Raw genomic sequence first — 115343 nt, 5'->3', positions numbered from 1 at the left:
CTGGAGCAGGGCTCCCGTATCCCGATAGTAGGGACAAAGCAGGTCTTCTTTCTCCATCGTATGGCCAAGAGTAACAGTAATGGCTTCCTGGCCAAAGGCTGTAGCAAAAATACCCAATCGACCGGTCCGTTGAAGTCTGACGGCTTTTTGCTCGAACAGTCGCGTTAATAACATGCCTTTGTAGATAGCTATCCACCGCGGCATATCTGGCTGAACATCACGCTCAGTCAGCAGTTCTCCGTTGGGGTTAAGGCAACTTCGACGTTTGATGGTAAACGAGGCAATTTCGGTAAACTGGTCAGTATGGTGCATGGTTACAGGTCATATTCTGGGTTATAGCCATAACGGGGAGCGTCAATCGTTTCGTATTCCACCAGAAGGCTTCCTGTGACGATGGTATCGTTGACCGCACCATGTATAGACCTGATCCGGCCAGTGTAGGGGGCAGGAATATCCACTATGGCTTTATCCGTTACCACAGTAACCATATTCTGGTCCATCTGAATGTGTTCACCCGGGGCGATATGCCAGGCGGCAATTTCGACATTGGCGATACCCTCTCCCAGGTCGGGTAAATAAAATTCATTCATCGTGTTATCTATGATTGCTGCCGTCAGCGGATATGGGTAGGCGCAAGCCAGTTCAGCAAACGACTGGATGTTGATTCTGGCAGGCAGGACAAGAGTTTGAAAACGATGCTGACCATCGCCGGGAAGACAATAGCAGCTTTCTGTCGGGCAATTCCTGCAACAATAATACGGGCAGCATCTTCAACATTGAGCAGAAATGGCATCATAAAATCATGCCGGTCAGTCATTGGAGTTTTAACAAAACCGGGGCAGACAATAGTGACTTTGATGCCTTCCGGTTTAAAATCCATCCGAAGTCCCTGAAGCAGAGTACGACAGGCCGATTTTGTCGCACAATAGACAGACAATTGTGGCATACCGATGTAAGCGGCAATGCTTGACATACCCACCAAATGCGGATCTGAGGACTTTCTTAATAGAGGAAGGGCCGCTTCAATGCCGTAGGCCATGCCTAAAAAGTTGGTTTGCATCATGCGGGTGCATTGATCGCCGGAAAATGTCTCAACGGTACTGATTCCTGCGTTCAGAAATACTGTATCCAGCCCATCCCAGCGTTCCATAATCTGTTTTGCAGCTGAAAAATGTGCCTTCGGCTCCGTTACATCAAAAGGTATGACCAAACACTGCCCGGGAGGAAAGCGAATGGCAATCTCCTCAAGTGCTTCACAGTTCCTGGCGGAAAGGGCAACCTTTGCGCCGAAACCGGCCATTCTGATGGCGCAGGCTCTGCCAATTCCCGATGATGCACCAGTTATCCATATACGACGTTCGTTTAACAATATCATCTTGTACCCTCAGATATTGGCAAACAGCATGCAAACGACACAAGTAGAACTTTAGCAAAAATCTATCCGGTCAGGCTGAAATGTTACGCAGGTTGACCTATTTGGATCTTTCCTCAGAGTCATTCACCTTCCCGGAGTACTTGTATTGTTTTTTCAAGGGTGGAATCTAAAACAGGAATAGAATTGCGACCCTGTCAAAATCGTTCTCATAGGCTGCCTTTTCAATATCAACAGCAGCGGAGCACAATCACTTCAGATGATGCATTTGATCGGAAACTAATGCTTATCGATGACAAGCTCAGTGTAACCTGTGCATGGATCGAAGGCTCTAGAGAAGTTCAACTGTGGATAACTGTGAATAATCACCTCTGCTGTACTATCAACAATATTGCCTTCTAACAGGTGTCCTCCAAAAACATGTCCTTTACTATCAGCTATAGCAACGTGGATATGCTGATGATCTGGTGTCAGCGTTCCCATAATAGAGACGATCTCAAAAGATCCTTCAGCAACTAACGTAGTTTCGGCACCCGCAAGACGAAGGTTTATTTTGGATAGGCAGCCAACACAGGATGCCAGTGAACCTGCTGAAATGCCGTGCTTATTAACGAGGTCCTGTACGGTTATTTTCAGGTCAGCGCCCTGGGTCAGACGCGTTGCTACTATGGAAATACTCATTGATTTATCGATTCCAGCCAGAAGAAATGGACAATGGTAATATAAATGCTTTGCTTTGATTACAATGGCAGCCTCTTGGCAGTAACTTTTCCTTTTTAGCTGAGGTGAGGGAACTCAGGCGTCATACCCAGTAATTAGTGGGTTAGCACCATTTAAAATGGTGAATATTCCATCGGGATTTATAACTTTGGATAAAGTGATAATATTTGCAGCAATAGGTTGCTGTTTTGATGAAGGCTGAACATGTATTTAGAGTGTCTGCATATGGCCAGAGTTGTTCCAGCGTTGGCTTTACGATTCAATGGGCTGCCCGGTAAAACTGTGTTATGTTTCCAGCCTCATATAATAAGAACAATGGAGTAGCATCAATGCTGATCTGGTTAAGAAGAGGTTTTTTTCTTCTTGTATCAATATCCCTGCTAATCATTCTTACGGTTTTTGTTCTACTTCGTCAGAGTCTTCCAGTGCTGGAAGGCGAAGTGAAGGCCCCTTCGTTGAGTGCTTCGGTTACGATTGAGCGGGATGCCCGGGGAGTTCCTTTAATATCCGGCAGTGGCCGTAAGGATGTAGCTTTTGCTACCGGGTATCTCCATGCCCAGGAGCGATTCTTTCAGATGGATTTGAATCGACGCAACTCTGCCGGTGAGCTGTCTGAACTGGTCGGTGAGTTGGCTCTTGATCACGATAAACGTCAGAGAAAACATCGTTTCCGCCACGTGGCCCAACAGGCGGTAGAGATAATGACTGCTGAGCATCAGGCTCTGCTGGATGCCTACACCCATGGTGTAAATCAGGGACTGGAAGACATTGGACAGAAGCCTTTTGAATACCTGCTCCTTGGGATAGAGCCCCAGCCATGGAGAAATGAGGATTCCTATCTGTCGATCTTCAGCATGTATATGGACCTCAATGATGATGAGGTCAAACTGGACAACCTGAAAGGCTTCCTTAGCCGGGTAACGGTACCTGAAGTTATTGATTTTCTCTCTCCATTGAAAACCCGCTGGGATTCACCGATGCAACCCGATGAGTTGTCGGATAGGCCAATCCCGGGGGCAGAGCTGGTTGACCTGCGCAGCCAGGATGCAAAACTCTATGCCAACCTGGGTGGGACTACCCTGGAAGATAGCCTTATCGGGAGTAATAACTGGGCGGTTTCCGGGCAGTTAACGGAACATGGTGCTGCCATTATTCAGGATGATATGCACCTGAGTCATCGGGTGCCTACGATCTGGTATCGAGCTTCTTTAAGTTATCCACATCCAGACAAGCCGCAGGAAAAAGTCAGCGTCACCGGAGTAACATTGCCGGGAACCCCTTTTATTGTGGTTGGCAGTAATACCCATATGGCCTGGGGTTTTACCAATACTGCTGGTGACTGGGTAGATCTGGTGGAGCTGGATATTAATGATGGTCAGTACATGACCCATGACGGCCCGAAACCGCTTGAGCGCTGGACTGAAACCATCAATATCAAAGGCCAGGCACCGGCCATCGTTGACTATTCAGGAACCCATTGGGGGCCGGTTGTTGATTCAGTTTATGACAATACGCAATATGCTCTGCGTTGGACTGCACATCGTCCGGAGGCAACCAATGTTAATCTGGTGAATTTGGAAGTTGCCCACAACGTAAAACAGGGAATGGCCATTGCCAACCGTAGCGGAATTCCGCCACAGAATTTTACCGTGGGTGACCGTGAAGGCAATATCGGCTGGACTGTTGCCGGGCAGATTCCAAACCGTTCAGGTATCGATTCCACCTATCCCCTGCCCTGGCAGCAGGCTGATGATAATTGGGATGGCTGGCTTCCTGATGTGCATTATCCCCGCGTATATAACCCTGTGGATAACAGAGTCTGGACTGCCAATGCCCGTATCGTCAGCGGCGATGACTACGACAAGATGGGCAATGGTGGGTATGCACTCGGACCCCGGCAGATGCAGATTCGAGATGCTTTAATGGCACTTGACAGGGCTGATGAACAGGCTTTGTTGGAGATTGCCCTGGACCATCGCGCCATCTATATGGATAACTGGCGGCATCTGATTCTCGACACCCTCACGGAAGAGGTTATGGAAGGGAATCCTGCCCGGCAGAAGTTTTATCATTATGTGAAAAACTGGTCCGGACACGCTGGAATAGACGACGTTGGATACCGTTTGGTCCGTGAGTATAATGATGCGCTTAAACTAAAGATCATGTCGTCGCTGGGGCGCTATTTTCTGTCCCTTGCTCCAGAAGCCAGAGATGATGTAGAAGATGGCTTTATGCAGAAGTTGAACCATGAAAGCGAAATGATATGGCGTCTTCTGGAAGAGCGCCCGATAAACTGGCTGAGTTCTCAGTACGAAAATTGGGATGAGTTACTGGTTGAAACCGTAGATGAGATAGTAAATGATCTTGGAGGCGTTGATCAGCTGGCCAGTGCCACCTGGGGACAGAGGAATACAGCTGACATTCGACACCCGTTGAGTAATGCCATCCCGGTTTTTGGCAAATTGCTGGATATGCCCGCCGTGCCTCTCTCAGGTGATGTCTGGATGCCCAAGGCCCAGCGTGCCGATCAGGGGGTATCTGAACGGATGGTAATTTCTCCCGGACGTGAAGACGACGCAATTTTTCACATGCCGGGTGGTCAGAGCGGTCACCCTCTCTCTCCTTTCTTTACGGCGGGCTATATGGATTGGGTGGAAGGAAAGGCCAGCCCCTTCTTACCGGGTGATACAAGGTACACCCTGACTCTGACGCCTTAAATCTCTGTAAGTTGAAGTAGAAGACCTATCAGGACAAAGCTGAAAGTGAAGCCACCACCGAAGGGTGGCTCTGTCGTATCAATGACTGGCGATCAGTTTTTCCCGGGGAGCATAGGTTTTCTGGACATACTCTTCGATTAGCTTTTTATAGTCTTCAGCGATATTTTCACCTTTTAATGTGGTGTACTTCTCGCCATCGACAAATACCGGGGCAGAAGGTGCTTCACCAGTACCGGGCAGGCTGATACCGATGTTGGCATGCTTACTCTCGCCCGGACCATTAACCACGCAGCCCATCACGGCAACCTTCATATTCTCCACGCCGACATACTGGTGACGCCAATTCACCATTTTACTGCGCAGGAAACCATCTACTTCATCCGTCAGAACCCGGAAGAAGGTACTGGTGGTACGGCCACAGCCGGGACAGGCGGTGACTTCCGGAGCAAAACTGCGAACGTCCAGAGCCTGAAGGATCTGCTGGGATACAATCACCTCTTTATCCCGGGAGGCCCCGGGCTCCGGTGTCAGGGAAGTCCGGATAGTGTTACCGATACCCTGCTGCAGAAGAATGCCCATGGCAACACTGGATGCCACGATACCCTTACTGCCCATACCGGCTTCGGTCAATCCAAGGTGCAGGGCGTACTCACAACGATCAGCCAGCATCTGGTAAACTCTGATCAAATCCTGCACCCGGGAAACCTTACAGGAGATGACGATTTTGTCGGCTCCAAGGCCACGCTCAACGGCAGCGTCGGCACTGGTCAGAGAAGACAGCACCAGTGCTTCATGGAGTATTTCCTGAGAGGGTCTCGGATTAGCGGATCTGGCATTTTCATCCATCAGCTGGGTTGAGAGCTCTTTGTCAAGGCTGCCCCAATTAACACCGATGCGCACTGGTTTATCGTATTTAATGGCAACGTCAATCATGGCATTAAAGCGGTCATCTTTCTTATTGCCAAAGCCGACATTGCCGGGGTTAATTCTGTATTTATGCAACAGTCTGGCGGTTTCATCATACTTGGTCAGCAGCAGGTGACCGTTGTAATGGAAGTCCCCGACGATCGGTACATTACAGTTGTGTCTCGCCAGTCCTTCATAAATAGCCGGGATTGCAGCTGCAGCCTCTTCCGTATTCACCGTTACGCGAACGATTTCAGAGCCTGCATCCGCCAGCAGACGGATCTGGTCAATGGTTCTCTGGACATCAGCAGTATCAGTGTCCGTCATTGACTGAACCACAATGGGAGCGTCACCGCCAATGGTGACGTGTCCAACCTGAACAGCATGGGTTTTATGACGCCTGTCCATAAACGTTGTTCTCCAAGTAATACGATTTCGAACCAATCAGTGTATCAGAACCTGATAAATTTTCCTGAGCGAAAACCGAAGCATTCTATCATGGTTTTCCATTGCCTCTCTGGGCAATGACCGTGGACTCCTGCAGGCTTTTAAGGCTGATGGACGCCATCTCCCGGGATGAAAGCATGCGTGCAGGCTGGTTTTCCAATAGGCTGTAAATCACCCGATAAGCCATGACATTCTGGACGTATTTGCGGGTTTCATCATAGGGTATGGTCTCAATCCAGATATCCAGTGGCAAATGCCCTCTATGCTTCAACCAGCGTTTTACCGGAGTACTGCCGGCATTATAGGCTGCAGTTGCCAGAATTCGACTGTTTTCAAACCGTTTGGACAACCAGGCCAGATGGGTAGTTCCCAGGGCAATATTGATTTCTGGTTTAAGGAGTTCTGATTTATTTCGATACGTTATTCCTGCCTGTCTGGCCGCCTGTTTTGCGGTTGCCGGCATCAGCTGCATTAATCCCATTGCGCCAGCGCTGGAGCGCGCCATGGGGTGAAAGGCACTTTCCTGACGGGCAATGGCCAGAACCCACGGATAATCAAGCTCACGTTTTTCTGCCTGTGCACTGAAAATCTCAGCATCCGGTGCCGGGAAGCGAAGGTTAAGATCGTCCCAGAGCGTTGCGCGGGCAGCTGCCATAATGGCCTGATGATGCCATTCCCATTGATGGGCGAGATAAGGTATTAACTGTTTCTGTGTTTTATCCAGACTCGGGGTTATTCGGTTAATCTCCATTTGGGCATTATAAAACCGCTTATGGTGAATCCACTCACGAATCCGCTTAAAGCCGGGGTAATAGCGCTTGAGCTTCTGCAGATCCTGCTGGCGGAATGCTTTCTGCTGATGGTTCAGCTGAAAGGGTTGTCCTTTCAGGTCTGCCACCAAAAAGGCATAAAAGTTCCTTTCCTGGCCAAGTGCCCTGAGCGTTGGCGTTTTCAGCAGAGTGGATTTACCCGGGAATGGCATCCCCACCATCTGATAGCTTTCTTCCTGAAACTTCAGGAGGGCAACCTCGTGCCAATAGCGCCAGCGGCTGTTGTTTCTGATGGCAGTGGGCAGGTGTTCCATCAATATCAGGACTCTTTCCCAATCCTGATCGGCCAGTGCCAGTCTGATTCGCCACTCAGTAACCTTGTGGTAATGAAAGTCGGGATCAATGCTGGAGATGATCTCTTCGGCGTTCTGAACAAAGTTCTTGGCAGCTTTCATCGCCATCTTCTGGTCAACCACTGAACGCTGCTCCAGAGAAAACGGATGGTTGTCACGCATGGTTAACCAGGTACTGACGGCAAGGTTCAGGTCCTTGGCAATGAGTTTCTTGATGCCATGAATCATAATGATTCGCTGATGCTTCAGGTCACCGTTAAAGCGGGCGGTATGAAGCAGTTCAGGATGCTTGTGTACTTCCCAGAACAGCTCGGTTGATACCTTGAACGACACATCAATAATGGAATCATTCAGATAGCGTGCCAGAGACAGGTTGTTTTGCTCTACAGCCATCCAGAAGCGGGCAAGGATCAGGCTTTGGGTCAATTCTCCAGCTGTTTTCCAGCTTTCAAATAAGGGATCGCAGGCCCTGTGTTGTGAATTTCCCGTTAACCAGAGGGCTTTTGCTTCCTGCCAGGCTTGTTCTGTATAGCCCAGTTGTTGCAGGGCTATGCCTTTCAGGCACTGATAGCGACCGCCATCATTCTGCTGATAGGCAGCGAGATAGGCTGTCCATCGCTTGTTACTGGCCAGGTGGCGCAGCCATCGCTGCTGGAGCTGTTCGGTTTGAGGTAAATCAGGGAAGCGGCGGGCAAACTGGTCAATATCACTCTGGTTTATCCGATTGAGATAGTCTGCGAGGCTGAGATACTCAAGGTAGGGGGCCAGAGGGTAGTCACTGAGTTCGGAGCGATAATTTTCGTAAAGCTGATAATTGCCGGTCTTCAGTGCTTTTTCGATATGTTTGAAGAGCATTTGCTGCCGTTCTAACACATTGCCCAGGCTGTATTGCGGCAGCAGCAGTGATGAGAGCAATGAAAAAAAGAGTAAGCAATGAGATAATTTCTTCAGCATAACAAAAGCTTCAATCTGTATGATCCCTGTTAATGACGGCGTAAAACGTCCTGTTTTACTCTTCCTGTGATAGCCGTGATAAAAGCTCTGCAACCATGTGAAACCATTTATGTTACCGGTTAGTGACATTTGATGAACGTTTCATGGCACTTCTCTCTACTCTCTACATTTTCAACCCTCAACCCTCAACCCTCAACCCTCAACTTCAACATGGTAATATTTTGCAAGCCTGTAACAATCAATCGGCAGATTGATACCAGGGTATAGCACTGAAACAGGCAAAAAATCGCTGTTCCCCAGACTGCGCCGAACGCAGACTTTCCGGCAGTATGCAATGCTTTTATGATTTTTTAGTATTAAAAAAATACTGTTTACCAGTAGTGCAAATAAGCCATCCCAAGGCTCAGGATGGCATGCCCCTGAAGAGTAATACACAGGTCTTCAAGGTGGTATTATCTTTTATCGACTTTTCACGCAAACCCGTAAACGGTTGGGGAAGTAATGATTCGTTTGTGTTCTATCGATGAACTTCAGGATCCTGGCTGTAAAGGTTTCCAGAATGAGCGTGGACATGTCTTTGCCGTGCGCAAAGGCGATCAGGTTTACGTCTACGAAAACAGTTGCCCGCATTTTGGGATCAACCTTGAGTGGCAGCCGGATCAGTTCCTGGATTCTGAAAAGCGGCTGATTCAGTGCGCTACCCACGGAGCCCAGTTTCTGATTGAGACAGGGGAGTGCATTGCCGGGCCTTGTCCGGGAGACAGGCTGACTGCCCTGGAATGTGAAGTCAGAGAAGGGATTATCTATCTGAAATAAACGTCCATGATCAATGCTCCTGATCAATTTTCTATCAGCACCTCTGTGTCAAACTGATGGAAAATGATGAGAAGAGATGGACGATGAATTTAGACCAAAATCAGCTGGTTTATGACGTCATGCGCAACAGTGTTGCCGGGCAGATCGACGCACTCAAATTGCTGGAAGCCAGAATCAATGGTAGCTTCAGTGCAGCTTTGGAGCTACTGGCCGAGTGTCGTGGGCGTGCCATCATGTTTGGTATGAAGCAGTCTGGTCTGGTGGGGCAGAAAATTGCAGCTACGCTTTACGCCACAGGTTTGTCCACGCACATACTGAATGCTGCTGAAACCTGGGAAGATAATCTGAGCATGATTGGTCCGGGAGACGTTATCATCATGCTGTCCTACAGTGGCAGGACAGAGGAGCTGCTACGCCTTTATCCGGCCATTCGACAAATGGGCAATAAAGTGATTGCCATTACCGGTGATCCGGCGGGACCGGTTGCTGAGCAGGCCGATATCGTGCTCGATGCCAGTGTAGTGGAGAGTCGTGAAGACAGAGAGCAGGCCCCCACGACCTATACCACCGTTCTACTGGCTGTGGGTGATCTGCTGGCTGAAACCCTGATTCGCCGACGCCTGTTCAGCTCTCCGGAGGCGCAGCAAAGTGATCAGAAAATGGTGTGGGTGCGGGATGTGGTTCGCCGTGGTGACCTGGCGGTGGTAACGCCCGATTGCAGTCTCAGACAGGTCATGCAGACGATGACCCTCCATCGAACCAACCACTGTCTGGTTATGGAAGGCGATTTGCTGTGTGGCATTATTACCGATGGTGACCTGCGTCGGAATCTGGCGGGTGCCGAGAGCCTGCAGGGTATCATGGCAAGAAATATTATGAATGGTGCACCGATCTGTGTTCAGGAAAATATCAGTGCTGAAGAAGCTCGACTCTTAATGAAAGAGCAGGGTATTCATTCGCTGGTGGTGAAAGATCGTGACCAGAATGTGATCGGTCTTCTGACGATTGACAGCGTTTAAATGGATAAAATTGACCGGAACATACTACGGGAGTTGCAGCAGGATACGACTCCCTCGTTGGCTGAGCTGGCCGAAAAAGTCAGTTTGTCACCGACGCCCTGCTGGAAGCGCATTAAGCGTCTGGAGGCTGAAGGGTATATTACCGGGCGTGTCGCTCTGGTCAATCCGGACAAGGTTGGATTAGGGGTTTCTGTTTTTGTCCATATTAAAACCCGTCATCACAATAGCGAATGGCTGGCGTCTTTTGGCAAGGTGGTGGCCAGCTATCCGGAAATTGCTGAATGCTATCGAATGAGTGGTGAGTATGATTATTTGCTCAGGGTTGTCGTGAAAGATATTCAATCATTTGATCGTTTCTACAAGGAGCTGGTCAACACGGTAGAGGGACTGACCGATGTAACGTCCAGCTTTGCCATGGAACAGATCAAGTACACGACAGCACTTCCATTGTGAGTGTTTTTGCAAGATTGACCATTCTTTCTTAGCACCAGCACCAGCACTTCATAAGGGTAGAGAAGATACTCTCCCCCTCACTGCCATGCTCCCAACCATCAGAACCGGCAGGCGTTGACCGATACCAGTTTGCCAACCAGTAAAATGGCATCGTCATAACTGAGATTGGACTCGTAAATGGTGTTATCCAGTAATACCCGGTAATGATCATCATAGTCATGCTGTCTTAACAGGCGGCAATGGGGGATTCGTTCTGCTGTATAATTGTGGTAAACCGGGTACATTCGGGCCGGTCTTGTTCTATTTTCCCTGGGAGTGGTACCAGCAACTTTGATTCTTATTAACGTATAACCCTCACTGGAAAGACGAAAGAACTCACTGATATTGATCTCCTTGTCATCACCCGGTTTTAGATGAATTGTATAAGTCGTTGCCTCTTCATAGCTCGGAGGCATATCCATAAAGGGGACAGCGGCCATTGAGAACGGGGCAATTGAGCACAGCGATAACGGAAGTATGAATTTCAACAAACGCTTCATGGGTATCAGACCATTCATTTAGTGTTATTGGATCAGCAGATAACCGCAGCCGGGAATAAGACCTTTGTACTGTTTTTCCTGAGACCTGATGTGTCTCTCCAATTGAATTTTTTACGCTGCGGAAGGAATGCTGTTAGGAAATGTAGTCGATTAGAAGGGCGTTTGTTTTTTTATTTGATGATTCAGGCAAAAAAAATTGACTGACTGTCAGTTCGCCTGGCTGACGAACCGACAGAAAGCAGTTGGTGCTAATCAGAGATTGTATTTCAGGGTGTAAACCAGACCATCCTGGTACGTTGGTAAACCCAGTTTGTCATCGGCATAGCGATACTGAAGGCCGAGCGTGATTTTTTCATTGGCGTTCCACCACAGGGCTGCAGCCCCATTCCAGCCATCTTTGCCAACGTTGCCGTATTGAGTGTCACGATCGAACTCGTACTCATTCCAGTTGGTTGCCATAAAGCTCTGCTCCAGCAGGCTGAAGCTATAACCTGCTACCCAGCCGGCAACATAACCGTTAAAACCGCTGAATCCAGCCGAAGTGTTGGTATTGTTGACGGCCAGAAACGGCTTGAAGAAGGTATTGGCATTTTGGTAATTAAAGCCCACACCCAGTAGGCGATTCTGTTCGGTGAAGCCAGCACTGTCGAAATCATAAATATGGGCATAGATGTTAAAAGGTGTACTGCCCAGGTAATAGCGCAGAGTACCTTTCATAGCTGTACGGCGGCCATCACCATCTGATTCTTCATTTTTTTTGTGAGGGTTTTCCAGATCAAAGAAGCCGTAAACTTCACCCCAGTCAAAGCCAGCACCACCTTCAATTTCAAGGAAGGTAAAGTCTTTTTTACCGGTATCTTCTTCTGTTTCGTCGGTCCAGTCGAGACGGCTGATGCTGACATTACCAAAGCCATACAGGTAATCGGCACTGGCAGCTGTTGAGAAGCCCGCAGCAATAACCGCTGCAGCAAGGGTAGATTTACGCAGGAAGCCCATAGAACATCTCTGTATATAGGATTGGCATGGAAAATGTTGACCGACTGTATAGGCAATATGAAAAATGGGCAATACGTACTAAAACGAGCCTGACAAGGGCAGGGAGCCTGTCGGACTTAAGCGTCCGTAGCGAGGATTGCGAGAAATTGAGGATAAAAATTTCTGCTTCTGAGGAGAATAGCGGGGCTATTTGACGAAGAAGTAGGAATTTTTAGACCAATTTATCGCAACCGCAGTAGGACAGTCTTAAGTCTGACAGGCTCCTGGAGAGGCCATACCAGCGGTTGATTGTTAGTGCTGCTTTCCGGCTTGTCAGCGCAGCGGTATGAGGCAGGAGCTATAGTAAAGCACTTTTGCCGATCGGATGTAGCTGTGGACCCTTCACTTTCTGTCAATACCTTGATCAATTCATCGCCGGATGGGGGGCGAAAGCGTCCCCCTGAACCACCAGATCATTCATTCATCAGAGCTGCAGCTGCCAGCGAGTATGTATCGGGTTATGTTCAAGAATCCCGGAAAAAATCTACTGATCAAATCCTTTTAGGTAACAGGAAGGTTGATACGGCCATAAGGAGTCTGTCGGAAAAGTTAGGTGTTATCCCTGTGATCCGGGTCGGGCTTGCTGAGGCTCCGGGTCAGGGCGATCATACTGCTGCATTCAGTATTATCGGAGGGCTGGCTCATCTTGGCTTTAAAGGTAGAGTGGAGTTGGTTCTGAAGGCTGGTGATGGCAATAAATGGGAACAGATGAAGGAAAAACTGCAGTTATTCATTCCAGAATTTAATCCTGGTAATGATGATGTTCAGGCCCTGCGTTATGCTGGCCTGGAGTGTGAGTGTATTCCGCTTAAACACCTGGACGATCATTGCAAAATTAACCACAGACCATTGGAACAACCGCTTGGCTTCTGGGCTATGAACGGTAATCGCTCATGGTTACAGTCGAAAATTGCGATCGTTATTCCTCCCTTCAAGTGGGCCAATACGATACCCAGAATTGAACGGAATGTCGGGGAACATCAGAACCTGGAGTTGCCATCACTGGCAAACTATCAGGTCCTTTACACGCCTGAAAAACCGGATCTTTCGGAACTTATGCAGGGCGACTCAAGAGGAGCCCGTCTGGCAAAGGTGTTGGGAGAGACAGAAGAAGGCAGAATTCATTTACTTCCCGTTTATGGTATTCACCATCATGCCCTGGAGCCTGCGCATGATGTGATTATCAGGAGACTGATTTCCGGTGCAATGAAAAGCCATACTTCAGAATTCGAGAAAACGGTTGTTTTGATCTTGAGTCCGCTGGAAAGCCTTGAACGGCTTCAGGGGTTACAAGCGTCATTGAAGGTGCCATTTTATGATTTGAACACCACGGATTGGCTGGGTTCTGCTAATGAGCCTGTTGAGCTTCTATACTGTGGCCCGGTACCCAAACCTTTATTTGAATGGATCAGCTGCGTTGACCGTCCCCTGATCCAGGAAGGAGCGAACAGCGCTACTTTTATGAATCTGCTGGGCAAGGCATATCTTCCTTTAAGGCCGGATGGCGATACCCCGCTTCCTGAGCTGCCTGGCTCACCCCCAGCCAAAAAAAAGTTCACCCTTGCAATGCATGGCCCTGTTGCCAATACGGAAAGATCAAGAATTGAGCAGCTTGGCAGAAGCCTCACCCATGATTTGCAGGCATACAGCTACTATTCAGTGGCTCTGGAGTTGTGCAAAAAGTTAAGGCCATTGTTATCCCCAATAGCAACGAAGGATTTGGTGTCCAGGTTTGCAGGAATGGTTGCAGTGAATCATTTTGACGAAGCAGACTTTCGTCCATGGTTGCTGGAATCGATTACTTATAGCTGTGGGTTGTTGAGTGCAGAACAGCAAGAATGGCTGACATACCTTTCTCTGGCCAATAGCCTGTTACCCGGAACGATTCCCGGAGCCCTCAAGGTAAAATTGATAGAAGATGGCAAAGGATTACGAAGAAACAGCGTGAATTTAGAAAAACTGATTGCTTATCGTACTTCCGGTTTAAATATGCCAAACCTGAGGTTGCAGCTTTCAGCCCTGTCTTTCAGGCGCTTTGAAGTTCTCAAGGCAGCCAGTGTCGAGTGCCCTGTGAATATTGAAAATATTGCTCACGATATGGATATCAATGAGCTGGCAGGTGATATTTGTGATAATTTTTCACGACTGGTTCCCGCTTTATTTCAGGCTCTGCGAAAAGACTTACCTGATAATGCCCTGCGCGAGTCTTTTTTTGGGGACGGGGAAGGTCAACACAGTCTGCTGGATAAAATGATTGGGCACTTGTTCTATGGCAACACGGCCCCTGATACAGAGATAAGATCCCTGCTTGCACCACAGGAAAACACAATTGATGATGACCTGGCGTTGTTTTTGAGGGGCGGGCTTGGAGGGGCTTTCTTCAAACAAGTTGGTGAGCTTATGATGGAATCGAAAAATAATGCAATTTACTGCAGTTTAAGCAAACTAACCATAAGTGACTGGAATCAGATCTTGCCAGGGTAAGGTAAACGGGTTGTTTCCGCTTAAGCCTATATTCAGCCATGCCTTAATAAGGCATGGAATTTTTGATTTGCTCCCTGTTTTTCTGCAACGTACACTCCACTGTTTTAAAACCGTGTGCACCATTTCAATGAGATTGACGTGTACCATCTCCGTTCATCCTGAGCGGAGTCGAAGGGTGTTTGGCACGATCTATCATGGGCCGGAGTTTGCGCCCTTCGACAGGCTCAGGACGAACGGAGTGCAAAGGCTTACCTGATTACCACCGACCCTACGTCGTGAGCCAGCTGCTATAATAAACGTCGATAGTCATGTGTTTTGGAGGTAAAACTGATGTGTAAAAACACCATTCAGTTCCAAAAAGGCCTTGGCATTATGCAATTTCTGGCTAATTACGGCAGTGAAGAGCAGTGTGAGAACGCGCTGTCCTCTTGGCGCTGGCCAGATGGCTTCCAATGCCCGAAGTGTGGCTCCCGCAGTTTCTGCAAGCTTCACCGGAAAGCTGAATTCCAGTGCAATTGCTGCCGTTGCCAAACCTCGCTTACCAGTAACACTATCTTTGACTCAACAAAGCTGCCTCTAGCTACCTGGTTTCTGGGTATCTATCTCGTCACCCAGAATAAAGCGGGGATTTCTTGCCTGACGCTTCATCGACAACTTGGCATTTCCTACAATGCCGCATTGCGCATGAAACACAAACTCATGCAGGTCATGATGGAAAGAGATAACAGCTGGCAGTTGAGTGGTTTTGTTCAGATTGATGACGCCTATTGGGGCGGAGAGCGCCACGGAGGCCGCCGGGGCAGAGGCTCAGAGAACAAAGCCCCCTTCGTGGCCGCAGTTCAGACAGATGCTGATAACCACCCTATCTACATGAAGTTCAATGCCGTTGATAACTTCCGGCGAAAAACCATTCAGGAGTGGGCAGAACATGCCCTGAAAAAGGGTGTCCGGGCCGTCAGCGATGGCTTGTCCTGTTTCCGGGGTATTGAAGATGCCGGATGCCAGCACACAGCCATCATTACCGGTGGTGGGCATGCATCCATGGAGAATGAGTTGTTCACCTGGGTAAATACCATGCTGGGAAACGTGAAAACAGCGATTACCGGTACTTACCATAAGCTCGACCCCAAGCATCTGGGCCGTTATCTATCAGAGTTCAACTATCGGTTTAACCGGCGTTTTGATATGCCTTCAATGATCTCAAGGCTAGGTCGGGCTGCAGTCAATACAGCACCGATGCCGGATCGACTTCTCAAACTGCCAGACGTCCAGTGGAAACCGGGTTAGCCATCAACCGATAATTGAAAGTCAGTTGACGTATTAATATCATTATTTCGAATGATGATGTGGGTCTTTGCTTGTTCGGAGCGGTTATGAAACCGAATTTAGTTGATAATCTGGAGAACAAGCCGTCATGATGCCTGCTCCACCGGTAATACTGGAGAGGTTCTATTATTTCTTTACCGGGTTATAGACATAAAGAATAAAAAGCTGCACGTATATTCTTAAATTATCTTTCCCTGTGTCATGACGTACGATCAGTGGTAATCAGGAAGGCTTATGGTAACGACAACCCGTCAAACTCATTGAAACCATGTACTAGTGCGTTGTTGCGTTGTTGGCTGTGGGGGAGTACTTGTGATCAAGTTATGTTATGGGCGAGGCACTTTGTCACCGTGTCTGATGGCTGCTTTTGCCTGGCTTGTGATAACGCCTGCCTCCGCTCAGGCGGTGGTCTGTTATGAACCCTCACCTTCCGTCATCGCCGGGGACAGTATTTTTGAGGACAAAACAGCCGCACCATTATCGGCAACTCAGCAGAGAAGCCTTCAGGCCTTTCTCAGGAAAATTGATCGCCGTTGGCAGGGGGATGCCCGCCGTGTCACCTGTGTTGGCAGTGAGCACAATGCCCGCCAGGTTGAGCGCAGAACCAGTCTTGCCATGGATGTTGATGGTGATTACCGCAGAGCAATGACGTTTCGCTCCGAGGTTTATAATCCCGAAAGGAAGAGCCGCTACTCAGAAAAATTCAGCCTTTACCAGGTTGATGGTTTCCTTCGTATGGACAGTCGCGGGCCCGATGGTGATATCGAGATTATGCATATTGGTACAACTGAGCTGATCTATCTGCAACGTTATTTTGTCAGAAAGGTTGAACCGGCCGGACCGGAAGAAGAGAAGCCAGAGCCACCGGCCACTATTCAACCGTTACCGATACAGCCTGTCCAGCCAGTAACGTCGATTCGGCCGGTGGATGAAGTGACCACACAGCCTGTGCAGAGTATCCGCCCGGGGGATGGCCGAAAACGAATGTCGAGGCCGACCAAAGATATACCGGAAGAAGAGATCGGGTACAGTCCGGGTGGGATATTGAACGAAGTGGTTCGTCATCTGGTCATTAATGGCCAACGCCTTCAGATAGAGACGACAGTTTACGCCAATGGCTTGCTGGCATCGTCAGAGACGTGGCAGTTGAAATGATAGACCTGCCACAATTTGAAAACTTCAGTGAAATGGCTTCAGGACCGGGCTACTGAACGTTGACAGCAGCGGGGATTGCCTGAAACAGGCTGTTGTACTCCTCAAATAAACGACCATGAAGTGATGAGCAATAATCCATAACTGACTTGTTTTGATTGTCTTTGATATGCATCAGCTCATAAAAGGTTTCAAGACCAAGTTCATTAATTAACAGATTGTCGATTTCCCTATTGTGTACCTCACAGGAATATAACTTGTGCAGAGGAGTACAGCCGTCGTTGTCTTTAAGTTTGAGTAACGTAACCAGTAGAATACCCTCTGGGCCTGGCTGACATAGCTGCTTCAGAATATCCTCTTGTAATATTGGTGACATATCACCAAATCTTAATCTTCTTCGTGTGACTGTTTTCAGGAGTACGTGTAAAGGGGTTGAGCCATCGTTTTCCAAACGACCTTGGAAAAACGAGGTTAATCCATAGGTTTTATCCAGCCAGACAACAATTTCCTTGATGAGATCTTTCTTATCCATACCTATAAAGTTATTATGAGTGCTTTCGAACAGAGTATGCAATAAACTTGCACCGGTTGCTGGATTTGTTTGTTCAAGAAAGGCTCTGCCTGAATCCTCAAAGGTATCAACGATGGTTACAAGGATATCTTTATAAGCAAGCAGGTTTAGAGCATCATGACTGTTATCCTGTATAGATAAAAAGAATGCCTTTCTTTGCTCCTCACTCATCATTCTTATCATTTCCCGAAATATCTGCTTATTCAATCTGGCTTCCTTCTGATTGATTGTTATTTCACGCAAGTACTTATGATCATCTATTTTGTTATAAGCGCTGACAAATCGTCTCATGACTGTGATTAGTGGGCATTCTTTGCCTTGCTGCATACTGGTAGCCCATCTGACAAAAGCTTCTTTATCACCGGCTTTCTCTTGCAATGCAATCAGCTGAGGAAGGTCATCATCCATCATGGGCTTTTTATCATAGAGGCTTTTTTCAAGTAGTGAGATAAAAAGTTCTGTACATTGAGATGGGGGGCGTTCGCTGAAAAAACTTTCAGTAATTACTCCTTCTTTCATAAAAATTTCACTAAGTAAAAATTTAGGATTATCTTTTAACAGGTCGTATTTTAATTGTGGATTACTTATTTGCTCCAGGTAATAACGAGCCTTATCAAGACGTCCGGTTTTAAGGGCATAGGTATGCAGTTCAGCAGCAAAATGATCACGATCAATCTGGTTAGGGATGTTCTTTAGTATATGATCAGTGCAGTATTGTATCCCATCCCCCTTATCCAGCAGGTGGTGCAGCAGGGTTGTCTGGTGTGTCGTTTTGTATGACAGCAGTTTAACCGATAATTCAGGATCGGTAATCTTTCCCAGTAGGAATTCAGCCAGGAACATTTTTTTCTGATTCATGGCATCAACAATCGCCGTTTGCTTTTGCAGACTGAGTGAATGATCAGTACTGACATTTGTCTGTTCCCAAATGCTTCGATCACCAGTAATTAACAGGTTCCGGTGGTTATCGTCTATGCCACGCAGCATGTATTCTATATCTTCAAGTTTATCCGAGCGATCAAAGTCAAGAACCCACTGTTTAAATAAGGAATGGCCTTCCGATGTGCAAATCGACAGTGCCTTAAACCTCAATAATGAATTACTGAATGACATGCAGAGAGTGGCAACCTTATCAGGATGATTAAGTTCAAGGCACTTTTGCACCAGTGAATTGCCTGTTTCTGCTTGCGCTGTAAAAAGCTCAGCTTGCCGGGCTTCATCAAGTGTTTCAGTAAATATATTTGCCAAATCACTGGATTCAGCGCCCGTGCAGGCCCACAGCAGAGGAGACATATTCGATTTTCCGGTAAAACGGACAGCGTCAAAGCGGTCTTGCTCACTCAGGACACCTAACAGATATCTGATACGCTGATGGTATTCACTATTGCTTAGAGGGCTGAGGTGTAAAATGCAGGAAACATTTTCATTACACATATACTGAAGAATGGATTGATCAATGTCGGGACTTCCCTTAAGGAGATTTTCTGTCAATTCTCTGTTTTGATGAAGGACGGTATCAAATAGATAGGTACTTTTGTTAAAAAGGCAGGCAAAAGCAAGGGGGGAAGGAACAAGATCATTTACTGATCGGGTGACCATCTCCACAAGGGTTTGCTTATCTAATTTCTGTTCCAGCAGATTGAATGATCGCTCATCCATAACACAGCAAGCATTATGTAACAATGAATCATGGTTATCGACCAGTTCTAAGAGTGCAACACGAAGTTCCTCCGGGGATAGTCGGTCAAATAAAGCCCGGAAAAAAATATTGCCTGCCTCTCCGGAAATGCCAGCATAGTACAAAAGAGAAGATGGCTGTTGATCTTCTCCCTGGTAGTTTGAGGGAGCGGTAGCAATCGCCAGGCGTTTAATCTGATCATCGCTAAGATCAGCTACCAGGGCCTCAATCTCAGAGGTTTCTTTGCACCGCAGAGAATTGTAGATATCCTGGAAAAGAGGACACCATAGAATCCGTTTATTGGGATGAGTGGCTTTTGAGTAGAAAAAGGGTTTAAGTCCGGTGACTGACCTGTCGTAAGCTTTCTTTTCAGGAAAGCCTGTTTCATCAGGGGAAAAGACTTTGCACTTGAATGGGTGCGTATCATCAGAGTCTAATGCACTGAGTTGCCTTTTAAAGCCATTAAACGTCAAGAGGTCTGTTGAAACCTTGCCTGTCGGTTTAGTATCTGGACCGACTGGAGAATTGCCGGTACTTAAGTGAATATCCATTTTGTAACTCCTTTTTTGATTGTTACACGCAATGCGTAAATAAAAATTGAATCGCAGACTCGTACCTCACGGGCAGAGTATTGCTGAGGTTGTATGGGCTACTGAACGTTGACAGCAGCGGGGATTGTCTGAAACAGACGGTTGTATTCCTCAAATAAATGACCATGAAGTGTTGAGCAATGATCCATAACTGACTTGTTTTGATTGTCTTTGATATGCATCAGCTCATGAAAGGTTTCAAGACCAAGTTCATTAATTAACAGATTACCGATTTCACTATTGTGTCTCTCACAAGCAAATAATTTGTGCAGCGGAGTACAGCCGTCGTTGTCTTTAAGTTTGAGTAACGTAACCAGCGGAATACCATCTGCACTTGGCTGACATAACTGTTTCAGAATATCCTCTTGTAATGTTCGTGACATGTCACCAGCAAGTAATCTTCTTTGTTTGACTGTTTTCAGGAGTACGTGTAATGGAGTTGAGCCATCGTTTTCCAAACGACTATGGCAAAACGAGGCTAATCCATAAGTGTTATCCAGCCAGACAATGGTTTCCTTGATGAGATCTTTCAGTTTTCTACCTGTATCGTTAAGAAGAATACTTTCGAATAGAATATGCAATAAATTCGCACCGGTTATTGGATTTATTTTTTCAAGAAAGGCCCTGCCTGAATCTTCCCCCAAGGCATCAACGATGGTTGCAAGGATATCTTTATTACCAAGCAGGTGTACAACATCATGACGCTTATCCTGTACAGATAAAAAGAATGCCTTTCTTTGCTCCTCACTCATCATTCTAATCATTTCCCGTATTATCTGCTTATTCGAGCTGACTTCCTTCTTGATTTTTATTTGCCAGAAGTACTGAGGATTATCTATTTTGTTATGAGCTCTGGCAAATCGTCTCATGGCTGTGATTAAGGGGCATTCTTTGCCTTGCTGCATACTGGTAGCCCATTTGACAAAAGCCTCTTTATCACCGCCCTTCTCTTGTAATGCAATCAGCTGAGGAAGGTGTTCAATCAGGGGGTTTTCATCATAGAGGCCATTTTCAAGAATAGAGACAATAAGTGCTGTACATTGAGATGGGGGGCGTTCACTGAAAAAATCTTCAGTAATTGCTCCTCCTTTTTTAAAGAGTTCAGTTAATAAAAATTCAGGATTGTCTTTCAATAGATCGTATTTTAATTGTGGATCGCTTATTTGCGCTAAGTAATAACGAGCATCATCAAGACGTCCGGCTTTAAAGGCATAGGTACGCAATTCTGCCTCAAGATGATCACGCTCGATCTGGCTGGAGGTATTCTTTAGAATATGTTCATTGAACCATTTTATCTCCGCACCATTATCCAGCAGGTGATACAGCAGGGTTGTCTGGTCGGTCGTTTTGTATAACAGCAGTTTAATTGATAATTCAGGGTCGGTAACCTTTCTCAGGAGGAATTCAGCCAGGAATATTTTTTCCCTGTTCATGGCTTCAACAATCGCCGTTTGCTTTTGCAGACTGAGTGTAAGATCAGTACTGGCGTCTGTCTGATCCCAAATACTTCGATCACCAGCAATTAACAGGTTCCGGTGGTTATCGTCTATGCCACGCAGCATGTGTTCTATATCTTCAAGATCATTAAAGCAATTAAAGTCAAGAACCCACTGTTTAAATAAGGAATGTCCTTCCGATGTGCAGATCGACAGTGCCTTAAACCTCAATGATGAATTACTGAATGACATGCAGAGAGTGGCAACTGTATCAGCACAGCCAAGTTCAAGGCACTGTTGCACCAGTGAATTGCCCGTTTCCGCTTGTGCTGTAAAAAGCTCAGCTAGCATAGCTTCATCAAATGTCTCAGTTAATATACATGCCAAATCAAGGCCACTATTGCCTGTACAGGCCCACAGCAGAGGAGACATATCCGATTTTCCGGTAAAACGTATCGCGTCAAAGCGGTCTTGCTCACTCAGGAAACCCAACAGATAGCTAATACGCTGACGGTGTTCATCAAAGCTTGGTCGGCCGCAACTAAAATTGTGTGCAACATCATCACTGCACATGAACTGCAGTATGCTTTGATCAATGTCGGGACTTCCCTTAAGGAGATTTTCTGTCAATTCTCTGTTTTGATGAAGGACGGTATCAAATAGATAGGTACTTTTGTTAAAAAGGCAGGCAAATGCAAGGGGAGGCGCAAGATCATTTACGGGTCGGGTGAGCATCTCCAAGAGGGTTTGCTTATCTAATTTCTGTTCCAGCAGATTGAATGATCGCTCATCCATAACACAGCAAGCATGATGTAACAACGTTATATTGTCATCGTTCGGTTCTAAGAGTGCAACCCGGAGTTCTTCCGAGGATAGTCGGTCAAATAAAGCCCGGAATAAAGTATTGCCTGACTCTCCGCAAAAAGTGGCCAATTCGAAAAGAGAAAGTGGGTGCTGATGTTCTCCCGAGTATTGACGGGGGGCGGTAGCAATCAACAGGCATTTAATTTGATTATCGCTAAGGTCAGCTACCAGGGCCTCAATCTTAGAGGTTTCTCTGTACCGCAGGGAATGATAGATATTCTGGAAAAGAGGGCACCATCGAATCCATTTTTTAGGATTAGTAGCTTCTGAGTAGAAAAAGGGTTTAAGTCCGGTGACTGACCTGTCGTAAATTTTATCTTCAGGATAGCCTGTTTCATCAGGGGAAAAGACTTGCTGCTTTAATGGAAGCGTATCATCTGAGTCTAATGCACTGAATTGCCTTTTAAGGCCATTATACGAAATGAGGTTTGTTGAAACCCTGCCTGTCGGTTTAGATGCCGGTTTAGTATCTCGACCGACTGGAGAATTACCTGTACTTAAGTGAATATCCATTTTATAACTCCTTTTTTTATTGTTACACGCAATGCTTGTATAAAAATTGAATCGTAGATTAGTACCTCACTACCAGAATATTGGCGAGTTAGCATGGGTTAATGTATTGATGTATCAACTGGTTTTATAATTGATAGCAATCATCATTTCTGCCTCAATGAGACATAAGCAAATGAAACCAGGCATTTTCCTGCTTTCGACCCGCACAAGGCATACTAGTAGTCCAGTTGCCAAAGGTTTAGAAAACCACTCGCTTCGTAGCCTTAGACTATTGTGATCGAGAAGGGTTCCATGGAATGAAAAAATAACGCATCTGTGTCCAAATACCCATAAGCTGTCAACCTTCGGTGTTGTCTGCAAAGAAAAGAGCAAAAGATCTTCCTTTGTGGTTCTGGAAAAAGCAAAAAGAAGGTTATTCAGGCCCGATTCCTCAAGACCTGAAGCTTACCCTTGAATATACTGCAGTAATCATGTTCGGACTGTTTGAACCTGTCAGACAGACAGGCAGTCATGTCCTGCTGCTGATTGAGGCTGAGGATAAACCGGTTAAGCCGCTATTGGTATTTAATGGCCAATGCCGTTAACCCGGGTAGTGCGATGAAGATAGTGTGATGAAGATAGTGCGATGAAGATAGTGCGATGAAACCAATAAAGAATAAGGTTAAGCAGTCTTTCCTCAGTGGACAGGATAAAGCAATGGATTTTGCCAGGTCTGCGGCCAGTTCATTGGAAAGTGGCGTCGACCGGCTACTTAACCGGCGAATTACACTGGGGGTAACCGGCTTCAGTGGCAGCGGCAAAACCACCCTGATTACCAGCCTTATCCATCAGTTGCAGCATTACCCGGGGGCACTTCTGGCTGCCTTCCCGCCGGTGTTGCAGGATCGCTTATTGGGGGTACAGCTGTTGGCGCTGGATGGCGCTGCACTGTTTCCTTATCAGCGGGGCGTTGAAGCGTTATCAAGGGGTCGGTGGCCGGATGCAACAAGGGATGAATCGGGCTGTCTGCTGGAGATCAGGTTTCGTAATCAACCTGGATTATTGCGAAGGGGAAAACCGGGGATCAGTCGTCTGTATCTGGAGATTCGTGACTATCCCGGAGAGTGGTTGCTGGATCTGCCGTTACTGGCAATGGATTACCGTACCTGGTGTGCTCAATGCCACTCCCTCTTTAACCGTGCCATGTGTCTGTCTATTGGCCGGAGTTTTATCGAAAAACTGAAGTCCATTGATCCTTTTGCAACCATTTCTGAGCTGGAACTGCAAGTGCTATGGCAGGAACAGTTGACCTTTCTCAAGGCTTGTCAGCAAGCTGGCTTGACCATGATACAGCCAGGACGCTGGCTGCATGCCTCACCTTCAGGCGATGAGAGTAAACTTCCGTTTATCCCTCTGCTTTCGATAACTGGCCTTTCAGAAGATCAATGGAGAAGTGCTGCTGGCTCTTCTTTAGCAAAGGGCTTTTCTCCGGCTGAGGGCTCTTTACTCAACATCTGTGAAAGGCATTATCAACGCTATCTGGAAACCCGGGTCAAGCCCTTTTATCGAAATACCTTCCAGAAGGTTGACCGACAGCTGGTACTGATTGATGTGCTCAAATCGTTAAACAGTGGCCGGGAAGCGTTTGATGATCTTCGCTTCGCTTTAACCCGGGTACTTCAAAGTTTCGATTATGGGCGCAACAGTCTGCTCAGACGATTCATTCAGCCACGAATCGATCGGGTTGTTTTTGCCGCCAGTAAAATTGATCAGGTACTGCCTGACCAGCATGAAGCGGTGCGAGGTCTGATGGCAAACCTGGTTCAGGATGCAAGGCGCAGAGCAGCGTTCAATGCTATTGATGTCCGCTGTGAAGCGGTTGCAGCCGTTCGTTCAACGACGTATGTCGACTATCAGGGACGCCAGGCCCTGCAGGGGATGACTGAGCAGGGGCCGGGAGTGCTCCTGCACCCGGATATTCCTGAACAGATTCCATCGATGGATGAGTGGCAGGCTCTGGGCCAGTGGCAGCTGCGTCGGCTGATGCCGCCAGAGGGACTTCAGCTGGTTGCTGGTGGCCGACTACCCCATATCCGTCTGGATAGCATTCTTAATGACCTGCTGGGAGACCGGTTTTTATGAAACAGGCATCACGACCCATTCTTTATTCCTCTGGAACCCGAGCAACCCCTTGATACTCCTGAGTCAATCAGTGATGGTTTTCAGAGCCGGACGTTACAAGGACCCGAACTGGCCACAAAACCACTGCGCTTCCTGAGATCGGCATTTTATGGCCTGCTGACTTTGCTGTTGATAGTAGTGCTGTGGCAAACCACCGAACTGGGCCTTTTTCTCTATCAGCTGCATTGGTTCTTAGCTTTACTGTTTTCAGGGTTTTTTCTGGCCCTGGCGGTCATTGTCGTTAAAGCCGTTGTGGAGTTTTTCCTCTATCAACAGGGACTTCAGACAGATCACAGAACTCCGGGAGCAGGCTGTCCGGTTTCACGATCAAAGAACGGCAGTATTAAAACACCACTGGCTCCCGCAGTTGAGGAAACTCTATCAGGGGAAGCCCCAGCAGGTGCTGCTTGAGCAAGTGTTGTCTGAGATGCCTGATTACAGTGATGACCGCGAGGTATTGTCTCACCTGGATGTCCATTTTTTCCAGAAACTGGATCATCAGGCACTGACCCGAATTTCACAACATAGCCAGCAAGTCGCCTTGATGGTGGCTCTCAGTCCGTTTGCTGCTGTCGATATGCTGCTGTCGGTCTGGCGCAGTATTCGCATGCTTGATGAGATCTGTCAGGTATATGGTGTCAGACCTTCATTACCTGCTCGTAGCCACCTGCTAACCATGGTTCTGGAGCAGATGGCGCTGGCGGGTGCTGCAGAACTGCTGTCGGATCAGTTGGCAGATTTTACTTCCAACCGGTTACTGGGCATGGTGAGCTCTCAGGCAGCCAGCGGGGTTGGCGTTGGTATCTATTCTGCCCGCATTGGGCTCAGGGCCTTGGCACTCTGTCGTCCAGTTCCATTTGCTGATGATCAGAAACCCGGTATTGGTCGTTTAGCCAGAAGTATTCTCACTGCCATGCAAACCCGGTTTCGGAATACGGCTGATCCTGCAAAGCAAGCGGAATAATCTTCTCCCGGTATCATTAAAGGAGCAACTGCAGGGGAAGGTTGCTCCCGAATATTGATTGTTTCGGAAACCTGCATTTTCACTGAGAAGCTGACCTCATCTGGTGGGCAAGTTCGGTCTGATTAAGAATAAAAAGCAATCAAAGCTATGGATAAATACGACCAAAGGGTATTATTTATTCAATATAATGATTTCGATAAACACATAAAGAGCTGTTAATTATTAATTGATAGGATGCTGCCTTTAACTGGCATGTTCGGGGGAATTTCAACAGGCATGGGTCGACCAGCAACTGCGACGATAAACCTTGACGCATTGCGTCATAACTATCGTATTGCACAACAACTGTCTGCAAAGGGCACGGCTAATGGTCAGGTGATGGCAGTGGTAAAGGCGGACGCCTATAGCCATGGTGCAACCGCCTGTGCGACAGCACTGGCTGATATTGCCAACGGGTTTGCGGTTGCCTGTATTGAGGAAGCCCTGGAACTTCGTGCTGCCGGCATCAAACAGACCATACTGCTGCTGGAAGGATTCTTTGAACCTTCAGAGCTGGAGATGATTGACCAGTATCGTCTGGATACGGTGATTCATCATCAGTATCAGATTGATGCACTGGTCGCTCACCCTCTCAATCACCCGGTAAGGCTGTGGCTGAAGATGGACTCCGGTATGGGGCGGGTTGGCTTCACCCCCGATGAGTACCGCAAGGCCTGGGCACAAATCAATGATCTGTCTTTTGTGAAAGACATTGTCTTGATGAGTCATTTCGCCTGTGCAGACGAGTCAGACAGTGATCATGCACAGCAGCAGCTGACGACCTTCAATAGCTATACCCGTGGCCTGCCTGGTGAGCGCAGTTTCTGTAACTCTGCCGGTCTGGTTGCCCTGAAAGAAGCGCGGGGAGACTGGAATCGTCCCGGCTTGCTGCTTTATGGGATCTCACCCTTTCCGGACGCTGATGGTATTGAGCAGAACTTGAAACCGGTTATGGAACTGAGCTCAGCCATTATCAGCATCAAAGCTATTCCTGCAGGGAGCTCTGTTGGTTATGGCAGTCGCTGGATTGCCCGGAGACCCACTCGAATCGGTGTGGTGGCTATTGGCTATGCGGATGGTTACCCGCGCCACGCACCCAATGGAACACCGGTTGTTATTAATGGCTATCGCGTACCGCTGGTGGGCAGAGTATCCATGGATATGTTGACGGTGGACTTAACCGATTTGCCCGATGTGGATATAGGAAATCGTGCCATCTTATGGGGCGATGACTTGCCCATTAATGAGGTGGCTCAAAGTGCCGGCACTATTCCCTACCAGCTGCTTTGTAATTTGAACCGTGTTCCTGTTCAGTATCACGGCCTTCTCATTCCTGAGCACCAGGTTTTTGATGAAGTCGAGTTCTGACTCAGGATTTTTAATGGATCCAATTTCTGAAGCGGAACTGTTAACTAAAATTGTGCTCGAAACAAGGGGAAAATAGGAGGGCACAATCATGAATTCCTCAAATGCTATTGTCGATCGTTTTGCCAGTTTTTCTGATTATTTATATTCAAGTGAATTTAAAAAAAATCCAAAAGCCAATGTGTTCAGCCCCTTGCGAAAGGTAAGTTCACAGCCTGCAGACAATAATTATTTGCCATTACTTTACGAATTAAAGGTTGAAGTTATTAAATACCTTAACTTTAAGGAATTTTTTGCCTTTAGCTCAATCAATGTCGATAATTATCTATCCATTAGATCAGACGACCTGTTAGTAGAAAGAGTTATCAAGAAGGAAGTACGATCAAGAATTCTCTTAAGGCTTGAAGATTTGCAGCAAAAAGCACAACAATATCCCTTCGATTTAGATGATGAAATTGAAACGAATTTTTTTCAAAATGCCGTTGTACCATCTATAGCCTATTCTCCTGGCCCTTCAAAACTTGTTTTTAATATGGTTCCTGAAATGAACAATAAACACTCATTTGAATTTGTTAATTTATTTCGACATCTTTGCAAGCTTGCCATGGATGATTCAATAAATCGTTTTTCCAGAGCACTCATTTGTTCATTAACGATAGATATTAATAACCGAATGACTTTAAAGGAGTGTAGAAAAGGTACATTATTTGCTTTGTCTTTCATAGGCATTGCATCACATATAAATCAACTAAGTAGTATTGAGGATAAAGACATTAAGTTGTCCAGGTTGGCCAATATGATTGAGGATGAGAAAATAGATATAAAAAAACTACATCAGGCTAATATTTACAACAAAGTGTTAGCTTTAAGTGAAAAAAAGGAGTTCTATTGGTACACATTTATTGACAGCCTGCATGCCTGAAAACCACTCTCTAATAACACCGGTTCTGTCAAATCATCTGTGCCGTTGTTCTCATAAATTAACGGTTGCTACCGAAGGTATTGCCACTGTCCCTCAATTTTTTATTCTTATTAGCATTTAACGGTTGAATTTCTATAGCCTATATCCTGAGCAAATTAAGAGCTCCAGAATAACTGTTGAACTTTATAAAAACATTCATGTCAAAAGGCTATAAGAAAATAACTTACTGGTAGTACCATTAGTCAGAAATTTCAGGTACTTCCATATAAGCAATTGTATTTTAATAAGTTCCCGATTTCCGTTCACCCTGAGCTTGCCGAAGGGTTGTGCCACCGAACTTCGACAAGCTCAGTCCGAACGGAGTCAGGCAATGAAAAGAAGTTATTTCCAGACAACTCCTAAGTCATGGATGAACATTTAAACTGAAGGGATATCCTTATGTTGCAACCTCCCGTTCGTAGTGATGCACCTTATAGTGCGGACTGTACAGCCAATCCAGATCATAATACCGAAGCCAGCAAAAATTCAGGCAAAAGGCATGGCAGTCAAATTGGTGCCAAAGGCTCTCTCGACACAGCGCCATTAAATAAGCGCTTTTGTCGTATATTGGTTTCAGCTCCGCTAGACCCGGCTGCTGATTACTCTCTCCTGAACCGGGAACAACTCGGTGGCAAGGGGATGTTTTTACGGCGCATGCAGGAGGCAGGCCTGCCGATCCCGCCGTTCAAATGTGTTACCGCTCAGGTGATGAATGCGCTGGAACAGCACCCTCTGGATATGGGTCGTTTAGCTCCCTATCTCTCCGGGATTGCTCCGGGGATGGCCGATGAAGCGGGACAAACCAGTCTGGCAAACATCAGGGACCACCTCAATACCTTGCCGCCCTCAGACCAGGCCAAAAGGGATAGCTGGCTGACGGGCCTGTCGACATTTATCGCCAGCGATGACTTTTACCAGCAGGTCAAAGATTCTGAAGCCGCCCGACACATCAGGGATCAGCGCCGTCAGCTGGACGAACTGTCCCCATCACAGCCGGTGATTGTGCGCAGTTCTGGCATCAATGAAGATAACTACGGCGATGCCCAGGCGGGCAAATATCGCTCTGAAGTTCAGGGCGAAGATGATGTGTTGCGGACCTGCCTGAAGGTGATGGCCTCCGGTTACCGGCCCGAAGTCTGTCCGGAGGGCGGACCACAACCCATGGCACTGATCATCCAGCACTGCATTGACTGCCACTATGGCGGGGTGGTCATGAGCTATCAATCACTGCAGGATGATACTGTCCGGGTTGAGTACACATCCGGTCAGCCCAGAGGTGCAGTGGCCGGACAGTCCGGTACCATTCCCCATCGTATCGGCATTGATCGTAAGGCAGGGGCTGACAACGCGCAGTACTTTCCCGGGACGATCTCAAGTCACTTCGTTCTACAAAAGAACACTGATAATAACGGCTATTCGGAAACAGAGATTCAGGATGCTGATACCCAATCAGACGGAAGTAGCCAGCAGCTCAGTGATGGGCTGGTTGCAGAACTCAGGGAAGCGGTGACAAAGCTGGAAGATCTATTACTCTGCCCGGTGGATGTGGAGTTTGCCATCGATCGTCAGGGTTGCCTGTTCCTGCTACAGGTACGCCCTATCACCCGACTCTCCGGCGGCATGGATTTTGCCCTCTCCATACCCAAACCCGAGGAGACCCTGGCCAGTGGCGAGGGCGCCAGCGAAGGCTACTGCGCCGGACCACTCTGGGTGGCCAAAAACCGGGCAGCAGACACCCTGCCGGAGGGAGCCATTGTCGTGGCCCAACACGGTGAAGAGTGGATGCTTGAGCCTGAGCGCCTGGAGCGGGCAGCGGGTTTTGTATTTGCCGCCGGTGGAACCAATGACCATGTGGCGATCACCCTTAGACAGGCAGAAAAACCCTGTCTGCTGGCCGGTGACCAGTACCCGGCCGTGGCCGCCCAGGATAGTCTACAGGCGACGCTGGCCTGTGCACGGTTTAACGGTTCGCCCGGTGCTTTTGTGGTTGCCGGAGACCTGACCGGAAAATTGGCAAGTCACAGAAGCGCATCCTCTGCCTTTTCTGATGTGCCGTTAGTGGAAGCTGCGGCCTCACGTGATGATTTGTTACCCCCTGAAGGCACATTAAGTCAGGTGGCTACCGCTTTCCACTGGCTTACCGACCAAAATGCTCGCTTGCTGGCATTTTTCGCTCCCGGCGGCGGGCTGGATTGTCTGGCAAACCCAATAAAACTGAGCATGTCGGCACAACGGTCAGAGATGCTGGCTGCAACTCAGACCCGCACAAAACAACTGATTCAAGGTGCTGAAGCGCTGTTGGATGGTTACCGCGCATTCCTGCTGCTCGCTGGTGACAGCCATTCACCCCTGCTCAAGTCATTACGGGATGAATTACCGCAACTGATGACCCGGTTTGAGACGCTGAAACAGACCATAGGATCAGGGTTAGAGCGTATCACCCTGCCCCTGCGGGCCGATGAAGAACGGCCGGTATCCCCGGAAACGTTTCGCCAGTGGGTGGCAGACTGTCATCAGTTACAATCCTGTCTTCAGGCACTCAATCCCCGGAGGGCAAAGCAGGTCCGTAGTGTCCATGACCTGATTTTTGCCCTGCATCAGCGCTTCATAAAGGCGCTCGGACCGGTTACTCTGGCTTCTGGCCAGGGAACGCTATTCAAGAAAGGGGACATCACCTATGTTGATTGCCTGCCTCCGGGTGAAGACGCGGGGCTAATGAAACCGTCCTGCAAGACGCACATCGAAAAATTAGTGTGTATTGGTACTGTCGTCAATATGGTTGATGCTTTGATTGTTAACCTGGCGTTAGGACATCATACGAGCATTATCGAGCTGCTTGAACATGCCGAGGGAGGGAAAGAACGAACCTTGCGGCTGAAGTTTTCTGACAGCTTCAATGAATCTGATGGTAATCATAAATCCGGAAAGTTAAAGCGTATGTGGTTACTGGTGCAGTTACTGAAGGCAATCGAACTGGATAAAAATGCTGATGGCATGAAGCTGGGTTTCAACGCCGTAGCAGGAGAAATTATTGTCGAATGTCCCCAAATGACATCAAGGCAGGCCATGCAGGATGCCTTTGCAGGGCTGATAACTGTATTACGTGGGTTCACTAATCTGGATTTGACTCTGGATGAGTTACCCATATTTGAAGGAGATCAGTGGAGCTTTGACTTGCTTGCGCAACGCCTTGATAGCGACTTTTCGGCAGGAGCCAACCGATTCGCCTTTCGACTTTGCCTTTTTTTACTTGGCTATAGTTTCTCCAGAATGCCCTTTTTTTACTCGTCATTAAGCAAACATCACCAACAGTTTATTGATCGTAGTCGATGGTTAGCGGCTTGCTGGAGGAAATCGGAAGGCTATCTTCGGGAAATATTAATGAGTGATGAGATCGATGAGAGCACCCGCAATGAATGCTTACATTATCTTTTATTTTTAAGGCCGGAAATAGCCACTCCCGTCATTGAGCATATCTACGGACACTTGAAAAATAAATACTTTGTTCTCAAACCATCCTACCGTTACCGACTTGAGTTTGCTATTCCACCGGATCAGCTGCTCCCGGAAAATAAAGAAAAGATCACGGATTTTCTGCAAAAGCATGGGTTGAGATATGCCAGCCAATCGGTTCGAAATGATAAAGACATGGTATTACCAGCCATTGCAGCGCGTCCGCGTGAGCTGGTCTTTGTTAGTGAAGAACTGAAGCGTGATAAAGAGGTCGTCATGGCTGCAGTCACTCGATATGGTGAAGGGCTTGAATATGCCAGCCCGGAACTTCAGGATGATGATGAGGTGGTAATGGCTGCTATTGTAGAGGATTCACGAGCTCTGGTTTATGCCAGTGAAAGAGTCCGAAGCAATAAGAAAATTGTTCAAATGGCAATGGATGATAAAATAGGTATCTTTAAGTATGCCAGTAAAAAGTTACAGAATGATCGTCAGTATTTGCTGGAACTGATTGAAAAAAATGCTCAGATATTCACTTTGATTAATTCCGGGCTTGAATATGATGAGGAGTTTATCAGGTCAGCAATCCAAATAAACCCAAAAGTTTACCTGATTACCACCGACCCTACGTCGTGAGCCAGCTGCTATAATAAACGTCGATAGTCATGTGTTTTGGAGGTAAAACTGATGTGTAAAAACACCATTCAGTTCCAAAAAGGCCTTGGCATTATGCAATTTCTGGCTAATTACGGCAGTGAAGAGCAGTGTGAGAACGCGCTGTCCTCTTGGCGCTGGCCAGATGGCTTCCAATGCCCGAAGTGTGGCTCCCGCAGTTTCTGCAAGCTTCACCGGAAAGCTGAATTCCAGTGCAATTGCTGCCGTTGCCAAACCTCGCTTACCAGTAACACTATCTTTGACTCAACAAAGCTGCCTCTAGCTACCTGGTTTCTGGGTATCTATCTCGTCACCCAGAATAAAGCGGGGATTTCTTGCCTGACGCTTCATCGACAACTTGGCATTTCCTACAATGCCGCATTGCGCATGAAACACAAACTCATGCAGGTCATGATGGAAAGAGATAACAGCTGGCAGTTGAGTGGTTTTGTTCAGATTGATGACGCCTATTGGGGCGGAGAGCGCCACGGAGGCCGCCGGGGCAGAGGCTCAGAGAACAAAGCCCCCTTCGTGGCCGCAGTTCAGACAGATGCTGATAACCACCCTATCTACATGAAGTTCAATGCCGTTGATAACTTCCGGCGAAAAACCATTCAGGAGTGGGCAGAACATGCCCTGAAAAAGGGTGTCCGGGCCGTCAGCGATGGCTTGTCCTGTTTCCGGGGTATTGAAGATGCCGGATGCCAGCACACAGCCATCATTACCGGTGGTGGGCATGCATCCATGGAGAATGAGTTGTTCACCTGGGTAAATACCATGCTGGGAAACGTGAAAACAGCGATTACCGGTACTTACCATAAGCTCGACCCCAAGCATCTGGGCCGTTATCTATCAGAGTTCAACTATCGGTTTAACCGGCGTTTTGATATGCCTTCAATGATCTCAAGGCTAGGTCGGGCTGCAGTCAATACAGCACCGATGCCGGATCGACTTCTCAAACTGCCAGACGTCCAGTGGAAACCGGGTTAGCCATCAACCGATAATTGAAAGTCAGTTGACGTATTAATATCATTATTTCGAATGATGATGTGGGTCTTTGCTTGTTCGGAGCGGTTATGAAACCGAATTTAGTTGATAATCTGGAGAACAAGCCGTCATGATGCCTGCTCCACCGGTAATACTGGAGAGGTTCTATTATTTCTTTACCGGGTTATAGACATAAAGAATGAAAAGCTGCACGTATATTCTTAAATTATCTTTCCCTGTGTCATGACGTACGATCAGTGGTAATCAGGAAAGTTTATGGATACGTATCAGGTGATTTAAAAACGAAATATATCTGAGTGCCAGGCTATGTTAACTAACAGATAATATATCCACTGTTTGCTGAATTAAAAATACTGCATTCTGAATTCGTATTATCAATGCATAGCCCCAGTAACCAGAGGCTGGCCAAAGAAAGACCGTTAGTATGTAAGAGACTGGATTTTTATATCCTGGGCAAAATACGTGGTTAAGAATAACTGGTGTAATTTATAAAAAGACAAATCCTAAGTCATGGATTAGCTAAATTGGGGGGGGCATCCTAATGCTACAATCTACTGTTCACAGTTCGGTATGTACAACTAATCCACATCAGAAGATCGAAGCCAGAACTTCAGACAAAAGATATTACCGACAAATTGATACTAATGGCACTCTCGACACAGCGCCATTAGGCAAGCGCCTCTGCCATATATTGGTTCCAGCTGCGCTAGATCCGGCTGCTGATTATTCCCTCCTGAACCGGGAACAACTCGGTGGTAAGGGAATGTTTTTACGGCGCATGGAGGAAGCAGGCCTGCCGATCCCATCGTTTAGATGTGTTGCCGCTCAGGTGATGAATGCGCTGGAACAACACCCTCTGGGTATTGGTCGTTTAGCTCCTTATCTCTCCGGGATTGTCGATAAACCGGGATCAGAAACCAGCCTGACAAGGATTAAGGAACACCTTAATGCATTGCAACCTTTAGACCATGCCATAAGAGACAAGTGGCTGAAAGGCTTGTCGACATTTATCGCCAGTGATGACTTTTACCAACAGGTTAAAGATTCTGAAGCGGCCCGACACATCAGGGATCTGCGCCGTCAGCTGGATGAACTGTCCCCATCACAGCCGGTGATTGTCCGCAGTTCTGGCGTCAATGAAGATAACTACGGCGATGCCCAGGCGGGCAAATACCGCTCTGAAGTTCAGGGCGAAGATGATGTGTTGTGGACCTGCCTGAAGGTGATGGCCTCCGGTTACCGGCCTGAAGTCTGCCTCGGGGGTGGACCACAACCCATGGCACTAATTATCCAGCACTGCATTAACTGCCACTATGGCGGGGTGGTCATGAGCTATCAATCACTGCAGGATGATACTGTCCGGGTTGAGTACACATCCGGTCAGCCCAGAGGTGCAGTGGCCGGACAGTCCGGTACCATTCCCCATCGTATCGACATTGACCGTAAAGCAGGGGCTGACAGCGCGCAGTACTTTCCCGGGACGATTTCAAGTCACTTCGTTCTACAAAAGAACATTGATAATAACGGCTATTCGGAAACAGAGATTCAGGATGCTGATACCCAATCAGACGGAAGTAGCCAGCAGCTCAGTGATGGGCTGGTTGCAGAACTCAGGGAAGCAGTGACAAAGCTGGAAGATTTATTACTTTGCCCTGTGGATGTGGAGTTTGCCATCGATCGTCAGGGTTGCCTGTTCCTGCTACAGGTGCGCCCTATCACCCGACTCTCCGGCGGCATGGATTTTGCCCTCTCCATCCCCAAACCCGAAGAGACCCTGGCCAGTGGCGAGGGCGCCAGCGAAGGCTACTGCACCGGACCACTCTGGGTGGCCAAAAATCGGGCAGCAGACACCCTTCCGGAGGGAGCCATTGTCGTGGCCCGACACGGTGAAGAGTGGATGCTTGAGCCTGAGTGCCTGGAGCGGGCAGCAGGTTTTGTTTTTGCCGCCGGTGGAACCAATGACCATGTGGCGATCACCCTGAGACAGGCAGAAAAACCCTGTCTGCTGGCCGGTGACCAGTATCCGACCGTGGCTGCTCAGGATGGTCAACAGGCGACGCTGGCCTGCGCCCGTTTTAACGGTTCGCCCGGTGCCTTTGTGGTTGCCGGAGATCTGACTGGAGAACTGGCAAGTCACAGAAGTACATCCTACGCCTTTTCGGATGAGCCATTAACGAACGTCGTCGCATCAAGGGATGATTTATCGCCACCTGAAGGTACATTAAGTCAGGTGGCTACCGCTTTCCACTGGCTTACCGACCAAAATGCTCGCTTGCTGGCATTTTTCGCTCCCGGCGGCGGGCTGGGCTGTCTGGCAAACCCGATAAAACTCAGCATGTCGGCACAACGGTCAGAGCTGCTGGCTGCAACTCAGACCCGGACAAAACAACTGATTCAGGGGGCTGAAGCCCTGTTGGATGGTTACCGGGCATTCCTGCAGCTGGCTGGTGACCGCCATTCACCCCAGCTCCAGCCATTGCGAGATGAATTACCGCAACTAATGACCCGGTTTGAGACGCTGAAACAGACCATCGGATCAGGGTTAGAGCGTATCACCCTGCCCCTGCGGGCCGATGAAAAACTGCCGGTATCCCCGGGAACTTTTCGCCAGTGGGTGGCAGACTGTCATCAGTTACAATCCTGTCTTCAGGCACTCAATCCCCTGAGGGCAGAGCAGGTCCGTAGTGTCCATGACCTGATTTTTGCCCTGCATCAGCGCTTCGTAAAGGCGCTGGGACCGGTCACTCTGGCCTCTGGTCAGGGAACGCTATCTACGGAAGAGGCCATCAGTTATGTTGATTGCACGCCACCGGGTGAGGAGGCGGGGCTATTGAGACCGTCCGGCAAAACGTCCATCGAAGCGTTAGGGCGTATAGGGACTGTCGTCAGTATGGTTGATGCCTTGATTGTTAACTTGCGGTTAGGACATCATATCAGCCTTATCGAGCTGCTTGAACACGCAGAAGGCGGGAAAGGACGAACCTTGCGGCTGACATTTTCTGACCGATTTTGCTCTCTTGATGGCAGCGATAGATCCGACAAGTTAAAACGTATGTGGTTTCTGGTACAACTACTGAAAGCGATCGGACTGGATAAAGAGGCTGATGGCATGAAGCTGCGTTGTAACGCCGCAGCGGGAGCAATTATTGTCGAGTGCTCCCGAATGGTATCAAGGCAAGCCATGCAGGATGCCTTTGAAAAACTGATAGCAGCCTTAAGTGGTACCACGAATCTTGATTGGGACCTGAATCGTTTACCGATTTTTGAAGGAGAACAGTGGAGCTTCGGCTTGCTTGCACAACGCTGTGCACAAAGCCTTGATAGCAATGTTTCGGCAGAAGCCGACAGATTCGCGTTTCGACTTTGCCTTTTCTTAATCGGCTATTACGAATGCTCCTGCAGTACTCCCAAGTACTACCCGCTATTAAGTAAAGATCACCAACAGTTTATTGATCACAGTCAACGATTAGCCGAATCAATATCATCGGATCATCTTCGGGAAATGTTAATGAGTGATGAGATTGGTGAGAACACCCGCAGGGAACTCTTACATCATCTTTTATTTTTCTCTCCCGGAGAGGCTACTCCCATGATTGAACAAGTATATGAGCAGTTGCGAAATCAATACTTTGTTATCAAGCCATCCTACAGTTACACCCCGGAGTTTTATATTCAGCCGGGTCAGTCACTCAAGGAACATAAAGAACAGATCAAGAATTTCCTGCAGAAGCATGGGCTGAAATACGCCAGCCAATCGGTTCGAAATGATAAAGACATGGTATTACCCGCTATTGCCGCACATCCAAAAGATCTGGAATGGGTTAGTGAAGAACTGAGGGGGGATAAAGATGTCGTCATGGCTGCAGTCGCTCAATATGGCTATGAGCTGGAACATGCCAGTCCGGAACTTCAGGATGATGATGAGGTGGTAATGGCTGCTATCGCACAGTTTTCAGGAGCTCTGGCTTTTGCAAGTGAAAGATTCCGAAGCAATAAGAAAATTGTTGAAATGGCAATTGATGATGATTTTGGTAACTTTAGACATGCCAGTAAAGAGCTGCATACTGATCGTCAATATTTGCTACAACTCATTGAAAAAAATTCCAGGATCTTCATTTTTATTGATTCCGGGCTTAAAGATGATGAGGACTTTATCAGGTCAGCAATCAAAATAAACCCAGCAGTTCTTCAATTCGTACCAAAAGAAAAAAAACGAAATATACCTGAGTGCCAGGTTATGTTAACTGAAGGATAATCTATCCACTGTTTACTGAATTGAAAAACATTGCATCCTGAATTCGGATCATAAATCTCTATTCTAAGTAGCTTCTGTAACCAGAGGCCTGCCAAAGAAATACTATTAGCGTGTAAATGATCGGGTTTTTATATCCTGACCAAATTACCTGGTTAAGAATAGCGGGTGAACTTTGTAAAAAAATTAATGTCAGATTTTACTGAATCCATTGGGAAAAATATTGACTGTACGATCATTCAAAAATTTCAGGTGCAGGTTATTAGATCATGGATGAACAGTTAAAGTTAAATTGAAGGGATAACCTAATGATACAACCCACCGTTCATAATGATGCAGTTCATGGTGTTGCTAATACAACTAATCCAGACCAGAATACCGGGGTCAAAACTTCAGGCAAAAGGTATGGCAGTCAAATTGGTGCCAAAGGCACTCCCGACACAGCGCCATTAAATAAGCGCTTTTGTCGTATATTGGTTTCAGCTCCGCTAGACTCGGCTGCTGATTACTCTCTCCTGAACCGGGAACAACTCGGTGGCAAGGGGATGTTTTTACGGCGCATGCAGGAGACAGGCCTGCCGATCCCGCCGTTCAAATGTGTTACCGCTCAGGTGATGAATACGCTGGAACAACACCCTCTGGATATGGGTCGTTTAGCACCCTATCTCTCCGGGATCACTCCCGGGATGCTTGATGAAGCGGGACAAACCAGTCTGGCAACCATCAGGGACCACCTCAATACCTTGCCACCCTCAGACCAGGCCAAAAGGGATAACTGGCTGACAGGCCTGTCAGTATTTATCGCCAGCGATGACTTTTACCAACAAGTTAAAGATTCTGAAGCTGCCCGACACATCAGGGATCTGCGCCGTCAGCTGGACGAACTGTCCCCTTCACAGCCGGTGATTGTGCGCAGTTCTGGCATCAACGAAGATAACTATGGCGATGCCCAGGCGGGCAAATATCGCTCTGAAGTTCAGGGCGAAGATGACGTGTTGCGGACCTGTCTTAAGGTGATGGCTTCCGGTTACCGGCCAGAAGTCTGCCCCAAGGGTGAACCACAACCCATGGCACTGATTATCCAACACTGCATTGACTGCCACTATGGCGGGGTGGTCATGAGCTATCAATCACTGCAGGATGATACCGTCCGGGTTGAGTACACATCCGGTCAGCCCAGAGGTGCAGTGGCCGGTCAGTCCGGCACCATTCCCCATCGTATCGACATTGATCGTAAGGCTGGGGCTGATAACGCGCAATACCTTCCCGGGACGGTTTCAAGTCACTTTGTTCTGCAAAAGAACACCGATAATAACGGCTATTCAGAAACAGAGATTCAGGATGCTGATACCCCGTCAGACACTGGTAGCGAGCGGCTCTGTGATGAGCTGGTTGCAGAACTGAGGGAGGCGGTAACCAGGCTGGAAGATCTATTGCTCTGCCCTGTGGATGTGGAGTTTGCTATCGATCATGAGGGTCGCCTGTTCCTGTTGCAGGTGCGCCCTGTTACCCGACTCTCCGGCAGCATGGATTTTGCCCTCTCCATACCCGAACCCGAAGAGACCCTGGCCAGTGGCGAGGGCGCCAGCGAAGGCTACTGCACCGGACCACTCTGGGTGGCCAAAAACCGGGCAGCAGACACCCTGCCGGAGGGAGCCATTGTCGTGGCCCGACACGGTGAAGAGTGGATGCTTGAGCCTGAGTGCCTGGAGCGGGCAGCAGGTTTTGTTTTCGCTGCCGGTGGAACCAATGACCATGTGGCGATCACCCTGAGGCAGGCAGAAAAACCCTGTCTGCTGGCCGGTGACCACTACCCGGCCGTGGCCGCCCGGGATGGCCAGCAGGCGACGCTGGCCTGCGCCCGCTTTAACGGTTCGCCAGGTGCCTTTGTGGTTGCCGGTGATCTGACTGGAGAACTGGCAAGTCACAGAAGCGCATCCTCTGCCTTTTCGGATGAGCCATTAACGAACGTCGTCGCATTAAAGGATGATTTATCGCCACCTGAAGGCACATTCCTTCAGGTGGCTACCGCTTTCCACTGGCTTACCGACCAAAATGCTCGCTTGCTGGCATTTTTCGCTCCCGGTGGCGGACTGGACTGTCTAACAAACCCGATAAAATTGAGCATGTCGGCACAACGGTCAGAGATGCTGGCTGCAACTCAGACCCGCACAAAACAACTGATTCAGGGGGCTGAAGCGCTGTTGGATGGTTACCGGGCATTCCTGCAGCTGGCCAACCATTCACCCAAGCTCCAGCCATTGCTGGATGAATTACCTCAATTGATGACCCGTTTCGAGGCATTGAAACAGACCATTGGATCAGGGTTAGAGTGTATCACTCTGCCCCTGCAGGGCGGTGAAAAACCACCGGTATCCCCGGGAACTTTTCGCCAGTGGGTGGCGGCCTGTCATCAGTTACAATCCTGTCTTCAGGCTCTCAACCCCTGGCAGTCTGGGCAGGTCCGGAGTGTCCATGAGCTGATTTTCGCCCTGCATCAGCGCTTCGTAAAGGCGCTGGGACCGATTACTCTGTCTTCTGGTCAGGGCAGGGTATCTACAAAAATGAAGATTACCTATGTTGATTGTTCGGCCCCGGGTGAAGAGGCACTGCTATTGAGGCCATCCGGCAAAGCATCCATCGAAAGATTAGAGCGTCAGGGGACTGTCTTCAGTTTGGGAGATGCCTTGATTATTAACCTGAAGTTTGGAAATCATGTGGGCCTTATCGAGCTACTTGAACACGCAGAGGGAGGAAAAGGACGAACCTTGCGGCTGACATTTTCTGACGAATTTGCTTACCCTGATGGCACCGATCAACCCGGAAAGTTAAAACGTATGTGGTTTCTGGCGCAGTTACTGAAAGAAATCGAATTGGATAAAAATGCCGATAGTATGAAGCTAAGTTGTAACGCTGTAGCGGGAGAAATTATCGTCGAATGCCCCCGAATGACGTCAAGGCAAGCTATGCAGGATGCCTTTGAAAAGCTGATAATTGTGTTACAGACTATTGATGATCTGGATCAGCATCTTGATTACAGACCCATTGTTAAAGGGGATCAATGGAGCTTTAATTTGCTTGCACAACGGCTTAATAGCGACTTTGCGGCAGAAGCCAACAGATTTTCCTTTAAACATTGTCTTTTCTCACCCAGTTATCTTTATTCTTTCACGACTCTTCAATGCTACCCGTTATTAAGCAATCACCTCCAACAGTTTATTGATCATACTCAACGATTAGCAAAGTGCATGAAAAAATCGGAGGCTCATTTTCGGGAAATGTTAATGAGTGATGAGATCGGTGAAGAAACACGCAGGGAACTCTTGCATCAGGCTAAGTTACCGTTAATGGTTGAATCAGCTAAACTCCCATAAAATCTACGTTGTAGGGGAGTGATATGCAATCTGAACTCTTCCAGAATTTTATTGATTCCATTTCAACATTAACCAGTGAACAGCGAGACATTCTTAACAACTCGCTCCTTAGTACTCAAATAGAGGTTACCGAGGTAGTAGAAACCACTGACTCTGAACCTGTTTACAGTGAATCTATACCCAATAACGATAATGCAACACCTGACGTAGAAAAGAGCATACTTGCCCAATTTGCCGAAAACCCCAGGTGCCCCAAATGCAAAAGCCATAGCGTTGGTCGCTGGGGCATACGAAATGGCCGACAGCGCTACCACTGCAAGACTTGCGACTCAACGTTTAACGCCTTTAGTGGAACGCCTTTGGCAAGGCTCAGGCACCCTGAAAAATGGAACAAGTACCTCGCAGGTATGACTCACTCTATGGTCTTGCGACCAGCTGCTGCTGAGAATGCCATTGACTTGAAAACTGCGTTCCGCTGGCGTCACCGCTTTCTTGAAGTGATTAATAATGATCAAGCAGAAGAGCTTTGTGGCATTACTGAGCTTGATGAAACATTTTTCCGTGAATCCTTCAAAGGGCAAAGAGAAGGCCTTCCACGGCCAACCCGAAAGCGGGGTAATGATCCCAACAAAGCCCGAAAAGTCCCGGTAATGGTGGCTCGGGACCGTAATCGAAATACCGTTGACGGTGTATTAGAAAACGAAAGTGCTAATGAATTGTGCAGGCATTTAAATGGCCGCATATCGATACAGGCCACGGTCTGTGCGGATGCACACCTCGCTCACGAAAAACTTGCTGACAAGCTTGGATTTGTCTTCAAGGAGCTGGTGACATCAGCAGGTCAACATGTTGTTGAAGGCATCTACCACATCCAGACTGTAAATTCTTATCACAGTCATTTAAAACGCTGGATTGGCGGCGTATTCCAAGGGGTTGCAACTCGTTACCTTCCCCATTATCTGGCCTGGAGGCGAGAACTGACGGCAGCAAAAAAATTAACTGTTGGCCGGTTGATCAGCAGAATTACTGAACATTGGTGCTTCCAACCATTAACGGTAACTTAGCCCTTGCATCATCTTTTATTGTCCGAAGATATCAGAGACGCTACTTCATTGGTTGAGCTTGTTTATGGTTGCTTGAGAAATCAATACTTTGTCATCAAACCATCCTTCAGTTACCGTCTGGAGTTTGCTATTCAACCGAGTCAGACACCTCCGGATCATAAAGAAGATGTCAGGAATATCTTGCTGAAGCATGGGCTGAGATATGCGAGCCAATCGGTTCGAAATGATAAAGACGTAGTATTCCCGGTCATTCGAGCACATCCAGAAGACCGGAAATATTTAGTTAAGCGCTGAGGCGTGATAAAGCTGTCGTCATGACCGCAATCACTCAAGATGGCAAATTGGAACTATATTTTTGGATTTCAGTCTAATGATTATGGGCATAGTGCTTCGGTAGCCGATGCTTGATTGTGTAATTTAACAATTATCGATTTGACGGTATTCAAGGAGACTGAAATGGATGTTGCTATTAATGATTTCTGTGACCAGGTAAGCGTCAGGGGTTCTATTAGTCTCCGGGATTGTGGAATTAATACCAGTAGACAGTTCATCTTTGGGCGAACGGTTGGCCCAAGTGATCACAGGCGCCTGCTGGGAGAATTGAAAAGGCATCCTGCTCTGATGCATTTAGTTGGCAAAAGCGTGGTCACAACACATGAACTGTCATCTTATTATAATTATCCGGCTACCGGTTCTGAAAAAAGATTGCCAGGCCACGTAACACTGGTTACCTGTAACGAAGGGCTATTGACATGGGTCAAACGTGAAAATGGCATCAAACCCTATGGGATAGTGAATTCGGTCGACGTACACCGGCAACTGGAAAGTGGCGTTGCGAAGGTTATCAGAGACAACTTTGGCGGTGCTGGCGGTCATTATCATCAGGTCTCCCGACAGCCCCACAATCGCATAAATTACGGCGAATGTTTCACTTATAACTGTAACCGTGGCAGCAAAGCGTCTAGTTTGGATAATTGCCTGACGGTTCACAATGTGTTGGTACCTTTTGCGGGAGAGCCGAATTTTGCAGCAACGCTTAAAAATACCTTTCTTGAGGTTTTTCAAGCGGCTGATAGTAACGGATTGCCCCGGGTTTTCACCCCTCTGCTCAGTTGTGGGCGTGCGGGTGGCACAGGAGCAGCCCTGGCCAAAGCGGTTGCAGAAGCCAAAGCTGATTTTGAATCAACAGGTAAGCAAGCACCAGAACTGATTCTGGTGGGTATGTCTTCTTCTGCAGGGGACCGGGCCGCTTGCGCAGATTTTGAAAGCCAGTGGCATGAGTCGTACCGGGAAATTCCTTCAACACGCTCTCTGGTACGTCGATCAGCGACACCTTATCCAGGTACCAGTCCCATAGCAGGCACGCCGGCCTTCTCTTCAGCTACCGATACTGAAAAACCATTGCCTGGCGGTGTAACACTGGTGACCTGTAATAGAGGGTTATTGACATGGGTTGAGCGTCAAAATGGCAGTATACCCTATGGGGTAGTGAACTCGGTTGATGTAAAACTGCAACTGGACAGTGGTATTGCGAAGGTGATCAGAGACAACTTTGGCGGCGCTGGTGGTCATTATCATCAGGTGTCCTGGCAGCCCCGGAATCGAATAAATTACGGCGAATGTTTCACTTATGACTGTAAACGTGGCGGCAAACGGTTTGATTTGCATAATTGCCAGACGATTCACAATGTGTTGGTGCCTCTTGCGAGTGACCGGAATTTTGCAGCAACGCTTAAAAAGACGTTTCTTGAGGTTTTTAACGCGGCTGACCGTCAGGGATTGCATCGGGTTTTCTGCCCTCTGCTTGGTTGTGGTCTTGCGGGTGGCACAGGAACAGCATTGGCAAAAGCGGTTGCAGAAGCCAAGGCTGATTTTGAGTCAACAGGTAAGCGAGCACCAGAACTGATTCTGGTGGGTATGTCTTCTCAAGGTAAGGACCGGGCCGCTTGCACAGACTTTGAACGTCAGTGGTATGAGTCAGGCCGACGAATCCCTGCAGCACGTTCACCGGTACGTTCTGTAAAAACACCCGCTGCAATGGCCAGTTCCGGGGCTGCAGCCAGTACAAGTACAACAGCCACTACCAGTACTGCAGCAACAAGAGCAACAAAAGCAGGCAGTGGTTACAACACTTCAAGTGTATTGATTCGTGATCAGCTGGAAGTCGTGATGCACCCTGACAAGGGAATGTTCGGTTATGCCAAAGAGCTCTCGAAACAAGGAACGCCATTCGATCTGGTCAATGCTGCAAATAGCAGAATGAAACATGGCGGAGGTATTGCAAAACAGTTTTCAGATGATCTTGGCAATGAATTTGACCGGGATACTCATCGTCAGGCACCCGTTCATACTGGCATGTGTTATACGACAGGACCATATGGCTATGCCCGGAATCCCAAGTTTGGTTTGCGTCATTGTCAGCATATTCATAACGTGGTTGCCCCGAACGTAGCAGATTATACCGTCAGTGTGAAAAGTTCCGGTGTCCGCAACAAGGCATTTTTTGATCAACAAAAGTATCATCAGGATTTCACCAATGCTTTTGTTTCACTGCTCCTTGAGGCCCATAACAAGGGTAGCAATACCATTGTCAGTTGCTTTATTGGTTGCGCTATTTTTGGTGGCAGTGGTTCAGGTATGGCCCATGCTCTCCATGCGGCTTACCGGGATCCACGTATACAGGCATTATCCAAGGTACCCAAATTAATACTCGTGGGTTGGAAAGATGATGATTGGAAGGTGCATGATACATTTATCCGGACCTTCAAGAGCCTGAACACTGCTAATCCGGTGCGTTTGCCGCCGGTGAGAGCAGCTGTCAGCGACTTCCCGGCGGGTATTTCAGGCAAGATATTCCCTGCAAATCCCGGTGCGATCCCGAAGCAAACCTCACCTTATTTTCGATCACAGGCCAGCACGACATCAGTCTTTTCCAGACCTGGTCGAATGACTTCAGGCCGAACCAGCCCGGGCATTGATGCTGCTTTTTCTTCAAGCGCAGGAACGGGCTCAGAGGCTACCGGAGTTTCCAGATCCCAAGAAGGTGCAGCTACCGCCTTTAGAGAAAGTAGCAACGCTATTGACTGCGGTATTTGTGGTGAATCAAAGCCTGAAAAAGGTTCTCAGCAGGTTAAAGGACTTCAGGTTTGTTCTGACTGTGCAGTTGATTATCAGGATCAGGGGGTCAGCTTGTCTGAAGCAGCAAAGCTTGCGGAAGAGTTCGCAGCAATCAATTACCGACCTTTGCAGATCAGGCAAGACAGCCGTGACTTACCGGGATACCCGGGAGCAGGTCGAATCATTGTACGTATTGAGGCAACTGCACCTTCTCAACTGAGTGATGGGCGACGACTGGACATGACTTATAAAAATGAAACTCACTATTTACCCAATAATGCGGTCGGCAAAGAGCTTCTCAGGCTGCTTGCAATACTCCACCAAGAGAAGTTGATTTATAAAATTGATAAGTCAAATACCACGGGTAAATTCGGCATCACCTTCAACGTCCATTTGAAAACATCAGACTCTGGTGGTGAGGGAAATCATGGTTATCCAGACACTACTTACCAAAACAGAGCACTGAATGAGATAGTGGGACTGGCATCAATACACTCACTGCAGGATAAGCTTGACACGTCGAAACTGGTGCGTTTGCTTTTTTCTGATCGTTAAGTAGAGATTTTTTTTCGGTTTTAGCTTTATGATTTAAGACAGTTGATAGATGGAAGATAAATCCGGATCGGAAGATCCGGATTTATTGTGATTTTTTTCAGCTGGTTCCAAACCTTTCCAGGCTGGCTCTTCTTTCCCTTTCCGAGCGTCGCATAAACCACCAGCCAAACAGCGCTGCCAGAGAGACCACCAGAATGATCAGTGTCGCCATGGCGTTAATTTTGGGTGAGATGCCCAGGCGCACGGATGAAAAGACCACCATTGGCAGGGTGGTTGAGCCAGGACCAGAGACAAAGCTGGCAATGACCAGATCATCCAGAGACAGGGTGAACGCCAGTAACCAGCCAGCGGCCAGCGATGGGGCAATGGTTGGAATGGTGACCAGAAAGAATGTTCGCAATGGTGTCGCACCCAGATCCATTGCAGCCTCTTCAATAGAGCGATCCACTTCCCGCAACCTTGCGCCCACGACCACCGCCACATAAGCGGTTGAGAACGTAACGTGGGCGATCCAGATGGTCAGCATACCCCGCTCCATGGGCCAGCCAATAAGGTCTGCCATGGTGACAAACAGCAGCAGTAGCGACAGGCCGGTAATAACATCCGGCATTACCAGGGGGGCAGTCAACATGCTGTTAAAGGCAGTTCTGCCACGGAATTTGCCAAAACGGTCAAGGGCAAAAGCCGACACCGTACCCAGAATGACCGCCATTGAAGCGTTATAGAAAGCAATTCTCAAGCTGATCCATACCGCTCTCATCAGTTGCTCATCCTGAAACAGCTCCACATACCATTGGGTTGAGAAGCCTGCCCAGACGGTCACCAGCCGTGAGGCATTAAAGGAATAAAACACGAGAATAAACATGGGCAGATAGAGGAAAATCAGTCCCAGTATCAGCATGATTGTGGAAAAGCCCGGCTTTTTGCTCCGCCCAAAGGTATTGGTGCGTTCAGATCCTGTTTCTTTGGAAAGCGTCATGACAAGCTGGCCTCCAATTGCTTCACCTGCTGGCGATTGAAGAAGGCAATGGGCAGACAGAGGATCAGCAGCATGATCATGGCCAAAGCACTGGCCAGCGGCCAGTCACGGTTGTTGAAAAACTCCTGCCAGAGCACTTTACCGATCATCAGGCTCTCAGGCCCACCCAGCAGTTCAGGAATCACGTATTCCCCCACCGCAGGGATAAAGACCAGCATACAACCTGCGACAATGCCGCCCATGGACAGTGGCAGGGTGACTCGGAAAAAGGTTTCCCATGGGCGGCAGCCCAGGTCATTGGCTGCTTCCAGCAATGATTTGTCCAACTGGGTCAGGTTGGCATAAATAGGAAGCACCATAAATGGCAGATAGGCATAAACGATGCCTATATAAACGGCAATATTGGTGTTCAGGATCTGTAGGGGCTGATCAATCATGCCACACCACATCAGCAGGTTGTTCAATAACCCGTTATTTTTCAGTATGCCCATCCAGGCGTATATGCGGATCAGGAAAGAGGTCCATGATGGCAGCAGCACCAGCATGAGCAGGAAACTTTGTTTTCTTCCGGGTGCCTGGGCCATGGCGTAGGCCATGGGATAGCCCAACAGAAGACAGAAAAAGGTAGCAACCAGCGCCAGCCTGATGGAAGTCAGATAGGCCTGCAGGTACATTTCATCGTCGGCCAGGAACAGGTAGTTGCCCAGATTGACAGTAAATGTCAGTACTTCATCGAAATACTCAACGATGGACGAATAGGGTGGAATGGCAATTTCTGCCGATGAAAAACTGATCTTGACCACAATCAGGAAGGGGACAAGAAAGAATAGCAGTAGCCAGAGAAAGGGGACGCCAAGAACGAGGCGACGTCCCCACAGTGCCCTTAAGGCGTTTACCCTCTCTGGTCCCCACGCTGTCGCGGAGGCGCCTTTTGTTAACAGGTTGGACATGACAGATTCCAGAATATATCCGTTACCAGTGACTTACATTAACCGTTGGTAAGCCTGAATAGTTTACGAAGCAGAAAGCCCTTAGCTCAGAAAAGCCTTTAGCCCAAAAAAGCCTTTAGCCCAGAGAAGCTATTAGTCAATGGAAAGCTTTCAGGCTGTTATCAAAAAAATACTGAATAAGGTTAGCGGTGATTGATCAGCTATTCAGGACGACACCACTGTCATCATCCCAGCTGATATAGACTTGATCGCCCCAGGTCGGGTTATCAGCGGTACGGACCACATTCGCCATGTTGGACTGAACCATCATGCCTGACGGAAGTCGGATATGATAAACCGAATGGCCACCCAGATAGGCAATGTCGTGAACCACACCTTTGCTCCAGTTGTAGTTCCCTTCCGGCTGCTCTCTGGTCACCATGGTCTTTTCAGGACGCACGGCAATCCAGACCTTACGGTCTTCCAGTGGTGCCATGATGCCGTGGCCGATGTAGATAGGCTGTTGCACCTGATGGGATTGAATGATGACGTAACCCGCCTCTTCTTCGGTGATTTCACCTTCAAACATATTGACGGAGCCAATAAATTCGGCAGTCATGCGGCTGTTCGGGTTTTCGTAGATATCGATAGGGGTACCCACCTGGACGATCCAGCCAGCGTCCATGATGCCAATGCGCTCAGCCATGGTCATCGCCTCTTCCTGGTCATGGGTCACCATAATGCAGGTTACCCCCACCTCTTCGATGATATCCACCACTTCAAGCTGCATACGGCTGCGCAACTTCTTATCCAGCGCCCCCATGGGTTCATCCAGCAGCAGCAGCTTGGGCCGTTTTGCCAGGCTTCGAGCCAGGGCTACACGCTGGCGCTGGCCACCGGAGAGCTGGTGTGGCTTGCGGCGGGCATACTTCTCCATGTGCACCAGTTTCAGCATCTCCTCGACACGCTGAGCGATGATGTCTTTTGGCAGGCGATCCTGTTTTAATCCAAACGCCACATTTTGTTCCACGGTCATATGAGGGAACAGTGCATAGGACTGAAACATCATATTGATGGGGCGCAGATACGGTGGCAGGTGAGTAATATTCTGCCCATCCAGGTAAATGTTGCCCTCAGATGGTGTTTCGAAGCCTGCCAGCATCCTTAATAACGTCGATTTTCCTGATCCAGAGCCACCGAGCAGCGCAAAAATCTCACCCTTTTTAATATTCAGACTGACATTATCAACGGCGATAATGTCATCGAACTTTTTGGTGACCTGGTCGATCTTGACCCGTATCTCAGTGCCTGAGCGACTTTTTACTGCAGATGTCGCTGATGTCGACGGCGTTGGGGAATGTTTCGGGGAGGCAGATGCTGTACTCATCTAAAATTTTCTCCAGCCCGGAATATAAAGAACAGGGTAGAACCCGATGATTGTGCTTTAATAGGCTCTGTTGACATAAGTTTATCGTCAGTAACTCAGGATCGCTTGTCGCGATCATGCATTTCGGGCTTGTGAAGCACCTGTTGCCGATAAAGCCCTGCTGCCGATTAAGAGAGCCTTCAAACCCCCAAGGAAGTGAAAAGCTCGCGCATTGTGCAGAAAAATGCAGGGATTGAAAATGATTTTGCGATAAACACTGATAGAAGATATTAGTAATGCTCACTTGCAGATTCATCATTCGTACCCTAACCTCCCTCAGCCGGAGGTGTTTTGCCCTTTAATATCGGAAAGACATTAGAAGAATGGTTGTCTTAACAGGGCTTATCTTAAAAAAGATGAATACAAACCTCACTAATCCCTTATGCTATCGTGTTCCACCTTTATTCGTGTCTGAACACGCATTGTCAAAAAACGACTGAAATCATGAGAAGCCGAAAAGAAGTTGTCCGCCAGTTGGATCGTATCGATCGCAATATTCTCCGTACCCTGCAGGAGCAAGGTCGTATATCGTATGTAGAGCTGGCGGATAAGGTCGGGTTGAGTACGACACCCTGTATGGAACGAGTCAAACGCCTGGAAAGGGAGGGCATTATTCAGGGCTATTCTGCACACCTGAACCCGAAGTATCTTCAGGCAGGGCTTCTTGTGTTTGTTGAAATCAGCCTCTATACCAAATCAGCTGATATTTTTGATGACTTCCGCAAGGCGGTAATCAAGCTACCAAACGTACTAGAGTGCCATCTGGTATCTGGTCATTTCGACTATCTGGTCAAGGCCAGAATTTCAGAGATGGCTTCTTACCGTGAGCTGCTGGGGGATATTCTTCTGAAGTTACCGGGAGTCAGGGAATCCAAGAGCTATATCGTGATGGAAGAACTCAAGGAAACGCTCAGTCTTCCCATTGCGGATTAACGACGATGGACGAACGTCAGGGAGGTGTTTACCCTTCCTGACGTTCACCTGCTACCTGATAATCTCTTATATAGTAGTTCAGTGCGACTTCATCCTGGTCTTCGATACTGCGTAAGACAAAACCTGCGGCAAAATCAGCCGGTTCACTGATGGTTTGACACCAGACGCACTCTGCAGTCATAGACACTCGATAAGCACTTTCCTGTGGCCCGGGGAGGATCAGCGTGACGTTTCGGGTTTCTGATGGCCTTACACCCTGATCGGTCACTATGCTGAATCCTCCTTTAGAGACATCCTCCAGCATGCCAATAGACAGACCCGTATCGTTATCGAGGACTTCAGCGTTTTTTTCCAGTGTTTTTCTTTGAAATCGACGCTTTTCTTGTTGTATTTGTGACATTTTGGCCTCCATGTATTAGAGGGAAGGAAGGACTAAGTTATCACCTTTTGTTTTCAAAATGCATCTTTTGCCTGATTTTGCGAAAACGGATGATGATGAAAACCGGCTTTAGAATGGTGAGATTTAAGTCAAAACCTTGATGTAAATAGCGGCCAAAAGCGGTAAGGAATGAAGTTTTTTATAACGTCGTACCTGTTGACAACAGCACTCAACTTCCTCTGTAATCGTCTGAGGCGTTACAAGAAAGCCTGGTGGTTGATGGAGTTTTAAGCGCTGGCTGTGACTAAAGCTCTGTCTAAAAAAATAACAATAAATTGCCATTTTTATCCGCTTGCCCTAACCCGGGGGATGCCGATAGATATGGCATTAAACCAGAGCCCTGCTGCTCTGCAACATACGGAGGGATCCCGTCATGTTCAGACAGATTACCGAGGCGCGCATCAACGATCTTCATTGTAAATTCGATGAAGAATCCGGCCTCAAATCCGTCATTGCTATTCACAGTACTCGCAGAGGGCCTGCCCTCGGTGGTTGTCGAATCATTCCTTACTCTTCTTCTGACGAAGCCATTACAGATGCCATTCGTCTTGCCCGTGGCATGAGCTATAAATCAGCGCTTGCCGGTTTGGATCTTGGGGGAGGCAAAGCGGTCATTATGGAGCCGGAAGGCGACTATGACCGAAAAATACTGTTCGAAGCTTTCGGGCGTTTTCTCAACGAACTTGGAGGCCGTTATGCAACGGCCATGGATAGTGGTACAACAGTTGCGGATATGGACACCATTGCCACCGAGTCTCCTCATGTGACCTGTACATCGTCCTGCGGAAGCCCGGCACCGTTTACCGCAGAAGGGGTTTATTATGGCGTGCTGGCCTGCCTTAAAGCCCATCCCGACCTGCCAGAAAATCTGCAAGGCGTAAGAGTCGCCGTTCAGGGACTGGGTAATGTGGGCTATGCGCTTTGTGAGCGACTTTTTCATGATGGGGCGCAGCTGATTGTGGCTGATATCAATCAGCAGCGAGTTGATCAGTGTGTTCGGGAGTTTGCTGCCACAGCGGTAGCACCGGATGAAATTCATTCGGTCCCCTGCGACCTGTTCAGCCCGTGTGGCCTTGGGGGCATTCTTAATAGCGACACGATTGGCCAGTTACAGTGTGCTGCTGTTGCGGGCTCAGCCAATAACCAACTACTGACTGAGGAAGATGGCGTAGCCCTATTCAATCGTGACATTCTTTTTGCTCCGGACTACCTGATCAACGCTGGTGGGCTGATTTTTGTGGCCATGACTTATCTGCAAAGTAGCCAGAGTGATATGCAACGGCGACTTCACGGCATTCATGACACTCTGTTACAGATTTTCAGCCGACAGCATCAGGCGGGCTTACCCGCCAGTGTTATTGCTGATCAAATGGCAGAAGCCATGGTTTACGGTGATCACTCATCACAGTTGACGGCATAGGGGGAGCAGAAATGGATTTAGCAGAAAACACATCGCTCGCCATGGCGCAGTTTCTGGATGCTGACGGTGAAGTCATAAAAAAACTGCCGGCCTGGGTCAGTAATGAAGAGATTCTGATTGATTACTACCGAACCATGGTGATTGCCCGACAGGGAGATCAAAAAGCGGTAGCCTTGCAGCGAACTGGCAAGATGGGGACTTACCCTTCGTGCCTTGGACAGGAGGCGATCAGCACGGTATGTGCAGCCCTGCTGGCAAAAGAAGATGTTCTTATTCCCTATTATCGGGATCTTCCGGGATTGATGAGAAGAGGCATTCCCCTGAGCGATGTCATGCTCTACTGGGGTGGTGATGAGCGAGGCAGTGCCAGTGCAGCCTGGGGACAGGATCTGCCGAATTGTGTGCCCATTGCTACCCAGGCTGGCCATGCAGCAGGTATCGCAACGGCGATCAAAATTCGCCACGAAGCGGGTGATCCGTTGAGCGTGGCATTATGTGCATTGGGTGATGGTGCTACGTCGAAGGGGGATTTTGGTGAGGCTCTGAATCTGGCCGGTGCCTGGCAGTTACCCGTGGTTTACCTCATTAACAACAATCAGTGGGCCATTTCGGTTCCAAGAAAAATTCAGTCAGGTGCACCGACGCTGGCACAAAAAGGCCTGGCCGCCGGCCTGCCCTCTTATCAAGTGGACGGGAATGACGTCATTGCCCTGCATGAAGTCATCAGCACGGCCATTGATCGTGCGCGTCATGGTAAGGGTGCTACGGTAATTGAAGCCGTCAGCTACCGGCTTTGTGATCATACCACTGCCGATGATGCCAGTCGTTACCGGGGCAGCGAAGAACTCAAGGATGCCTGGCAAAAGGAACCCATTAAGCGGCTACGCAATTTCCTGCATCATCGCGGCTTGTGGGATGAGCGAAAAGAACAGGCTTTAAAAGAAGAAGCTGATCAAATCATCGAGCAGGCCGTGGCAACTTATCTGAACACGCCACTGCCTGACATTGCCGATCTGTTTGATTATCACTACGCCAATATGCCAGCCCAGCTGGAGCAGCAGAAGCGCGATGCAATTGCCAGAGAACAGATGCGTCAAGTCAACGGGAAATCAGCTGGAGGTCACTCAAATGGATAACAAACTGACCATGGTTGAAGCGGTTAATCTGGCACTTGACCATTCTATGGCTGCTGACCCGGATGTGGTGCTGCTTGGTGAAGACATCGGGGTCAACGGTGGTGTTTTTCGGGCAACTCAGGGGCTGCGAGAAAAATACGGCTTGAAGCGGGTGATGGACACCCCCCTGGCTGAAACCCTCATTGCCGGTATCAGTGTCGGTATGGCTGCCCAGGGGATGAAACCGGTGGCAGAAATACAGTTCATGGGCTTTATCTTTCCGGCAATGGAGCAACTGATCTGCCATGCAGCCCGGATGAGAAACCGGACCCGGGGACGTCTGGCATGTCCTATGGTTCTGAGGGCTCCTTTTGGAGGCGGTATCCATGCACCGGAACACCATTCTGAAAGTACTGAGGCGCTGTTTGCTCATATCCCCGGTTTAAGAGTGGTCATTCCTTCGTCACCGGTCAGAGCCTACGGTTTGCTTCGTGCCGCCATTAACGAACCTGACCCGGTCATCTTCCTGGAGCCAAAGCGTATATACCGTGCCAGTAAGCAGGTCATTGATCCTGCCAGTGACCCGCTGCCACTGGACACCTGTTTCACATTAAAAGTGGGTCAGGATGTTACCCTGGTCAGCTGGGGCGCATCGGTCCGGGAAACCATGGACGCTGCCGACATGCTGGAGAGTCATGGTATTTCTGCAGAAGTGATCGATGTCGCTACCATCAAACCGCTCGATATGGAAACCATTGTGACGTCGGTCAGGAAGACCGGACGCTGTGTCATCGTTCATGAAGCCTGCCGGAGTTTCGGTGTGGGCGCTGAGATTGCTGCTGGCCTGATGGAAAGGGCGTTTGATGATCTCAAAGCCCCTGTTGAACGGGTTACTGGCTTTGACACGACAATGCCCTACTACAGAATGGAAGACCATTATCTGCCACAGGTAGACGATATTGTCAGAGCCTCCGTCAAGACGCTTGCCAGACATTAGCAATGTGGATTATTTCTGATGGACAGGAATCATTAGTCTAATAGCCCTGAGCGGCAAATACCGTCATTGCTGCTGAACTGAGAACAAGCAGTATTTTTATAATAAAAAAAAGGTACAGTCCATGCGCTTTTTTAATTTACCAGATTTAGGGGAAGGTATTCCTGAAGCAGACATTGTCGAATGGCATGTGGGTGAAGGCGATAACATTAAAGAAGATCAGCCTATGGTTTCGGTTGAGACGGCTAAAGCCGTTGTTGAAGTGCCTGCCCCCTGCACAGGAGTGATTGCCCGTCTCTGTGGCCAACCCGGAGACACCATTCTCACCGGCGCTCCCCTGGTTGAGTTTGTCACCGACGAGGAAGATAGCGGCACCGTGGTTGGCAAGCTGGCCAGTGACGATTCCGGCACCCGAAGTGATGAGTCTTTTATTATTGGTTCTCCGACGGATGGCCAGGTTCAACCAGCGTCTTCATCTCAAATGGCTCAACGTGGACTTAAATCACTGGCTGAACAATTTCAGGTAGATCTGGGTGCGGGAACCAATCACAGAAATGCTGCACAACCTGCCATTGCCTATCCACTTGATCATCCTGAGCCACTGAAAGGTGTTCGTAAGCATATGGCTCGCACTATGGCAGAGTCCCATGCCTCAGTTGTCCAGGTAACGTTGTTTGACGATGTGGATATTGATCACTGGGAAGATAAAGAAGACATCACGGTTCGTCTGATTCAGGCAATTGTCAGTGCCAGTGAAGTGGAACCAGCGCTCAATGCCTGGTTTGATGGCGCTTCATTGAGTCGACAGCTTCATGATCACATTGATCTGGGGCTGGCGGTTGATAGTGAAGAGGGGCTATTCGTTCCGGTTATACGACATGTTGCAAAAATGAAAAAACAGCAAGTCCGTGAGTCTATCAATAAACTCAGAGCAGGAGTAAAAGACAGAAGTCTTCCAAACTCAGAGCTTCAGGGCGCAACCATTACCTTAAGCAATTTTGGCGTATTTGCCGGGAAGTACGCCACACCGGTTGTTGTGCCTCCAACGGTTTGTATTATTGGTGTTGGCAGGCTGAGAGAAGAAATAGTCAGTGTTGGTGGAAAACCGGAAAGTCACCGCATATTGCCTTTATCACTGTCGTTTGATCACCGCGCAGCAACCGGTGGTGAAGCAACACGTTTCCTCCATGCAATGATTCAACAGTTGCAGAAGTAGTCAAAAATCCACATGATAAAATTTTCTGGCACTCAAATAGTGCTTGATAAAAGTTATAAAAAAAGTGGTCAAAGTTCTGACTCTGCCGATAGCATCCTTGAGAAGGGTGGGCTTCCAGGTTAGCTATCGGTCAACCGTTCCTGGTAACTGTTTCAGGAAATTAAGCAGACAAAAGCGGGTGAAGGCATGGACATCTTCAATAATTATCAGCAGAGATTTCAATCAACCCAGCAGGAAGAGCTGACCATCGAAGAATATCTGGCACTGTGCAGGAAGGATTCTTCTGCCTATGCCAATGCGGCTGAGCGGATGCTCATGGCGATCGGTAAGCCTGAGATGGTTGATACCTCCAGAGACCCAAGACTCAGTCGTATATTTTCCAATAAATTGATCAAGCGTTATCCGGCATTCCGTGAGTTCCATGGGATGGAAGAAGCGATTGAGCAGATCGTTTCTTACTTCATGCATGCTGCTCAGGGACTGGAAGAGAAGAAACAGATACTTTACCTGCTGGGACCGGTGGGTGGTGGTAAGTCTTCTCTGGCAGAAAGGCTGAAAGCACTGATGGAAAAGGTGCCATTTTATGCCATAAAAGGTTCACCGGTTTTCGAGTCGCCTCTGAACCTGTTCAACCCGGATGAAGATGCTGACATTCTTGAAAAAGAGTATGGCATTCCTAACCGCTACCTGGGTGGCATTATGTCACCCTGGGCAGTTAAGCGGCTGAATGAGTTTGGCGGTGATATCACCCGGTTCAAGGTAGTGAAGCTGTATCCGAGTATTCTCAACCAAGTGGCTGTTGCCAAGACTGAACCTGGCGATGAGAACAATCAGGATATTTCCAGCCTGGTGGGTAAAGTGGATATCCGTCAGCTTGAAGAATATTCCCAGGATGATCCCGATGCATACAGCTTTTCAGGTGCACTCTGTCGTGCCAATCAGGGCATGATGGAGTTTGTGGAAATGTTCAAGGCGCCGATCAAGGTGCTCCACCCGCTGCTGACCGCGACCCAGGAAGGTAACTACAACAGCACCGAAGGAATGGGCGCCATTCCGTATAACGGCATTATTCTTGCTCACTCCAATGAATCCGAGTGGCAGTCGTTCAGGAATAATAAGACCAATGAAGCCTTTATTGACCGGGTGAATATCGTCAAGGTGCCTTACTGCACCCGGGTGACGGAAGAGATTCATATTTATGAAAAGCTTCTGGCTAACAGTTCGCTCAAGGACTCCCCTTGTGCTCCGGATACACTGAAAATGCTGGCAAAGTTTACCGTCTTGTCGCGCATCAAGGAGCCGGAAAATTCCAATGTTTACTCCAAAATGCGGATCTATGATGGGGAAAATCTGAAAGATACCGATCCCAATGCCAAGCCTCTGCAGGAATATAAGGATGCTGCCGGTGTCGATGAAGGTATGGAGGGACTTTCCACTCGTTTTGCCTTCAAGATTCTCTCCAAGGTATTCAACTTTGACCCTACGGAAATAGCGGCTAACCCGGTCCACATGCTGTACGTGCTGGAACAGCAAATTGAGCAGCAGCAATACCCGAAAGAGGTGCATGAGCGTTATCTGCGGTATGTGAAAGAGTTCCTGGCCCCCAAATACATTGAGTCTCTTGGGAAAGAGATACAGACCGCCTATCTTGAGTCCTATTCAGAGTATGGTCAGAACATTTTTGACCGATACATTACTTATGCTGATTTCTGGATTCAGGATCAGGAGTACCGTGACCCGGAAACCGGCGATATTCTTGATCGCTCGGCAATCAATGATGAACTGGAGAAAATCGAGAAGGCTGCCAGTATCGCCAATCCAAAAGATTTTCGTAACGAGGTGGTCAATTTCGTGCTCAGGGCCAGGGCCAATCACAATGGTAAAAACCCAAGCTGGCTCAGCTACGAAAAGATGCGCACTGTGATTGAGAAGAAAATGTTCTCAAATACGGAAGATCTTCTTCCGGTTATTTCCTTCAATGCCAAGGGCAGTCATGAAGACCAGAGGAAGCATAATGAGTTTGTTAAACGCATGGTAGAAAGAGGCTATACCGAGAAACAAGTCAGGTTACTGGCCGAATGGTATATCCGGGTGCGTAAGTCGCAGTAACTGGACTGATGTCCAGGCAGAGTGACCAGTTAACAGGGTGAATGGATAATCGCCCTGTCTGCCCTCTGCTCTGCTTGTCATAAAGGACACAAGGAGCGTGTTCATGAGTATTATTATCGATCGACGGCTGAATGGAAAAAACAAAAGTACCGTCAATCGCCAGCGGTTTCTTGAAAGATATAAGAAGCACATCAAGAAAGCAGTCTCCGATGCTGTGAATAAACGCTCCATTACTGATGTCGTTTCTGGCAGCGAAGTCACTATCCCCCGAAAGGATCTTTCTGAGCCGGTTTTTCGCCATGGACAGGGCGGGCATTATAAGCAGGTTCATCCGGGTAACAAGGAGTTTGTCAGTGGTGACCGCATCAAGCGTCCATCCGGTGGAAGTGGTTCCGGGTCCGGGAAGGGCAAGGCCGGTAACAGCGGCGAAGGGATGGATGAATTCAGCTTCCAGATCAATCACGATGAATTTCTGGAATACATGTTCGATAACCTTGAGCTGCCGAACCTGGTCAGGAAGCAGCTTGAAGATATGACGGAATTCAAGATCCGACAGGCAGGGTATACCACTGCCGGCTCTCCGGATCGCTTGAATGTTGTGCGTTCACTCCGTTCAGCACATGCTCGCCGTATTGCATTATCTGGCGGTGATCGTCGTGAAATACGGGCATTGAAAAAAGAACTCAGGGAGATGGAGGTCAGCCCGGATGAAACCGATCAGCAACGGGTTATTGAGTTAAGAGAACGGATAAAGGCGCTGAATGCCAAGCTGAAAAAACTACCCTTCATTGATGATTTTGACTTGAAATACAACAATATGGTCAAAGTCCCTTCACCCAGTAATAAGGCTGTTATGTTTTGTGTGATGGATGTCTCCGGCTCCATGACTCAGGATATCAAAGACATGGCGAAGCGGTTCTTCATTCTGCTCTATCTGTTTTTACAGCGTAATTACAAAGAGATTGAAGTGGTTTTTATCCGTCATCATACAGCGGCAAAAGAGGTGGATGAAGATGACTTTTTCTATTCAAGAGAAACCGGTGGAACCATTGTTTCCAGTGCCCTGGAAATGACTCGTGATGTGATTAATAAACGGTATAGCCCGGCTGACTGGAATATTTATGTTGCCCAGGCATCGGATGGAGATAACTGGGAAGGTGACTCCAGTGTCTGCACCAAAATTCTGACCGAGCAGATTATGCAAAAGGTTCAGTATTACTGTTATGTGGAAATCACCGACCGTGCTCATCAAAACTTATGGCGTGAGTACCAGAGTGTTGCCGAACAGTTTAAAGATCACTTTGCCATGCAGCAGATCAAATCACCCGGTGATATTTACCCGGTTTTCCGCAAACTGTTTGAGAAAAAGGAAAAGGCATGAGCTGCAAGTTGATCTCCACTGGCCCGGAATGGACCTTTGAACTGATTCAACAATACGACAAAGAGTTGGCTTGCCTTGCTGATCGATTCAGACTGGATACCTATCCGAATCAAATTGAGATCATCAGTTCCGAACAGATGATGGATGCCTATGCCTCAACCGGTATGCCGCTGATGTATAACCACTGGAGCTTTGGTAAACAGTTTCTTCATACCCAGCAGAACTATCAACGGGGCAGGATGGGGCTGGCATACGAAATTGTGATTAACTCAAATCCCTGTATTGCCTATTTGATGGAAGAAAATACCATGACCATGCAGGCATTGGTACTGGCTCATGCCAGCTATGGGCATAACTCATTCTTTAAAGGGAATTATCTGTTTCAAACCTGGACTGATGCCGAGTCCATCATTGATTACCTGTTATTTGCCAAAAGTTATATCGCTGAATGTGAAGAGAAGTATGGTCTCGAAGCGGTTGAAGAAATACTTGATGCCTGTCATGCATTAATGAATCAGGGGGTAAATCGTTATAAAAGGCCCAGACCTTTGTCGGCTGAACAGGAGCAGGCCAGGCAAGCGGAAAGAGCGGAATATATTCAGCGAACATTAAACGATATATGGACAACGATTCCCAAAGTTGAAAAAGAAGAACAGGAGCAGGAAGAGCGATTCCCTGAAGACCCGGAAGAAAACCTGCTCTATTTCCTTGAAAAGAACGCCCCGCTGCTGGAAACCTGGCAGCGTGAGATATTGCGCATAGCCAGAAAAATTGCCCAATACTACTATCCCCAAAAACAGACTCAGGTGATGAATGAAGGTTGGGCCTGTTTCTGGCATTACCACCTTCTGCATGAGCTGTACAATGAAGGGAAAGTTAACGATGGATTTATGCTGGAGTTTCTTCACTCGCACTCCAGCGTTATCTATCAACCGCCTTTTGATAGCCCTCATTACCGTGGTATCAATCCCTATACCCTGGGGTTCAACATGTTTATGGATATTCGTCGTATTTGTGAAAATCCTACGGATGAAGACCGGGAGTGGTTTCCAGAAATAGCGGGTAGCGACTGGTTGGATACTGTTCACTTTGCCATGCAAAACTTTAAGGATGAAAGCTTTATCCTGCAGTTTCTTTCCCCCAAGGTGATGAGGGATTTAAGACTTTTTTCAATTTTGGATGATGAGTCCCGTTCTTATTTGGAAGTGGATAGAATTCACGATGAAACAGGGTATAAAGCGATACGTGAGTCTCTGGCAGCTCAGTATAACCTGGGGAATCGGGAGCCAAACATTCAGGTTTATAATGTCAATATACGAGGTGATCGAATGCTGACACTCCGCCACTATCAGCACCAGGGACGACCATTGGGAAAAGAAACCGATGAGTTGTTGAAACATATACACAGGATCTGGCAGTTTGATGTAGAAATTGAGTCGTTCGAAAATGGATCAGTGACTCAAAGCTGGCAGTGCAGTGAAAATAAGAAGAAAAAATAAAAGTCAAATACCTTATTTGATCTACCAGTATTACTTATACAAATTACTCGTATTAGAGCTGTTAGCCATTTGATCAAAAAAACAACTTGCTTGATTCTGGATAAATAACCAGCCCATTTTTACTATCAGTAATACACATTATTTTTAAAATTTATATAATGGTACTTCCAGGCTAAGTTACCGTTAATGGTTGAATCAGCTAAACTCCCATAAAATCTACGTTGTAGGGGAGTGATATGCAATCTGAACTCTTCCAGAATTTTATTGATTCCATTTCAACATTAACCAGTGAACAGCGAGACATTCTTAACAACTCGCTCCTTAGTACTCAAATAGAGGTTACCGAGGTAGTAGAAACCACTGACTCTGAACCTGTTTACAGTGAATCTATACCCAATAACGATAATGCAACACCTGACGTAGAAAAGAGCATACTTGCCCAATTTGCCGAAAACCCCAGGTGCCCCAAATGCAAAAGCCATAGCGTTGGTCGCTGGGGCATACGAAATGGCCGACAGCGCTACCACTGCAAGACTTGCGACTCAACGTTTAACGCCTTTAGTGGAACGCCTTTGGCAAGGCTCAGGCACCCTGAAAAATGGAACAAGTACCTCGCAGGTATGACTCACTCTATGGTCTTGCGACCAGCTGCTGCTGAGAATGCCATTGACTTGAAAACTGCGTTCCGCTGGCGTCACCGCTTTCTTGAAGTGATTAATAATGATCAAGCAGAAGAGCTTTGTGGCATTACTGAGCTTGATGAAACATTTTTCCGTGAATCCTTCAAAGGGCAAAGAGAAGGCCTTCCACGGCCAACCCGAAAGCGGGGTAATGATCCCAACAAAGCCCGAAAAGTCCCGGTAATGGTGGCTCGGGACCGTAATCGAAATACCGTTGACGGTGTATTAGAAAACGAAAGTGCTAATGAATTGTGCAGGCATTTAAATGGCCGCATATCGATACAGGCCACGGTCTGTGCGGATGCACACCTCGCTCACGAAAAACTTGCTGACAAGCTTGGATTTGTCTTCAAGGAGCTGGTGACATCAGCAGGTCAACATGTTGTTGAAGGCATCTACCACATCCAGACTGTAAATTCTTATCACAGTCATTTAAAACGCTGGATTGGCGGCGTATTCCAAGGGGTTGCAACTCGTTACCTTCCCCATTATCTGGCCTGGAGGCGAGAACTGACGGCAGCAAAAAAATTAACTGTTGGCCGGTTGATCAGCAGAATTACTGAACATTGGTGCTTCCAACCATTAACGGTAACTTAGCCGTACTTCCATCTAAAAATTTCTTGCTGTATAAAGTTCATCGAATCGAACATCTTTATTCCTGAGTAGGAAGTTCTATCAAGACCAAGGAGTCGTAAAGTAGATGAATATCTTTGAAGAAGTTGTGCATCGTCTCAGCAGTAAAACCCGTATACGTTCACTGTTTAAAGATGTACACGCTGAAGATCTGGAGCGTATCATTTCCCGTCTGAACGATGTACTGACTGAGAAGCAGGAAGCTCGTGCCAAAGACGAAGAAAAGCGTAAGAAGAAGCAGGAAAGCGTAGAGGCCATCAAGCAGATTATGGCTGACCGTGGTGTTTCCCTGAATGATCTGGGTCTGGGTAATCTGGAACTGGATGAAACTGCACCGAAGCGTCGCAGAAATATTCAAAAGTACACCTTTGAATACGAGAACGAAGCTGGTGAGCTTATTAAGTGGGAAGGGGCCACTACGGGCCGCCTGCCACGTGATTTCCAGGCTTACCTGGAGCGCACTGGCAAGAAGCGTCTGGACTGCGCTTTGGAACAGATCGAAGAGTAAGCTTTATCAGATCGGTAGATTAAAAAGGGTCTTTCAGACCCTTTTTTATTCTTCATGAGTTTACCTGTCTGTTGGCCAATAAGGTTTAATTTAACCATTTACCAGTAACATCATGTTCACTTGTCTTGCGCTACAATTTGACGACGCTGGCCTGGCTGATTCTCGATAATGGAAATTCTCGATAAGGGAAAGTGGCATATAAACCGGCTGCCTTTGCCTGGATGACTACTGATACTTATACGACCTTCATGTCTTATTAAAACATGTTTGACAATCGCCAGTCCGAGACCAGTCCCTCCGGTTGCATGACTGCGGCTTTTATCCACACGGTAAAAACGTTCAGTTAATCTCGGGATGTGAACAGGGTCAATGCCAACGCCATTGTCTTGAACCATCAGGTGTCCACCTTCCTGATCCTGCCACCATTTCACCTGCACCCTTCCTCCGAATGGGGTATAACGGATAGCATTATAAATCAGGTTAGAAAAGGCACTGCGTAGCTCCATGGCATCACCCGTTAATGAGGCACCATCTTCGCATTCGAGTTGTAACTGGTGTTGATTTTCGCCACTCAATGCTTTGGCGTCATTCATTATTCCTGCAAGCAGGGGCTTGAGCCTGACTGACTGGCTGATTCTTTCCGGTTCAGTCGCTTCAAGGCGTGAAAGCAATAAAAGGTCTTCGATCAGGCGCTGCATTCTGGATGCCTGCTCCTGCATTTGGTCAAAAGCACGCTTAAAGATGGGCGGTGTATCAGGATTCATTGCCATACCATCACTCACCGTCTCCAGATAGCCGGAAATGACCGTCAGTGGCGTTCTCAGTTCATGGGAAACATTGGCAACAAAATCGGTTCTCATGATTTCAAGTTGATGCAATCGAGTGACATCCCTGACCACTAGCAGTCGATTACCCTGACCATAAACAGTAATGGCAATTTGAAGTTGCCGGCTCTCGTGAACGGGTGAATCGATCTTAATTGGCTCTTTGCCGTGACTGTTTTCCATATAACGGGCAAATTTGGGGCTTCTGACCAGATTTGTCAGGGGTTGCCCCTGGTCATCAGGCATTTGCAGGCCCAGTAACTCTCCAGCAGCACGATTCCACCACTCAAGGGAACCACTCTGGTCAGCCATGATGATTCCGTCGTTTAATGCTGCCGTTGACTCCTGGATGCGTTCTATCACGCTGGAAAGTCGTTGCTTTGAACGGTTGTGTTTGCGCTGTATTCTATAAATACCATCAAAAATCTCACCCCATACGCTTGAGCTTTCGGGGGGATCCAGCTCTTTGTGAGCAGCCTCTTCAAGCCATATAAGCAATCGGTGAAGTTGGTGGTGGCTCCAGAAAAGATAGAATAATGTCGCAATAAAAAGCCCCAGAAAAATCTGGTCAGCCAGCCAGCCTGCAAGCAGGCCAATTGCAAGAATTGACACCATTCGACCAGTAAACCAGGATCGGATAGAGCTTGTCACATGTAATTCCGAAGTTTGTTTAGCGGATGACTATTTATCCTGCTCAACTTACCCTGCTCATCCTCTTACTGTTGTCTGAGGATGTCGAGGAAAACAGTTCAGATGTTGTTTTCAGTTACCGCAGCAAAATCTTGAGTCAGGTTATGACTTGGTGGAGAACCGGTAGCCTGTATCTCTAACGGTCTGAATGTAATGCTCATAGCCACTGCCCAGCGCTTTTCTCAGACGGCGAATATGGACATCAACCGTTCTTTCTTCAACGTACACATTGCCACCCCAGACCTGATCAAGCAACTGCCCACGGGAATAGGCACGCTCCTGATGAGTCAGGAAGAACTGCAGCAGCCGGTACTCAGTTGGTCCCATATCGGCAGGGTTACCATCAATACTGACCCGGTGGCTGACAGGGTCGAGTACCAGCCCTTTGACGACGATGGGTGATTGTTCAGCGATACCCTGAGTTCTGCGCAGTACGGCCTTTAGTCGGGCAGCAAGTTCACGGGGAGAGAAAGGCTTGGTGATGTAATCATCCGCACCGGTTTCCAGTCCCTGGATTTTGTGGTCTTCTTCCCCTTTGGCTGTCAGCATAATAATGGGTATTTCTGCTGTCAGCTGGTCACGCTTGAGTCGCCTGGCCAGCTCGATACCAGAGATATCCGGTAGCATCCAGTCCAGCAGGATCAAATCAGGTCTGTTATCAACCACCAATGAGTGCGCCTGTTTTGCATCAGCGGCTTCCAGGCACTGGTAGCCACCCATTTCCAGAGCCATGGCGACCATTTCCCTGATGGGTGCTTCATCATCCACAATTAGAATTGTTTTGCCAGACATGAGAATGCCCCAAGGTTGAATGAGTGCAGATTGCTTTGATAGCTATTTATCTATATGTCAGATATTACAGCGAGGGAATGTTACAGAAAAATGACGCTGAGGAACATTTGATGAAACTTTGGCCAATGCATTTGGAATAGCTCGCATTGGCCTGTGGCTGTTACTCTTTCGTCATAGAGAGTCATCATAGAGAGTCGTCATAGCGAGCAGGCGAAACCGAGAAACAAGGCAGCACCAACCCAGTGATTAGCAAGAAAGGCTTTGAAACAAGGACCCCTTTCCCGGTTGCGGGTTAACCATTGCTGGTGGATAAAGCCCGCAGCGGCAACAACAAGGCTTAAATAGAATGGCCAGGCTAATTGAAGCTGTAACCCGATCATCAGCAGGGCTATCAGGGTAAAAGTCTGGAAGCAGCCAATCAGCAGATTGTCCATTTCGCCAAATAAAATAGCCGTAGACTTAATGCCGATCTGCAAATCATCGTCTCTATCCACCATGGCATACTGAGTATCGTAGGCGACAGTCCATAACAGATTAGCGGTAAACAACAGCCATGTCTGAGTTGTCAACGTGCCGATCTCGGCTGCAAATGCCATGGGGATGGACCAGCCAAATGCAGCACCCAGGACCACTTGAGGCAGATAAGTGTGTCGTTTGGCAAAGGGATAGGCTGAGGCAAGTAGCAGGGCGGCAAAGGATAAATAGATGGTCAGGGTATTGGTGGTCAGTACCAGTAGGAAGGCAACTAAAAACAGGCAGGCAGCGAATACCAGGGCTTCTTTTGGGGTAATTTTTCTGGTCACCAATGGGCGCTGGTGGGTTCGTTTTACCTGACCATCAAAATGTCGGTCAGCGTAATCATTAATAACACAGCCTGCACTTCGAGTCAGAATGGCGCCCAGAATGAAAACCACAAGATTATGAACAGTGGGTGTACCCTCGGCTGCAAGCCAGAGTGCCCAGAGCGTTGGCCATAGCAGTAAATAAATGCCAATAGGGCGATCAAGGCGAGCCAGTTGAATAAAGTCTATCCAGCGTGGCAGATGCTGATCCAGCAGCTCTTTACATTTATTAGCGCCTGTTATTATCGATTGTATAAATTTCATCTGCGCCCTTGGAATTTTGTGGTTTGAAATATAGTCAGGGCCTTCCAGCCGTTAAATTTTGTGCCGATAAACTTCTTGTAAAAAAGAGTATTAGCATCCTGGCTTCCTGATTCCAATGGCTATGTACCATGAAAATGCCGTTCACCCGGATTTCTGTTTTGTCTTCCTGGTTTGCATGATCGGCATTTTCCGTTCATGGCTGATAGTCCTTGTTCTGTCGGCCTGCCAGAGCAAATTGCTTACTGCAGGAGACTATCATGTTTGCAAAAGACTTACGCCCTCTTCAAGAACAACTTTTCAATCACGCCATCTACCAGAAAATTGATAGTCTGGAGAAGTTGTCGATCTTTATGGAAGCTCATGTATTTACAGTATGGGATTTTATGTCGCTGGCGAAAAGATTGCAGCTTGAGTTTACTTCCATGCAGCTACCCTGGGCGCCTGTTCCGGATGTTCGCTCTGCCCGCTTCATTAATGAAATCATTCTCTACGAAGAGACTGATAAGGATCTGAATGGCATACCCATGAGTCATCTGGAAATGTATCTTGCTGCCATGCGTGAAGTATCTGCAGACACCAGTAAAATCGAGCAGGTAATCTATAGCATTAAAACCGGTGTTCCCTGGCAGCAGGCCCTGGTTGTTGCCGAAGTACCGGAATACATTCAGGCATTTGTTTCGGATACGCTGAAGGTAGCCCAATATGGTTCGTTAACGGAAGTGACCAGTTATTTTCTTTTCGGACGTGAAGATGCCATCCCGGGGATGTTTTCTTCCCTGTTGAATCATTGGGACATCCCGCAAGAGTCTGTCCCGGCAATGACCTACTACCTGAACAGACATATTGACCTTGATGGGAATGAGCATGGCCCGGCAGCGGAGGGCCTGCTGAAACAGTGCATTAATGGGAACAAAACGGCAGAGGCATCGGCAGTTGTTATGGCTAAAGAAGCGATCTCATCACGAATCAGGTTTTGGGATGGCCTCGAGAAACAATTGGGTAAAGTCACAGCTGAAGAGCAGCAGGGTTCTGCTCATGAAGCAGAGACTATTTATGAGAATAACGCCTAAAGCTGCTCACGTTCAGGTAGAAAAACCTCACAAACAGAGATAGGTCTTTCCCTCAAATAAAACAGGGATCGTCTGGCCCAGGCGATTTCTGTGGCAAATTCAAAATCAAGGTATGCGTTAAATTGACTGGCTTTCATGTCGGTGACTTCAATCGGTCCGCGGCGCAGGTCGGGCTGACTGAAAATGTATTCACCCAGAGGCCTGTTTTCCAGTGCCAAAAGTGCTCTGTTTTCACCAGACAGACTTGACACAGGTAACACACTTCGGGCGAAAACAACCGGTTGACCTGAGCCAAATAGCAGAACTTCTCTTACGCTGGCATGCTGATCATCACAATTTAGAAAGGCTTTCTCTGATGGCTCAGGTTCCTGCCAATCATGGGAGATGACCCGGACAAAAAATTCATTGTTGTGTATTTGCTTCAGCCGTTGGGTGAGCGAGTGGTGATCCAGTATCATTTCACGAAGTGTGTTGGGAATCGCTTTGGCATCCTGAGCGGGCTGCCAGTTCAGTTCAGCAAAATCAGCAAAGGGCATCTGCAGTAAATCCTGCCTGGAGCCAAATAGTACCAATCGGAAGCACGACTGGAAGTGGCCCAGGATCTATCAGTCCAGTGTTGGGGTCAGTCAGGCAATAAACCTTCAAAACCCTCTACATACCAGTTCATGGAGAGGATATCACCATCATTCAGCGTTGTACCCTCTGAAGCATTATCATCTTTATCTCTATCTTTATGGAACCACACGACGTCTTGATGTGTCTTTCAAAAGTGGTAAATGTTTCTTATGCTGGCAATGTTTAATGTCAATCCTGGTTGATATATTTACCTGCTGAGTTCTTGAGATATTTTTTTGAGCACGAGACATACCAGAAATAAACAGTTTTCATCGGTGTGAGCCGGAGAGAGTTATGAAAAAGTGGCAGTGTATGATTTGTGGTTTTGTTTATGATGAGTCTGCAGGGTGGCCTGAAGATGGCATACCTGCCGGAACAGCCTGGGATGATGTCCCTGATGATTGGCTCTGCCCGGATTGTGGCGCAGGCAAAGCTGACTTTGAGATGATGGAAGTCAGTTAATTTATAGAAAAACATGAATTTCTGACAAAAATCCCGCAAACAGTTGGGCCAGACTATTGCCCTGAAGGCAGTGGTGCTTTAGTCTGTTTTTGTCTGTGAGTGGTAAGCCTGTAGTCAAGAGTTCGTGATGTCCTTGCTCAGGAAGCGAGAACCCTTGATTCAAGGGAAGAAACAAGAACAACAAAACGGAGTGTTTTCTCTATGCGTAAACCCGATCTGGTCAATGTAATCGCTGACGAAGCTGATATCAGCAAGGACAAGGCATCCCTGGCCCTTAATGCCATTCTTGAAGCCATCACCAGTGCCATGAAATCGGCGGACTCGGTAAGCCTGGTTGGCTTTGGTACCTTCGAACAGCGCAGCCGTTCAGCCCGTACCGGGAAAAATCCTCAAACCGGCGAAACCATCCAGATTAAGGCAAGTAAGACCGTTGCTTTCAAGCCAGGTAAAGCCCTGAAAGAAGCTGTAAACTGATAGATATCTATCTGGCCAGTTGCAATCGATGGACTTAATGACGTTTTGCAGGTGGCCACAACCGGTGGTCATAAAATGGTTAGCCTGATGCAGGTTTTACCATTTTCATGAATACTGTTTGCATTGCACAATACTCCAGAAAGCATTTTTCCATTGTCAGCTTTTTCAAGTTGCTCTATGGGAAAGTGTTTTCTTTTACTCTCTATAGAGTATGCTTTTAAGTTGGCAAAACCACATCAATATCAGTACCCCGAAATCCGCCATGAGTCATCTTCTATTAATCTTATTTTAAGTGGTTGACAGTCCACCCAGTGATCTCTAATATGCGCCGCATCGCTGAGTTGTTGGACGGCGATGACGATGCCCAGGTGGCGGAATTGGTAGACGCGCTAGCTTCAGGTGCTGGTGTGTGTTTAACGGTTCGTCGTTTTGTTTCCGGACTTTTGTCCTTGCAAAACAAATGGTTAAAGATTTTTGAAAGTAGATGGCAATTGTCGTTTCCTAAAAAGAGTCCTAAAACCACTGGCTAAAAAATAGTCTTGTTTTTTGAACGAAAGTTCAATAGAGTTCAGCAAAATTTTGACGATGCCCAGGTGGCGGAATTGGTAGACGCGCTAGCTTCAGGTGCTAGTATCCGAAAGGGTGTGGAAGTTCGAGTCTTCTCCTGGGCACCAATCATCGTTGAAAATCAGTAAGTTATAAGTGTATGCCCAGGTGGCGGAATTGGTAGACGCGCTAGCTTCAGGTGCTAGTAACTGTATGGTTGTGGAAGTTCGAGTCTTCTCCTGGGCACCAATTCTCAAAGATGTGTCGTGTAATTCACGGTAAAAAAAAACCGGACTTTCGCCCGGTGATGTCTTTTCTCATTTATCTTCATCCTTATTATCTCGTGCCCTGTACTTCCTGGGTTTTCCGGATATAGATTTTCTTCGCTTCCAGTGTTTTGTGGCCGGAGACCAGTCCTTCGTGGTCAGACACGCCTTTGGCTTTCAGATCATGAAAGTGCCACTTCTCGGCAATCAGTCCTTCATCTACCGCCCGGTTGATCAATTTCTGCCACTGGCTGTCCAGCGTGTTTTTGTGCATCTTCTGTCCCGGTGACATCTGGATGCCTTTTTTTGCGATCACATTGGGCGCACCGAACACGTATTCAAACTTTTCCCCGTTGTTGTAATCCTCCAGCAGCTGCAGTGCTTTTTTCAGCCTTGGTGTCCAGAGGGTAATTTCATCCAGTGATCCTTTGCCTCGTTTCAGCTGTATGCCTTTTTCTAACAGCTGATCCCGTTTCATATTGATCAGTTCGGAACGTCGTGCACGACAGATGTAGGCAAACTCCATCATCGCTTTCCAGAACGGGTTGGCCAGATAGTAAACGCAGGCGTAGTCCTCATCGCTGACATAGACATCCTGCCGATTCGGTCTTGGCAACGCTTCGCACTCCAGTGAAGGGTTAGGCGGAACGCCTTCCAAGTGGCTTCTGCCCCAGCTCCAGGCACTGGAGATCAGTTTGCGGGCAATGGCGACTGCGCCCAGTTTGTCGGAATATTTTTCATAGAACCGGTTCAACGATGGCGGGGTGATCAGCGCCAGCGGCACCTTGCCAAAAGTGCCGTAACCCTCTACGGGAAAACTTTTCACCTTTGGTGTATACAGCCTTTTGTTGTACTGCCAGTCCTTGCTCTGGTTTTTAAATTTTCGGGATTCCAGGTATTCATCCAGCAGCCAGCCCAATGTCTGGTCGGAGCTTTTCTCCAGGTTTTCAATGGCCATGTAGAGTTTGGACATGGCCATGGTTTCCGGTCCCAGTACAATCTCGGCACCGAATACATTCTTTTTGCCGACCCGTCCATGATACGGCTTATAGATGAAACGCCCTTTGTTGCGATAGACGCCTTCCGGCAACTGGGCATTCTCTTTATTACGTGGTCTTCCCATCAATACAGCTCCTACAGGAATTTGAGTGGTTGTTTTTTGGGTTGTTGAATGTCGGTGCCGATCAATGGCTGGTTAATGGCGGCGTAGGTGGTGACTACTTCGCCATTACGTCCGTAATAAAACGGTATCCGGTTTTGCACCATCCATTTGACCAGCGCCGCTTTTTGTTTAATGCCTGACCACGCCATCAGGTCAGGCTGGGAAATCAGCGCATCCATGTCGCATGCCCGTTAAAAGAATTTTAGAATGTCGTACCCCAATACCGGCTGGGCATTACTGGTGGTCAGTCGCTTACTGTTGCGGTTATGGAACAGGGTTTCCGTCGGGTCATACATCAGACCGTACTGCCAGCCTTTATCGGTGAGCAGGTACTTGCCTCGTTTGCCCTGACCCGTCCATTTGATGAGCCGGTGTTTTTCCAGTACCTCCACCACATGCTGACGGCTCCGTCCAATAAATTCGCCCAGCTCCACCAGGGAGAAGTAATCGTCCAACTCGTAGCGGTTGCGTTTGCGCTTCTGTTTTCTTTGAATGGGGTTTTCATCGGTCTCAGAGCCAACTATTTCCGGCTCAGAATCAGAATAGCGGGCATCATGATCGATCGATTCAGTTTTGGATTCCTCGGGAAGAGTCGGTTGCAAACGTTCCAGTACAGCCTGATACCACTTCACCTGTTTAACCGGCGAACCGCTGTTATGGGCTTTCCCTGTATCAAGAATTTCGCACAGAGGCTGGCCCTGATCGGTGGGTACCCACAGGTTGTCAACTTTGATCTGGTATCCGGCCGCTTCCAGTAACTTGTTCACCTGCCGAGGATCTTGAGGCGGTGTCATCATCTGGCCAAGCTGGGTGGGCGTAAACGTCATGGCCTGAACCGGTGCCACCAGTTGCTTCTGGCCCATGGCTTCCAGAGGTGAGAAACCGATCTGGCTTTTCAGTAATCGGTCTGCAGAGAGCAGTTTCTGGTTTCCGGAAAAACCCAGTGCCTCGACAAATGCCATGGCCCTCAGAGAAGTGGCCATGTTCTTTTCAAGCATGGCCTGGGGTGTGGATAACTCCGGCTCTTCGGTTTGCACTGCTTTCAAGTGAACTCTGGGACTCGCCTTGCCCGATTCCAGATTGTCCCAACGCAATACCAGGTCGGCGCAATAGTTTCCATCGATGGATGCCATGGCGGTGATGCTGTCGAGTCGATCCAGTAACAGATGTTCCACAAACTGCCCTGAAACCCCCTGTTTAGGCCTCTCCTCAATGTGAGGAGAGGCAATTGCACCCTCTTTTGCCAGTCTTTCGATGGTACGTTTCACGTTGTCCGACCGCTTGCCAGCCACATTGGCGATCTCAATATGAGACATTTTCAGTTCGGTACCGGGCAGCATAGGGCTGTGGGTGTGCTCGGAAGCGGTCAGCATTTTAGCGTCCATGGTCAACTTTCCTTTTTGTGGTGTGGATAACTTTACTGTTCAGTTTTTCCACAGGTGCTTTGGGGAACTGCTATTGAAAAAGAGAGCCCTTTAAAATGGGATGGAGTCGTCGTAGGATTCATACTGCTGTGCATGCACAGGCTGTTGGGCATGACCACCCTCCCGGGCAGTGGCGTACTGGTTTTGATGTGTGCCTGGTTGTGACTGATAGTTCTGAGGCTGAGCCTGCTGGGCATTGGGGTTCTTTTCCAGAAACAGCAGCTTGCCGTTGTACCCGCTGTACACGACTTCAGTCTGGTAGCGATCCTGACCATTCTGGTCTTGCCATTTACGGGTCTGCAGTTGGCCTTCGATCAGGACTCGGTGGCCTTTACCCAGGTACTGAGCCGCCAGTTCCGCAGGCTTGCCGTAGAGAACCACCCGATGCCATTCGGTTCGGGTCTGCTTCTGGCCATCTTTATTCCAGCTCTCTTCGGTGGCGATGGAGAGAATAGTAACGGCATTGCCATTGGCGGTAGCTTTGCAGTCCGGGTCTTTGCCCAGTCTGCCAATCAGGGTGACACGGTTCATGGATGCGGCCATCAGGCGATCTCCTTTTCTTCTGGTTGTAGAGAGCGTTGTTTTGCGGGGGTGATTATTTCGGCGCGGCGGATAATCAGTTCGATACGGTATTCGTTGCCGTTGTGGTCAAAGCGGTAGCCGTCCAGCGCACCTTTGCCGAGCCAATGTTCCATGCTGTGGATATCGTCGGTCAGGATCTCTTCGGTGACTTCACCATCGGTGTAAAGCAGGTCCGGTTGGTCTTCGGTTTTTTCAGGTTCTGTTACCGGTTCGGGTTCGCTGGCTGCTGTCTTTTGTTGAGCTTCCTGATTCAGTCGCACTTCAATAATGGCCATCAGGTCAGACTGCTCTTTATGAAGAAGCACATCCAGATCCGGAAAGAGGTAATCTTTATCCACCGCCATTGTCCGGTACACGGCCAGATTGTTTTTTACCGCTTGTGCAAGTTGCTTCTGTTCGATCCGTGCCTGTGCCAAGCGGTCATTCACCGCTGACTGCATACTGGTGACACTCTTTTTCCCTTTGATCACTTCCTGAAAATCAGCAGGCGTTACCACGGCAGCGATCCAGCCGGGCGTAAGTTCGGTATTGATCACCTGACGCTGTTTTTCCAAGGTGGTGACGGCTTCCAGGACGATACTGTCCTTGATGTGCTGCTTCTGATGTTTGACCTGCTTATCCAGAGACTTCCGTTTGGTAGCCATGGCTTCGGTCAGATGATCAATGCGGGTGAAGAGTCGGGCGATGTCCGGTACCTGGGCAAGGGCTGTCTCCTTACCGTCTTTCAACTTCGTTTCTGTCTTTTTGAAAAACGTAACTATTCAGCACTGAGCAAAGGCATATTACAGTAATTCCGAACAGCTCTATGAAGTGATTGATATATGTCCATTCCCTGTTTTCTGGCAGACGACAAATAGCTGCGAATCCGTGCAAACATAGAACCACCGTCTGCACTCCTGAAGCAGCCTGAGATTTTCTGCTTTAACTTGGCCATTCGAACATCCCGCTCACTGCCATTGTTATCGAAGGGAATGGTAAAATCTGACATGAAGCGCAGTGTCTCAGCCTTGAACTCAGTGAGTCGTTTGAAGAGATTGTAAGCTTTAGTATTCTTGACTTTCTTGCGCTTAAGCTCCTCTCGTTGCTTCTCCATATAGACGACTTCTTTCATTAGAGCCCGCTGAAGCAACCGGTCATAAATCTTCTCGATTCGTTCACAGACAACACTTGGCATCTGTAGCATACCTATGGTCTTAAAGCCCTTGCAGTAATGCCAGGAAAGCCTCAGTAGCTTCATCAATCGCAACGCCAGTTGATTGCTGTCCCTATCAACAACACCCAAAAGCTCCCTCAGGTGATGGGCATTGCAAAGTACGTGAGTTGCCGCATATGCAAAATAGGATTTCCAATGATCATGAACCAGAACGCCTGCAAATGTTAGCAGTATGCCCATCGTGTCCATGGCCTCACGACCTCGCTTTTCAGACAAGTAGTAGAGCGTCCATTGTTCATCCCGCATAACGTGTAGCCAGTGCAAAGAGCCCTCGGCCCGCATACCCGTTTCATCGGCTCCGGCAACAGACGATTCCCGCAAGGCGTCACGAATAACCTCTTCAGTAGAAGCCAGATTTTCATAGGTTCTGGCCACAAAATTGGCGACAGTGCCTGCACTTACACTCATTTTATAGAGAGTATTAAAATACTCTGACACGCGCTTAAAAGGCAGGAAATGGTATTGGTTAAGATAGACGGCCATAGCCTGTGTGGCTGAGCCATATTGTGCGGCAGCGGTAACACCTTCCGGGAATTCAGCCTGATTCCGACAACCACAAGTGCAGATTTTTACTTCAGCTCTATGGGCCGTTACTTCAAATTCACCCGGTCTCCCTGGTTCAAACACCTGTCGTTCAATATATTTGACCGGCTCACTATCAAGAAGAGACGCCTGACATTTATTGCATTCTTTAACCGGAAGGTACTCAATATAGTCAGGGATATCGACCTGTTTAAGACAAGTGCCCTGATGCCCTTTCTTTCCACCGGCTTTATTACCAGAAGACTGTCTCAGACTTTTAGGATTGGGTTTTTCATCCGATGGATCGGTACCTTTATCTGCGGAAAGGTCGTCAGAATGATCTGGAGAATTACTGTTTTTACAAGGTTTTTGATAACCATCAGACGATGGCGGCTTGCTGCTGTTTTGACTGTTCTTGCCAACCTTTTCTTCCAATTCTCGACATCGCTCTTCCAGACAGGCAACTCTCATCCGCAGCTCTGCATTCTCTTTCAAGAGAATCTCAGCCGACATAGTTGCGGGTAGTTCTGGAATCATGCTGGCGAATATTGTGGAAAAATGGTGCTTAAGAGGATGGTATAAAAATCAGAAAATTCCAGATTTATGTGGGGGTGCTGAACAGTTACTGAAAAACTTCACCGCTGACTCGGCATCGGCAAAATCCTGATCCGTCACCAGCGCCGATTTGACGGAATCAATGCGCTTGGCAATCTGTTCTTCCAGTAGGTGCAGGTTGGAATCAATGACGGAACCGTCCAGCTGTACGACCAACGCTGTGGTGTCCTGAATCACTTCACCTTCCAGTGCCGGTACGGGAGCTTCCGGCTCAAAATTCTGCAGATCTTCCTGAAACTGTTGCCATCCGGCGATCAGGGCCTTACGACGATCACCGTGGGATTGGTAGTAGACATAATGGAAGTTGTCAGGAGTACCATCAGAGCTGACGAACAACACTCGTTCGGCACCGCTGACCAGTAGCTGGTGTTCCAGCTGCCAGTAGTAGGCAGGCTCGATACCTTCCCCTTCGATCTGGGCAACCAGCTTGTCATTCCAGAGTTTGTGTTCAAACAAAAGGTCTTCCATCATGGTCAGCCCATCAAAGCTGGCCAGCAGGGGAAGGCCGTCGATGGAGGTGATGCCAGTGGCGGGAAAGAGATCCGCTCCAACGATCTTTTCTGCCAATGGTCGGGCTTCTGTTTCGGCCTGATGTCCGGCATCAAACTTCTTCTGCTGAAATTCGGTGACCTCCGGGGTACTGCCGGTTTTCTTCTGGTGCAGCAGTTGGTCCCGGCTGATAAACGGACTGTCGCCCATCATGGCCGGTGCCTCGCTAGCGGTGAAATGGTTCTGGCGCAGGGCGAGCCATTCTGGCGTCCCCTGTTGAATATCGAGAATCTCCATTTAGTGGCCTCTGGGTTGGATATGGATGGCTTTCAGTTGTTGTATTTGCTGCGGGGTGGCTGGGGCTTTGGAGTTGATTTTGCGGATGATGCGCTCGGCACTCTGTTGGCCGGACTCAATGGATGCCCGCCACTCCGGTAGATGACGCTGGAAGTCTTTATCGGGGTAGTGGCTCTGAGTCTGCGGCTGGCTATCTCCATTCATATCCGGCACATAACCATCGGTGTCATCATCAGTGCAGGCCAGACCAAGAATGCCCACCAGTGTCTGACGCTTCAGATAAGTCACGGTAGAACCGATCTGCTGCAGTGCGCTTTTATTTCCAGTGGTATCCACAGGACCGGTGGCAGTGTTAGCAATGGAGTGGCCGGATAGATAACACAGATGGCAGGTAATGGTGATTGATGGCCCGTTCTGTTGTTGCTCGAACCAGTAGGTCAGACCGAACCGGTGAAGAACGGACCGCTGAACCGCCGCAACCACGTCATCAATAGAGGCGTAGGTGTACTCCATACGACCATTTTTTGTATTGAAAGCAGCACTCTTGCTTTTCTTCACCACCGGCATTTCCTGCTGAAACCGAGCAAAGGCTTCATTGAACTGCTGTCGTGCAACAATGGCCTGACTGTGTTCATACAGGCTCATGACCCGTTCCAATGTGTCGATGCTGGCATTCTGGGCAATGGCGGACTGCATGATCTGACCCACTTCCGACAGTGCAGAAGATTCAGGTTTATCCACAGGCAACACTTCTGTGGATTCAATTATTCCGGTTTTCTTTTTAGCTGGCATGGCGAAGGGCCTCGTCCCGTTGAATGCGGTTTCTGACGGCCAGCACCTGGTCAGCAATTTCCATTCGAAAACTCTTTTCCAGGGCTCTGGACAGTGTGTGGTGCAGTTCACACCAGGCGCGGAAATCAACAATCACGGCATCTGCCGTTTTCGGGTCTTTACGCCATGCGGCAATGTGATCCCGGATGACCCGGTAGATCTGGAGCACCGTCATATCCGGCGTGATGTTGCTGGCAATGCGATCTTTCAGGATGCATACCTTGCCGTAGTCGTAGGTGTACTGGTTGATGTTCAGCCAGTCGCTGATGCCGGTGATGACTGGCTCTTCCAGTCGGTTGATTTGGGTTTGATTAGCCACGGCAATAACCTCTTTTGCTGGCGTAGTTAATGACATCCCAGCCAGAAAGGCGGGCGTGTTCGTTGTCGTTGTTGCAGTCATGCACCAGCTGCTTCACGGCCAGCCAGCGGTAGCCCTGCATCGGGTGAAATTCTTCAAGGGTAAGAAAGGACAGGAAACTGCCCAGAGTCAGAACGCCAAAGCCGGTAATAACGACGGGCTTGTGATCTTCGATCTGTTCCTGAATATGAGCTTCAATCTGTTCCAGCTCAGACTCGATGGTCTCTTCAAAGGCTTCCCTGTCGTCAATGGCATTGAGGTGCCGGTTGAGATCACGGGTAACGGCGTCCATAAAGATTCCTTATTTTTGTAAATTAAATGCTTTTTTTTATTTATATATCTGCAAAGATAAACTTTGCAAATGATAAGGTATAATATATTTGCATTAGCTTTGGAGTATTAATAGTTTTTATGGATTGAAGGTTTTGGCTGCTATTGTCAGCTGGGATGCCTTGTTTTGTCAGATGGAGCCAGGGATGGATAACGTTGAGCAGTGGATTCAGTGTTTACCAGTGACTTTGCAGGTGGCGATCAATAATCAGAGAAGTTCCGAAAATGTCATTGCTTTTGTTAATTCGATACCCAAAAGCAAAGGGCGCCCCCGGTTCACCCGTCGAGGCAAATGCTACACACCAGCGACCACCAGGCGAGCCGAATATGAGGTTCAATGGGCGGCACGGCAGAAACAGGGAAAAATGCTGGCGGGGCCGGTGGGGGTTTTGGTGGTGGCGGTCTTCCCGATCCCAGCAAGCTGGTCAAAAAAGAAAAACGGAAAAGCGCAGGCCGGGTTGGTTCGTCCGGCGGTGAAGCCGGACTTTGACAATGTAGCCAAACTCTACTGTGATGCTCTGAATGGGATTCTCTGGGCAGACGACAAGCAAATTGTCGATGGCCGCTGCATCAAGGTGTATGGACAGCAGCCCGGTGTGCTGGTGATCGGCTGGCCGTTATAACAGGAAGCTGACACCCACGGCAGTGCCCTTGTAGATATCCTTGATATCTCCCGCGTAGTTAAGATCGAAATTGCCGTACAGCCGATTGATGAATCGCAGACTGTGTTGTGACTTGCTGATCGGTTGCCACTGGCGGAGTGAGAGTTCACCGTCGTGTTCTATCAGCAGGATTTTCCCGGGCTCCGGGGGAATCACAGTATCCACCTGAACTTTGGCACCTTTGGGAATGCTGATCGCCGTATCGGATGGGGTCTGGTTGACCATGGTGTCGTTTTCCAACCGTAACAGGAAGCTCTTGTGATCCGATTCAATAATGCAGATGGCTGACTCCGAGAGTACCTCCTGTCGTCTGTCATCGAGTTCATCAAAAAAAGTGCTCGCCTCATCCAGGCTGATGTAGGGCAGGGTTTTCGGATCTGGCAGATCTTCGCCGGTCTCCAACCAGTCAATGGAAACGCCAAGAAACTTAGCGATGGCGATTTTGTTATTCAGCTTCGGATTCCGGGCACCACTCATCCACAAACTGAATGTCCCTTCCGTACAACCCACGGCGCGGGCGATATCGACATTTTTCAGATTTTGTTCTTTCGCTTTGCTTTTGACCCGATCTGTCCAGTTTGTCACGTTCTTTTCCAATCGCTGTTATTCCATTATCCATAAGCAAAATAGTACACAGCTGGAAGCCATTAATTAAGGGCGAGTGTTCGCTTTAGATGAGTTTGGTTATTTGCAAGCAATCCAAAAGCAACGTAATCTTTCGATTATCTTTGCAAAAGAAATGTAAAGCGATAAAAACCAATCTTCAAGGAAAGATCTGATGAGTCAATCCCAACATCGTGCTCGGTTCAGAGCAACGGCCAGCCTCTTCGACCACACCGCAGGAGGTACACCATGATCCATACTGACGAACTGGGCATCTCCGACCAGCCGCAATGCTGGCAGGACATTCTGTGGCCACTGGCAGGACAGCCCGCCATGCCAACCTCGGCAACGCTCTATGAAGAGTTGTGTTGGGAAAATCCGGATATCGATGTGGGCGAACAGTTGTTGAAAGCGTTTCACTACATGATCGATCGCTGGGATCAGCCGGGCGAGGCAAAAAACGTGGTGATCTTCCTGAAAAAGTGGATGAGCCTGAATCAGAAGAATGCCCAGCAGGCGGCAAGGTATTTTCCAAAAGAAGCGCCAAAGCCTGGAGGTGGTCAGTGAAAACGTTTGGGAAAATTGAGAGCCAGTTCTGGGACACCATGCGTCATGAGGAACTCAGTGATCAGGGTAAGTTACTGGCTGCCTACCTGCTGACTTGTCAGTACGAAGAAACCACCAGTCTGAAGCAATATATCCTTCAGGAACTGAGCTGGGATATAGAAACTCTGTCGTATGCGCTTCAGGAGCTTAACGCAAAAGGGTTTGTCACCTGTCCGGATATTCCTGTGGATCTGCCTCTGAGCCAGTTTGTCACTGATCGTCTGACAACAGGAGGTCCGTGATGAGGGAGTTTGGCAAAGTCTCTGCCCGGTTCTGGGTCGATAGTGAAATGGAAACCCTCTCAGACGATGGCAAATTGTTGGCGCTGTACCTGTTGACGACCCATCATGGCAATCTTCTGGGCATTTTCAGGATGCCGATGGGGTATATCGCCACGGATCTTAAGTGGGATATGGAGAAAACGATTCAGACGTTTGACGAGCTGGAAACCAAACGTTTCGCCAAACGTTCGTCAAACGGTGACCTGATCGTCATCAATAACTACACGAAACACAACCGAACGGAAAACAATCGTCAACTTGACGCTCGTTTACGATTGGTTTTGACGCTTCCGGAAAACCTTGACGATCTGCTGCCGGAGGCGGCAAACGTCATTGACGGAATTATTCAGAAAGCCTGTGCTGGTGAGGGCTCCAGCGAAACGGAGCAGTTGCTCGAACAGATCCATACCCGATACATGCAACGTGAGGAAAAAGTTCGCCTAGAGAAAAGAGAAGAGAGAAGAGAGAAAAGAGAAGAGAGAAGTATTGATAAGATTTATGTCCGATCTGACGATCAGACGACCAAACGGCACGATTCGTCAGCTGAATCGTCACCCCTGCCGATGTTGAAAACCAAACCCTACGATTCGTACCCGGAGGATTTCATCGAATGGTGGAATCAGTACCCGAAACGGGAAGGTGACAAGGGGCACAAAAAACAGACTTTCGGTAAATACAAAAAACGGCTGGCTGATGGGCATAGCCCTGAGTCCCTGCTGGCCAACATCCTGAACTATGCCCGTTACTGCGACGAAACCGGAGCAACGGGTACCCAGTACGTGAAGACCACGGTCGTTTACCTGAACAACCCCGACAACCTGACCAACCAGTGGACGGTGAACTATGAAGCACGGCAGCGACATTCTGGAAAACTCAGCCTGGTTGAACAGGTCGAACAGGCCAACGCCCATATCCTCCAACCGGGAAGTCCAGGAGCCTTCAGCGGTACGAAAGCCTTCAGCGGGACGGAAGCCTTCAGCGGAGGGAATATCTACGACGTTGAGTCGGAAAGATCTGGTGATGCTGTTTTCGACCATGACGGCCCTGTTCGGCCAGAAGTGGACCAGTGCTTACGGTCTGGCTGACCGCAACGGCGAGTGGCAGAGAACGCTGAACGGGTTACACCCTCCCCAGCTGGAAATTGGTCTCAACCGTGTACGACTGGCCGGTGGCGAATGGCCTCCGACAGCGCCGGAGTTTCGCAAGCTCTGCCTGCCACTGCCGGAAGAATTGGGTTTGCCAACGCTGGCGAAAGCCTGGCAGGAAGCCAATGAGTACTCCCGGGCAATCCAGTCACCACGGCTGGAGCCACCGAGCGGTGTATCTCGCCGGGCGTGAGGCGGGCTGGCATGAGCTGAGAACCGCTGGGAATGCGGAGGAGTGCCGTAATGTGAAGCGTAAGTTTGGAGCGGCCTATCAGGAGCTGGTCAACCGTGAATGCCAGGGGCTTCCGCTGGAAGATCAGCTTGCCATCGAACACCAGTTTGATCCGGCGATTCACTCCAATCAGCTGGTCAGGGAGAGCATGGCCGAACAGGGCATTGACCCGCTGGATGGGCAGGGTGCGAGGCAGAAACTGATGGGAATGTTCTGATGAACGGGCTCAGGGATGGTGTGTGGCTGGCGGTGGTCTGGGTTGTGCTGGTGATGATGCTCTGCTGGCACTTTGCGGAGGCGGTCTGATGGCGGAGCTGGCATTGCAGAAAGTTGGGTCGCAGATGCTGGTCCCGGTATCCGACGATGACCAGCGATTTGTTCAGCAACTGAAGACCGGACAGGTGATTCGGGCAGAGTTTCGTAAAGCCCGTAACCCGCATTTTCACCGCAAGTTCTTTGCCCTGCTGAAGCTGGGTTTTGATTACTTTGAGCCGCAGCCATACCGGATGGAAGGAACGGATCAGTGGTTCACGCCGGAGAAAAACTTCGATGAGTTTCGTCGCTGGGTGACCGTTAAGGCGGGATTTTATGACGTAATCGGGTACCCGGATGGCGGTGTCCGGGTTCGTGCCAGAAGTCTGAAGTTTTCCAGCATGAGTCAGGAGCATTTTGAGCAGTTGTATTCCACGGCGCTGGATGTGTTGCTCCAGTATGTGCTTCATCCGGGGCGGGGCTGGAGTCGGCACAAGGTGGAAGCCCTGGTGGAAAGGTTTATCAACTTTGCGTAGGAGGGAAAGGAATCCATGAGATACCTGTCGTTATTTTCGGGGATTGAAGCGGCGACGGTCGCCTGGCATCCATTGGGGTGGACGCCGGTGGGTTTTGCCGAGATCGAACCGTTCCCCTGTGCCGTACTGGAACACCACTACCCCGATGTACCCAACCTTGGCGGGCGTGACGGAGATCACGGAAGCCATGATCAAGCAACTCGGCCCTATCGATCTGGTGGTGTTTGGCAGCCCCTGTCAGGACTTATCGGTGGCCGGTAAACGAAAAGGATTTGACGGTGAACGATCAGGACTCTTCTTCGCAGCAATACAGATTATTCGGTGGGCGCGCAAACACGGCAACTGCCGCTTTGCACTCTGGGAAAACGTGCCCGGTGCCTTCAGCAGTAACCAGGGCAAGGACTTTGCTGAAGTATTGCGATTACTTACTGGCACTGACCAGTCATGTGCAGAAAAGTGGCGCTACGCTGGAGTTTCATTCGGTAAGGAAGGGCTTGTTGAATGGCGGGTGTGTGATGCTCAATTTTATGGAGTACCCCAACGTCGTCGAAGGGTCTTTGCTCTGGCAGATTTTGGAGACTGGACCCGTCGGGAGCCGATTCTATTTGAGTCCGAAAGCCTGCTCCGGGATTCTGAACCGGGCGCAGAAGCGTGGGAAGAGCCTGCCTCCCCAGCTGGAAAAAGCATTGAGGCAAGGTGGCCTCACGGGAAACCTGAGTGCCTACGATATGACTGCCTTTGGTCAGTACGGCCCTGGTAAAACATCCTCGACGTTAAAGCAGCGGGATTACAAGGATGCCACGGATCTGGTGGTGTTTGAGCCCGGTGCCATGTCGCGGTTGGGTGGCCACTGGTCATCAGAGTTATCACCCTGTCTTCGTGCACATATGGGCGATAACCATCCGACCATCGCCTTCAATCCGAAAGATGATCCGGTTCATTCCGAAACCGTGGTCATGACGTTACAGGCACAGGGCAATGGTTTGAGTGCCGCCGTGGCGATACCAATTCATGATCAGGCTACTCGGCATTCGGGCAAGCGAGGAGAGCATCAGGACGGCAAAGGGAATGGTCTGGGCATCGGACAGCCCGGTGACCCCATGAACACATTAACTGCCGGTGATAAGCATGCGGTGGCCAGTACCTCCAGCGGTGAAGCTGAGTTAGCCATACGACGATTAACACCGGTTGAATGTGAACGTTTGCAGGGTTTTCCGGACGGGTACAGTGCTATCCCGTGGAAGAACAAACCGGCAGAAGAGTGCCCGGATGGCCCAAGGTACAAGGCTTTGGGTAACTCGATGGCTGTTCCGGTCATGCGCTGGATCGGAAATCGTATCCAGACTGCACTGAGTTAGGAGAACGCCATGTACTTTGCTTTGGAACCGGCCCTGATGCGGATCTTTGGAACGCCGGAGCTAATGATAAAAACGGCGAGCTGGCAACGGGATATTAACGCAGGTTATCGAAAGACCTCCATTGCTCCAGAGTATCGGAGTACCCGGGATGAGCGACTGGGTGATGATGGTATTAACAAGGGAGACCTGCGGGAAAGAATGCAGCCGGAACTCTTTGCCCTTCTGACGATTCGGTATGACGATAATCAGGCAAACCGTTCCAGTGCATGGTTACAGGTGGTTCATCTTTTCAGGAGCAATGAACGGATACCAAGGGCAATCCGCAAGAATCCGGTAATGCTTGCTCTCTATCTGATGTGGTTACTGCAGTATCCTGATATGCAGCAGAAGCGAGGCAAGGTTGAGATTACTGGAAAAAGCCGTAAGACACTTTACCGCTGGCGTATTGCCTGTGAGGACGTGTGCAGCGAATGGATCAGATTGGCAGAGGATCAGGCGGAGGAGTTGTTGGAAAAGGCAGGTGCTATTAGGTATGAAAATTAATGCGATTAAGAGCCGTTTCTGATTGTGACTACACTCTGATCAAACCATCGGACTAACAAGGAGCGGTAATGAAGAGTACCGAAGAGGCCAGTCAATTCTCTGTTAGACTGCCCCTTGATATTAGAATGCGTATGCAAAAATCTGCAAAACGAAAAGGGCGTTCATTGAATGCTGAAATTGTTACCCGTCTGAATTACATGCTAGATATGGAAGATGATGGTGATTGTACGCTTGGTGATGAAGTGTTTGATGTGGAGACTATAGGGAATTTAATGGATGAGTTAAAACGACTCAGATCACGTATTGAATATGTTTGCAGTGAACAATATCAGCATGATCTAGCAGATGCTGTGATAAATATCATTAAAAGTCGTTTTTAGTACTCTTGACTAAAAATGACCCACAAAGTACGGTAAAAGCTCAGGCTGGGAAAGTTCCAGATCATTCACTTCCCCGTTGCTTGAATCCTTCAAAGAAACTCGGCTCTCATCGCCGGGTTTTTAGTATCTGTCACTCCCAAACTGAACCACTATAAAAAAGGGGCTTCATGTTTCACTTTTCCGCTTCGTCCAGGCGACATTTGTCGACTTGGTACGCCCGGCATGGGCATGAACTGATGGGGTGAAAGTCCCCTGTGGGAGAACCTACATCTGACTGGCGGTAAAGACGCCTGCTGATGACAACCACTAGCTTAAGGCAAGTGCAGTCCCGCGAGGGGCTGTGCGGAGGCAGTCTGAGTGCAAAGGTGCGAGCCGACGTACAGAAATCGCATATAAGGCTGAGTCTCTGGGCGAGTGAGCCAAGGATCACAAAGCCCTATGGTTCGTGAGACACGGTAAATGCGGCGGTTGTGCACTGAAAGTTCATGTCCTTATCCGGGGAGATCTGTTCAACATGCGATTGGTAATTCCCAGCTCTCAGCCACTGGTTACAACAGGCTCGGCGAACAGGTCTCATCATCCTGTTCGAGCAAACCCGATGGCAACCAATAGCGCCAGCAGAGGTAACTCCGCGTGGTGATTGGACAGAAGTCAGCAGAGGCCATAGTAGCTGTACGACAGAAGCCATTAACGGATGGGAAGTCGTTAGCGAAGGGCCGAACATCGACGACAAAGAGGAGACTGATTCCCTCAAGGCGATGCAGCCGTCCGGCGACTCACCGTACTTGGCGACAGAATCTTTAACCAGCTTTGAACCATGATCTACTAAATTGCGTACTTGAACCGGCTAATCTGGCAAGTGCATGGAAACAGGTCAAAAGCAACAAGGGTGCTCCGGGTATTGATGGAGTCACTATTGAAGCTTATCCAGACTTTGCCAAACAGCATTGGCCTTCAGTGCGTCAAGCCTTATTGGACGGAACCTACCAGCCATCACCCGTGCGCCGACATGTTATAGAAAAGCCGGACGGCGGTGAGCGTTTGCTGGGAATCCCTACCGTGATGGATAGGGTCATACAGCAGGCCATTGTGCAGGTGCTGACCCCTGTCTTTGATCCGGGTTTCTCTCCAAACAGCTTCGGCTACCGACCGGGACGGTCAGCACACGACGGAGTCCGTCAGGTTAAGCAGTTGATCAACCGGGGGCTTCATTACGCTGTTGACGTTGATCTGAGTAAATTCTTTGATACGGTTAATCACGACGTTTTGATGTCGAGGGTCTCCCGTAAGGTCCGCGACAAACGCCTTCTGAAACTGATTGGTAGCTACCTGCGCTCCGGTGTCATGATTGAGGGCAATGTCTACCCGACCAGGGTTGGCATGCCACAGGGTGGGCCTTTATCACCCTTGCTGTCTAATGTGGTCCTCGACGAACTCGACAAGGAGCTTGAATATCGGGGTCATTGCTTTGCAAGATACTGTGATGATTTTGTGATTCTCGTCAAAAGTCAGCGTGCAGGGGATCGGGTGATGCACAGCATTACCCAATTCATTGAACGCAAATTGAAACTGAAGATTAACTCCCGGAAAAGTAAAGTTGTGAAAGCAACAGAAAGCGAATTCCTGAGTTTCACCTTCACAGGGAAGAAAGTTCGCTGGGCCCAGAAGTGTCTGGACCGATTCAAATACCGGATACTCAAGTTGACCAGTCGTCGCTGGGGTGTCTCAATGCAACATCGGTTACGCAAATTGGCACAATATATCCGGGGTTGGATGGGGTATTTCCGGTTATCGGAATATCACCGACCAATTCCCCTGCTGGATCAATGGATACGTCGGCGAATCCGTTGCTGCTTTCTGAAGCAATGGCGCAAGCCGAAAACCCGTTTTAAGAATCTGGTCAGGTTAGGCGTTGATAAAATTAACGCCGCCAAGATCGCAGCCAGCAGCAAAGGGTATTACCGTCTGAGTAAAACCTATGCGGTACAACAGGCACTGAATAACAGTTACCTCGCGAAAATTGGGCTTGTTTCATTGAAAGACTTATGGATCAGGTTTCACCATCATCGTTGAACCGCCCGGTGCGGACCCGCATGCCGGGTGCTGTGGGGAGGGCTGGAGAAAGACCGGCCCTTACCCGATTGATGAGCGGCTTCAGCGCGTGTTCAATAAGGTGATTGAGCATTACGACTGTACGATTATTTGTGGTCATCGGGAATGAGGCAGCCCAGACGCTGGCGTTTGAAAGTGGTAAATCGGAATTGCAGTGGCCTGACAGTAATCATAACGAGCTGCCCAGTAAGGCGGTGGATGTGATGGCCTATCCCATTAACTGGTTTGATTATCAACGAGCGGCACACTTTGCCGGTTTTGTTCTGGGTATTGCCCAGGGGGATGGGCATCAAACTGCGCTGGGGTGGTGACTGGGATCGGGATGGTGAAATCAGGGATCACCGGTTTAAGGATTACCCACACTTCGAGCTGGTGGACGATGATTAAACTGAACCCGATGGCAGGGGTAGCCAAAGAGCTGATGGGTGGACTTGATGCTTTGTTCACATCCGATGAAGAGCGGGCCAAAGCTGAATCCTCGTTGAATCATCAGTTGCAGCAACCCCATATCCTGCAGGCAATGGCCAACATTGAAGAAGCCAAACATCCCTCGGTCTTTGTCTCTGGCTGGCGGCCTGCACTGGGTTGGCTCTGTGTATTGATTCTTGCCTGGACCTGGATTGTTCGTGATGTAGTGATCATCGGTTTGATGCTTGTGGATAAAGCCGAAGTGGTTCAGCAGTTACCCACAGCGGACACCAGCACGGTGATTACTTTACTGCTTTGTTTGCTGGGCTTGGGAGGTGCCCGGACCTTGGAAAAGCTGAAGGGCGTGGCAAGGAGATAGCCATGGCAGACGAAGAACGGTTCAACCGGATCGAGCAGAAGCTGGATGGCATTACCCAGATCCTGCAGACCCTGGCCAAACACGATGAGCGCATGGTGAACCTTGCTCTTCGGGAAAAGCGCAGTGAAGAACGGCTGGACACCATTGAGAAAGCCGTGCTGAAGAACTCCACCATCAGCAGCGTGATTCAGTGGATCGCGGCCACCACCACGGCAGGCATCATCGCCTTTGCCATCAAGCAGTTTTTTTGACCATGGCCAACCACAGCAAATACAAGCTGGAAATGTGCGAGCAGGTGAAGGCACTGATGAGCACCGGTTTAAGCCGGAAAGCGACCGCTACGGAGATGGGGATCAGCTACAACACATTTCTGTCGTACATCGATAAGCATGAGGAATTTGCTGAAGCTGTGACCCAGGCAGATGTGCTGGCTGAGGTGTTCTGGGAAGAGAAGTACATGCAGGGAGCGCTGGGTATGAACAAGGATGTCTCCCCCGCCATGCTGATCATGTACATGAAAAACCGTTACCACTGGCGGGATCGCCATGAGCAGACCGTGGTAGCGGAAAAGATACCGACGCTGGACGAATGGCTGGAAGAAAAGGACGGGTAGCTCCCGGTAAAAAGCCTGCCAGGGAGCGGCTGCTCACCGAGTTTCCGTTCTATGCTCGCAAATGCCTGAAGATCCGCACCAAAAGCGCCAGAGTGATTCGCTTTCAGCTGAACAAGGCTCAGCGGTACCTGGACAGCCGGATCGAAGACCAGAGAAGGCGCACCGGCAAAGTAAGAATTGTGGTGCTTAAGGGCAGACAACAGGGCTGCTCCACCTATACTGAAGGCCGCTTTTACTGGCTGGTGAGCAATCGCAAGGGGTTGCGGGCTTATATCCTGACCCATGAAGCGGATGCCACCGCCAATCTGTTTGATATGGTGCAGCGGTATCACGACAATCAGCCCCCGTTTACCCAGAGGGATCTGAAGAATAAGAGCTCCAAACTGTTGGAGTTCTATCACGACTCCGGGTATCGGGTAGGCACCGCTGGCAATAAAGGAGCCGGTCGTTCATCCACGGCACAGCTGTTTCATGGATCGGAAGTGGCGTTCTGGCCCAATGCGGATGAACACCTGGCGGGTGTATTACAGGCAGTACCCAATGAAAATAATACCGAAGTTATTCTGGAAAGCACTGCTAATGGCGTCGGTGGTGTGTTTTATGATTATGTTATGGACGCTGATGCTGGGCGCGGTGATTTTGAACTGGTGTTTATACCTTGGTTCTGGCAGGACGAGTACCGCAGCGAAGTCCCCGCCGACTTCACGGCCGACACCGACGAACGATACCTGAAGCAGCAGTATGACCTGGATGATCAACAGCTCCAGTGGCGTCGCCAGAAAATCTATGAGCTGAAATCCGAAGACAAATTTAAACAGGAATACCCCTGCAATATCCAGGAGGCGTTTCTGTTTTCCGGTCGCCCGGTGTTTGATCCCAAACACACCGAAGCGGCCAAAGTCGAGTGTTACTCCCCAACCCAGTCCATTGAACTGACCCCCAACGGCATCAACCGGCACAAGCCGGGTTTGCTGCAGATCTGGGAGCATCCCAAACCTGCTACCCAGTATGTGGTGGGATCGGATGTGGCGGAAGGGCTGGCACCGGCCAATGACCAGCACAAGCACGGTGATTACTCAACCATCGACGTGTGTGACCGTGACGGCTATCAGGTGGCGCACTGGCATGGGCATGTAGCTCCGGACGATCTGGGCAAGATGCTTAATCACCTGGGGCGTTACTACCACAATGCCCTGATCGGCGTGGAGAGGAATAACCACGGTCTCACCACCCTGACCAAACTGAAAGACCTGAAGTACCCCAATCTCTACATGGAAACCACCGTGGACCAGCGAAGCCAGAAGCGCACCAAACGCCTCGGCTGGCAGACCACCACGAAATCCAAGCCACTGATGATCGACCACCTCGCCGCCTTACTGCGGGATGGTGAGAGTGGTATCTGCAACAAGGACACCGTCGCCGAGTGCCAGACCTACGTCATCGAAGACAACGGCGCCACTAATGCCCAGGAAGGCTGCTTCGATGATCGGGTGATCAGCTACGCCATCGCCCAGCAGATGGTGCTCAAACTTCCACGACGGAAGATCAATATCAACGAGCTGAGGTATCGCTCGCCAGGAAAGTCAGCCTACTGATGGAACGGACAATCATTCTTGGCTCTTGTAGGATTTCAGACTGCTACTGGGTTGAACATTGCTGAAGCCCTTTATCTACAAAGGTTGTCAGCATATTGTCCGGTAATGTTGCCCAATCCTTGTTTTTCGTGACCTACAGTCAGTTTTCACTGTAGAGCAGTTCGTAATCAAAATAGAGCCTCATTCTTTTTACCCAGCAGATGGTAGGGAGCTGGCCAGCCATTATGGCCGGACATCGCCTTGAATGGCAGCGACGCAGAGGCAAGAAGGTCAAGTGATGGAACACGGACTGGTAATGGTCGCTACCCCGGATGAGGTGACTCAAGCTGAGATGAACTCTTCTCTGGACAAAGAACGTCGTGAACAGGCCGTGCGGGATGCCTTTGCCGCTGACCTGCAAAGCCGCTGGCAGGGATACCGGGAAGCCCGGCGGGAAGTGGAAGACGAGTGGCTGGAAGCGCTCCGTGCGGTAAAGGGTGAATACGGTTCCGAGCAAGAAAAGGTGATGGAAGAGCAGCAGGCGTTAAGCCGGGTGTTTATCAAGATCACCGCCACCAAGGTCAATGCCGCTTATTCTCGACTGGTGGATCTGCTGTTTCAAAACGTGGACAGTTTCTGGGATATTGTGCCCAGCCCAATGGCCGACATTCCGGCGTCGATTAAACGACAGATCCGTATGATGGCCATTCAGGAACTGCTCCCCTATCGACTTGATCCCCACACCCGTAACCAACTCATCCAGGAACGAAACGATGAGATGGAACGGGCACTGATGGCCGAAGCACTGGAACGCGCCAACGAAGCCGCTATGAAAATGAAGCGGTTGATCAAGGACTACCTGATCAATGCCAACGCGCTCACCGAAATAAAAAAGATGGTGAAGGAGCAAGTCACCCTTGGCACTGGCTGTATCAAGGTGGCCACGTTGAATATCCGTAACCATGAGAAGTGGGAGAGCGAGGGTGATGAGTGGAAACTGATCGAGCGCCAGAGCATTGAGCCGGATATTGAATGGGCCAGTGTCTTTGATCTGTTTCCCGATCCCTATTCCCACGATCCCGGCAAGCCCAACGATCTGTTCCGCCGCCATGTGCTGACCAAACATGAGCTACGGGAACTGGCAGGCAGTCACGGTTTTGAGACCGAGACCATTCACGCCATTCTGATGGAGTCTCCCCAGGGGAACCATGTCCCTGAAGATTACGAACGGGAGCTGCGTAATATCAACGACAACGATGAGCAGCATGTGACACCCAACCGTTTTGATGTCCTCGAGTACTGGGGGCCGGTGGATGGCCAGCAGCTGCAGGAGTATGGGGTTGGTGATATTGATGAGCAGGCCGAGTACCAGGCCAACATCTGGATCTGCGATGGCCGGATGATCATGGCACGGCTCAACCCGTTGAAGCCGGAAGCGATCCCCTACAAGTTTGTTCCCTACGAAAGTGTGCTGCACCGGTTCTGGGGCATCGGCATCCCCTATATGATGAACGATAGCCAGGATGTGATGAACTCCACTGGCCGGGCGCTGCTGGACAATGCCGCCCTCACCGCTGGCCCCATGTTTCAGATGGATGTGAGCAAATTTCCGGAAGGCATGAGCCTGGAAGATGCCAAGAAAATTTACCCCTACCGACTCTGGTTTTATGACGGTGAAGCCGGTGAAGGTCCGATGATTCAGGCCATCAATATCCAGAGCAACCAGAAAGACCTGTCCGGCATCTTTGAACTGTTCCGACGGTTTGCGGATGAAGAAACGTCCCTTCCCAGTTACACCCATGGCGAACAGACCCAGAGCCTGAACAAGACCGCCAGCGGCATGAGCATGCTGATGACTGCTGCCAATGTGGCTCTGAAAAGCGTGGTGAAAAACATTGACGACTACGCCACAGTCCCCCTGATCGATAGCCTGTTTAATTTCGCCATGCGCTGGAGTGACAGTGAAGACGCCAAGCGAGGCGATCTGGATGTGGTAGCGATGGGCAGTGCGGCACTGGTGGCCAAAGAGCTGCAATCGGAACGGATGATGAATGCCCTGAATGTCAGTATGAACCCGGTACTGGGGCCGATGACTGACCACCGCTATCTCTATAACGAATACCTGAAGTCCTTGGATATTGACACCGATAAGGCACTGCGACCGGAGGAAGAACTCTATGCACAACCTGATGCACATGAGCAGGGAGGAAGCGGAGGCGATCAGCGCCCTGGTCAATCAGGCCAGCTATCAGGAAATGAAAGCGTACCTCGTCCGTCGCAAAACCTTACTGTTGGACAAGCTGGTCCGCGCATCGGAGGTAAAGGATATCCGGCGGTTGCAGGGCCGGATCAACGAACTGGATGACATTATTTATCTGCCCAAGCGGGCTGACCGGGTGATAAACCCGAACGAATAAGTCAGATTTTAGGGGCTGTGCGGATAAAGTATTTACTAGCTATACTTACTATTAGTATTAACGGAGGTGGGTATGGCTAAAACTCGAACAACTGTCACCATTGATGAAGACCTGCTTGCAGAAGCCCGGTCGCTACCGGTACCGCCATTGTCCAACCTGTTTGAAGAATCCGTCAGGGCTGCGGTGAAAAAAGCCCGTGAGCAGCAATGGCTTGAAGAAAACCGGGAAGCGATTGCCGAATACAACAAACGGATAGAAAAGGAAGGCACATTTAGCGAGAAGTACGGAGCCTGGCGTGATGAATCAGTATGATGTTTATCAACTGGACCATCTTAAAGTGGTGGTTCTGCAGCACCCCTTTGTACAAACACCTACCGTGGTGGTGGCCCCGTTACTCACTACAGAGCAGGTTGTCAGGCCCCTGACAGGGTTGATGCCTGCTGTGGGGTTGAATGGCACAACGATGGTTATTGATTTACCGGCACTGGCCGCTATCAAGCGAACACTGTTACGCAAGTGTATCGCTAACCTGGACAAGGACCGGCTAACTATAGTGTCGGCAATGGATTTATTGTTCAGCGGATTTTAGATGCAACGAATTTAAGTAACGCGAACCGCCTGATCTGGCGGCTTTTTTATGCCCAGAGATGGGTGGTAGGCCGGGAATGCACAACACAACTGCGTGGATGCAGGAGTTAGCGCAATGAAAGGAGCAGTTGCCGAGGTGCAATTCCCGGTTAATGCCTGAAAGAACATGGACAAGCCCCGAGCCCCACGGACTTTCACAGGCGCAACCAACGTGGACAAGCCAGAGCCCTCAGGGGTTCAGAGTGCCCCACAGGGAGAGTGAAGATGGCCATTGATGCCGAAAAACTGGATCAGGAAACCGATGCCGAACTGGCAGCCCTTATGGGTCTGACTACGGACGCCCCTGCCGCTTTTGCAGAGCAAGAGGACGAGCAGGACAAGCAAACCGATCAGAACCCGCCCGCTGATGAGCTGTCTCTTGATCACAAATAGCTACCTTGTTCTATCATTTCTCACTGATAAAACAGGTCATGCTTCCACTTTCTCCTAAACCATGGTCAGAACTAACTTTTGGATGTGCTGATTTGGGCGATACTCGACGTACAAAACGACTTGTCAAAGTTGCTGCCGAGCTTTCAGCTCATACCGGTAATTCTTTGTCATCTTCATGCGAAGGTTATACCGCACTGGTAACTGGAGCTTACCGGCTGATTGAGAATGAGGCCGTAAAGCCTGAAGCAATAGCTGAGGCAGGCTTTCAGGCAACTGCCAAAATAGCGAGACAGTCTCGCCTACTTCTGGCTCTCGAAGATACAACAACCCTGGGTTATAAACATGCTGTCAGATCCGAGCTTGGTGATCTTGGAGGTCCTGAAGGCTCTAAAACCAGAGGATTCCACGTCCACTCTGTCTTCTTGGTTGATGCGGATACAGAGCGAAGCATTGGGCTTATTGATCAAGAACGATGGGTTAGAGAGGACGTTCAGCGGGGGAAAAAGAACCAACGTCGTCAGCTACCTTACGAGGGAAAGGAAAGCTTTAAGTGGCAAAGAGCCTCTGAAAACACAGAACAAAGGATGGGGGGTAAAATGCCTGACATCATCAGTGTTTGCGACCGGGAGGCGGATATATACGAATATATGCACTACAAACTGGATAACCGACAGCGGTTTGTTGTAAGAGCTACACAAAACAGAATCCTGGTAGATGGCGAACTCTTATTATTTGATTCCTTAGCTCAGACTGAAGTGTTGGGGAAATATACGATAGTGGTTCCTCAAAAAGGAGGTAGAAAGAAGCGAAAGGCAACGCTGCAGGTCAAAAGAAAGAAGATGACAATACAGGCGCCGCAAAGGCCAGGCGGCAGGCCGGAACCGGTAACTATGAATATTGTGTCGGCTGAAGAGATTGGCAATGACTCCGAAGACCGTTTGCACTGGGTACTATTGACAACTGAAGATATTGAAACATTCGAAGACTGTCGCTCTATCATTCGATTTTACGAGCTCCGATGGCGAATAGAAGAGTTCCACAAGGCTTGGAAATCGGGAGCAGGAGTAGAAAGGCTTCGTCTGCAATCTCCGGATAACATTGAACGACTTGCGGTCATATTAATGTTTGTCGCTGTCAGACTAATGCAAATCCGTGAAGCATTAATGTTACCGAATGACAGGCAGCACAAAGACAGAAAGCTTTGGAGTGAAAAAACACTCGCGAATGAGGTGGTCAGTGATGATGAATGGCAGGTTCTCTGGCTAACCTATGAAAAAAAAGCGTTGCCCGATAAGCCGCCAACAGTCACTTGGCTGCTTCAAACGATTGCTCGGCTTGGTGGTTGGGGTGATTCAAAGCATACAGGGCAGCCCGGCTGGTTAGTGGTATGGGAAGGCTGGGCGAAATTGCAGGATCGGGTAAAAACCTGGCAGATAGCCCGGCAGTTCAGCGCTGGAGAGATGTGATCAAGAGTCAGGCTGATGAGCTACCCCCGCCACCCGAACCGGAGTCGGACGCTGATGACGAACCGTCAGAGCCGCCTGCTCCAGCATCCAATCACGATAACGGTGAAGACTGGCAGGACAAGTACACCAAGGCGGAAGAGTCCCGCAAGAATGCCCATGCCCTGATGACCCAGGCCACCCAGAAAGCCGCTGATCTGGAGCGAAGCAATACCGAGCTTCAGCAGCAGATGGCGCTGCTGAAGGCCAAGGTGGATCTGCTCAGTCAGCAGGGTACCGCTCAGCCAAACAGTGAGCCAGAGCCGTCCGACCAGTTCCAGGAACTCCGCAAGGACTACCAGGAGCTGGACCCGGTGTTCAACAAGCTGGATGAGTCGGAACAGCTCAACCGCAAACTGGAACAGCGGCTGGCCGCCATTGAGAAGGCAAGGCAGGAACAGGAAGCGGAGCGGGCACAACAGGCATTCTGGAACAAGTTGCGCAGTCTGCATCCCGATGTAGAGCAGGTCTCCGCCAGTGAGGATTTTAAAGGCTGGTTTGCACGACAAACGGCTGATGTTCAGGAGTTGAGTCGTGTCAGCCCACTGGGTGCAGCGCAGGTCATGAGTCTCTATAAAGAGGCCGCAGGTGTAAACAAGCCTGCACCGAAACCGGCACCCGATCCAGTACAGAAAATGCAGCAGGCAAAGCAGCTGAGTGAACCGCCGGTGCGGACCCACTCAGTCCCTAAAACCCGGGGGCACCAACCGACCCTGACGCTGGAACAGATTGCGGCCATGCCGCAGAAAGAGTTTAACGACAATGAAGAAAAACTCGACAAGATTCTGGCCCAGTGGATCAAGCAGGGAGGTCGCCTCTGAGGGGAGCGTTTAATCGTCGTCGTATAACCGCTTCCCGTGATTCAAAGGACTTGAATCATGGCAACGACCACATTTCCAACGGGGGCTATGGCCAATGCCCTGTCCGTTATTTACTCCAAGAAACTCAACGCCAAGTTCTATAAACGAACCGTGTTGTCTGCTATCTGCAACACTAACTGGGAAGGCGAGATCCAGTCCGAAGGCTCCAAGGTAGTAATCCGTACCCGCCCCGATATTACGGTCGCGGATTATGATCGTGCCGTTGGGGTTGAGTACCAGGATCTGGAACCACCCAAAGTGGAAATGCCCATCGACAAGACCAAGTACTACGCCTTTGTGGATGACTACATCCAGAGTGTCCAGTCCAATATCGAGCTGATCAACGAGTCTTCTGCGGATGCAGCGGAAAACGTGAAGATCGCGGTAGACGGCGATGTACTGGGGAATATCTACACCGATGTGCATCCGGACAACAAGATCGACGGCGGTGGTACCGGTGTGGTGGTGGATAAGACCAATGTGCTGGATTACATCGTCGATATGGGCACGCTGCTGGACGAGAAGAACATTCCCGAGTCCGACCGCTGGCTGGTACTGCCACCCTGGGTGTGCGGGATGATCAAGAAGTCCGAGCTGAAAGACGCGTCTTTAGCCGGTGATGGTACTTCCATCGTGCGTAACGGACGACTGGGGATCATCGACCGGTTCACGCTGTATTGCAGTAACAACCTGGCCACCGCGTCGGGGGTGACCCAGTGCCTGGCGGGCGTGAAAGATTTTGCCGGGTTTGCGTCGCAGTTTATCAAGCATGAATCGCTGACGCTGGAGAAGCACTTCGGCATGGGGCATCGTGGCCTGCAGGTTTATGGCTACAAGGTGCTGAAGCCGGATGCTGGTGTTCTGCTGGCAGCGAAGCGTTCTTAATTTTTTCGTTGCCCGCCTCCCGCTGCCCGCCACCCGTAAAAGCACGACGAGTTTAGTCTTTTGCGGGGTGCGGGCGGCGGGTAGCGGGAAGCGTTTTTCAGAGGAGCTGAAAAAATGGCATTTAACCTGGAAACCTGCCGTAGCAAGGACGAACTGGAATCCTTTGCCCGGCAGATGTTTAACGTGGAGCTCGATAAGCGCAAGAAGCTGGATGAGTTAAAAAACGAAATACGTCAGCTGATGAACGGTGGTGAGCCACTGGAGCAACCGGAAGAGCAGGAGGCATTGGAAGAGCCAGGCATGGCTGAGGTGCCCACCGCGTTGGAACAGCCAGTACCATCACCACAATCATGTCACCGAAAGCCGCTGCGATTTGTGCTGAACAAGAACAACCATAGCGTCTTTATCTACAACCCGAGGCTGAAGAAACGAATAGGCGTGGATCTGGAGTTCTGTGATCAACAGGGTAACCGGCTGTAGGTGATGAAGGTTACTGCTATTATCCAGCGGGTTCGTGACCTGCTTCAGGACAACACGGCCGTTCCCCGCTGGACCAATGCCAACCTGCTGGATGCCTATAACGAGGCACTTCTGGCGGTGGTGCAGAACCGGCCTGATGTGAACTCGCAGCTCCTGCCCTTTACCTGTCAGGCGCAGGCGGTACAGTCACTGCCGCCTGGCACTTACCGGTTGCTGGATATTGTGGACAATCCATCCACAGGCAGAACAGTGATCGCCACCACCCGCAGCAGCCTCGATAGCCTGTTGCCCAACTGGACGACAGCCACCGGTTCGGATGTGGAGCAGTATGTCTACGACCAGAAAAGTCCGTCCGTGTTTTATGTGTACCCTGTGCCCCTGGCGGATCACCCGCTGAACCTGCTGGTCAGCCAGGCACCCGCACGAATAGCCATTACCGATTTTGACATCGACACTCAGTTATTCAGTCTGGATGAGCTGTGGATCAACCCGGTGATCAACTACATGCTGTTCCGGGCATTCAGCATGGATATGGAGACAGAGGCCAATATGCAGCAGGCCAAGAGTTATCTGGCCATGTTTGCTAATGATCTGGGGCTAAAGTGGAACGTGGATCAACTGTTCCGGCAGATGCTTCAGGGTAAGGTGGAGGGTTAGTGCTTTTTCTCTTTGGCTTTCTTGTCATGGAAGTGCAACCAGATGCCAAATATTAGCATCGGCACGGCAAACATAGCAGTGACAAGCAGGTATTGATCACCCGTATCCATAATCAACTCTCCAACTGATAGCCAAAGTAGATGCAGCCGAGCACCAGTGCAAAGCCCAAAAATTCCAATTCCAACAGGTGAGCAGGTTCGTTAAGCACGGGACCGATCATGCACAGTGCCAGTGGAACCTTTACTAGATCGTAGAACAGTTTGGACAAACTTTCTCGCTGTTTTGTATTCATTATTCACACCTTTGTACTTCTTATTAAGTTTTCCCAAGGACAGCATAGACCATGGAACTGGACGCTTACCTTTCCCGCATACGCCCGTATGCCAAGGGCTGCCCGGATCAGGTGATTCGTAATTACCTGATCATTACCCTGCGGGATATTTGTTACCGGGCTAATATCTGGCGGCACAGTGACAAGCTGTTTATGGTGAAGGGCATTGAGGACTACACCCTGACCGCCCCCGCTGGCAGTGAGATCGCCACGGTGCAGAACCTCCTGCGGGAAGACGGCACCCGACTGGAAAGCCGCGATCTGCTGCCGCCTTACCTCTCTTCCGGTACCCCTTATTACTACCGCCATGTTGAAACCACCGCACTGCAAGTTGCTCCGATCCCTGACAAGAATGTCATGCACAATATTGAGCTGACCCTGATGCCAGCCTTTGACGCGACGGAAGTGCCGGACGAAGTGGGCAATCTGACCCTTGAGTTCGCCTGCTGGGGCGTACTGGCGGATTTGCAGATGATGCCCGATGAGCCCTGGACCAACCCGCAGCTTGCAGAGGTCAACCGGCAGAAGTACGAACGGGAGCTGAATAAAAAACGCATCCGTGGACTGGTGGGCGTCAGTGGTGGTGAGCAGTCGGTGACCCGCAGGCGTTTTGTCTGATGGCCATTCCCGCTTCCACTACCCTGCCTGCCTTTATCCGGGGTGACAGCTATTCCGTGCCGGTGTCGTTCAGTGGTGAGGATGGCACGTCGCTGGACCTGACCGGATGGACGCTGATCTTCACTCTGAAGTTTCACCGGATGCAGCCGGATGACGAAGCCGTGCTGCAAAAACGGATGACAGTATCCGGCACGACGGCGGTGATGTACCTGGCACCGGAAGAGACCAATGAGCTGACTCCCTACCGTTATGAGTTTGATGTCCAGGTCACCACGCCTGATGGTCAGGCGGTGTCGACAGTGGCCATCGGAACGGTTGTCGTTCAGGCAGGCGTCACCCACGCATTGAGATAGGAGCCCGCGATGGCCAACGAGACGACGGTGGTCGCCACCCTTGGTAACGGCGTGGCCGTGGTGGCTGCCCAGCAGCAGAGCATTGCCGAAGACCGGCAGGCGATCGAGGAAGCCCTGGCCACGGGGTTGCCACAGATCGAAGAGGCTGTGGGGCGTGCCGATGCCCTGTCCAGCTCGCTGTGGGCGATGACCACGGAAATCCGGCAGCTCAACAGCGACATCACCCAGCACCATGACGATATCCAACGCTGGCACGATTCCCATGAGGCCGACAAGTTGCAACTGACCGCCATGAAAAACGAGATGGAGGTATTGCATGACTCGGTGGCAGACCTGGTGGACCAGAGCCCTGCTGCCAATGTAAATGGCGGTTATTTCTGACCGCTTTCTTTCAATACCCAAAGGATTTGGAGTTGCTACGCGGCGGCAAGCGAGCGAAGCCTTGGGAGCATAGAAATACTATGTGACCAAGGAGAGTGAATGCAGCCAACAAAGTAGCAACTTCAAAGGCGACGGGTATAAACCGTCATAGATAGACAGGAGCGTCAACCATGGCGAACACCATTCAGATTAAACGCAGTGCCATTACCAACACCCCGGCCAGCCTGGCGGAAGGGGAGCTGGCCTACTCGGAGGCCTCCGGGTATCTGTTTATCGGTGAAACCGATGGCTCCGTGACCGCCGTTGGCGGTGAAACGGTGGTCACCAAGCTGGCCGGGATCGACGATAACGCTAATAACTACAGCCTGCCTACGGCCTCGGGAGCCACCCTGGGTGGTATCAAGGTGGGTACTGGCCTGGCCATTGATGGTAGTGGTGTACTGACCGCTACCGGATCAGGCGGATTGAATGAGGCGCAGGTGGATGCCCGGGTTCAGCTCGGTGTGGATGCCATTGTGGCCGGAGCCCCGGCAGCGTTGGATACCCTGAATGAACTGGCGGCGGCACTGGGGGATGATCCCGACACCATCAGCAACCTGACCACCCAGATCGGCACCAAACTGGCCAAATCCTCCAACCTGGCGGATCTGACCAACGCCGCCACTGCCCGGAGTAACCTGGGGCTGGACAGCATGGCGCTTCAGTCAGCGGCCAGTGTCACCATTACCGGTGGTTCGGTGAACGGTGTGGTGCTGGATGGTGGCACCTTCTGATCCGGCAGCAACCAGAGGAATGGGCCTGTGTCCAACACCATCAAACTGAAAAGCTCGGCGACCCCGGGCAAGGTCCCGCTGTCGTCCGATCTGGCGTCGGGGGAGGTGGCGATCAATACCGCCGATGGCAAGCTGTTCGCGCTGGTGGGTGGGGTGGTGACCTCATTAACCGCGCCACCGGATCATATTCACACCATTGCTTCAGTAGAGAGCCTTCAGGACATTATTACCGATCTGACCGCACGGATAGAGGCATTGGAGAGCCAGGGCAATAATGCAGAGGAAGAGGATATGAAACTGCTCAGTACAGTATCCCAGTCGGGTGTTTCAGAAATGGTGCTGGACATCGGTTTTGATGATGCGCTTTATGGCGGGTATCAGCTGGTCATTAATAACCTCGGGATTGATGACAACGGTGACTACCGGGAGAAAAAACTGGGCATGGCCTTTAAGCAGTCCGATGGCTCCTGGGTAACGGGGTACGGCTGGGCCAATACCTCGGTGATCAAGAGTGACGGGTATACGCTGTCGGGTGGCCAATACTCCGGCTATGCCCTGGTGAATGGTGAGATGGAGTCGGTCTTTCTGTCCGGGACGATGACGGTGTCCGTGAACCCGAATGGTAAAGGTTCCTTCACTGCGCATCTGGACAGTGGCAACGGTGACCAGTACATCACGGCAACCCTGTCGGCACCGGTGAGTGGCTCGATCACGGGCATCAAGTTCTACGCGGAAGCCATGAACCAGAACAAACTGGTGGGCACGGTTTCGGTGTACGGACTGAAAAAATAACCCACCATGAAACTCGATATCACCTCCTTTACCGGCGAAGTCCCCTGGCTTGACAGTCATCTCCTGGAAGATACCCAGGCGGAGGCAGCCATTGACTGTCGTTTAACTAATGGCAGTCTGCGAGCCTACTATCAACTTGCTGATGTACAGGCCCTGAGTGCAACGCCGAAGTCCATCTACCTGTACCGCAACGAAGGCAACCGGTACTGGTTTGACTGGACAGAAGACGTGGACGTGATCCGTTCCCCCGTGGCCGATGACCCCAATAACCGGGTCTATTACACCGGTACGCTGAAAGGTCCCCGCTACACCGATAATGGTCTTGCCCTGAGTGGTGGCAGTGACTATCCGGTCAATGACCATCAACTGGGGATGCCGGAGCCGGATGTGGCACCCGTGATGACTCTCAGTGGCACACCGCTTGAAGATGCTCAGGCAGTGGACGCCGAAACCCGCTTCTATACCTACACCTGGGTGGATGAGAACGGACGGGAAGGGCCGCCATCGCTGCCTTCTGGTGAGATCGTGGTGAAGCCCGGTGAGACTGTCAACCTGACGTTGGCTTCAGGGCCGGGTGCGGTTGACATGAACATTACCCACTTCAGGGTTTACACCAGTACGCAGGTGGGCGTGTATCAGCTCTGTACCCAGATAAACAACAATGGTTCGGTGGTCACCGATACCCCGGTGGGCGTCACCAGCGTGGTGGATCAAACCCCGATGGATCAGCGGGGCGGCATCCTGAAAACCATCGGCTGGATCGCGCCACCCAATGACCTGCAAGGCATGGTGGTGCTGCCCGGTGGTGTTGCCGTTGGATTCTCCGGCAAGGAGCTGATGTTCAGCGAGCCTTACCATTTATACGCATGGCCAGCGGCTTACCGGCTGGCGGTGGAATATGAGATACAATCACTGGCGGTGGCCGCCAACAGTGTGATCATTGTCACTGACGGTTATCCCTATGTGGCCTTTGGTACCGAGCCCAGTGCCATGACCCTGGAACGGCTGGATACGGCCCATGCCTGCATCAGCAAACGCAGCATGGTGGATATGGGGGATATGGCACTTTACGCCTCGCCGGATGGGTTGGTTCGTATCTCTGGTGGTCGTGCCGACCTGATGACCCGCAACATCATCAACCCTGAAGACTGGCGGGAATGTTTTCAGCCAGACACTATCCACGGCTGCTTTCACGATGGCCGGTACTTTGGCTTCTATGGCGACAGTGTTGACGGCGGTGGTTTCATATTCAGCCCCGACAGCGGTACCTTTACCGAACTCGGCACTTACGCCGATGCCTGTTACCGTGATCTTCAGGATGACACACTCTATCTGGCCATTGGTGACACCATCAAAGCGTGGGACAAAGGCTCTGAGCTGATGCCCTACCGGTGGCGCAGCAAAGTATTTCAGGGGAAGCCTGCCCTGTTCAGTTCAGCAAGGATCATGGCCGACAGCTACACCGATCTGGTGTTGCGGGTATTCCGTGACGAACAACAGATACTGGAACTGCTGGTCACTTCGGACAGAGGCTTCAGGCTCCCCGCAGGCCGTGGCAGCCGCTGGCAGTTTGAGCTGGAAGGCACCGACACCGTGACTGCCGTAATTGTCGCCAGCTCCATGGCGGAGCTTTAAGGCAGCCAGTGAGCAACATCTGCACGTTGATGCAAGATACGCAGGATATCAGGACGATGATCAATCAATTGATAGAAAATAAGATGGGAACCGATGGGTATACTGTAGCAGCCAGGCTGGATATCCTTGCGAAGCTTACCGGCTTTCGGGTTTTCCGTCAGCCATTCGAAACGATCAACAACCATACGGATATATTGGTCTGCCTGTTCAACGTCCCAGTGATTCAGGGTGTAAAGCCAGATAGACTCAAGATCCTCCCGGGCTCGCTGTCGGAGGCTATACAACTGACTCACAGGTGTTTCCCATGGAAATCGTCCAGCAGAGAGTCCACATTAAAATCATTAACCTCGGGGCTTTCCTGGCCAGCCTTAATCTCTGCCCGAAGCACTTCCAGTTTTGTTTCATCTTCTTCTAACTTGCGAAGGCCCGCCCGTACGACTTCACTGACAGACTGATAACGACCCTGTTCTATTTTTTCAGCGACGAAACGGTCAAAGTGATGTCCCAGTGTTACAGAGGTATTCCGGCTCATGGGCTGCTGCTCCTGTATTAATTATTAATACATGATAATACAGCGATAGGCTTGCTGCCATGTCTCAAATTCATATTCCTGGGTAACCATTTCCAATCATTATGGCCAAATTTCCCGCACTGCCTGCAACGGTAGACCGCTACGTGCGCGAGTTTTTGAACCGCCTCGCCGGTCGCAGCGGCAATGCCGGGGACAGGGCGGTGCTGCACAGCGAGCTGGCCGAGCTGGGACTGGCCAGGGAGAAAGGTCAGCGATTGAGCTTACCAGCCACTGCCGTGGGTTCTATCACCGATACTCTGGAGCCGGTGCAGTCAATCGTAACAGTGACGGGTGATAGTGGAGGAACTAGCGCACCGGACGCCCCGACTCCGGCTGCTGGTTTGTCCTCCAACGGCATCTTTGGTGCCGTGATCCTTCAATGGGATGCCCCGGCCTATAACGGTCATAACCACACGGAGGTATGGCGAGCTCAGGTGGATGACCGGGCGCAGGCGTCTCTGGTCCACGAAGCCAGTGGCAGCCGCTATACCGATGTCACTGGCAATACTACCTTGCACTATTACTGGGTGCGCCACGTCAACAGTGCCGGGCAGGTGGGGGGCTTTCATGCACTGGCTGGAACGGCGGGTCAGGGAACGGCCATTATCAGTCTGGCCGACCTGATGCTGGAAAGCCCGGAGCTGTCGGAGCAGCCGTTTTCGGTGCGCAATATCGGCACGGAAGGGTCACCGGAGTATGTGCTGGTTTTTAACGGCTATCTGGCGGTGAACGGGCCGGTGAATATCAGCCAACTTCAGTCCGGTGAACTGCAAAACGGCACGGCACTGACCGTGGGGCAGGGCTCCATCGAGCTGAGTACCGGTAGCGATGGATTTGGCCAGATGGTGATTACCGGCAGCGGCGGCATTGCTACTAACGATTACCTGGTGCTGAAAGAGGGACGGATTGAGTCCTATATCTACACCGCCAGCTCCGGCCACGTCCGTTACAAAGAGGTGCGTCGGACAGAAAGCGGCATCGGCAGGCATAACCAGAGCGTGGTGATTCCCGCCTATTTCAAAAGCCAGCCCACCATTAACCTCTATCCCCGCGATATTACCGTTTATAACGCCGACTACCCCGACCAGTCCCAGCGGCTGGAACTGTACCACTCATCCCCGATGCCTCACGGCGCCATTGAAGGGGCGTGGGTGTTCAAACCCTATGCCCGATTGCTGCTGGCGGATGGCAGCAAGACGGAGGTCAGGAACGCCCTTTACCAGGGGGCCAGCAATACCACCACCTTTACCAGAGGCGGTGTGGATCAGGTGAAAAAGGTCACCCTGAAAGGGCGGGTTGCCAGCCAGCGTTCCACCGGCAGCGGTGGTACCTGGCAGAACCGTAAGGTGAGCGTGACCCTCCGGTACCGGCAGCAATGGGGGGAGTGGATCGACGGGGAAACGGTGGCCGTGGATATTGAGCAGTTCACCACCCACGACATCGAACTCAGCCAGACCATGACCCAGGGCAGCTATGAGGTGGGGTTGTATTTTTTAGCGGAAGACCGAGAAGGTACGTTCAACAGTGGCAGCGTTACTTACGACTACCGGGATGAGAACAAGATTGCCAACCCCTACCAGAAAACCCTCAGTCCCACCAATTCAGCACAGACCTTCCGACACACCATTAGCATTGGTGACCCGAACATCGGTTCGGGGTGGGAGATCAACCGGATTTTGTATTTCGCCAAAGTGGATATACGGCTGGAGGTCAGGAACCTCTACCGCTATGACAGCAAAGCCTGGGGGCAGGACAAGGTTAAAGGACGGGCCAGAGTGCGACTCCCCAATGATCGGGGCGAATACAACACCTACGAGAAAACCACGTCCAATGACTCTTTCTCAAAAGAGTGGGAAGTCACTCGGTTTACGGATATTTCCATGCGTTGGGAGGATGTGGTTCACAAAGACGGCAATATCTACCCGGAAGTGGAAGTCTGGGCAGAACGGGCCGGATATGACGGACAGTCACAGGCTGGCAGTTTTTACGAGCCGAACTACGTTCCTACCAGTCTGGCTTATGTTCATATCCGTGACATTGCGGCCACTATCTATTATCAGCGGGCACAGCCAGTGAGTGATGCCCCCCTGAACCACTTCTACTGGGACACCACCGCTTATGACCTCGGTGCCACCGATGTCAGCGTAGCCGACGCCATTATCCACTGGACGGCTACCGGCGAATAAACGGCCACGGGCGAATAAACAGGAGACTCACCATGGGAATGACACGTTCACAGGGATTCACCCGTCGGGGAATACCGGACTCTGGCATGAGTTACGGCCTGACCGGCAACAGTGCTTACCAGAAAAGTCTGGACCAGATGGGGAGCTTCAATACCTTCTCTCTGGGGTCTGGCAGCAACCACTTTTGGAGAAGAAACGAAGCTCAGCCACAAATGCCAGACATCACCCCCCGCTACGCTTACGACGACAGTGAGCAGCGTTACCAGCTCAATATCGACGCGGCCACCGATGTGGCGGACAAGCTGAAGGACTATGGCGACAAGCTGTTTGATGTGTTCGACAACTACCAGCCCAACTTTCAGTACCTGGGCGACAATGCCACGGTGTCGGACGCCCAGTTGGAGAGCCGGTTAGGCGAGGCGACCAGCGACTATCAGGCCAACGCCGACCTGCAACAATCCGAGTACGAACGGGATATGCGCCGGATGGGCGTAAATCCCAATTCGGCACGGTTTTCCGGGTTTGGCACCAGCAATGCCCTGCACAAGGCGGCGGGACTCTCGGCCATCCAGAATCAGGTGCGGGACACCGCCAGAGAGGAGAGCTGGAACCGCAACCTCGATGTGGCGGAACTGGGGCTGGATACCGCTAAAACCGCCACCGATGGCCTGAGCAGTGCGGCCAGTGTCTACAAACTGGCAGCGGATATGTTCACCGATAATAAGATCAAGTACCACCAGCTCAATGAAGCCGCCCGTCAGTACGATCTGGGTTATGGCTTCAAGCAGGACGAGATGAAACTGCAAGCCCAGAACCAGGCGTTTAACCAGGCGGCGAACCGCTGGCAGAACGGGCTGGTGCAGACCTACGATAACAACGGGCAGTGGAATTACCGCGAGTCGTTTGATTACGAGTATTAATCCACAGGATCAGGGAGGATCACCATGTACATCGGATCGGACGGCAGGGTTTACCAGAACAAGTTTGATTCAATTGGCCGCGGCACCAAAGTGCCCGGTTACGCCGATGAACAGTACGCCATCAACCAGCGCCTTGGTGAACTGCGCCGACAGCAGCAGGAGTACAATGGTCAGCAACAGCAGCAGGTAATGAACCAGCAGCAGATCGACCAGAACGACCTGAGCCAGTTCTACGACCGGCAGCAGCGGTTTGCCGCCATTCATGGTCAGCCTAACGGGTTCGGGCAGATGCCCCAGAGCATTCAGCCGGGTAATGGCATGGGCGCCAGGCAGAGTCCGCAAGGCGGTCAGGCCGGTTACGGAATGCCAATGGAGCGCAGGGAAACGGTGCAAAATCCCCTGACGCAGGACGCCGGAAAGCTGAACCGGATGCTGCACAAGTATCATCAGGGGCAGGACCCACGGGATGCTCAGGACGCCATCGAGTTTATCAACCAGCACCCCGGCATCAAGGTCAGTAACGTCAGCGGTATCCGCTTCAATCACAGCGACCGCAATGAAGACCCGCTGGTGAGTCTGCTCGGTGACGATGGCAACCCGGTGAAGCAGTTCTACCTCAGTTCCCTCTCCAACCTGAACAACTTTGCCGGTCAGAAGAAGCAGACCTTTGATCCGGGCAATAAGGTCAATGATCCTGGCAAGTTGATTGAAGAACTTCAGAAAGTCGCCCAGTCTCAGGGCGAAGCCGATGTATCAGGATTGAGCCCCAAAGACCAGAAAGCCCAGCTACCGGAGGCGGTTCAGGATCACTACGGTCAACTGATGAAACAGTATGGCCCGCGCAATCCGGGCTATGTCACCACCGGTGAGGAAACCCCGAACCGGACATTGGGGTTTGATCTGTTTGGTCAGCAGCAACAGGCGAATGATCCGCTGGCGGCTTTGAAGCAGGCATTAGGGGGCGGGGATGCAATGACACCGCCACCACCCCCTCCGGTGACGCCCAATGCGGCAGTGCCGAAGCAGGGGCAGGGTTACGGCTATCCCGGTTACAACCCATTGAACCGCAACCCCGGCACCTTTCAACACTTCCACCCTTCCTACGGACGATAACAGACCGCTGTCCGCTACCCGCCGCCCGCTTCCCGAAAAAGACAAGCAAGCACCGTTTTTAGCTTTTACGGGCAGCGGGTAGCGGGCGGCGGCCAGCGTTTTTACAAGGACGATTCTATGAACTGGAATGATTTCAGCTCGACCCCGCTGTTTCAGCGGGGGGACGATCAGGAACAGGAACGGCTGCGGGAGCAGTATTGGCGGCATTACCTCAAGCCCCAGATACCCGAGGGCTACCATCGGGAAGCCCGTTCCCTGTTTGACCAGCATACCCGCCGCCGTGGCAACCCGGACAGCTCTTATGCCGGTGACCTGTGGGAAGCCCTCTGGCATGGCGGTTATGCCGGTGCGGCTGACCTGGTATCCGGTGCGAGCCGACTGGTGGGCGGCGATGGTCATAACGCGGCCAGTGACTGGCTGCGGGAGAAATCTGAGGAACAGCTGGACAATATGTCCCCGTCCAGTGTGGAGGCGATGCAGGGGTTTGGTATCGAGCGCAAAAGCGACGGTGGTTATGGATTGACCGATGGCAGCAGTGCCGCCGGTTTTGGTCTTCAGTTTGCCTCCGGTCTTGGCTCGCTGGCACCGTCCATGATACCCGGTGGTGTGGCCAGTAAAGGGTTGTCGGCACTGGGCATGAAAGGACTTCAGGCATCGGGTTCAGCGGCAGCAGTGAAAGGGTTGAACGATGCCCGGAAGGTGCAGGGCTACGCCAACGCCATCGACAAGGGCAGCCATGCCATTGGCTACGGGGCAACCGGTGGCCTGATGATCGGCGGGGCCGGTGCCGAGGACGCCAAAAGCCAGATCATGGCACTGGGCTATGAGCAACTGAAAGACCTGCCGAGGTTCCAGGAGCTCTACCAGCAGACCTACGAGCAGGCCGGAGGCGGCGATACCCGCCAGCCTTTTGAGCAGGCAAAAGCCCTGCTGGCCGAGGAAGCGGCACAGGCCGCCTTTGCCCCGGCTGCCGGGGTGGGGGCGCTTTCCATGGGGCTGGCGGGTCCGGCCATGGAGAACCTGATCCTGAAGAACGCCGGCACCCGTGGCCTGAATGCGGCCAAGGGGTTCCTGACCGAAGGGGCGCAGGAGTTCGGAGAAGGGGTTGGCCAGCATGGCGGCCAACTACGGCCAGCAGCAGGTGGGAAGGGAGGTGGGGCTGACTGATGGTGCGTTGGAGCAGGGACTGTCCGGTGCCATTGTTGGAGGTCCGGTGGGTGGACTGGTGGGCGCTGCCGGTCGAACCCGTAATATGGACGACATCAGGGCGAAGCAGCAGAGGCTCAACGACCTGATGAGCCAGCACCAGACCCTGCAAGACCAGATGCAGGAACCTCACGCCGACCAGACCATGCTGGCGGAGCAACTGCGGCAGAACTCGCTGGCCATTGCCGGACTGGAGAGCCAGCTTCGTGAGCTCGGAGAAAAATCCCAGCAAACGGAACAACCACAGGTTGAAGTTGAGCCACAACAAGAGCAACAACAAGAGCAACAACCAGCCCCGCAAGGTGCAGGCGATTTTAGCCAGTATAACCAACCGGCCTATAAACGACAGAAGGCTCGTTCCCCGCAACAACCGCCGCTATTAGAAACCGATAACGCTATTTATGTTGAACCCAACAGCCCCGCACAAAGAGGTGAAACCACTTTTACCGGCCCTGGCATTGAACAGCAGACCAATGCCCCTTACCGTCCGGACCAAGAGCAGCAGCCGGTACCACAACAGCAACCCAAGGCATTGGGGTATTCACCGACTGACTTTACCGCCAATCGTTATGGGTCAGTAGGAGCAGATCCACAAGCTGTGCACCAGGATAGCCAACAGCGTCGCAGTGACCAGATCAACAACGCTCCCAATCAGCACCCCAGCTCACCGGAATACACCGGTAGCCCCGATCAGGATTTAGCCAGCTACACCGAACGGATGAACAGCCTGAACCGGTTGTTTCGTTCCTTTAACTGGCAGCTTGGTGACGACAGTAAAAAGCGTCGGGTGCGCAAGCTGATTGAGAACCAGCGCAAGCTGGAAATGCAGGCTCGTAAAAGTGGTCGTGGCATTACCCCTCGGAATATGACAGAAGCTGTGGCCAACCTGAAAGCCATGATTGAAAGCGGCGACGGTATCCGCTTTGAGCGGGAAGTCAAAGCCATTGAAAACCGGCAGCAGCAGGAAGGGCTGCGACTGACTGCGCAGGAAAAGTCTGGCACTCCTTCCGGCATCAAGCCAGTGATGGGCCGAGGTAAAGAAAAAGTATCCACAGCCGAACGGGAGCTGGATACCCAATACGCCCTTTATGAAGCCGATGACCTGATCGCCAGCCACAACGACACTGGCAAGGTAAACCCGGAATATCCCGCAGAGCTGCAACCAAGAGACCGAACCCGCCAAGCCAGTGAAGACCAGATCAGGGGCATTGCCAGCAAACTGAATCCGAAATTGCTGGGAGCCAACCCGCTGGCCAGCAGCGGAGCACCTATCATCGGCACTGACCGCGTAGTAGAAAGCGGTAATGGTCGTGTATCAGCAATCCGCAAAGCCTACCGAAATCATCCTGAAAAGGCGAAAGCCTACCGGGAGCACCTGAAGCAGAATGCTGACTCCTTTGGCCTGAAGCCCGAGTCTGTGGATAACTTCAAACATCCGGTACTGGTGCGTCAGCGTCAGGGAGAAATGGATACAGACCAGCGTATTGCTTTCACCAAAGAAGCCAATGCCCGTGATACCGCTTCAATGTCCCCTGCCGAAAAAGCCAAGCTCGACGCCTCCCGCATTACCCAGGAAGATCTCTCCCACTTTGATACCGATGATACTGGCGACCTTCTGCATCGAAGCAATGACGTATTCCTTGCCCGGTTTGCCGACCGGCTGGGCAGCGAAGCCGGAGAACTGAAAACCCGTCAGGGTGACTGGAATAAACAGATGCGTGACCGCGTAGAGTCGGCACTGTTTATGAAAGCCTACGACGATGAGCGCCTGAACAGCCTGTTTGCTGAGGACGACAAACCAGATCTGAAGAACCTGATCAAATCGCTGGCAATGGCGGCACCTCATTTTGCCAGAGCAAAAGGTATCGATCCCGAATTGGGAGGTTACGGAGTTATTGAGTCACTGGTGGAAGCCAGCCGCATCCTTCAGGACTCCCGAAACCGCAACCAGTCGGTGGATGAGATTCTGGATCAGCATTCATTACTGGATAAGTTCAGTCCGGAAACCGAACTGTTCGCCAGGTGGCTTGATGCCAACCTCCACAAGTCAAAGCAGGTTGGTCAGGCCCTGAGCGAGCTGGCGAATCAGATTGAGCAGTACCTGCAAAAGCAATCTCAAGCCGATGGGGATATCTTCGGTACCGCAGAGGCGACACTGGACGATCTGATTCAGCAGACCAACCGCCAACTGGAGAAAAACTATGGCGATAAATCCACACCGATCATCGACCCGAAGCCGACCCCCAGGGAAGGGGGAAGTCCCACCAAGCGCCCGGAGCGCGACTGGGAGGCCAAACAAGACCAGCCTGTTCAAACTGCTGAAGGAAGCTACCGAGGCGGTCAACCGAAAGAACGGACCGGACGAGCAACTGAGCCTGCCAGAGAAGCCAAAAGGGACGAAGTAGACGATCTGCTGGATGCGGTTGATCACGGCACCCTTGATAGCGATGAGTGGACGGAAGATGACTTTGCAGGGATTGAGGAAGACAAGGCTCAATACGACCCCCAGGATGGGGGAAGTGCCACCAAGCGCCGGGCACCCGAAGGGCATAGAAAGCGCGACAAGTACGCCCCCCAGGACGGGGGAAGTGCCACAAAGCGCCAGGAGCGCGACTGGTACAACAGCCGTAATGCGCCTCACTACTCGGTGCCGGGGTTCAAAAGCCTCGGCGATGCAGAACGGGCAGCCATCAAACGCTATCTGGATGGCAGGCCTGACAAGCAGGAAATCATTCAAAGGCTGAAAAAACTGGCGGATACACCCTGGGCCAGAAAGACCGTCCAGTCCATGCTGATTCGCCAGACCATCGATGACCTGATTGCCGGAAACAATGTCGATTACCGTTCCCTGCTCTCCGAAAAGGATAATGCCTCGGTTCTGGGCTATCTGAAAAACGATGGCGAAGCCGGACTCTGGCGCTACCTCCATAACGAAGACTTGCTCGGCCATGCTGGCAAGCCCCAGAACAGCATCAACGGCAGTTTCATCGACTGTCAGCCAAGCAGCGATTGTGCATCCTTTTGTTACGCCACCAAAGGCAACTACCGGTTCAGCAATCCGCTGATCAAGTCGGAGCTGGTGAGTTGGGCTGTGGAGAAAGATCCGGTCAAAGCTGCCCGAATTGCCGCCAACGATTACAAGGGAACGGTTGAGTTCTATCAAAACAAAGCCCTGCGTCTGTTCGATATGGGTGATGGGTCTATGGCCTGGCTGCCCTTCATAAAGGAGATGAATAAAGAAGGCATCCGACTCCAGATATTCAGCAAGAATCCAGAGTTCCTGAAGCAGGTGCCAGAGCAAAACTGGCGGGCACTCTCTGTGGATAACAGTAACTTCGGACTGGCAAAGCAGCATCCGGACCTGCCCCTGGCCGTAGTGTTTGATGGTGAACGCAACGGAATCGATTTTATCCGGTCTAACGTGGATCGCATTCTGGTGATCCTACCCATCAAACATGGCCAGAAGGTATTGTCGGATAAGCGGGCCCTCCGCCGTATGCTGGGGCTGGATGCCATGAAACGGGTCTGCCCGGTGGATGGTGGCTGGAAGAAAATAAAGCACCCCACCGACCCGAAGAAAGACTTCAATTGCACCAGCTGCGATAAGTACGGCGGCATGGGCTGCTTCCACGGCAATGTCACCAAAAACGTCATGAAGGCGGCAACGGAAACGCCCCACGATAAAAACCTGCGACTTCTGAAAGAGGAAATCGAAAATGACCCTGAAAAATTCGGCGGTAAAGAGAGCGCGGCAGAGCTGCTTGGAAACCTGGGCAAAATCCGATCTGCGCTACGGGCATCTGTTGACGCCGGAACAGAAACAACAAATGGACGCCGCGAGGGCGAAGAAGCTGAAGGCGCAATCCGAGTTAGACAGATTGATGAGCGAAAGCGCCGACTCAAGAAACGCGGATCAGGAACAGCCAGAAAAAGGGGGAAAGTAGATGAGCGAGGTTCCGGCAAAGTATCACAGAGAGGGCGGACTGGAGAAAGTGACCTTCCTGCCAGTGTTCAGAGGGACCTATTCGCCCCCGGCGATGTATCAGGTGAGCAACGACAGCGGCAGATCATCGAAAACCAACGTGTACTGGTTATACAGGTGGAAACCGGAACCATCCGAGCCGGAACCGACACCCTGAAATCTGCAGAGGATGTTGCGCACTTTATCGCCCCCATTCGCAAACTGGCCCAGGAAGAGGCCTATGCCCTGGTGCTGGACGGGGGGGATAAAGTGGTCAATGTCATCAAGCACAGCAAGGGCCAGAAGACCTCGGCGACGGTATCCCCCTGGACGCTGGCAGGTGCCATTGTTGCAACCCCGAAGGCAAAGAGCGTCTGGTTTGCCCATAATCATCCGTCCGGCAATGCAGATCCCAGTGCCTCTGACCGGCTGATGACACGGGCACTGAATGATGTACTGGACGGCAGTGGTGTCATAAACAATGGCCATGTGGTGGTGGGGCGTGGTGGCCATGCCCGGGGGCTGGATGCGGATGGCCAGCACCTGATGGAGGATATTCAGGCGACGCGGCTGCCTCGCAACGGCACCTTTGCCATTACTGAGCGACAGCTGCGTTTTAACCGCCCACAGGTGAAACTGAATAATACCCAATCGGCCATTGATACCGCTGCCGGAGTTGCCAGTCCCAACGCCCTGATTCTGCTGAATCACCAGTTGCAGGTGACCGGAGTACTTCCTTTGTCTGAACAGGATTTGAGGAGCCTTCGAGATAAATCCGATCCTGCTGTTGCCCGAATCCTGCGGGCACTGGACAGTACCAACTCCACCCAGCTGCTGATCAAAACCGTTGGGGACAGGGCGCTGAGTTCCAAGGCAAGGAATCTGGTGCGGTTCTTCAATCGCTATGGTGAGATCTCCGTGATCGACCATATCTACGGCGATGGTAACGACTACCACTCCAGCTCTGCTGAGGGCAGCTTCATAGGAAATGAAACCGGCCCCTTCTATGCACAAAGAGGCGGTGCAGCGAAAGGTATTCAGTCCGGACCGCTGCGTCTGAAGCTGAAGCCCCTGGAGCAGAAACTGGGGCAGGCCATCCATGTATTGCAGTCTGAAACCGAACTGCCCTCCAGCCTCTACCAGAAGGTGATCAGCGACAAGGCTCAGGGACGGGTGCGGGGCATGTTCGACCCGGAGACCGGCGAGACGTACCTGATCGCTGCCAATCTGGATACCACTGGGGAAGCTGTGCGCACTGTCCTCCATGAACTGGTGGGCCATAAAGGCGTCCGTGGTCTGCTGGGCAAACGGCTCGATACCGTGCTGGATGAAATCCACCGGGATATGAACGACCGGCTGAAGCAGGCGCTGGGCAAGCGGTACGCCCGGCAGACCAAAGGCAAGAGCGAGGCGGAAGCTAATCGGATCATTGCTGAGGAATACTTGGCGCACCTTGCCGAGAAAGACCCGAAAAACGGCCTGCTGACCAAAGTGGTCAGCATGATCCGCAACACCCTGCGCCGGTTATTCCCCAATATCAAGTGGACCGATGCCGATGCCGTGGAACTGCTGAGTGCGGCACGTGGGCATCTGAAGCGCAATGGTAACCTGAATGCCGGTAACGCTAAGGGGAATCGCTACAGCGATTCAGGCATAGGCCCGACGTTCTACTCCGCCGTGGAGCGCAGTGCCGCTGCGGTGAAGTCGGACAAACTGCCTGCCCAGAGCTGGCTGAATGCCATCAAGAAAGGCAACTTTGTGCAGGATGAGGAGATCCAATGGCTGGGCCTCGACCTGTGGCTGGCGGACAAAAAGGGCGAGAAGCTGAGCAGGGCCGAGGTGTTGGACTTTATCCGTCAGAATGAAGTGCGGATCGACGAAGACCTCAGTGTTGATGCGTTAGATGAACAGGAGCTGGAAGAGCGGGTCTATGAAAAACAGCAGCATTTTATCAGCGAGCGAATTGGCGATTACGAGCACGGCTATTCGCTGGATGAACTGTCCCACCTGCTGGACGATGCACGGGAAACATTGCGGGAGGATGAGTACGACTTCCACTATCAGGAACTGAAGCAACGGTTTGAACAGGGCGAGCTGGATGACCATGAAGTGGACGCCCTGGTGGATGACGATGGCAATCTGAATGAATCCGCCCTGCACGAAGAAGCGCAATGGCAAGCCAATAACAGCGTCGATACTATGGACGACAAGGCGCTGGTACGGGATCACATCCCCTATTCCGATAAGGAAGATGCCGCGCTGGAAGCCTGGGAGAACGGCTACGAGTCGGATGTGCGAAGTGACCTGGAAGCGGAGCTGCGGGATGAGTCCGACGTTCAGTACCGCAATTATGCCATGCAAGGTGGTGAAGATTATTCCGAACTGTTGCTGATTCTCGATAACAACAGCCACGTATTCCCCACAGATCCGAATCACAAGAACCTGAGTCCGATCACTGAGGATGAAGCCAAGGCACTGGCGCAGGGCATGATGCCCGCCGGTATGAAGGTGGACGATGTGGGCTGGAGTCAGGAGTTTAAAGACTACACCCTCTACCGTCGCAATGGTGATGATAAGACCATGATCACCACCGGCCATGCCACTGAGGCCTCGGCCATTGCGGCTGCGGTCAGCGAGCATCAATCCTTTGCCCGATGGCGACAGGACGACTATGACGAAAGCCACTGGGGAACAACAGAAAACGTACTGGCCCATGTGCGCTTCCAGACCTTTGATGAAAACGTCCATGGTCGTAATGAACGGATTCTGTTTATTGATGAAGTGCAGAGCGACTGGCATCAGGCAGGCCGGGAAAATGGTTACCGCACGCCGGAGTCGGTACGTAAACAGGAGCAGCGCAATGCCCGGATAAATGCAGTCGATGACAAGATTCGGTCCGTCGTTAAACAACGGGATGAGTTTGGCAAACAGCATGCTGAAACCGGTGCCCGGCGTGATGACCTTACCCGTCAGATCAAACAGGCAGAGGAAAACCGGGATCAAACGCAGGTTGATCAGCTGAACAACGAATTGACCACGGTTGCAGAAGATGTAGAGAACCATTTCCAGCAGTGGGTGGATGCCGAAGCCCAGCTGAAAGCACTGCGAGATGAACGACAGTCACTGTTCGATACTGACAAACACCGGTTCTACCGCCAGGTACCTAATGCGCCTCTGAAAGAGAGCTGGCCCAACCTGGTGATGAAACGGATGATCCGCCACGCTGCCGAAAACGGCTTTGACCGGATCGCCTGGAGCAGTGCTGCTCAGCAGGTGGAACGGTATCCCAGCCTTGGGCAGGTGGTAGAGCAGATGAAAGTATCCCCCCAGTTTACCCACGAAGGCCGACTGACCCATGTCACCTTAACGATCAAAAACAGAAACGGCAGCAACCGCAGAGAGCATATTGCGGAGGAGCGGCTGGACGCTTATGTGGGTCATCGTCTGGGAGCGAAAATACGGGAGGACAGCCACTCCGTCTATGAATCCCTGCAAGAAGAGCGCAGCCAATGGTCCACCGAGCAGGATAACGACGATCAGCAGAACCGCTGGTTTATCCGGGATGCCAATGGTGAGGCACTGTATATGTCCAATGGCTCGCGGCTCTATTTCGACTCACAAGACGGAGCCAATCAAGACATTGACCGGGCGGTATTCGCCGAGCACAGCGCCGACTTTACCCTGGAGAACCTGGACGAGCTGATGGGCGACGGTGCCAGGGGAATGCGCGAGTTCTACGACAAGCGTCTGGCCAACTACATGAAGAAGTACACCAAAAAGTGGGGAGCAACGCTGGAGCCTGTCGAGATCCATTTCAACGGCTCGCAGTACCCTTATGACACCAGACCCGATAAAGTCTGGTCGGTGACTGTCACCGACAAAATGCGGGATTCGGTACTGAAAGATGGTCAGCCGTTGTTTGCTTTGAAAGATAATAAAAAAGCAAAACAGGATAATGTTCCCCGCTATTCCCTGAAAGACCTCCCCGACGATGTGCAGTCCGTGATCAACGACATCCACGGTGGCATTGCCCCAAAGCCATGGCACGACCGATTGCGGGAGTGGTGGGAAGCCAAACCGGTGAAGGAGCATATCAAGCGGGGATTGCTCCATATCAATCAGGGCGTATTCACCGATGCCGCCATTATTGAACAGCAGGAGAAGCTGCTGAACGATGGCAAGCTGATGGACGCAACGGTGTCTGCCAGCAAGGCCGTTTACCTGGCTCGCAATCTCGATAACGTGACCGATGCCACCTTCCATAAAGGCACCCCGATGCTGAAAGAGGGCAGCATTGTCATCAAGCCGGGCAGCAAGGGATTGTTTGAACTGCTGAAGCCAGTCACCGAGCGTGATGAGCTGGCCATCTGGGAGGTTTACGAAGGCAG

General features: G+C 50.2%; 102 protein-coding genes and 2 tRNA genes (2 of these 104 cut by a window edge). 72 read left to right on the top strand and 32 right to left on the bottom strand.

All coding sequences use genetic code 11. From position 1 onward, the window contains the following. The 3 genes in view from MJO57_RS28635 to MJO57_RS28625 are tightly spaced (at most 23 nt apart) and all read right to left on the bottom strand, a layout consistent with a single transcriptional unit that may run on beyond the window. Positions 1-312, bottom strand: partial view of a thiamine pyrophosphate-dependent enzyme gene (locus tag MJO57_RS28635; protein ID WP_252020634.1) — the beginning only. It extends 789 nt beyond the left edge of the window; only the first 312 of its 1101 coding nucleotides appear in the window; it begins with the start codon at positions 310-312; the stop codon falls past the left edge of the window. Positions 313-314: 2 nt separating this feature from the next. Then, positions 315-590 (bottom strand): biotin/lipoyl-containing protein, encoded by a 276-nt coding sequence (locus MJO57_RS28630; RefSeq protein WP_252020632.1) that lies wholly within the window; start codon positions 588-590, stop codon positions 315-317. Positions 591-613: 23 nt separating this feature from the next. Continuing rightward, the gene (locus tag MJO57_RS28625) at positions 614-1300 is read right to left on the bottom strand and encodes an SDR family oxidoreductase (protein ID WP_252027135.1); all 687 of its coding nucleotides are present in this window, start codon (positions 1298-1300) and stop codon (positions 614-616) included. On the opposite strand from MJO57_RS28625, the gene MJO57_RS28620 reads away from it, so the two are divergent. Continuing rightward, entirely contained in the window at positions 1233-1430 is a 198-nt protein-coding gene (locus tag MJO57_RS28620) for a hypothetical protein (protein ID WP_252027163.1), read from the top strand. The two genes, MJO57_RS28625 and MJO57_RS28620, sit on opposite strands and share 68 nt — an antisense overlap. 221 nt (positions 1431-1651) lie before the next feature. On the opposite strand, the gene MJO57_RS28615 is transcribed toward MJO57_RS28620, so the two are convergent. After that, positions 1652-2053: a PPC domain-containing DNA-binding protein gene (locus MJO57_RS28615; RefSeq protein ID WP_252020630.1), complete on the bottom strand. Its 402-nt coding sequence runs from the start codon at positions 2051-2053 to the stop codon at positions 1652-1654. A gap of 464 nt (positions 2054-2517) precedes the next feature. Here MJO57_RS28615 and MJO57_RS28610 point away from each other — a divergent pair, with 464 nt between their 5' ends. Further along, entirely contained in the window at positions 2518-4809 is a 2292-nt protein-coding gene (locus MJO57_RS28610) for a penicillin acylase family protein (RefSeq protein ID WP_252020629.1), read from the top strand. Between the two features lie 78 nt (positions 4810-4887). Here MJO57_RS28610 and ispG read toward each other — a convergent pair whose 3' ends face one another. Both ispG and MJO57_RS28600 read right to left on the bottom strand, forming a co-directional pair. Beyond that, the gene (gene ispG / locus MJO57_RS28605; RefSeq protein ID WP_252020627.1) at positions 4888-6123 is read right to left on the bottom strand and encodes a flavodoxin-dependent (E)-4-hydroxy-3-methylbut-2-enyl-diphosphate synthase; all 1236 of its coding nucleotides are present in this window, start codon (positions 6121-6123) and stop codon (positions 4888-4890) included. 88 nt (positions 6124-6211) lie between these two features. Beyond that, entirely contained in the window at positions 6212-8239 is a 2028-nt protein-coding gene (locus tag MJO57_RS28600; protein ID WP_252020625.1) for a transglycosylase SLT domain-containing protein, read from the bottom strand. Between the two features lie 501 nt (positions 8240-8740). On the opposite strand from MJO57_RS28600, the gene MJO57_RS28595 reads away from it, so the two are divergent. From MJO57_RS28595 to MJO57_RS28585, 3 genes are all read left to right on the top strand, one after another. Continuing rightward, entirely contained in the window at positions 8741-9055 is a 315-nt protein-coding gene (locus MJO57_RS28595; protein WP_252020623.1) for a Rieske (2Fe-2S) protein, read from the top strand. Between the two features lie 119 nt (positions 9056-9174). Then, positions 9175-10074, top strand: a complete 900-nt coding sequence (locus tag MJO57_RS28590; RefSeq protein WP_252020621.1) for an SIS domain-containing protein — start codon at positions 9175-9177, stop codon at positions 10072-10074. Beyond that, positions 10075-10527 carry an Lrp/AsnC family transcriptional regulator gene (locus MJO57_RS28585; RefSeq protein WP_252020619.1) on the top strand — a complete coding sequence of 151 codons (453 nt, stop codon included), beginning with the start codon at positions 10075-10077 and terminating at the stop codon, positions 10525-10527. A gap of 98 nt (positions 10528-10625) precedes the next feature. On the opposite strand, the gene MJO57_RS28580 is transcribed toward MJO57_RS28585, so the two are convergent. Both MJO57_RS28580 and MJO57_RS28575 read right to left on the bottom strand, forming a co-directional pair. Next, positions 10626-11006: a hypothetical protein gene (locus MJO57_RS28580; protein ID WP_252020618.1), complete on the bottom strand. Its 381-nt coding sequence runs from the start codon at positions 11004-11006 to the stop codon at positions 10626-10628. Positions 11007-11318: 312 nt separating this feature from the next. Continuing rightward, positions 11319-12062, bottom strand: coding sequence for an outer membrane protein OmpK (locus tag MJO57_RS28575; protein WP_252020616.1), 744 nt, complete (start codon positions 12060-12062; stop codon positions 11319-11321). A 294-nt stretch (positions 12063-12356) separates the two neighbouring features. Here MJO57_RS28575 and MJO57_RS28570 point away from each other — a divergent pair, with 294 nt between their 5' ends. The 3 genes from MJO57_RS28570 (at position 12357) to MJO57_RS28560 (ending at position 17066) form a co-directional block, all read left to right on the top strand. Further along, positions 12357-14585 (top strand): hypothetical protein, encoded by a 2229-nt coding sequence (locus tag MJO57_RS28570; protein ID WP_252020614.1) that lies wholly within the window; start codon positions 12357-12359, stop codon positions 14583-14585. A gap of 330 nt (positions 14586-14915) precedes the next feature. Further along, positions 14916-15872 carry an IS1595 family transposase gene (locus MJO57_RS28565; RefSeq protein WP_252017306.1) on the top strand — a complete coding sequence of 319 codons (957 nt, stop codon included), beginning with the start codon at positions 14916-14918 and terminating at the stop codon, positions 15870-15872. Positions 15873-16223: 351 nt separating this feature from the next. Beyond that, the gene (locus MJO57_RS28560) at positions 16224-17066 is read left to right on the top strand and encodes a hypothetical protein (RefSeq protein WP_252020612.1); all 843 of its coding nucleotides are present in this window, start codon (positions 16224-16226) and stop codon (positions 17064-17066) included. A gap of 49 nt (positions 17067-17115) precedes the next feature. On the opposite strand, the gene MJO57_RS28555 is transcribed toward MJO57_RS28560, so the two are convergent. Together MJO57_RS28555 and MJO57_RS28550 are read right to left on the bottom strand one after the other, a co-directional pair. Further along, complete coding sequence (locus MJO57_RS28555) at positions 17116-19863, bottom strand: hypothetical protein (protein ID WP_252020610.1); 2748 nt, start codon at positions 19861-19863, stop codon at positions 17116-17118. Between the two features lie 98 nt (positions 19864-19961). Beyond that, entirely contained in the window at positions 19962-22715 is a 2754-nt protein-coding gene (locus MJO57_RS28550; RefSeq protein ID WP_252020608.1) for a hypothetical protein, read from the bottom strand. 347 nt (positions 22716-23062) lie between these two features. On the opposite strand from MJO57_RS28550, the gene MJO57_RS28545 reads away from it, so the two are divergent. From MJO57_RS28545 to MJO57_RS28495, 11 genes are all read left to right on the top strand, one after another. Then, positions 23063-23299: a hypothetical protein gene (locus MJO57_RS28545; protein WP_252020606.1), complete on the top strand. Its 237-nt coding sequence runs from the start codon at positions 23063-23065 to the stop codon at positions 23297-23299. Positions 23300-23411: 112 nt separating this feature from the next. After that, entirely contained in the window at positions 23412-24836 is a 1425-nt protein-coding gene (locus MJO57_RS28540) for a YcjX family protein (protein WP_252020604.1), read from the top strand. A gap of 274 nt (positions 24837-25110) precedes the next feature. After that, a complete protein-coding gene (locus MJO57_RS28535) occupies positions 25111-25839 on the top strand; it encodes a TIGR01620 family protein (RefSeq protein WP_371924706.1) in 729 nt (242 codons plus the stop codon). A gap of 276 nt (positions 25840-26115) precedes the next feature. Continuing rightward, positions 26116-27246 (top strand): alanine racemase, encoded by a 1131-nt coding sequence (gene alr / locus MJO57_RS28530; RefSeq protein ID WP_252020602.1) that lies wholly within the window; start codon positions 26116-26118, stop codon positions 27244-27246. Between the two features lie 88 nt (positions 27247-27334). Then, entirely contained in the window at positions 27335-28165 is an 831-nt protein-coding gene (locus tag MJO57_RS28525; protein ID WP_252020592.1) for a hypothetical protein, read from the top strand. A 438-nt stretch (positions 28166-28603) separates the two neighbouring features. Beyond that, positions 28604-32293, top strand: coding sequence for a PEP/pyruvate-binding domain-containing protein (locus tag MJO57_RS28520; protein ID WP_252020590.1), 3690 nt, complete (start codon positions 28604-28606; stop codon positions 32291-32293). A 51-nt stretch (positions 32294-32344) separates the two neighbouring features. Continuing rightward, the gene (locus MJO57_RS28515; protein WP_252017306.1) at positions 32345-33301 is read left to right on the top strand and encodes an IS1595 family transposase; all 957 of its coding nucleotides are present in this window, start codon (positions 32345-32347) and stop codon (positions 33299-33301) included. Positions 33302-34010: 709 nt separating this feature from the next. After that, a complete protein-coding gene (locus MJO57_RS28510) occupies positions 34011-37574 on the top strand; it encodes a DUF4116 domain-containing protein (protein ID WP_252020588.1) in 3564 nt (1187 codons plus the stop codon). A gap of 305 nt (positions 37575-37879) precedes the next feature. Further along, entirely contained in the window at positions 37880-40945 is a 3066-nt protein-coding gene (locus MJO57_RS28505) for a PEP/pyruvate-binding domain-containing protein (RefSeq protein WP_252020586.1), read from the top strand. A 23-nt stretch (positions 40946-40968) separates the two neighbouring features. Continuing rightward, positions 40969-42009 (top strand): IS1595 family transposase, encoded by a 1041-nt coding sequence (locus MJO57_RS28500; protein WP_252017335.1) that lies wholly within the window; start codon positions 40969-40971, stop codon positions 42007-42009. 408 nt (positions 42010-42417) lie between these two features. Further along, positions 42418-45681 carry a macro domain-containing protein gene (locus MJO57_RS28495; protein WP_252020584.1) on the top strand — a complete coding sequence of 1088 codons (3264 nt, stop codon included), beginning with the start codon at positions 42418-42420 and terminating at the stop codon, positions 45679-45681. Positions 45682-45778: 97 nt separating this feature from the next. Here the strand turns inward: MJO57_RS28495 and MJO57_RS28490 are convergent, their stop codons facing one another. From MJO57_RS28490 to potA, 3 genes are all read right to left on the bottom strand, one after another. Continuing rightward, complete coding sequence (locus MJO57_RS28490) at positions 45779-46582, bottom strand: ABC transporter permease subunit (protein WP_252020582.1); 804 nt, start codon at positions 46580-46582, stop codon at positions 45779-45781. A gap of 74 nt (positions 46583-46656) precedes the next feature. Beyond that, positions 46657-47610 carry an ABC transporter permease subunit gene (locus tag MJO57_RS28485; RefSeq protein WP_252020580.1) on the bottom strand — a complete coding sequence of 318 codons (954 nt, stop codon included), beginning with the start codon at positions 47608-47610 and terminating at the stop codon, positions 46657-46659. Positions 47611-47806: 196 nt separating this feature from the next. Continuing rightward, entirely contained in the window at positions 47807-48976 is a 1170-nt protein-coding gene (potA, locus tag MJO57_RS28480; RefSeq protein WP_252020578.1) for a polyamine ABC transporter ATP-binding protein, read from the bottom strand. 483 nt (positions 48977-49459) lie between these two features. Between potA and lrp the strand changes: the two genes are divergently transcribed. Then, the gene (lrp, locus tag MJO57_RS28475) at positions 49460-49948 is read left to right on the top strand and encodes a leucine-responsive transcriptional regulator Lrp (RefSeq protein WP_252020568.1); all 489 of its coding nucleotides are present in this window, start codon (positions 49460-49462) and stop codon (positions 49946-49948) included. A gap of 28 nt (positions 49949-49976) precedes the next feature. Here the strand turns inward: lrp and MJO57_RS28470 are convergent, their stop codons facing one another. Further along, complete coding sequence (locus tag MJO57_RS28470) at positions 49977-50348, bottom strand: PilZ domain-containing protein (RefSeq protein WP_252020566.1); 372 nt, start codon at positions 50346-50348, stop codon at positions 49977-49979. A gap of 412 nt (positions 50349-50760) precedes the next feature. Here MJO57_RS28470 and MJO57_RS28465 point away from each other — a divergent pair, with 412 nt between their 5' ends. The 9 genes from MJO57_RS28465 to MJO57_RS28425 all read left to right on the top strand — a co-directional run bounded on the left by MJO57_RS28465 (position 50761) and on the right by MJO57_RS28425 (position 61942). Next, the gene (locus tag MJO57_RS28465) at positions 50761-51807 is read left to right on the top strand and encodes a Glu/Leu/Phe/Val dehydrogenase dimerization domain-containing protein (protein ID WP_252020564.1); all 1047 of its coding nucleotides are present in this window, start codon (positions 50761-50763) and stop codon (positions 51805-51807) included. Between the two features lie 11 nt (positions 51808-51818). Then, complete coding sequence (gene pdhA / locus MJO57_RS28460) at positions 51819-52943, top strand: pyruvate dehydrogenase (acetyl-transferring) E1 component subunit alpha (RefSeq protein ID WP_252020562.1); 1125 nt, start codon at positions 51819-51821, stop codon at positions 52941-52943. Further along, entirely contained in the window at positions 52936-53919 is a 984-nt protein-coding gene (locus MJO57_RS28455) for an alpha-ketoacid dehydrogenase subunit beta (RefSeq protein WP_252020560.1), read from the top strand. Before pdhA ends, MJO57_RS28455 begins: the two co-directional genes overlap by 8 nt. A gap of 121 nt (positions 53920-54040) precedes the next feature. Continuing rightward, positions 54041-55132 carry a dihydrolipoamide acetyltransferase family protein gene (locus MJO57_RS28450; protein WP_252020558.1) on the top strand — a complete coding sequence of 364 codons (1092 nt, stop codon included), beginning with the start codon at positions 54041-54043 and terminating at the stop codon, positions 55130-55132. 186 nt (positions 55133-55318) lie between these two features. Beyond that, positions 55319-57241 carry a PrkA family serine protein kinase gene (locus MJO57_RS28445; protein WP_252020557.1) on the top strand — a complete coding sequence of 641 codons (1923 nt, stop codon included), beginning with the start codon at positions 55319-55321 and terminating at the stop codon, positions 57239-57241. 103 nt (positions 57242-57344) lie between these two features. Then, on the top strand, positions 57345-58622 hold the full coding sequence (locus MJO57_RS28440; protein WP_252020555.1) for a YeaH/YhbH family protein: 1278 nt from the start codon (positions 57345-57347) through the stop codon (positions 58620-58622). Next, a complete protein-coding gene (locus MJO57_RS28435) occupies positions 58619-60121 on the top strand; it encodes a SpoVR family protein (RefSeq protein WP_252020553.1) in 1503 nt (500 codons plus the stop codon). The genes MJO57_RS28440 and MJO57_RS28435 overlap by 4 nt, the downstream gene beginning before the upstream one ends. Positions 60122-60357: 236 nt before the next feature. After that, positions 60358-61398: an IS1595 family transposase gene (locus MJO57_RS28430; RefSeq protein ID WP_252017335.1), complete on the top strand. Its 1041-nt coding sequence runs from the start codon at positions 60358-60360 to the stop codon at positions 61396-61398. 103 nt (positions 61399-61501) lie between these two features. After that, positions 61502-61942 (top strand): H-NS family nucleoid-associated regulatory protein, encoded by a 441-nt coding sequence (locus MJO57_RS28425; RefSeq protein WP_252020551.1) that lies wholly within the window; start codon positions 61502-61504, stop codon positions 61940-61942. 116 nt (positions 61943-62058) lie between these two features. Here the strand turns inward: MJO57_RS28425 and phoR are convergent, their stop codons facing one another. The 3 genes from phoR to ubiA form a co-directional block, all read right to left on the bottom strand. After that, complete coding sequence (gene phoR / locus MJO57_RS28420; protein WP_252027133.1) at positions 62059-63381, bottom strand: phosphate regulon sensor histidine kinase PhoR; 1323 nt, start codon at positions 63379-63381, stop codon at positions 62059-62061. Positions 63382-63558: 177 nt separating this feature from the next. Beyond that, positions 63559-64248, bottom strand: coding sequence for a phosphate regulon transcriptional regulator PhoB (gene phoB / locus MJO57_RS28415; RefSeq protein WP_252020549.1), 690 nt, complete (start codon positions 64246-64248; stop codon positions 63559-63561). 197 nt (positions 64249-64445) lie between these two features. Beyond that, the gene (gene ubiA, locus MJO57_RS28410; protein WP_252020547.1) at positions 64446-65354 is read right to left on the bottom strand and encodes a 4-hydroxybenzoate octaprenyltransferase; all 909 of its coding nucleotides are present in this window, start codon (positions 65352-65354) and stop codon (positions 64446-64448) included. 257 nt (positions 65355-65611) lie between these two features. Between ubiA and MJO57_RS28405 the strand changes: the two genes are divergently transcribed. Then, a complete protein-coding gene (locus tag MJO57_RS28405) occupies positions 65612-66424 on the top strand; it encodes a DUF3050 domain-containing protein (protein ID WP_252020546.1) in 813 nt (270 codons plus the stop codon). Here the strand turns inward: MJO57_RS28405 and MJO57_RS28400 are convergent. Continuing rightward, on the bottom strand, positions 66421-66960 hold the full coding sequence (locus MJO57_RS28400) for a chorismate lyase (RefSeq protein ID WP_252020545.1): 540 nt from the start codon (positions 66958-66960) through the stop codon (positions 66421-66423). The genes MJO57_RS28405 and MJO57_RS28400 overlap by 4 nt on opposite strands. A gap of 373 nt (positions 66961-67333) precedes the next feature. On the opposite strand from MJO57_RS28400, the gene MJO57_RS28395 reads away from it, so the two are divergent. From MJO57_RS28395 to MJO57_RS28375, 5 genes are all read left to right on the top strand, one after another. Beyond that, the gene (locus MJO57_RS28395; protein ID WP_252020544.1) at positions 67334-67501 is read left to right on the top strand and encodes a rubredoxin; all 168 of its coding nucleotides are present in this window, start codon (positions 67334-67336) and stop codon (positions 67499-67501) included. Between the two features lie 201 nt (positions 67502-67702). After that, positions 67703-67975, top strand: coding sequence for an HU family DNA-binding protein (locus MJO57_RS28390; protein WP_252020543.1), 273 nt, complete (start codon positions 67703-67705; stop codon positions 67973-67975). A gap of 323 nt (positions 67976-68298) precedes the next feature. Next, complete coding sequence (locus MJO57_RS28385) at positions 68299-68505, top strand: hypothetical protein (protein WP_252020542.1); 207 nt, start codon at positions 68299-68301, stop codon at positions 68503-68505. Between the two features lie 57 nt (positions 68506-68562). After that, positions 68563-68649 (top strand) — tRNA-Leu (locus MJO57_RS28380). Between the two features lie 34 nt (positions 68650-68683). Continuing rightward, positions 68684-68770, top strand: a tRNA-Leu gene (locus MJO57_RS28375). Between the two features lie 87 nt (positions 68771-68857). On the opposite strand, the gene MJO57_RS28370 is transcribed toward MJO57_RS28375, so the two are convergent. From MJO57_RS28370 to MJO57_RS28325, 10 genes are all read right to left on the bottom strand, one after another. Continuing rightward, positions 68858-69910, bottom strand: coding sequence for a tyrosine-type recombinase/integrase (locus tag MJO57_RS28370; RefSeq protein ID WP_252020541.1), 1053 nt, complete (start codon positions 69908-69910; stop codon positions 68858-68860). An 11-nt stretch (positions 69911-69921) separates the two neighbouring features. Continuing rightward, on the bottom strand, positions 69922-70128 hold the full coding sequence (locus MJO57_RS28365) for a DUF4224 domain-containing protein (protein ID WP_252020540.1): 207 nt from the start codon (positions 70126-70128) through the stop codon (positions 69922-69924). 12 nt (positions 70129-70140) lie between these two features. Continuing rightward, a complete protein-coding gene (locus MJO57_RS28360; protein ID WP_252020539.1) occupies positions 70141-71334 on the bottom strand; it encodes a hypothetical protein in 1194 nt (397 codons plus the stop codon). 90 nt (positions 71335-71424) lie between these two features. Next, on the bottom strand, positions 71425-71916 hold the full coding sequence (locus tag MJO57_RS28355; RefSeq protein WP_252020538.1) for a single-stranded DNA-binding protein: 492 nt from the start codon (positions 71914-71916) through the stop codon (positions 71425-71427). Beyond that, positions 71916-72683: a hypothetical protein gene (locus MJO57_RS28350; protein ID WP_252020536.1), complete on the bottom strand. Its 768-nt coding sequence runs from the start codon at positions 72681-72683 to the stop codon at positions 71916-71918. The genes MJO57_RS28355 and MJO57_RS28350 overlap by 1 nt, the downstream gene beginning before the upstream one ends. A gap of 29 nt (positions 72684-72712) precedes the next feature. Next, entirely contained in the window at positions 72713-74227 is a 1515-nt protein-coding gene (locus tag MJO57_RS28345; protein ID WP_252017330.1) for an IS66 family transposase, read from the bottom strand. Positions 74228-74275: 48 nt separating this feature from the next. Further along, on the bottom strand, positions 74276-75091 hold the full coding sequence (locus tag MJO57_RS28340) for a YqaJ viral recombinase family protein (RefSeq protein ID WP_252020534.1): 816 nt from the start codon (positions 75089-75091) through the stop codon (positions 74276-74278). After that, positions 75092-75832, bottom strand: a complete 741-nt coding sequence (locus MJO57_RS28335) for an ERF family protein (RefSeq protein WP_252020532.1) — start codon at positions 75830-75832, stop codon at positions 75092-75094. Positions 75833-75872: 40 nt separating this feature from the next. After that, on the bottom strand, positions 75873-76241 hold the full coding sequence (locus MJO57_RS28330) for a hypothetical protein (RefSeq protein WP_252020530.1): 369 nt from the start codon (positions 76239-76241) through the stop codon (positions 75873-75875). Further along, on the bottom strand, positions 76234-76572 hold the full coding sequence (locus MJO57_RS28325; RefSeq protein ID WP_252020528.1) for a hypothetical protein: 339 nt from the start codon (positions 76570-76572) through the stop codon (positions 76234-76236). Before MJO57_RS28325 ends, MJO57_RS28330 begins: the two co-directional genes overlap by 8 nt. A 133-nt stretch (positions 76573-76705) precedes the next feature. On the opposite strand from MJO57_RS28325, the gene MJO57_RS28320 reads away from it, so the two are divergent. Next, the gene (locus MJO57_RS28320; protein WP_252020526.1) at positions 76706-77233 is read left to right on the top strand and encodes a RusA family crossover junction endodeoxyribonuclease; all 528 of its coding nucleotides are present in this window, start codon (positions 76706-76708) and stop codon (positions 77231-77233) included. On the opposite strand, the gene MJO57_RS28315 is transcribed toward MJO57_RS28320, so the two are convergent. Beyond that, entirely contained in the window at positions 77228-77869 is a 642-nt protein-coding gene (locus MJO57_RS28315) for a helix-turn-helix domain-containing protein (protein ID WP_252020524.1), read from the bottom strand. The two genes, MJO57_RS28320 and MJO57_RS28315, sit on opposite strands and share 6 nt — an antisense overlap. 255 nt (positions 77870-78124) lie before the next feature. Between MJO57_RS28315 and MJO57_RS28310 the strand changes: the two genes are divergently transcribed. The 25 genes from MJO57_RS28310 (at position 78125) to MJO57_RS28195 (ending at position 96115) form a co-directional block, all read left to right on the top strand. Continuing rightward, a complete protein-coding gene (locus tag MJO57_RS28310) occupies positions 78125-78442 on the top strand; it encodes a hypothetical protein (protein ID WP_252020522.1) in 318 nt (105 codons plus the stop codon). Next, positions 78439-78723, top strand: coding sequence for a hypothetical protein (locus tag MJO57_RS28305; RefSeq protein ID WP_252020520.1), 285 nt, complete (start codon positions 78439-78441; stop codon positions 78721-78723). The genes MJO57_RS28310 and MJO57_RS28305 overlap by 4 nt, the downstream gene beginning before the upstream one ends. Next, positions 78723-79847: a hypothetical protein gene (locus tag MJO57_RS28300; RefSeq protein WP_252020518.1), complete on the top strand. Its 1125-nt coding sequence runs from the start codon at positions 78723-78725 to the stop codon at positions 79845-79847. The genes MJO57_RS28305 and MJO57_RS28300 overlap by 1 nt, the downstream gene beginning before the upstream one ends. After that, positions 79798-80100 (top strand): hypothetical protein, encoded by a 303-nt coding sequence (locus MJO57_RS28295; RefSeq protein WP_252020516.1) that lies wholly within the window; start codon positions 79798-79800, stop codon positions 80098-80100. Before MJO57_RS28300 ends, MJO57_RS28295 begins: the two co-directional genes overlap by 50 nt. Positions 80101-80152: 52 nt before the next feature. Further along, entirely contained in the window at positions 80153-80356 is a 204-nt protein-coding gene (locus MJO57_RS28290; RefSeq protein ID WP_252020514.1) for a hypothetical protein, read from the top strand. A gap of 22 nt (positions 80357-80378) precedes the next feature. Beyond that, positions 80379-80927, top strand: a complete 549-nt coding sequence (locus MJO57_RS28285) for a DUF1367 family protein (protein WP_252020512.1) — start codon at positions 80379-80381, stop codon at positions 80925-80927. 145 nt (positions 80928-81072) lie between these two features. Beyond that, a complete protein-coding gene (locus tag MJO57_RS33515) occupies positions 81073-81687 on the top strand; it encodes a DNA cytosine methyltransferase (RefSeq protein WP_371924705.1) in 615 nt (204 codons plus the stop codon). After that, positions 81656-82285 carry a DNA cytosine methyltransferase gene (locus MJO57_RS28280; protein WP_371924704.1) on the top strand — a complete coding sequence of 210 codons (630 nt, stop codon included), beginning with the start codon at positions 81656-81658 and terminating at the stop codon, positions 82283-82285. Before MJO57_RS33515 ends, MJO57_RS28280 begins: the two co-directional genes overlap by 32 nt. A 63-nt stretch (positions 82286-82348) precedes the next feature. Further along, positions 82349-82828: a hypothetical protein gene (locus MJO57_RS28275; RefSeq protein WP_252020508.1), complete on the top strand. Its 480-nt coding sequence runs from the start codon at positions 82349-82351 to the stop codon at positions 82826-82828. 68 nt (positions 82829-82896) lie between these two features. Continuing rightward, on the top strand, positions 82897-83208 hold the full coding sequence (locus tag MJO57_RS28270; protein ID WP_252020506.1) for an Arc family DNA-binding protein: 312 nt from the start codon (positions 82897-82899) through the stop codon (positions 83206-83208). Between the two features lie 810 nt (positions 83209-84018). Further along, positions 84019-85281 carry a group II intron reverse transcriptase/maturase gene (gene ltrA, locus MJO57_RS28265; protein ID WP_252017357.1) on the top strand — a complete coding sequence of 421 codons (1263 nt, stop codon included), beginning with the start codon at positions 84019-84021 and terminating at the stop codon, positions 85279-85281. A 131-nt stretch (positions 85282-85412) separates the two neighbouring features. Continuing rightward, complete coding sequence (locus MJO57_RS28260) at positions 85413-85631, top strand: hypothetical protein (protein WP_252020504.1); 219 nt, start codon at positions 85413-85415, stop codon at positions 85629-85631. Between the two features lie 11 nt (positions 85632-85642). Beyond that, positions 85643-86107, top strand: a complete 465-nt coding sequence (locus MJO57_RS28255; RefSeq protein WP_252020502.1) for a 3TM-type holin — start codon at positions 85643-85645, stop codon at positions 86105-86107. Between the two features lie 2 nt (positions 86108-86109). Continuing rightward, positions 86110-86358 carry a hypothetical protein gene (locus MJO57_RS28250; RefSeq protein ID WP_066018154.1) on the top strand — a complete coding sequence of 83 codons (249 nt, stop codon included), beginning with the start codon at positions 86110-86112 and terminating at the stop codon, positions 86356-86358. Positions 86359-86360: 2 nt separating this feature from the next. Next, complete coding sequence (locus MJO57_RS28245) at positions 86361-86720, top strand: hypothetical protein (protein WP_252020500.1); 360 nt, start codon at positions 86361-86363, stop codon at positions 86718-86720. Next, on the top strand, positions 86696-88315 hold the full coding sequence (locus tag MJO57_RS28240; RefSeq protein WP_252020498.1) for a hypothetical protein: 1620 nt from the start codon (positions 86696-86698) through the stop codon (positions 88313-88315). The genes MJO57_RS28245 and MJO57_RS28240 overlap by 25 nt, the downstream gene beginning before the upstream one ends. Before the next feature lie 244 nt (positions 88316-88559). Beyond that, on the top strand, positions 88560-90659 hold the full coding sequence (locus tag MJO57_RS28235; RefSeq protein WP_252020496.1) for a hypothetical protein: 2100 nt from the start codon (positions 88560-88562) through the stop codon (positions 90657-90659). A 124-nt stretch (positions 90660-90783) separates the two neighbouring features. Further along, positions 90784-91023, top strand: a complete 240-nt coding sequence (locus MJO57_RS28230; RefSeq protein WP_252020494.1) for a type II toxin-antitoxin system CcdA family antitoxin — start codon at positions 90784-90786, stop codon at positions 91021-91023. Beyond that, on the top strand, positions 91010-91300 hold the full coding sequence (locus MJO57_RS28225) for a CcdB family protein (protein ID WP_252027132.1): 291 nt from the start codon (positions 91010-91012) through the stop codon (positions 91298-91300). Before MJO57_RS28230 ends, MJO57_RS28225 begins: the two co-directional genes overlap by 14 nt. A 263-nt stretch (positions 91301-91563) precedes the next feature. Then, positions 91564-91731 (top strand): hypothetical protein, encoded by a 168-nt coding sequence (locus MJO57_RS28220; protein WP_252020492.1) that lies wholly within the window; start codon positions 91564-91566, stop codon positions 91729-91731. 38 nt (positions 91732-91769) lie between these two features. Beyond that, positions 91770-93197, top strand: a complete 1428-nt coding sequence (locus tag MJO57_RS28215) for an IS4 family transposase (protein ID WP_252017676.1) — start codon at positions 91770-91772, stop codon at positions 93195-93197. Then, positions 93194-94054, top strand: a complete 861-nt coding sequence (locus MJO57_RS28210; RefSeq protein WP_252020490.1) for a hypothetical protein — start codon at positions 93194-93196, stop codon at positions 94052-94054. The genes MJO57_RS28215 and MJO57_RS28210 overlap by 4 nt, the downstream gene beginning before the upstream one ends. 57 nt (positions 94055-94111) lie before the next feature. Beyond that, complete coding sequence (locus MJO57_RS28205; RefSeq protein WP_252020488.1) at positions 94112-94978, top strand: hypothetical protein; 867 nt, start codon at positions 94112-94114, stop codon at positions 94976-94978. 114 nt (positions 94979-95092) lie between these two features. Beyond that, positions 95093-95458, top strand: a complete 366-nt coding sequence (locus MJO57_RS28200; protein WP_252020486.1) for a hypothetical protein — start codon at positions 95093-95095, stop codon at positions 95456-95458. Between the two features lie 3 nt (positions 95459-95461). After that, the gene (locus MJO57_RS28195; RefSeq protein ID WP_252020484.1) at positions 95462-96115 is read left to right on the top strand and encodes a DUF6682 family protein; all 654 of its coding nucleotides are present in this window, start codon (positions 95462-95464) and stop codon (positions 96113-96115) included. Between the two features lie 112 nt (positions 96116-96227). On the opposite strand, the gene MJO57_RS28190 is transcribed toward MJO57_RS28195, so the two are convergent. Continuing rightward, positions 96228-96407, bottom strand: coding sequence for a hypothetical protein (locus MJO57_RS28190; protein WP_252020482.1), 180 nt, complete (start codon positions 96405-96407; stop codon positions 96228-96230). Between the two features lie 51 nt (positions 96408-96458). Between MJO57_RS28190 and MJO57_RS28185 the strand changes: the two genes are divergently transcribed. The 6 genes from MJO57_RS28185 to MJO57_RS28160 all read left to right on the top strand — a co-directional run bounded on the left by MJO57_RS28185 (position 96459) and on the right by MJO57_RS28160 (position 100998). After that, positions 96459-97064, top strand: coding sequence for a hypothetical protein (locus tag MJO57_RS28185; protein ID WP_252020480.1), 606 nt, complete (start codon positions 96459-96461; stop codon positions 97062-97064). Continuing rightward, complete coding sequence (locus tag MJO57_RS28180) at positions 97064-97417, top strand: hypothetical protein (protein WP_252020478.1); 354 nt, start codon at positions 97064-97066, stop codon at positions 97415-97417. Before MJO57_RS28185 ends, MJO57_RS28180 begins: the two co-directional genes overlap by 1 nt. 9 nt (positions 97418-97426) lie before the next feature. Beyond that, positions 97427-97798, top strand: coding sequence for a hypothetical protein (locus tag MJO57_RS28175; protein ID WP_252020476.1), 372 nt, complete (start codon positions 97427-97429; stop codon positions 97796-97798). Positions 97799-97968: 170 nt separating this feature from the next. Continuing rightward, a complete protein-coding gene (locus MJO57_RS28170) occupies positions 97969-98571 on the top strand; it encodes a hypothetical protein (protein ID WP_066017966.1) in 603 nt (200 codons plus the stop codon). Positions 98572-98598: 27 nt separating this feature from the next. Further along, the gene (locus MJO57_RS28165; RefSeq protein ID WP_252020474.1) at positions 98599-99363 is read left to right on the top strand and encodes a hypothetical protein; all 765 of its coding nucleotides are present in this window, start codon (positions 98599-98601) and stop codon (positions 99361-99363) included. 6 nt (positions 99364-99369) lie between these two features. Beyond that, entirely contained in the window at positions 99370-100998 is a 1629-nt protein-coding gene (locus MJO57_RS28160) for a hypothetical protein (protein WP_252020472.1), read from the top strand. On the opposite strand, the gene MJO57_RS28155 is transcribed toward MJO57_RS28160, so the two are convergent. Both MJO57_RS28155 and MJO57_RS28150 read right to left on the bottom strand, forming a co-directional pair. Next, positions 100995-101291: a type II toxin-antitoxin system RelE/ParE family toxin gene (locus tag MJO57_RS28155; RefSeq protein ID WP_252020470.1), complete on the bottom strand. Its 297-nt coding sequence runs from the start codon at positions 101289-101291 to the stop codon at positions 100995-100997. The two genes, MJO57_RS28160 and MJO57_RS28155, sit on opposite strands and share 4 nt — an antisense overlap. After that, a complete protein-coding gene (locus MJO57_RS28150; protein WP_252020468.1) occupies positions 101288-101530 on the bottom strand; it encodes a type II toxin-antitoxin system ParD family antitoxin in 243 nt (80 codons plus the stop codon). The genes MJO57_RS28155 and MJO57_RS28150 overlap by 4 nt, the downstream gene beginning before the upstream one ends. A gap of 101 nt (positions 101531-101631) precedes the next feature. Here MJO57_RS28150 and MJO57_RS28145 point away from each other — a divergent pair, with 101 nt between their 5' ends. The 5 genes from MJO57_RS28145 to MJO57_RS28125 form a co-directional block, all read left to right on the top strand. Next, the gene (locus MJO57_RS28145) at positions 101632-103755 is read left to right on the top strand and encodes a hypothetical protein (protein WP_252020466.1); all 2124 of its coding nucleotides are present in this window, start codon (positions 101632-101634) and stop codon (positions 103753-103755) included. An 86-nt stretch (positions 103756-103841) separates the two neighbouring features. Next, positions 103842-104675, top strand: a complete 834-nt coding sequence (locus MJO57_RS28140) for a hypothetical protein (protein ID WP_252020464.1) — start codon at positions 103842-103844, stop codon at positions 104673-104675. 24 nt (positions 104676-104699) lie between these two features. After that, entirely contained in the window at positions 104700-105788 is a 1089-nt protein-coding gene (locus tag MJO57_RS28135) for a hypothetical protein (RefSeq protein WP_252020462.1), read from the top strand. A 117-nt stretch (positions 105789-105905) separates the two neighbouring features. Then, the gene (locus MJO57_RS28130; RefSeq protein WP_252020460.1) at positions 105906-106955 is read left to right on the top strand and encodes a hypothetical protein; all 1050 of its coding nucleotides are present in this window, start codon (positions 105906-105908) and stop codon (positions 106953-106955) included. Next, positions 106903-115343, top strand: partial view of an LPD38 domain-containing protein gene (locus MJO57_RS28125; RefSeq protein ID WP_252020458.1) — the 5' portion only. Its footprint extends 2446 nt past the window's final position; only the first 8441 of its 10887 coding nucleotides appear in the window; its start codon is at positions 106903-106905; the stop codon falls past the right edge of the window. Before MJO57_RS28130 ends, MJO57_RS28125 begins: the two co-directional genes overlap by 53 nt.

Origin of the sequence: Endozoicomonas sp. SCSIO W0465 (assembly GCF_023716865.1) — a bacterium.
Classification (GTDB): domain Bacteria; phylum Pseudomonadota; class Gammaproteobacteria; order Pseudomonadales; family Endozoicomonadaceae; genus Endozoicomonas.
The sequence above is the reverse complement of the archived record's forward strand: the minus strand, read 5'-3'. Positions and strand labels throughout refer to the sequence as shown.

Coding starts and splice junctions, on each gene's coding strand:
- MJO57_RS28630 (WP_252020632.1), bottom strand. CDS start 590: ATGAATGAATTTTATTTACCCGACCTGGGAGAGGGTATCGCCAATGTC.
- MJO57_RS28620 (WP_252027163.1), top strand. CDS start 1,233: ATGGCAATCTCCTCAAGTGCTTCACAGTTCCTGGCGGAAAGGGCAACC.
- MJO57_RS28625 (WP_252027135.1), bottom strand. CDS start 1,300: ATGGCCGGTTTCGGCGCAAAGGTTGCCCTTTCCGCCAGGAACTGTGAA.
- MJO57_RS28615 (WP_252020630.1), bottom strand. CDS start 2,053: ATGAGTATTTCCATAGTAGCAACGCGTCTGACCCAGGGCGCTGACCTG.
- ispG (WP_252020627.1), bottom strand. CDS start 6,123: ATGGACAGGCGTCATAAAACCCATGCTGTTCAGGTTGGACACGTCACC.
- MJO57_RS28600 (WP_252020625.1), bottom strand. CDS start 8,239: ATGCTGAAGAAATTATCTCATTGCTTACTCTTTTTTTCATTGCTCTCA.
- MJO57_RS28595 (WP_252020623.1), top strand. CDS start 8,741: ATGATTCGTTTGTGTTCTATCGATGAACTTCAGGATCCTGGCTGTAAA.
- MJO57_RS28590 (WP_252020621.1), top strand. CDS start 9,175: ATGCGCAACAGTGTTGCCGGGCAGATCGACGCACTCAAATTGCTGGAA.
- MJO57_RS28585 (WP_252020619.1), top strand. CDS start 10,075: ATGGATAAAATTGACCGGAACATACTACGGGAGTTGCAGCAGGATACG.
- MJO57_RS28580 (WP_252020618.1), bottom strand. CDS start 11,006: ATGGCCGCTGTCCCCTTTATGGATATGCCTCCGAGCTATGAAGAGGCA.
- MJO57_RS28575 (WP_252020616.1), bottom strand. CDS start 12,062: ATGGGCTTCCTGCGTAAATCTACCCTTGCTGCAGCGGTTATTGCTGCG.
- MJO57_RS28565 (WP_252017306.1), top strand. CDS start 14,916: ATGTGTAAAAACACCATTCAGTTCCAAAAAGGCCTTGGCATTATGCAA.
- MJO57_RS28555 (WP_252020610.1), bottom strand. CDS start 19,863: ATGGATATTCACTTAAGTACCGGCAATTCTCCAGTCGGTCCAGATACT.
- MJO57_RS28550 (WP_252020608.1), bottom strand. CDS start 22,715: ATGGATATTCACTTAAGTACAGGTAATTCTCCAGTCGGTCGAGATACT.
- MJO57_RS28540 (WP_252020604.1), top strand. CDS start 23,412: ATGGATTTTGCCAGGTCTGCGGCCAGTTCATTGGAAAGTGGCGTCGAC.
- alr (WP_252020602.1), top strand. CDS start 26,116: ATGGGTCGACCAGCAACTGCGACGATAAACCTTGACGCATTGCGTCAT.
- MJO57_RS28525 (WP_252020592.1), top strand. CDS start 27,335: ATGAATTCCTCAAATGCTATTGTCGATCGTTTTGCCAGTTTTTCTGAT.
- MJO57_RS28520 (WP_252020590.1), top strand. CDS start 28,604: ATGTTGCAACCTCCCGTTCGTAGTGATGCACCTTATAGTGCGGACTGT.
- MJO57_RS28515 (WP_252017306.1), top strand. CDS start 32,345: ATGTGTAAAAACACCATTCAGTTCCAAAAAGGCCTTGGCATTATGCAA.
- MJO57_RS28505 (WP_252020586.1), top strand. CDS start 37,880: ATGATACAACCCACCGTTCATAATGATGCAGTTCATGGTGTTGCTAAT.
- MJO57_RS28500 (WP_252017335.1), top strand. CDS start 40,969: ATGCAATCTGAACTCTTCCAGAATTTTATTGATTCCATTTCAACATTA.
- MJO57_RS28490 (WP_252020582.1), bottom strand. CDS start 46,582: ATGCTGATACTGGGACTGATTTTCCTCTATCTGCCCATGTTTATTCTC.
- MJO57_RS28485 (WP_252020580.1), bottom strand. CDS start 47,610: ATGTCCAACCTGTTAACAAAAGGCGCCTCCGCGACAGCGTGGGGACCA.
- potA (WP_252020578.1), bottom strand. CDS start 48,976: ATGAGTACAGCATCTGCCTCCCCGAAACATTCCCCAACGCCGTCGACA.
- lrp (WP_252020568.1), top strand. CDS start 49,460: ATGAGAAGCCGAAAAGAAGTTGTCCGCCAGTTGGATCGTATCGATCGC.
- MJO57_RS28470 (WP_252020566.1), bottom strand. CDS start 50,348: ATGTCACAAATACAACAAGAAAAGCGTCGATTTCAAAGAAAAACACTG.
- MJO57_RS28465 (WP_252020564.1), top strand. CDS start 50,761: ATGTTCAGACAGATTACCGAGGCGCGCATCAACGATCTTCATTGTAAA.
- pdhA (WP_252020562.1), top strand. CDS start 51,819: ATGGATTTAGCAGAAAACACATCGCTCGCCATGGCGCAGTTTCTGGAT.
- MJO57_RS28455 (WP_252020560.1), top strand. CDS start 52,936: ATGGATAACAAACTGACCATGGTTGAAGCGGTTAATCTGGCACTTGAC.
- MJO57_RS28450 (WP_252020558.1), top strand. CDS start 54,041: ATGCGCTTTTTTAATTTACCAGATTTAGGGGAAGGTATTCCTGAAGCA.
- MJO57_RS28445 (WP_252020557.1), top strand. CDS start 55,319: ATGGACATCTTCAATAATTATCAGCAGAGATTTCAATCAACCCAGCAG.
- MJO57_RS28440 (WP_252020555.1), top strand. CDS start 57,345: ATGAGTATTATTATCGATCGACGGCTGAATGGAAAAAACAAAAGTACC.
- MJO57_RS28435 (WP_252020553.1), top strand. CDS start 58,619: ATGAGCTGCAAGTTGATCTCCACTGGCCCGGAATGGACCTTTGAACTG.
- MJO57_RS28430 (WP_252017335.1), top strand. CDS start 60,358: ATGCAATCTGAACTCTTCCAGAATTTTATTGATTCCATTTCAACATTA.
- MJO57_RS28425 (WP_252020551.1), top strand. CDS start 61,502: ATGAATATCTTTGAAGAAGTTGTGCATCGTCTCAGCAGTAAAACCCGT.
- phoR (WP_252027133.1), bottom strand. CDS start 63,381: ATGGTGTCAATTCTTGCAATTGGCCTGCTTGCAGGCTGGCTGGCTGAC.
- phoB (WP_252020549.1), bottom strand. CDS start 64,248: ATGTCTGGCAAAACAATTCTAATTGTGGATGATGAAGCACCCATCAGG.
- ubiA (WP_252020547.1), bottom strand. CDS start 65,354: ATGAAATTTATACAATCGATAATAACAGGCGCTAATAAATGTAAAGAG.
- MJO57_RS28405 (WP_252020546.1), top strand. CDS start 65,612: ATGTTTGCAAAAGACTTACGCCCTCTTCAAGAACAACTTTTCAATCAC.
- MJO57_RS28400 (WP_252020545.1), bottom strand. CDS start 66,960: ATGCCCTTTGCTGATTTTGCTGAACTGAACTGGCAGCCCGCTCAGGAT.
- MJO57_RS28395 (WP_252020544.1), top strand. CDS start 67,334: ATGAAAAAGTGGCAGTGTATGATTTGTGGTTTTGTTTATGATGAGTCT.
- MJO57_RS28390 (WP_252020543.1), top strand. CDS start 67,703: ATGCGTAAACCCGATCTGGTCAATGTAATCGCTGACGAAGCTGATATC.
- MJO57_RS28385 (WP_252020542.1), top strand. CDS start 68,299: ATGCGCCGCATCGCTGAGTTGTTGGACGGCGATGACGATGCCCAGGTG.
- MJO57_RS28370 (WP_252020541.1), bottom strand. CDS start 69,910: ATGGGAAGACCACGTAATAAAGAGAATGCCCAGTTGCCGGAAGGCGTC.
- MJO57_RS28365 (WP_252020540.1), bottom strand. CDS start 70,128: ATGGATGCGCTGATTTCCCAGCCTGACCTGATGGCGTGGTCAGGCATT.
- MJO57_RS28360 (WP_252020539.1), bottom strand. CDS start 71,334: ATGGACGCTAAAATGCTGACCGCTTCCGAGCACACCCACAGCCCTATG.
- MJO57_RS28355 (WP_252020538.1), bottom strand. CDS start 71,916: ATGGCCGCATCCATGAACCGTGTCACCCTGATTGGCAGACTGGGCAAA.
- MJO57_RS28345 (WP_252017330.1), bottom strand. CDS start 74,227: ATGATTCCAGAACTACCCGCAACTATGTCGGCTGAGATTCTCTTGAAA.
- MJO57_RS28340 (WP_252020534.1), bottom strand. CDS start 75,091: ATGGAGATTCTCGATATTCAACAGGGGACGCCAGAATGGCTCGCCCTG.
- MJO57_RS28325 (WP_252020528.1), bottom strand. CDS start 76,572: ATGGACGCCGTTACCCGTGATCTCAACCGGCACCTCAATGCCATTGAC.
- MJO57_RS28310 (WP_252020522.1), top strand. CDS start 78,125: ATGATCCATACTGACGAACTGGGCATCTCCGACCAGCCGCAATGCTGG.
- MJO57_RS28300 (WP_252020518.1), top strand. CDS start 78,723: ATGAGGGAGTTTGGCAAAGTCTCTGCCCGGTTCTGGGTCGATAGTGAA.
- MJO57_RS28295 (WP_252020516.1), top strand. CDS start 79,798: ATGACGGCCCTGTTCGGCCAGAAGTGGACCAGTGCTTACGGTCTGGCT.
- MJO57_RS33515 (WP_371924705.1), top strand. CDS start 81,073: ATGTACCCAACCTTGGCGGGCGTGACGGAGATCACGGAAGCCATGATC.
- MJO57_RS28280 (WP_371924704.1), top strand. CDS start 81,656: ATGACTGCCTTTGGTCAGTACGGCCCTGGTAAAACATCCTCGACGTTA.
- MJO57_RS28275 (WP_252020508.1), top strand. CDS start 82,349: ATGATAAAAACGGCGAGCTGGCAACGGGATATTAACGCAGGTTATCGA.
- MJO57_RS28270 (WP_252020506.1), top strand. CDS start 82,897: ATGAAGAGTACCGAAGAGGCCAGTCAATTCTCTGTTAGACTGCCCCTT.
- MJO57_RS28255 (WP_252020502.1), top strand. CDS start 85,643: ATGGTGAAATCAGGGATCACCGGTTTAAGGATTACCCACACTTCGAGC.
- MJO57_RS28250 (WP_066018154.1), top strand. CDS start 86,110: ATGGCAGACGAAGAACGGTTCAACCGGATCGAGCAGAAGCTGGATGGC.
- MJO57_RS28245 (WP_252020500.1), top strand. CDS start 86,361: ATGGCCAACCACAGCAAATACAAGCTGGAAATGTGCGAGCAGGTGAAG.
- MJO57_RS28240 (WP_252020498.1), top strand. CDS start 86,696: ATGGCTGGAAGAAAAGGACGGGTAGCTCCCGGTAAAAAGCCTGCCAGG.
- MJO57_RS28235 (WP_252020496.1), top strand. CDS start 88,560: ATGGCAGCGACGCAGAGGCAAGAAGGTCAAGTGATGGAACACGGACTG.
- MJO57_RS28230 (WP_252020494.1), top strand. CDS start 90,784: ATGGCTAAAACTCGAACAACTGTCACCATTGATGAAGACCTGCTTGCA.
- MJO57_RS28225 (WP_252027132.1), top strand. CDS start 91,010: ATGAATCAGTATGATGTTTATCAACTGGACCATCTTAAAGTGGTGGTT.
- MJO57_RS28220 (WP_252020492.1), top strand. CDS start 91,564: ATGGCCATTGATGCCGAAAAACTGGATCAGGAAACCGATGCCGAACTG.
- MJO57_RS28215 (WP_252017676.1), top strand. CDS start 91,770: ATGCTTCCACTTTCTCCTAAACCATGGTCAGAACTAACTTTTGGATGT.
- MJO57_RS28205 (WP_252020488.1), top strand. CDS start 94,112: ATGGCAACGACCACATTTCCAACGGGGGCTATGGCCAATGCCCTGTCC.
- MJO57_RS28200 (WP_252020486.1), top strand. CDS start 95,093: ATGGCATTTAACCTGGAAACCTGCCGTAGCAAGGACGAACTGGAATCC.
- MJO57_RS28195 (WP_252020484.1), top strand. CDS start 95,462: ATGAAGGTTACTGCTATTATCCAGCGGGTTCGTGACCTGCTTCAGGAC.
- MJO57_RS28190 (WP_252020482.1), bottom strand. CDS start 96,407: ATGAATACAAAACAGCGAGAAAGTTTGTCCAAACTGTTCTACGATCTA.
- MJO57_RS28185 (WP_252020480.1), top strand. CDS start 96,459: ATGGAACTGGACGCTTACCTTTCCCGCATACGCCCGTATGCCAAGGGC.
- MJO57_RS28180 (WP_252020478.1), top strand. CDS start 97,064: ATGGCCATTCCCGCTTCCACTACCCTGCCTGCCTTTATCCGGGGTGAC.
- MJO57_RS28175 (WP_252020476.1), top strand. CDS start 97,427: ATGGCCAACGAGACGACGGTGGTCGCCACCCTTGGTAACGGCGTGGCC.
- MJO57_RS28170 (WP_066017966.1), top strand. CDS start 97,969: ATGGCGAACACCATTCAGATTAAACGCAGTGCCATTACCAACACCCCG.
- MJO57_RS28160 (WP_252020472.1), top strand. CDS start 99,370: ATGAAACTCGATATCACCTCCTTTACCGGCGAAGTCCCCTGGCTTGAC.
- MJO57_RS28150 (WP_252020468.1), bottom strand. CDS start 101,530: ATGAGCCGGAATACCTCTGTAACACTGGGACATCACTTTGACCGTTTC.
- MJO57_RS28145 (WP_252020466.1), top strand. CDS start 101,632: ATGGCCAAATTTCCCGCACTGCCTGCAACGGTAGACCGCTACGTGCGC.
- MJO57_RS28140 (WP_252020464.1), top strand. CDS start 103,842: ATGAGTTACGGCCTGACCGGCAACAGTGCTTACCAGAAAAGTCTGGAC.
- MJO57_RS28135 (WP_252020462.1), top strand. CDS start 104,700: ATGTACATCGGATCGGACGGCAGGGTTTACCAGAACAAGTTTGATTCA.
- MJO57_RS28130 (WP_252020460.1), top strand. CDS start 105,906: ATGAACTGGAATGATTTCAGCTCGACCCCGCTGTTTCAGCGGGGGGAC.